Source organism: Planifilum fimeticola, assembly GCF_003001905.1.
Taxonomy (GTDB): domain Bacteria; phylum Bacillota; class Bacilli; order Thermoactinomycetales; family DSM-44946; genus Planifilum; species Planifilum fimeticola.
Genome location: NZ_PVNE01000012.1, coordinates 1 through 102,290, shown reverse-complemented (window position 1 = coordinate 102,290; position 102,290 = coordinate 1). Strand labels below are relative to the sequence as shown.

Genomic DNA, 102,290 nt, shown 5'->3' with positions numbered 1-102,290 from the left:
AACGAAAATCATTTCGATCACCTATGAATCCATTCGACCATGAGGTAACATTTTCCTTCGGAATTTCCCGATCTAAGTTAGTCGACGGGGCACTAGTTGGTATAGAGCCCGAAACTGAACAGGTAAGCGATCAATACCGCCAGGGGACCGGTGATCATCCTGGAGAACAAGACGGCAGGAACGCCGATCTCGATGGTCTCCGGCTTGGCTTCCCCCAGCGTGAGCCCGACCGGAACAAAGTCGCAACCCACCTGCGGATTGATGGCAAACAGGGCGGGAAGGGCCATTTGGGGAGGAATGTTGCCCCGGCCGATCTCGACGCCGACGAGGACCCCGACCACCTGAGCGACGACGGCCCCCGGCCCGAGAAGGGGAGACAGGAACGGCAGGGCGGCCACGATCGAGATCAGCAGGAGGCCGACGAGGGTCCCTGCCAGGGGGGATACCACTTCCGCGATCAGATTCCCGATCCCCGTATACAGGATGATCCCGATGATGGTGCTGACAAAGGCCATAAACGGCAGGATATTTCGAATCACCTGGTCGATCGTCTCCCGCCCCGCCTGATAGAAGGTTCCCACGACCTTTCCCATCCCGCGGCCGATGGCTTCGATGAATTGGACGATTTTGTTTCGGGGAACCGACGCCGTCGCCTGGGCGGAGGGAGCTTCCCTCTCACCGGCGGATTCCGGCGCTTCCTCCGCCGAGGCTGCTTCCTCATAGGAGCGGGCTTCATCCTCCTCCATCGGGCGGATATCCTCCAGCCGCACCCCGGATACAAAATTGTCTTCCTTGATATATTGCATGAGGGGCCCGGAGGGGGAAGCGGGGGTGATGTCCACCGTCAGCACGCCCAGTTTCGGGTAGACCCCGCACCGGGCCGTTCCCCCGCAATCGATGATTACACAGGCCATTTCCTCGGGTTCCACCTTTTTCTTAAAACCGTCCACCGCCTCTCCCCCGGTCAGGGAGGCGATTCTCTCGGCGACGGGATGAATCCCCCCTCCCGTCACGGATACGACGAAACGCTTCTTCTCCGTGGGACGGATCACGAGCGGACCGCCCCAACCCCCTTCTCCCTTGGACACTTGCACCGGTTTATACGAGGCCATGCTCTCTCCTCCTCTCCCCAAGGATCAAACCGCCGACCCGGCTTTCTGCACATGGGACCGTTTGATCATCCTTTGGGTGATGTACTCCGTCACAATCCCGCGAATCAATATGACGATCACGCCGACCAAAAAGTACCGGATGGCCAGGGGGCCCAAGGACAGCCCCAGCTGCGTGATGCCCGTCGCAATCCCCATGTAGACGAACAATTCCGCCGGATTGGCATGGGGAAAGAGGCCGGTGATGGGATGGCAAAAGGAAACCGCCGAGTCGTAAAACGCCGGTTTTTGGTGCTCCGGCAGAAACTTGCCGAAGGTGTACGCCATCGGATTGGTCAGGAAAAACATGGCCAGCACGGGGAAGACGGTGTAGCGGAGCAGAATGTTTCCCGTGCATTTCCGGGCGAACCGCGTGATCCGCTCCTCCCCCACAAATTTGTTGACCGCGTTGACGGCGGTGATCAGACAAATGAGGGTGGGAATGATTCCCGTGACCAAATTGATAAACGTCTCCCCGCCCTTTTGGAACATCCCGATAAAACCTTCCGCCACATGAACCAAAAAATCCATCGTCCAACACCTCCCGAATCCGTTCACCAGAGTTGAAATGCGGGGTTCATCCCTCCGCCGCCTCACCTTTTTGCTCGGTTCGGAAATGCCTTCGGCTCATGATGTACGCGGCGACCAGGGTGAGGACGCCGATGCCGATGATCCCCGCGTAGCCGAGCTTCGCCCCGAAGATGAAAATGGCCGTGGTGGGCACCGCGCCGTCCACGAGGGAAGAAACCGCCGCAGCCCCCTCCGGCATGTTAAACCCGGCGTTCTTCGCCGCCGTCGTAAACAGGGGCGCGATATAGGTCGCCAACAGCAACCCGAACGCCAGGGAGATCGTGGCCCCGATCACTGTTCGGATCACATTCCCCCGGAAGATCGGCACCATCATGCAGACAATGAAGGGGATGGTGGCCAGATCACCGAAGGGAAGGACCTGGTTGCCGGGGACGATCACCGCCATGGCCAACACGATCGGAACCATGATCAAGGAAGCGGCGATGGCCGCCGGATGTCCCACGGCCAAAGCGGAATCCATGCCGATATACAGCTCCCGGCCCGGGAAGCGCTTGCGGACGAACTGTTCCGCGGCTTCCGAAATGGGAATCAGCCCCTCCATCAGCAGGGAGACCATCCGGGGCAGCAACAGCATCACCGCGGCGGTCTTCACGCCGAGGTTCAGAACCTCCTTCGTCTCCCAGCCCGCCAATAAACCGATCAAAATTCCAAGAATCAGCCCGAGAACCGTCGATTCCCCGAAGATCCCGAGCCGCTTCTGGATCGTCTCCGGGTCCGCCTTCCAATCGCGAAAGCCGGGAATCCGGTTGAAAAGCTTCTCCAGAGGGAGGGCGATCAGGTAATAGGGCGCCGACGTGCCGTGAGGAAACGTAATATTCTGATAACCGTAGTAATTGGAGATGTGTTTGGCCGACAAGTCGCCCAGGACCAGCAACAGCATGGCGTGAACGATCGCCGTTATCACGCCGAGCACAAAGTTGTCGGTCATGATGGTGACCAGGGCACCGGTAAAGGCGATGTGCCACAGGTTCCACATGTCGATGTTCAGGGTGCGCGTAAGCCCTAAAAGGAGCATTCCCAGATTAACCAGCAGCCCGATGGGGATCGCCAGCGCCCCCACCGCCGACCCGAAAGCGATCGCCGAAGTGGCCGGCCATCCCACGTCGATGATGTTCAAATCGAGGCCCCACTGCTTCACCATGTCCTTCGCCGCCGGCCCCAGGCTCTCCACCAACAGATTGATCACCAGATTAATCCCCACAAATCCGATCCCGACGGTAAGACCGGCGCGAAAGGCTTGCCCGGGCTTCACCCTCAAGATCAAGCCGATGAGAAAAATGAAAACGGGAAGAACGACCGAAGCCCCCAAATCCAACAAATAATCGATCACATTCATCCTCACTCACCTCCATTTTTCAGCTTGGCCTCGATCTCCTCAAACACCCTCTCCTTCCCCGCTCCGGTCAAGATCGGCACGGCGTTGACCACTTTCTCCCGATCCACCGATGGAGGAACGGCGGTCGTGGAGATGATCAGGTCGAATTCCCCGCTCCGGGTCAAAATGTCGGAGACCTTTCCCTGTTGAACATTGGCGTCAATCCCCTTTTCCCGAAGGAACTCCTTCACTTTGTGGACCACCAGCGTGGAAGTGGCCACCCCTGTCCCGCAAATCACGATCACCCGTTTTTTCGCCATGATTCTTCCCCCCGAGACGGTTAATCCCTTTTTCCGAGGATCCCTGCGATTTGGTCCTCCCTTTCCGCGGAGAGGATCCTTTCCCGGATTGACCGGTTTTGAAGCAGCTCCATAACCCCCTGCAACAGGCCAAGCTGTCCCTCACCCGATACCGCAGCCAGCAAAAAAACCAACTGAACGCGGACCGGATCCTTGCTGACCATCTCCCTGAAGCCGACACCCTGTCGGATGACACCCAGCGCCAGGCCGGGCCGGAACACCCCGGCGGAATCCGCGTGGGGAATGGCCGCGTTGATCCCGCCTTCCAACGACAAGCCCGTGGGGTATTCCCTCTCCCGCTCCAGCACCCTGTCGATGTACTCCCTCCCGACGGTGCCGGTCCGGATGAGGCGATCCCCCAGAAGGCGGATCGCTTTCTCCCAATCTTCGCAATTGTCCATGATGACGATATGCTCTTTGTTCAACAACTTTTCCATCATCCACCGCCCCGTAAAAATCGGCTCACCGCGGGGCTTACCCGGTTTGCTCCCGCATCAGCGAGTCCCTTTCCTCCCGTCTGGCCCGCTCCTCATGGATCTTGTCGATGGCCATGTTCAAGGCGAGATGTTTTGCCTTTTTCGGATCCTTCACCCGGCAGTCTTCCAACTCCTTGCCGATGAGTTCGGGCACCTTTCGGAAGCGCGCCATGACCGACATCCCCGCCATCATTTTGCAATTGGTCACTCTTCCCTCGGTATCGGTGACCAGGATCACCACCGCCCCCGGCCCGAACCGACGGCGATGAACTCCCACCCCCAAATACCCCGATTCCTGATTTCCCATCAGATGCAGCTGCCGGCGAAAGTGTTTCGCCTGCCATAACGCGAGCAGGATCTGACACATCCACATGCCCGCGAAAATCATGAAAAACAGGGTGAGATGTTGCACTACTTCACCACCTTTTACATATGTTCCACATTGTATCAATTGTAATAAAATTGTAAACGCTTTCGGTTCCCCTGTCAATACGAAGGGGATCGGCTCCCCCGTTTTTATGCGATCATCCGGTACGGATGTTCGAGAATCCCCTTCAAATCCGTCAAAAATGCGGCCGCGGGCGCGCCGTCGACGACGCGGTGATCAAAGGAGAGGCTGAGCGTCATCATCGGCCGGAGGCAAATCTCCCCGCCGACTCCCACCGGCTTTTCCGAAATCCGACCCACCCCCAATATGGCCGACTCCGGCGGATTGATGATCGGCGTAAAACCGTCGACTTCATACATCCCCAGATTGCTGACAGTAAATGTCCCCCCCTGGATCTGATCCGGCGTGAGCTTCCCCTGGCGCGCCAGCTCCGCCAGACTTTTGCATTCCCGCACCAGTTCCGCCACTCCCTTGCGATCCACATGTTTCACCACGGGAACCACCAACCCGTCCGGCACGTCCACCGCCAGGCCGATATGGATCTCGCGATGGAGAATCATGTCATCCCCTTTCAGGGAAGCGTTCAACCGGGGGTGTCTGGCCAAAGCCTGGGCGGCGGCCTTCATGATCAGTTCCGTGTAGGAAAGGCGGTAGCCGGTCTCCTTCTCGACGAGGGGGAGGAGCTGCTTTCTCAACCGAATCGTTTCCCCCATATCCACTTCCGTAAACAGGGTGACATGCGGAGCGTTCATGGCGCTTTCCGTCATGCGCCGGGCGACGGCCCTCCGGATGCCTCCCATTCGGATCGCTTCGGCGGCGGGAGTTTCACCCCGTTTCTCTTCCTCGCGACTGAAGGGAGGAGTTGTTTCCTTCTCCCGGCGAATCTGCGACGCATACGTCTCCACATCCGAGCGATGCACTCTCCCCCTGGGCCCGGTTCCGGGCACCTGATCAAGGGACACGCCCAGCTGTCGCGCGAGCTTTCGGGCCGAGGGAGTTGCCCGGACTTTTTTCACTGCGGTCGCCGGTGCCGACTCCCTTTCCGCCTCCGGCTGAGCGGGATCCGATACGCGGTCGTTCCGGGCCGATCCCTCCACGCCGGGAGGCGCCTCCGGAACCTTTTCCCCCGCTTCCCCGATGTATGCGATGACCCGGTTGACCGGAACCTCCTCCTCTTCGCCGTAATAGATCTTGAGCAGGGTTCCGGAAATTTCCGACTCCACTTCGATGTTGATTTTGTCGGTCATCACCTCTAGCAATGGCTCCCCCGCCTGCACCTGCTCCCCCTCTTTCTTGAGCCAGCGCAGGATCGTTCCCTTTTCCATCGTCATCCCCAACTTGGGCATCAACACTTCTTCGGCCATGGTCGTTTACCTCCTAAAACTGTTTCTGGACAAGCTCCCGCACAGCCCGGACGATGTCTTCTTCCTGGGGAACGGCCGCCTTTTCCAGCGCGGGATTGTAGGGGATGGGAACCGCTGCTCCGCCCAGCCGCCGGATGGGGGCATCCAGATAATCGAAGGCCTCGCTTTCCGCGATCACCCCGGCAATTTCCGCTCCGATGCCTCCCCGTTTGACCGCCTCGTGCACAATGAGAACCCTTCCGGTTTTTTTCACGGATCGGACAATGCTCTCCACATCCAGGGGAACCAGGGTCCTCGGATCCAGCACCTCCACGCTGATCCCTTCCCCGGACAGGGTCTCCGCAGCCTTCAGGGCGCGGTGAACCATGATGGAGGTGGCGATCACGGTGATATCCGTCCCTTCCCTTTTGATGTCGGCTTTGCCGAGAGGGATCGCGTAAGGTTCCTCCGGTACCTCCCCCTTGGTCCTGTAGAGCAGCTTGTGTTCATAAAAGATCACCGGGTTGTCGTCGTCGATGGCCGCCTTCAACAACCCCTTGGCATCATAGGCCGTGGAGGGTTGCACCACTTTCAAGCCGGGGATATGCGCCGTCCAGGCCTCCAGGCTCTGGGAATGCTGGGCCGCCGCTCCCGTGCCGGAACCGCCGGGAGTCCGGACCACCAGCGGGACCCGGGCCTTGCCCCCGAACATGTACCGGATTTTCGCCCCTTGATTCACCAGTTGATCCATCGCGATGGTAATGAAATCGGAAAACTGCAACTCGATGATCGGCCGCATGCCGGTCATCGCCGCCCCGACGGCCGATCCGGCCAGTGCCGACTCCGATATCGGCGTGTCCCGAATCCGTTCCGGACCGAATTCCTCCAACAATCCCCGGCTCACCCCGAAGGCTCCGCCGTAAATCCCGATATCCTCCCCCATCATGAACACATCGGGATTGTTCCGCATTTCCTGGCTGATCGCTTCCCGGATCGCTTCCAGATAGGTGATCTCCCTCACGCTCCCACTCCTTTTCCCGTTTTGGAATCCGTCAGGCATATACATCCTCTTCCAACGTATCCAGTGAGGGCATGGGGCTCTTTTCCGCGAAATCCACCGCCTCCTCGACGGAACGGGCCGCTTTTTCCCGCAGCTTTTCAGCCTCTTCCTCCGTCAAGATCCCTTCGGAGAAGAGCACTTCCTCCATCCTGCGGATGGGGTCCTTATTTTCCCGCCACCACTTCTCCTCTTCCCTCGTCCGGTATTTCTTGGCGTCGCTCTTGGAGTGCCCTTTCCATCGATACGTTTTGGCCTCGATGAGGGTGGGACCCTCTCCGGCGCGGGCGCGACGGACCGCTTCGTCCACCGCGCTCATGACCTGGAAGATGTCGTTTCCGTCCACCACGCGGCCGGGCATGCCGTATCCCGCCGCCCGGTCGGCAATATTTTCAATCCGGAACATGTCCTTGACCGATCCGGACATCCCGTACTGGTTGTTCTCACAGAGAAACACCACGGGCAGATCCCAGATGGCCGCCAGATTGAGCGATTCGTGAAAACTGCCTTCGTTGGCTGCCCCGTCCCCGAAAAAGCACAGAACCACATAGCCCAGCTCTTTCATCTTGGACGTCAGCGCCGCTCCGACGGCGATGGGAATCCCCCCGCCGACGATGCCGTTGGCACCCAGGTTCCCTTTTTCCACGTCGGCGATATGCATCGATCCGCCTTTTCCCTTGCAATACCCGTTCGCTTTCCCGAACAATTCCGACATCATCCGGTTCACGTCGGCACCCTTCGCGATGCAGTGACCGTGCCCGCGGTGGGTGCTGGTGATCTTGTCTTTCTCGTCCAGGACGGCGCAGGCTCCGACCGCCACCGCTTCCTGGCCCACATAGAGATGCGTGGTTCCGTGAATCATTCCCCTGGCAAAGAACTGATCCACCTTCTCGTCAAAATACCGGATCAACCACATCTGGTAATAGAGATGGGGAAGCCGTTCCACCGGCACCGTGGAGGGCAACTGAAACGCGGCCAACACATGGACCCCTCCCTGCATGAAGTATTTACAAATGTTCATGTTGATTACATTTGTATAAATTATAAAATAGCCATTTCATTCTGTCAATGAATGCGCCCGTCCATACAAAAAAGGCCGCCGTGATGGGCGACCCGGTTCCGATGCGGTCGGATTCCCTGTTCATGCCGTAACGTTCATCAAGCGACGAAGAACTTCGTCCGTGACGGGAAAAGCGCTCTGTCTGTCCTTCGATTCTGCCCAACCCGAATGCCTGTCGAACGGGATCGTCCGGCATCACCTTTATCAATCAACGGGATGACAAAATCGCCGACAGTTCCCGGATGTTGTCCACATGTTCCAAATGCTGAATCATCTCCAAAAGCGCTTCACTTATGGCATCCCCCAATTGCGGAGCAGTCAGTTCCAGAAATTTATTCCGCTTTTCCTCAGGGGACAAGGGTCGATCAAAATCTCCCGCCGCCGATCACCTCAACCGCCTCTTCCGAATCGACCGACGGGGGAATCCCCGTGTACCCAGACCAACCGCACTCACCCCCGCCATGCTGCCCCACCCGATGCCGTCCTTGACCATGGAGGGCACAGCGATGCATCGCATCATGGGGGAATACGGGGCAAAATATTCCGCGATCCCAAGAGCGTTCACCAGTCGGAAAGAATCCAACCCGGACGCCCTCGCACCGCCCGCTGCAGCCCCGACCGCTCCCCAGGGACCCGTGCAATGGTATTCCGGCCGGAGCTGATGAGCGATGATTCCCGTACGGATACCGATTTCATAGCCGATCAGCAAGGCAGTCAAAAACTCCGCCCCCGAAAGCCCCTTATTCTCCGAAATGGCCCATACGGCGGGGAATACGATCGCTCCGGGATGCCCCTTGGTCAACCGGTGTCCGTCATCGATATCCAACGCATTCGCCAGGGTGGCATTCACCCACGCGGCGCCGGGAGGACTCAATTTTTCCGAGGACAATATCACCGTACTGTTTCCCGCTCCCCACATCCTATACGAGAAGGCCCTGGCGATGGATGCCACCTTCGTGCCGACGCCGGCAACCGCACATCCCACTACATCCGTGAACGCTTCACCGCCCGTTTCACCTCCGGATCGAGGCCGGACCATTGTTCCTCCAAGATATAAGAGGACCAACGGGATCTGAATGAACCGGAAATACCCACCCCTCCCTAACAGAAAAAGGGCGAAGAATTCCTTCTCCGCCCCGTGTCTGACCGGTTATTCTTTCACCAGTCCTTCGGATACCAGCCACTCCCTGGCAACCTCCGCGACATCCTGGTGTTCCACGTCCACCTTGTAGTTGAGCTCCATCATGGTCTCGGTGTCCAGCCGTTCCGCCAGGCGGACCAGCAGATCCTTCAGGTCCGGATTTTCCTCCAGGGATTCCTTGCGGACCACCGGGGAAGCGTTATAGGCCGGGAAGAAGCCCTTGTCATCCTCCAGCCGCACCAGGTTGAAGGCCTTGATCCGCCCGTCCGTGGCAAAGCCGACGGAAACGTCCACTTGCCCCTCCTTCAAGGCGTTGTACAGAATCCCGGAATCCATCTTTTTCACCCGGTCGGCGGGGAAGCTGAACCCGTAATGCTTCTGCAGCCCCTTCAGTCCGTCATCCCGCGAGAAAAACTCCGCGTTGGTGGCAAAGGTCAACTTTTTCGGGTTGTTTTTGACGTATTCCGCCAGATCGGAAATGCTCCTGATGGACAGCTGTTCCGCCTGATCCTTGCGCATCATGATGGTGTAGGTGTTGTTGACCCCCGACTGGTAGAGCCATGTCAATCCCTTTTCCTCGTCGGTCTTTTTCACTTGATCGAAGGCCTTGTCCGGATCGGCCACCGCCGGTTGCTTGTGATACACGACCAACGCGGTGCCGGTATATTCCCAGTACATGTCCACCTGCCCGTTTTCCAGAGCCTTTCGGGCGACGGTGCTCCCCATGCTCCCCGCCTCTTCCACGTCATACCCCTGTTCCTTCAGATAGACGGCGGTGATCTTGGTCAGCAAATGCTGCTCCGTGAAATCCTTTCCCCCGATCGTCACCTCTCCCTTATCGGCTCCGCCGCCGGAGCCTCCGCAGCCGGAAAAGACCAGGAGGGAGACAAGCATCAAGACAGCCATTCCTACGCGCCAACGTTTCATCTCTTCAACCACCTTTCTCACATCAGATCAATTCGGCTTCCCGCTGAATGCCTCTGGGAACGACCCATTTCTCCAGCACCCCGAGCAGCCAGTCGATCAGAAGGGCCAGGGCCGTCACGGGAACGGCGCCCGCCAGCATGATTCCCGTGTCATAGAGGGAGATCCCCGTAAAGATGAAGTCGCCCAATCCGCCGCCGCCGATGAGAAAGGCCAGGGCAGCCGATCCCACGTTGATCACGGTCGCCGTGCGGATCCCCGCGAAGATCGCCGGGGAAGCGTTGGGCAGTTCCAGCTTCCACAGGACCTGCACCGGCTTCATCCCCATGCCTTTGCCTGCGTCGACGATGTCGGGGTTCACGCTTTCCATTCCCGCCACCGTGTTCCGGAGGATGGGAAGGAGCGAATGAAACCAAAGGGCAAACACCGCCGTCTGATACCCCAACCCCAGATAGGACATGGCCAGGGCCAGCACCGCCAGGCTGGGGATCGTCTGGCCGACGTTGGCAAAGTTGACCACGATCCACTCCAGGCGCCGAAACCGGGGACGCGTCACCAAAATCCCCAGGGGAACCGCGACGGCCACCGCCAAAAACGTGGACAGCCCCACGAGTTGCAAGTGTTGAACCACCAGATGAAGCAGTTCGTCCGGATGTTCCATCATGTATTGGAAGGAGCCCGCCGCATAGGCCCATCCCAAAAATGCCGCCAGGACCAGGCTCAAACCCGTGCGGATCAGTCGTTCCGACTTCCGTTTCACCATCTCACCTCTTCCCCGTTCACTGGGCCAGGGATTCCGGATCCGAAGGCCTGATTTCCCCCAATTTTTCGAAGTCGCTCCAGGTGATCCTGCCGACGACCCGCTGTCCCTCGTCATCCAGCACCGCCAGTGAACCCGCGGGGGAAGCGAGCAACAGGGACAGCGCCTCCCTCAGGGTGGTATCAAGCCGGACCGAATGCCGCTGATCGATCTGGCCGGCGTTTTTGGCGCCCTTCTTCTCCTTCCTGTCCAAGAGGTCCCTCACGCGGAAGAGGCCGAGGCGCCTCAGATGCCGGTCGCTGCCCACAAACCGGCTGACAAAGTCGTTGGCCGGCCGGGAGAGGAGCTCGTCGGGAGTGCCGTGCTGCATCAGTTTCCCGGATTGGAAAACGGCGATGGTGTCGCCGAGGCGAATCGCTTCATCGATCTGGTGGCTGACGAACAGGATCGTCTTCCTGACGGTGCGCTGAATGCGCAAAAGCTCATTCTGCAAATGCTCCCGGATGACCGGATCCAGCGCGGCGAAGGGCTCATCCATCAGCATCACGGGAGGATCCGCCGCCAGGGCTCTCGCCACGCCGATGCGCTGCTGCTGGCCCCCCGACAATTCCCAGGGATACCGGTCCCGGTACTCATCGGGGTTTAATCCCATCATGTCCATCAATTCGTTGTAGCGGTTCCTGATCTTCACCCGGTCCCATCCCAACAGCCGGGGGACGACGGTGACGTTTTGCTCGACGGTCATATTGGGAAACAGGCCGGTCTGCTGGATCACATACCCGATGGAACGGCGCAGTTCATAGGGATCCATCTGTTGGATGTCCTGCCCGTTGACCCGAATCGTTCCCCGGGTCGGTTCGATCATCCGGTTGATCATGCGGAGGAGCGTCGTCTTCCCGCATCCGGAGGGGCCGAGCAGAATGCAGATCTCCCCTTCCCCGACCGACATGCTGACGCCGTCCACCGCCGTCACCTCCCCCTCCTCGCTCCGGTACACCTTGGTCACATCCTGCAATTCAATCATCGCACCGCCTCCTCATTGGTTCGACATCGGACTTTTCGGAGAAATCCATCTCTGAAACCTGCCCAGCAAATAGTCCGCGGCCAGCGCCAGAATCGACACGGCGATCGCCCCCGCCTGAACCATGGTGGTATAACTGGTTGAAATGCCGCGGGAGATGTATTCCCCCAGGCCGCCGGCACCGATGTAGGCGGCGATCGCGGCGATGCCGATCGTCAGAATGACGGCGGTCCGCACTCCGGCCATGATCACGGGAAGGGCGATGGGGATCTCCACTTGACGCAGCCGCTGAAGAGGGGTCATCCCCATCCCGATCGCCGCATCCCGGATATCGGGATCCACGCTTTTCACGGCCACATACGTGTTCCGGATGATGGGCAACTGGGAGTATAAGACCAACGCCGTGAAGGCCGGAACAAAGCCGATTCCCTGGTTGATGACGGAGAAAATCGGGATCATGATCCCGAACAGGGCGATGCTCGGGATGGTCATGATCATGCCGGCCACGGCCAGCACCAGTTTCGCCAGGGATTCCCGCTGGCTGATGTAAATCCCGAAGGGAACGCCGGTCAGGATCGCCACGCCCACGGACATCCCCACCAGCTGGACGTGTTCCCACGCCAATTCCGCAATCTGGCCCCAATGGGACTGTACAAATTCGATCAGCTCCATCGACTCCCTCCTTCCGTCCTTTATCACTGCAATTTTTATGCCAATATATCGGACCGGATCATCGGCCCTGTTCGGTCAAGATCTTTTTACGGATGTCAAAATTTTTTGCTCCAGACACACCTCCGCCAGCACCTCGACCAGATGCCGGACGCGGATGCGATCGGTCCACCCCATCCGCTCCACCCCGAGCCTCATCTGCAGGTGGCAGCCGGGATTGGTGGTGACGATGGTGGTGGCGCCGGCTTTCTCCACCTCCTTCATCTTGTCCTCCAGGATCTTCATGGACTCTTCAAAATGGAGGAGATTGTAGATGCCGCCGGATCCGCAGCAGCGGTCGGCGCCCTCCATCTCCACGTAGACCGCCCCCGGAATGGAGCGAAGCAGCCCCCGGGGTTCCTCGACCACCTTCTGGACATGGCGCAGGTGGCAGGAATCCTGGTAGACGATGACACCCTCCCACTCCCTCCGAAAGGGTGGAAGGCCGCACCGGACCAGCACCTCCGAGATATCCCGGGTCCTTTCCACAAAGCGGGCGGCGCGCTCCCGCCACTCCGGTTCATCGCGAAAGAGGAGGTCGTATTCCTGGAGCATCGCCCCGCATCCGCCGGCGTTGTTGACATAGATCTCCGCACCCGACGCCTCAAAGGCGCGAATGTTGTCCTTCGCCAGCTGTTTTGCCTTTTCCCGCATCCCCTGGTGGGCGTGCAGGGCCCCGCAACAGCGCTGGTTCCCGGGAATGATCACCTCCCATCCCGCCTGCTGAAGCAGCGCGACGGTGGAGCGGTTGATCCCGTGAAAGACCTCATCCATGATGCACCCGGCGAAAAAAGCCGCCCGCCCCTTTTTCCGCCCCTGGGCCGGCAGGAGCGCACCCCGCCGAAGCCGCGAAGAAGGCGCCTCCACCCGCGGCAGCACCTTTCCCAGCTGATCGGCGGCGACGGACCACCGCCGCAAAAGCCCCGAACTCAGCACCAGGGATTGCAGGCCCGTTTTCTGGAACAGCCACAACATCGCCCCCGCCAGCCGCAACCTTCCCGGATGGGGAATGAGATGGCGGAGCAGCATCTCCTTCATCCGTTCCCCCAACGGGGAGGGCGCGCCCTTTCGCTCCTCGGCCACCGCCTCCTTCGCCGCCTCCAGGATCTGGCCGTAGGGCACCCGGACCGGACAGGCCGTTTCGCAAGCCCGACAGCCCAGGCACAGGTCGATCGGCTCCGCCAGATCCCGAATCACGTCCGTTTTCCCTTCCGCGGCCAGTTTGACCAGGTTGATTCTTCCCCGGGGAGAGGCCGACTCCTTTCCCATCGATTGATAGGTGGGACAGACCGGCAGGCAATACCCGCACTGCACGCACCGAAGGGCGGGATCCCAGGCTTTTTCCTCCAACAGCTCCCTTCCGCTTCGCCGGGCCTTTTGGTCCCCCGCCCTCATCGCAAGACCACCTTGGTCTGGCCGGGGGCGGGAAATATTTTGCCCGGATTGAGAATGTTGTTGGGATCCCACGCCTCTTTGATCTTTTTCATCATCATCACGCCTTCCCGTCCCAGCTCCATCTCCATGTAGGGGGCCTTCAAAATCCCGATCCCGTGTTCCCCGGACAAGGTTCCCCCCAGGGAGACGGCCGCTTCGAAGATTTCTCCCACCGCTTTTTCCACCCGTTCCATCTCCTCCCGGTTCCGCTCATCGGTGATGATGTTGGGATGCAGGTTTCCGTCCCCCGCGTGTCCGAACACCACCAGCTGCAGCCGGTACTTCTCCTTGATCCGCTTCAGATGCTCCATCATCTCCGGAATTTTCTCCCGGGGGACCGTGGCATCCTCGGAGATCTTCGTCGGACCCATCCGGGTGATCGCCGGGGAGACCATCTTTCTCGACATCCAGATCTTCTCCCGCTCGTCCTCATTCTCCGCCACCTTGCACCCCCCTGCGCCCTGCGCAAGGCACAACTCTTCGCAGCGGCGTATCTCCTCATCCACCGCCGAGGGATGCCCGTCCACTTCGATGATCAGGATCGCTTCCGCATCGGTGGGCAATCCGTGGGGCCGGTAGCTTTCCACCGCACGAATGCAGGCGTTGTCCATCAATTCCATCGCCGCCGGCAGAATGCCCGAGGACAAAATCCGGGTGATGGCGTACCCGGCATCCTTCAGCCGCGGAAAATGGGCCAGCAACGTCCTCCGGGCGGGAGGCTTGGGAATCAGCCGGAGGATCGCCTCGGTGACGATGCCCAGGGTTCCCTCCGAACCGACGATCAGCCGGGTCAGATCGTAGCCCGTGACGCTTTTGACCGTCTTCCCTCCGACCCGGATCACCTCCCCCGTCGGCGTCACCACTTCCATTCCGATCACATACTCCTTGGTCGTCCCGTACTTCAGCCCCTTGGGGCCGCTGGAATTTTCCAGCAGGTTGCCCCCGATGGTGGAAACGTGGGAACTGCTCGGGTCCGGCGGATAGAAGAGGCCCACCGACTCCGCCGCCCTGTGAATCTCCGCCGTGATCACGCTCGGAGTCACCACCGCCAGCAAATTCTCCCGATCCACGTCCAACCGCTTGGGATATTGGGACATGTCGATCACGATGCCTCCCTTGACCGGAAGGGGGCCTCCGCTCAAGGAAGTGGCCGAACCGCGGGGATAAAGCGGAATCAGGTGATCGTTGGCCAACCGGACCAGCCCGGCGATCTGCTCCACCGATTGTGGCTGCACCACCAGCTCCGGCAAATACTGCCCGAAGGAGGCATCGAAGCCGTAGGTGTACCGGTCTCCCAATCCGGTCAGGATTCGGTCCCCAGGAAAGATCGCCTCGATTTCCCGAAGGATTCTCGGATCCATCCGCATACCTCCTTGAAACTGATGTCGGAACGAAGGCCCGGAAGAAAACTCCGGCACGCGTAAATCCCTTCCCACCCTGGTACCCGTCGAAACATCGCGGGAAAATCCGGAGGGGGAGACGAACCGATCCCCTCCCTCCCCCGGGTTGTCGCTCCCTAGTCGATGCCCAGCAGCTGCCGGGGATTATGGACGATCATCCGCCGGATCTCCTCATCGGAAAAGCCGCACCGGGCGATTTCCCCCACAAACCGGCTGAGCGCCTCAACCGGAGGCGGATTGTGGGCCTGGCCGTAATCGGTAACCAGCACGCAGGACGCGGGGTCCAACACCCGGATGGTGTGCCCCATCTCCTCCACGGTCAACGTCCGAAAGTCCGCGCCACAGGCGAGGTAGCACTTCTCGATGAGGGCCCCGCCCCGGACCAGCTCCCGCTGCATCTCCAGGGGGATGGGAGCGATGCCGAGGTCGGCGTGCTGGATCAGCAGTTTGGCTACCCCGTGTTCCCCGGCCGCCTTCGCCAAGGCATATACCTCCCCCGGCGACAGGTGGCCCGTGGCCAGCACGACGTCCGCCTCGGCGATCAGGCGCAGGATTTCGTGCACCTCCGGCAGGATCCGGCGGTTTTCATCCCATATCTCCAGACCGGGCCCCCTTTGCCGCACGGGCTCCGTAGCGTGGATGCGACCGGACCGGTTTCTCGAATAGTAGGAACGGTGGGCGCGGGCGGATACGGTGGGCATCCAGATGATCTTGGCCCCCAGCTTGATCGCCGCCTCCACCGAAGCGGGTGACAAGCCGCCGGCCATTTCGTTGCACACCAGTCCCCCGTACACGTGAAGCTCGGGTTCCGCCATCCGGATCAGGGCGGTGCGGTCCACCGTCTGGGACTCGTGGGATTTGATCACCGCTCCCGCCATTCCGCTCGCCTTCAGATCCCGGACCAGTTCCCAATCCGTCTGCTTCCGGGGATACAGGCTGGGAGCGCAGTGACAATGCAGATCGATCGCGCCTTTCAAGAGTGGATGGTAAATGGGATCACCCCCGATCATCATAAATCCGGCGGAAAGGTCCCCTCCGGGAACACCAACGGCTTGTAAAACGCCGTTCGCCGGGTCGCATTCAGCTTTTCCTGGTTGAACCAGCCCCGCTCCCGAAGGGTGCGGAAACGGGCGACCAATACCTCCTCCCGCTCTCCGGAAGCCGACCATACGCGGGTCGACTCCCCGTCCTGTCGCGGGGTGTACACGGAGCCCCTCCCCTGCAGGCGGTAGGGCGTGCCGACAAAATTGGCAACCACCACCGGCGATTGAACGTCCCGGGCGATGGTGTCCCAGGGAATCATCCCCACCGGCTCCGCGGCTTGTCCGGGGTAACGGACCCTTTCGCAACCCGTTCCCTCCCGGAAGGCGGAGGGAATCACCACCAGATCCGCCCGGTTCACCGCCATCACGCCGGCCGTCTCGGGAAAGAGGGCGTCCTCGCCCAGCATCAGGCCGACCCGGCCCAATTCCTCCGTCGGGAAAACGGGGAGTTCATTCCCGGGCAGAGCCCATCTCTTCTCCTCTGCCTCCAGATGCGCCTTCCGGTAAATCCCCGCGATCTCCCCCTCGGGGTTTAAAAGGACAGCGGCATTGTACAGCGCCTCCCCCCGTCGTTCGATCAGACCGAAAACCACGGAGGCCCGGTACATGCGGGCGAGCCGCCCCATCTCCCGCACGGTGAATCCCGACGCGGTCTCCGCCCAGCGGCGGATCCGCTCCTTCGGCAGACCCCTTGCGGGTCCGGTGAGCGAAAGCTCCGGCAACACGATCAGCCGCTGTCCGGAATCCGGAAACGCCGCCTTCCCGAGGAGCTTCCGCACCTTTTCCAGATTGGCCGCCTTGTTCCCGGGAAGGGGTTCATACTGGAGGACGGCAACCGCGATCCGACGGGGGGGATCCGCGGGGAAACCCCAGGAACCCCTGTGCAGCAGCAGATCGGCGTACAATTCGGGCCGCCTTTCCTTAAGCCGCTCCTTGGCGGGATTCGCGTAAAGGGCCGGGTCGATCCGGGCCGCGATCCACGTGGGCTCGTCCCGTTTCTGCTCCGGATCGGCCCGGTAGGGGGTCGCGGCCAGCAATTCGCCCCGGGGGGACCAAAGGGCGCTCGCCCCGACCATGCGGAACCCCTCCTCGGTATCGGAGCGGTTGGCGCCGACGATGTACAGGCCGTTGCTCCGGGCCCGATCCTGCAACAGGGTCACCGTCTGCCCCGACGAATTGGTGGGAAAGGCCAGGATATCCGCTCCCCGGAGGGCCGCCAGGCGCGCCGTTTCGAAATAGGCGGCGTCCATGCAGATCATGATGGCGATCCTCCCGATCTCCGTGGGGAAGACGGGAACCCCCAGGTCTCCCGGGCAGGCCCAGGTTTCCTCCGCGGCCCACAGGTGCAGTTTTCGGTACTTGCCCAGCACGCCCCCGGGACCGATCAGTGCGGCTGCATTATAGAAAAGCCCCGTCTCCGGATCCGCTTCCGCCATCCCCAGGACGATGTACGCCCCGTACCTTTCGGCGATCTCTCCGAACCGGCGGGTCGTCTTCCCGGGAATGGTGTCCACGAACGGCGCAATCGCCTTCCGATCCCGGTACTGATAGCCCGTCGTCGCCATCTCCGGGGTGACGATCAGTCGGGCTCCGCTCTCCGCCGCCCGGCGCACTACCTCGTACAGGGCATCGATGTTTTCCTCCCGTCGGTTCAGTCGCGGATTGAACTGGATGCTGGCGGCGTAAAAAGGCGAAATGCTTCGACCCATGGCGGCATCTCCCTTCGCGGCGGGTGGTGCAAATTTTTTTGCGCTTCCCGATGAATCTTTTGCCCGTCAGGCACCGCTGTTCAGAAGCGGCGGGCGCTCCGCTTGCCCGAAACCCTGGAGATTCCTCCCGAAGAAACCGGTCAGCCTCTCCATCAAATCCTCAAACACCGGATCGTTCCGATGCATGAAGTCATTGTGCTTCCCGTCGATCCAATAAAGCTCCTTGGGCTCCTTCGCCGCCTCGTGCAGAGACTGGGCCTCTTCCGGCGGATGCAGCATGTTCCGCTTTCCGTGAGCGATAAACAGCGGCCTCGGAGAGATGTTTTTCACCTCCTTTTCCGCATCCATCTCCAGGATCGATTCCGTAAACTGAAGCGTGATCCGCTTCCCGAAGAAAGGCAAAGGCTTCAGCTCTTTCCGGACCACGTCCTCCGTATCCGGATCCAACGGGTAGTGGATAAAGGGATCCACCTGCGCCGAACGACCGCGGTTCACCCGGCTGGCGCGGTCCCGTTCCACCTCCTGGATCAGCCGGTTCCACTCCACGTAGGAATGAATCGATTTCAGCCAGCGCTTGCCGTTGTAAAATCCGTTGAGCGCCGCCACGGCCTGAATGCGGGTGTCCCTGGCCGCCACCCGGATGGCGTGGGAAGCCCCCATTCCCCAGCCGAGGATCCCGATTCGCTCCGGATCCACTTCCTTCTGGAGACGCAAAAAGGTGACGGCATTTTTCGCATCTTCCACCTGCTCGTCAAGCACCACCCGATCCGGCGGACCTTCGCTCCGGGCGAACCCCCGATAGTCAAAGCCCAAACAGACGAACCCGCTTTTTGTCAGATACTCCGCAAACAGCCGGGGATAAAATTGATTAAACCCCTGATAACCGGACAGCGGCAGAACGGCGGGCCTTTTCTCCCCTTCCCGGAGGTCGTCGGGAAAATACAGGGTCCCCTCCAACCGGTAGCCGTCGCTGTAGAAGTGAATGCCACGCTCGATCATGATTTCTCTCCTCCAGAAAATGATGAGACTCTGCCAAAGGAATCAAGCAAATTTCGTGCCAGTTATCCCCACTGTACGCTCCTGAAGGGTTTTATGTAAAATAAGAATTGCCAAGAAGTGAAAGGTTCGAAAGAATCAACACCGGTTTAAATGAAAAATGCCGGACGGTCGCCGGCCATTGCTCGCGGCCTTTTTTGGAATTCTCGGGCGCACACGGAGTGGATAAGATGTTTAACTCCCGGCTTGTCAAGCGATACTTCCTGATCGTCTTCGTCGTCATCCTGTTCGCCCTGGCCGCTTTGTACGGGATCACGGACTGGGTGATGAACGATTCCGTGCAATCCCAGATCCAATACCGGGATGAACTGATCGCCCGCACCCTCGGCAAGCGCCTCGGCCTGACGTTTCAGAGCGTGATCAGCAACCTCCGGCATGTCGCTCCCTATGTATACAGCCCCAAAAAGGAACAACCCTTTTACGTATCGGAGATGGAACGGATCTTCGCCTATGATCCGATCTATCTCTTCATCCAGGCCTACGACCGAAACGGCAACCCCACGGTCCGGGTTCCGGACAAACGGTTTCCCTCCCCGCTCCGCCTGGATTCCGTCCACCACCGGCTCAAGTGGAGCAAAACCCATTACATCTCCGGCTTGACCGTTCTCCCCGACGGCACCAAAACCATCGCGATCGCCTACCCCGCCCTGGATCAAAAGGGACGGTACCGGGGCGGAGTGGTCGCCTATCTGAATCTGGAAACCCTCTCCGCTTATCTGGAGGAGTTTTCCATCGGACGGGAAGGCGTCAACATCGTGATCGACCGGGAGGGAAACATCATCGGGCACAGCAACCGGCGCGACATCGGAAAATCCCTCAACCGGCACCCCGTGTTCCAATACCTGCGAAAGGACCGGTTCGGCCTCTGGAAGGGGAACATTGCGGATCAGGAGATGGTGATCGCCTACCGCCCCCTGTCGATGGGGCAGATGGGCCTCATCGTGGGAGAAAGCACCCAGCAGGCGGCCACCCCGGTCCATCACGTCCGAATGCTGCTGCTCCAGGGATTTTTGGGGGTGATGTTGCTCGCCCTGTTTCTGACGCTGGTCGGCACCTCCCGGGTCGTCAAACCGGTTTTGGGCCTGATCCGGCAAGTGAACGAGTACCAGCGGGGACTAAGGAAGAAATTTGCACCCGTCGACACGAAGGATGAACTGCAGGATCTGTCCACGGTCCTGGCCCAGATGGCGGACGAGCTGACCGAAAAGGAACGTCGCCTGTTTTATATTTTGGAATCGATTCCCTATGCCGTCATCACGACGGATCCCGAGGGCCGGATTACCACCTTCAACAAGGGGGCGGAAAAGCTGACCCTTTTCCGCCGGGAAGAGGTGATCGGCAAACCGATTTTCGAACTTCCCCTGAAAAGGCACAAGGAGGAATTCGTTTCCTGGAAAACCTTGCGGGAGGGAAGGTCCTTTGAAGAGGTGGAAAGCTACCTCTTGGACAAGGAGAAGAAAAAACACGACGTTCGGATTTACTCTTCCCTGTTCCGCGGGGGAGACGACAAAACCATCGGCGCCATCGTCGTGATCCGGGATGTCGGGGAAATCAAGCAGCTGGAGAGATATCTGAAGCAGAGCGAACGATTGGCCTCCCTGGGGCAGTTGACGGCCGGCATCGCCCATGAAATCAAAAACCCCCTGAGCATCATCCAGGCGGCGGTGGAAGCGATCCGGCTGGAGATGAATCAAACGCCCGTGAATCGAAAAGAAATCGATGAATTGACCGCGGACATCCAGGAAACGGTACAGCGCATGAACCGGCTGCTCACCGATTTCCTGATGCTGGCCAAAGGAAAAGAAAATCCCCGACCGGAAATGATCGATCTGGTCACCGTGATCGAGGAATTCATCGGCCTCATCCGCAAAAAGTTCAGCGACCAGGGAATCGAGGTGCAGGCCGATTACGGGAGGGACGCCGCCTGGGTTCGGGCGGACAAGGACCATCTGGTTCAGGTCCTCCTCAACATCGCGCTGAACAGCCTGCAGGCGATGGAAGACGGGGGAGGTCGTTTCCATCTTCGCCTGCTCGAGAAGGAGAACGTCTGGCAGATTGAAATCGAAGACACGGGAAAGGGGATTCCCGAGTCCCAAATCCAGTGGATCTTCGATCCCCTGTTCTCCACCAAGGCGGAAGGAACCGGAATGGGGCTGGCCATCGCCCACGAAATCATCAGCCGGCACAACGGGAGAATTTGGGCATCCAGTACGGTGCATAAGGGGACGACCCTCTTCATCCAACTTCCCAAGGGGAGAAGGGAGGAGAAATCCTCATGACTTCGCTGCTGTTTGTCGATGACGAGACGAAGCTGCTGCGCATCCTGTCCTCCTACTTCACTAAAAAGGGCTTTGTCGTCCATACCGCCTCGACCGGAGAAGAAGCCCGGTCCAAGCTGCGGGACGCCGACGCCCGGATCATCTTTCTCGACCTCCGGCTGTCGGATGCGACGGGAATCGAATTGTTGCAGGAATTCGTCCCCCGGTATCCCAACAAGCTCTTCGTGATCATGACGGCCTACAGCGATGTGGAGAGCGCCGTCACCGCGATGAAAGCGGGCGCCTTCGACTATGTGTCCAAGCCGGCCAAAATGGACGAGCTGGAGATCATCATCCGGCGGGCATGCGAATGGCTGGATATGAAGCAGGAAAACCGGACCCTGAAAGAAAAAATCAGCAAAATGATGCAGGACCAGGAGATGATCGGGGTCAGCCCGGCCATGAAACGGGTGTTCCGAATGGTCGAGCGCGCCGCGGAAACGGATGCCACGGTGCTCCTGGAAGGGGAAAGCGGGACGGGAAAAAGCCGAATCGCGCGAATGATCCACCGCTGGAGCGATCGGAAAAACCAACCCTTCGTCTCCGTCAATTGCGCGGCCCTGCCCGAGCAGCTGCTGGAGAGCGAACTGTTCGGCTACGAAAAGGGGGCGTTCACCGGCGCCCACGCCAAGCGCAAGGGAAAATTTGAAGCCGCCAGGAACGGCACCATCTTCCTGGATGAAATCGGGGAGATCTCGCTGCCCCTGCAGGCCAAGCTGCTGCAGGTGGTTCAGGAGAAATCCTTCATGCCGCTGGGCAGCAACCAAACGGTCCACGTGGACGTCCGCATCATCGCGGCCACCAACCGCGATCTCAAAACCATGGTGGAAGAGGGCTTGTTTCGGGAGGATCTGTACTACCGGCTGAACATCATCGATATCTTCATCCCTCCCCTGCGGGAGCGGAAAGAAGACATTCCTCCCCTGATCGAACAATTTCTGGACAAGCAGCGCGCAAAGTACAACAAACCTTTCACCCTCCCCCCCGAGTTGATCGACCGGCTGGTGGAATACCCCTGGCCGGGAAATGTCCGGGAACTGGAAAACGCCGTGGAACGCGCCGTCGTCCTGTGCCGGGATGAGCAACTATCGATCGAGGATTTCCCCCGGGAGATCCGTCACGCGAAACCGGACCGCCCGCCGTCGGACATCGCCCTGGATCCGACCAAATCCCTCCCTGAACAATTGGAGAGCATCGAGAAAAAACTGATTCTCGATGCCCTGGAGCAAACCGGTGGGCAAATCGCCGCCGCGGCCCGCCTTCTCTCCATTTCCAGGCAGCGCCTCATGTACAAGATGAACAAATACTCCATCCGGTAACGCGCAGCAATCGGTCAAGACCAAGAATTCAGCGAAGGCTCTTCAGCGCCTCCCTCCACTCGGCGGCCAACGCTTCGGCCCTTGAAGCAAGCAGGACGATGTCCATGGAACAGGTGATGTACCGGATTCCCATCTTGGCGTATTCCACGCCGTGGGTCACCGTCGGAGCATGGATCCCCACCGTCTTCCCGCAGGAGCGGAGGCGCTCAGTGATTTGGCGGATGGTTTCGCTGAGGAGAGGGTGATCGAACTGGCAGGGGATGCCCAGGGACTGTGACAAATCGGCGGGACCGATGTAGAAAACATCCACCGAATCGCCGGAGGCGTCCAGGATTTCGTCCAGCCGCTCCACCGCCTCTTTGGACTCGATCTGGACGGCGAGAATCGATCGCCGTTCAGCCGCTTCGGATACCTCGACAAAGGGCAGCGTTCCGTAACCGTCCGCCCGGCACCCCCCGGCCACCCCCCTCATCCCCGACGGATGAAACCGGCCGGCCCGGACGATGGACCTGACATCCTCCCCGCTTGTCACATGGGGAATGATCACTCCCTCCGCCCCCAGATCCAAGGTCCGGCCGATCCGGGTGCCGTCCTTGCCGGGAACCCGGACAACGGCCGGAATGCCGCTCGCCTTGGCGGCGAGGATCAGCTGATCCAGCTCCGCCGTCCCGATCGGGCCGTGTTCCTGATCGAGGTGGACAAAGTCAAACCCGGCGGAGGCGATCGCCTCCACCACCATCGGATGGGGAATCCGAATCCAGGTGCCGAACACCGCATTTTTCGAGGCCAACGTTTCCTTCAGCATACTCCTCTTTCCTCCCCTCACAGCTTTCGAAATGGTCTAGATCGGTTCCCTCAGTTCGTCAATCAACCGGCGAATCTCTTTCGGGTTGTACAAGGTCATGACCGACTCGTACGAGCCGTCTTCCTCGGGCATCAAATACCCGGGGTAATCATTGGCATATCCGATGATCCACCGATCCGCGGGAAAACGGGTCGACGCCATCCGATCCCGCAGGAAGGCGCTCAGAGGAAGCTCTCCCGGAACCCAACGGATCGTCCACGAATCGAATTTCCATATTGAGACGCTCAATAGCTCGGAGGAGAGAGTCACCCGGGAAAGAGCGCGAATCCCCTCCATGATGTCCTCAGACTGGGCCGAATCCGGAGGCGGTTTACCGGGCCGCAACTTCGGATGAAGCAGATAGGACCACTCGCATGCCGCAAGATTTGAAGGACGGATCTCCCTTTCCCAGCTGCGACGATTCAATAGGTCCCCGATGTGACCCGCCAAACGGCAGGAAAGCCGCTCCAATTCCCCGACGCTCGATTCCCTGCGCGTGAACCGGGTGCTGATGTCCGCCGCCGGGCCGTTCCATACCCCTCCCACCCGATATCCCCGTTCCTGCAGCATTTGTGCCGCCGAGCCGTGAAGGTCCGGACTGATCCACGTGTGGCCACGGCCGAGCACCGTCGGGTGACAAGGAAAATTCGCCCAGACAATCGGCGGATGATCGGCACAGATGAATTGGGCTACCTGCAGGGGAAGCCACATGTACGTCCCCCGCTCCCTCCGACTGGCTCCCACACCGGAAACGGCACGGCTGTATAGGCGAACGGCCGTCAGGTTGTCCAATGAACGGAAGGCTTTCAGAACCGACTCCAAGACGGCGCGGCTCCATTCTTCGTCGGGCCCCGCCGCGGCGAACACATCGGGAAACACCAGGACCACCACCTCATCCCCGCAAAGGGCGTTGACGTGCGAAGAATGGGAATGGGTGGAGGCGATGGCGACGTAAACCCGGCGGTCGGGGAAAAGGCGGCGAATCCTCCCCTTCATTTGCTCCGACCATTTTTTCCCGACGGCAAGCGCATCGATCAGGATCGCGATGAAAAGCTCCCCCGCCCCGCTCTCAAACAGGGTAACACGGACATAAAGCGGTCTGTGCTCGGCGGAGGAACGCCGAATCGGTCGGTAACCGGATAAGGGCATCCCGATCCGGGAAGGGAGCTTTCCTGCAGACACTCCAACTTTCATCGGATTCCCTTCTTTCCCCAAACTCGACACAAAACGGTTCAGGGAAATGCCTTGATCCCTTCCCTGCCCGCGTGGATCGCCTTTTCCTTCACCTGTTCCAACAAGAGATGATCCCGCGCGGGAAGCACCTCCAAAATCATGGACAGATTGGCCCCGCCGATGACGCAAGTCCGTTCCCATTCCCTGGAGATCAACGCGCTGACCCTGAACGGGGTGCCTCCCACCAGATCGGCAAGAAACAGAATTCCGGTCACTGTCCCCAATCCGGAAACGGCCGCTCTTAATTTTTTTTCCAGATCCTCATCGGAATCGCGGAGGTCAAAAGAAACATCCGCCATTTTCGGCTGTTTGCCCGCGATCATCTCGACGGAGCTTCTCAGTGCCGTCGCAAAGGCTCCGTGTCCGACAAGAACGATACCGATCAAGGGCGATCCTCCCATCTGCTCGCATCGACTTTACAATACCCCGAAATATTTTCCAACGACGCTGAGGAAAACGGTGATGACGATCAGTTTCAAAGGGGAATACCCCTTTCTCAACAGGAAGTACATGAGCAATGTGTAGGCCAAGGGAAGGAGGTTGGGCATGATCTTGTCCAATAACTCCTTTTGAATGTCAAAGGCATCTTTGCCGATCGGAACCTTCGCCGAAGTGCTCAATTTGACATAGGAGGCGATCATTCCGCCCACCACCATGAGCCCGACGATCGAAGCGGCCCGGGAAATGGCCTGGGTTCCCGTTTTCAGTTTGTGAATGGCTCTGACTCCCGCATTGTACCCGTAAAACACACCTCCAAACCTCAGCACAAAATGAATGGCGTTAAAGGTGAGCAGAAAGAAAATCGGTCCGGCAAAGCTGCCTTCCATCGCAATCGCGGCACCGATCCCCGCCGTGATCGGCAAGAGCGTCAGCCAGGCAACCGCGTCTCCGACGCCACCGAGCGGGCCCATCATCCCCACTTTGATTCCGCGGATGGTGTCCGGCTTTTCCCTGGACTCCTCCATCGCGGCTACGATGCCGAGGATCGGGGTCACAAGGAAGGGGTGTGTGTTGAAAAACTCCAGATGACGCTTCATCGCTGCCGCCAACTCTTTCGGCTCCCGATAAATTTTTTTCAACGCGGGCATGAGGCTGTACAACCAACCGCCCGCCTGCATGCGCTCGTAGTTGAAAGACGACTGCAAAAAGAAGGAGCGAAAGGCCATTGCCCAAAGATCCCTTCTCGACAAAACCTTTTCCTGCGGGCCGGCTTCCCCGTTCCGGTTGAGAGCTTGGTCCTCAGATGCCACCCTTCTTCCCCTCCTTCAAAGGACTCTCTCCGCGGTAATAATCGTACAGCGCGAAGGCAAGCGCCAGGATGGCCAACCCCAACAAGCTGATGTCTGAATAGGTGACGATGGCAAAACCGGCCAACAGAAAGGCGATATACTCCTTTTTCAGCAACACCGTGAGCAGCATGGCAAAACCGATCGCAGGCATGATCCCGCCTGCCACCGTCAATCCGTCCATCAGCCAGGAAGGCAGGCTCTCCACCAGAGACTTCGCCGTCTCCACGCCGTAATAGATGGGCAGAAAAGTGATGATCGCGTTGAATAGGAACAAAACGGCCATCCCGGACAGATTGAGCAAATCTGTCGCACGGTGGCGGGAGTTCTCCGCACAGCTGTCCATCTTGTGCATGACGGGAGAATAAATCGTGAAGAGCAGGGTGATCGCTCCCTGGACGGCGACCGCAAAGGGAACGGCAATACTGACCGCCACCTTGGGGTCCTGGTCAAGCAGGATGGCAAAGGCGGTGCCCATCACACCGCCGATCACCACATTCGGAGGCTGAGCCCCCGCCAAGGGAACCATTCCCATCCACACAAACTCCAGCGTGGCGCCGGCCAGCAACCCGGTCTTGACATCGCCCAGTATCAGTCCGACCACCAATCCCGTCACGATCGGCCGATGAAGGTGCGTCAACACATTGAACTGATCAATTCCGGCAATACCCGCCCATAAAGCGAGCAAAATCGCTTCGATCAACATCGCGGTATTCATCTCCTAAATCAGATCGATCATGTTCTTCCCTTTTTCACTCGGCACCCGTCGGATCTCCAATTGGACACCAAGCCGATGCAGTTCCCGAAACGCCTTCTTGTCCTCCTCATCCACGGCAACGGTGCTGGTCAACTGCTCCTTTCCCTCCGAATAGTGCATGTTTCCGACGTTTACCTTCCGGATCGGAACCCCTCCTTTCACCAGTTCCAGCACATCCTGCGGCGTCTTGACTATCAGGGCGATCTTTTGTTCCTCGGAGGCCAGCCCGATTTTGTCGATGGTCTCCCGGATCGTAAAATAGCGGGTTTCCATCCCCGGCACAGCCATGTCCATCAAACTTTGCTGCAACGGGTCATTCGCTACCTCATCGTTGGCAACCACGATCAGATTGGCTCCGACGTGGTTGGACCAGGTAACCGCCACTTGTCCGTGGATCAGCCGGTTATCGATGCGGGTTAACAGGATGTTCGGCACTTGCAGACCTCCCATCAGTCATTCGATCGGATGAATGGTATACGAATGACATCTCTGCGGACCGAAAACATGACAAAAATTCAATCGAGGAACTGATAAAATCATTTAGCCATTTAATTGATAAAATATTCATAATACGGTTTTAATAGTATTTTATATTAATTTGTATAATTGCGTCAATAACAGCGGGCTAAATGTTCAGAAGCAGAGACATCCCCCGCTGTTCCCGTATCCAAAATTCCAAAGACCCTTCGGCCTGTATAATCCATAGTTTGAAGAAGAATTATGCTGTTTTTGGGTTCCAAACGGATGATAGGCGGGGATGATGACGTCAAAATCTTGTTGGCCAACCCCCAAATGGTGTAAATAGTACCATTGTTGGATTGTTTTTACTCTCCAAAAGATTTAAAATCAAGTTGAATTTATCGTAATGTGTATTAATATGACGGTCTTGTTATCCCTCGTGCGAAGAGGAGGCGGTCGATTTGAAACGAAGAATCTGGATCCCCGTTGTGCTGTGTCTCGTTCTTCTGTTACAACCTTCTCTCGCGCAAGGCGACTCCGCAACGCAAAACAGCTCCGTCTCGGCGTCAGAGGCATCCGGCGAGATTCTGCTAAGCACCTCGGGTTATCGCGTGGAAATCACCTCTTCACCCTTTAGGATCACGACGAAGCGAAACGACGAAGTCGTCATGTCAACCGCTTCTTCCGGCGACCAAGATGGTCCCGTCCGGTTTATGGTTGACGGGGAGTGGTATCACGCCACGGAAGTCAAAACATGGCATTGGGACGGCAAGACCCTGCACCTGGGGCTGGCAACCACGTCTCCCGATCACCTATTGCATGTTCGGATTGTGCCGGAAACGAACCGTTACCGGATCATCGCATCCGTCACGGACAAAAATCAGGAAGAACGGCTCAAAGCGGACCAGTTGGGTTTTGTTTACGATCTCACCTCGTCCGGCCACTGGTACGGACATGGGGAAACAAGCAACCGGACGCAACCGTGGCCGCTCGATACCGGGCAAGTCCGCAACAGCATGTTCGGCCCGGCGAGCTATCTGATGATCGATCCGTTCTGGTTTACTTCCAAGGCCGTCGGCTTGTGGGTGGACACCCAATCGCTCATGGACGTCGCCATCAACGACAAGAACGATGGTCTGGGAAAATTCTTCATCAAGGACACGGACGCGTTCAACGCCGTGGTGTTTGTCGAAAATACGCCGACGGAAGTCTTTTACGATTATATCGGTATTGTGGGCAAGCCCGAAAAAAGCGACAACGTTTATGAACAATACAGACTGCCTCTCTGGAATACATGGGCCCAGTTTTACGAAAAAGTGGATCAGGCAAAAGTGATCGAGTATGCGGAGGGACTGGCCAACAACGACCTGAGCGGGCACACCGTTCAGTTGGACGACAAGTGGGAATCCAATTACGGCAACTTCACATTCGACGCCGAAAAGTTCCCGGATCCCAAGGCCATGGTGGACCGAATCCATGAGCTCGGCTTCGACTTTGGATTGTGGACGACCCTATGGATCAATCAGGATTCCGAGAACTACAAACTGGCGGAGGAAAAAGGATATTTGCTCAAAGACGCCCGAGATCCGAATCAAACCTGCGAAGTGACATGGTGGAACGGAACGGCGGGAATTATCGATCTCGCCAATCCGGAAGCCCGACAATGGTATGTAAACAAACTGAAGACCCTGATGGAACGATACGGGGTGGACGGCTTCAAATTCGATACGCGTTTCTTCGATGAGCGATGCGCTCCACGTTCAGGCTTTGATGCCCTGGATTATCTCACTTTGGGGGCGGAGCTTGCCGATCAATTTGATCTGCAAGGGGCGGGCATCCGAATATCGTGGAGCGGCAGCCAGAAGTACGGATTTGTCACACGCCAGGTTGACAAAGACACGGATTGGGGTTCCCTGCAAGCGGCCGTAACCCAGAATTTGGCGATCTCGACGATCGGTTATCCCTTTGTCACCACAGACATGATCGGCGGCTCCCTTCACGGCCCGCCGCCCAAAAAGGAGACGTTGGTCCGTTGGGCGCAAGCCTCGTCCCTTATGCCGATCATGTATTCATCCACATCTCCTTTGGGCATGACCCATGCCGATACGGGGGAGACAAACGACTACGACAACGAGACGGTCGTCCTTTATCGAGCGGCCATCGAGGAACACAAGCGCCTGACTCCTTATATATGGAAACAGGTGCAAAGAGCGGTCAAAACTGGAGAACCGATCATGAAACCCCTGTTTTTCAACTTCCCTGACGAGGAAGAAACCTACACGATCACAGATCAATGGCTGCTGGGGGACACCGTGATGGCCGCCCCGGTCCTGACGGAAGCTTCGACGCGGGACATCTACATTCCGCCGGGCCATTGGTATGATGTCCGAAACGGGAAAATCGTTAAAGGGCCGACGACGATCAGAAATTACGCCGCTCCGCTTCACAAAAATCCCGTCTTTGTGAAATTGGGCTCTCCCGAGACGGGCATGGTAATGAAAGCCTTCCGCTCCAAAAACAAAAAGCCGCTTGCATGGTTTGAGGTGGAGGGATACGAGGAATGGGTTCCGGGGAACCCCGGGGAAGTTAAGGTCACCTTTGTGAATCAGGACGACACCGACGTGGAGAATGTGGAGTTGTCGCTGACTCCGCCCGAGGGGTGGACCGTCACGAAAACTTCCAAGACGAAATTTGACAAAATCCGCGGAGGCCAGCGGGAAACCGCCACCTTCGAAGTCACGCCACCTTCCGATGCGGCTCCGGGGGTCTACCACATGACCGCTGCCGCCAGTTATAAGCACCGCAATAAAAGGTACACGGAAGAAGAGCTGCTGAGATGCAGAATATTGGATCCCCGTCAAATCCCCCAGTCCCGGATGACGGCAACGGCCACGAGCGAAGAAGAAGGACGCGATCCGGCTGAACATGCCATTGACGGCAACAAGATGACCATGTGGCATACCGATTGGTCCAAAAAAGATCCGCTGCCGCAATCGATCACCATTCATCTGGACGGTGAGTACCGAATCGATGAGGTTCGCTATTTGCCCAGACAGGATACCGGCACCAACGGGATCATCACAAAATATCAACTCCTGGCAAGCACGGACGGTATCCATTATCATGAGGTAGCCAGCGGCCCCTGGGCGCAGGATAAAACGGAAAAGCGCATCCGATTCTCCCCTGTCGACGCGGCTTATATCAAACTGGTGGCCGTTGAAGGGGTCAATGGATACGGTTCGGCAGCGGAAATCAACGTGTATCAAACGAAGCGCTGAATTCTATCCTTCCGCGGCAAATGAACGCAACCATCCCGTCCATGGTTTCGATCCGTCAATGGAGCGGACGGCGGGGGACTCCCGCCGTCCGCTGCTTTACTTGGACCGCCCGAATGCCACTGCCCGCTTCTCCCGGTCGCTGCGAATGGCGCATTCGATCACCCGAATCACGTCCCGGGCCTCTTCGGGGGGGACGGGGACCGGACGATTCGAGGAAATCGCCTCCACCACTGCCTCGTAATAGGAAGCATAATTCCCCGGCAGGGTTTCCACCCGCCCCCTTACCGTCAGCCCGTTCAGATTGACGGTGATCTCTCCGTGATCCTCCTCCCGCTCCCTTCCGTATCCCGGATCCCCGGGAGATGCGCCCTGTTTCAGCTGATCCTCCTGGGGATCCATCCCGTATTTGATAAAACTCCCCTTTTCCCCGTGCAGCTGAAAGCGCGGCCCCGGCCTGCGCACCAGCGAACCGGAATGCAGGATCGCTTTCAGAGACCCGTAGTCCAACACCAGATGAAAATAGTCGACGGCCTTCGCCCCGGGCCGCTGAGCCCCCAAATCCGCCCAGACCGTCCGGGGCGGGCCGAACAACACCAGAGCCTGGTCGATCAGGTGGGAGCCCAGGTCGTACAGGGTCCCCGATCCCGGCAGATCCCATTCCCGCCAGCGGTCGCGGACTTTCGGGCGATAGCGGTCATAGTGGGCTTCGTACAGGGCGAGATCACCCAGGCAACCGGATTCCACCAGGCGGCGCACGGTGAGAAAATCACCGTCCCACCGCCGGTTGTGGTACACGCTGAGCAAAACCCCCCGTTTCCGGGCCAGGTCGATCAGCTCCTCCGCCTCTCCGGAGGTGACCGTAAAGGGTTTCTCGACGACCACGTGCTTGCCGGCGTCAATGGCCGCCTTGGCCAAAGGGTAATGGAGGGTATTGGGTGTCGTGATGACGATGAGGGAGATATCCTTTCGGGCGAGCAACTCCTCCGGGGAGGAGAGCACCTCCACCCCCGGATTTTCCCCCAGCACCTTTTCGGGCTTGCTCGAGACGACCGCCGCCAATTTCAAACCCTCCACATGCCGGATCAGCGGAGCATGAAACACCGCGCCGGACATGCCGTAGCCGATCAGGCCCACCTGAATGGTCATGCCTTATCTCCTCCCATTCTCTCTCCAGCACCATTGGACGTTCATCGCATTTTGAAAAGATTGTTCTCCCTTTGTCACAAATCGCTGGTTTCTCCGTGATTGGAAACGATGAAAGGTGTGATATGCTGACCATGAACGGGGCTTAACAACCGCTGTCGTCCCGTCACGGATGCTGCCCGCGTCCGACAACGAAATTCGCCAGCCGGTGAGGAGGCATCGAAATGGCAAAATATCAACCCAAACTGGATCTTACGGATTGGAAGCGGACGAGCGCGCAGGAAGTGGACAAAATCATGGCGATCGTCGCTCCCGAGTTGCATTCCTTCATCGAAGAGCACGCCTCGCTGAGCCGATTGATGGACCGGGTCCGGGAGGGTTACGACTCCGAAATCTACCGGGAGGCTTTGAATCAAATCGGTCACGAGTTGGAACATCACTTTCTTTTTGAAGAAAAGTACATTCTCTCCCGGCTCGAAAACCACATTCCGGAGACGGAAGTGGGACCCATCGCCAAATTAAAAAGCGAACACGACGTCATCCGGAAACATCACAGGGAGGCGTTGGCCATGTTTGAAGGCCACGATCCCGAAAACCCCTCCCAGGAACTGATTCAGAAAATGGGGCTGCTTGCCTACCTGCTGAAAAAACACATCGAAAAGGAAGACCACTACCTGTTTCCCCTGTTCAGCGTAATTTTGACCGAGGATGAGAAGAGGGCGATCGCCAGAGACGTCAATCGGCCGGTGTAAATGTGCGTTGCCGGGCGTCAGCCTTTCCCTTCCGTCTCCCTGGCGGCGAGGCGCCTCCCCAGCCAGATCGTCATCCCCGGCGCCACCATAAACATGGTGAAGAGCCGGATCATTTGGATGGCGGCAACCAAGGTCACGTCACAGCCGAGGGTGAGCGCGATGGTGGCCATCTCCGCTGCGCCGCCGGGGATGGTGGCCAACAGGCTGGTCACCAAACCGGCGGAAGTGACCCGGTAAAACAGATAGCCGATGCCCAGGGAAATCAACAGCGTAAACATCATGACGAGCATCATCGTCTTCCCCAACCGGACGATCCGGATCCAGGTGGCGCGGTCGAACTTCGATCCGACCGAGATGCCCAGGAGCATCTGGCCGATCATGGTAAACGTCAGCGGTGCCTTGTCCAAATGAAACAACACTCCATTGCCGATAACGCCCAGCAAAACGGCCAGCAAAAAGGAAGCGGCGCGGAACCGGATCCGGGTAGACAGCCACCAGGCGAGCGTCCCGATCACCAGCAACACCGGCGTCCAGAAAGCGAAAAGATCGAGGGAGTTTCCCGCTCCGCCGGCGGTGGATCCGGCGCTCGGGCTTCCCGCCAGCCAGGGGGCCAAAAACGTCATGGAGACGATGATGAGCACGATCCGCGCCGTATGGTAGGTGGCGACGATCCGGGAATCCGCCCCGTAAGCTTCCGAGTAACTGATCATCTCGGAGGCCCCTCCGGGAACGCAGCAAAAGAGGGCGGTCATTCCGTCCAAATCGGACAGTTTGAAAAGCAAAATACCCGAAACAAGCCCCAGAACCATGACCGACAGGAGATAAACGATCAGCGGAACCGCCAGCCCGATCAGCGACTGATAAAAAGAGAGGGAAAAGGAACAGCCGATACTCACGCCGATCAACGACTGAGCAAATTGGGTGACGCTTTGCGGAGCGGGCAAGGGGTCGGAACGGAGCGTCTGCAGGAGTGCCGTCGCCGACATGGCCCCCAGGAGAAACGGGAGGGGAAGGCCCAACAAAAAAAAGGAAACCCCGCCGATGGCGGCAACTGTTCCTGTGAACAAGAGACGTCTTATGGCTGTCATTTTTCATTCCTTCTTCGGTTCGGATTGCCGGGGTGCTTTTCCCACATCCTAATGGATGATAGGATAGGGAGTCAACTTGTCAATCTTTTCGATCTACCAGCCCCGCAACAACCGAAAAACGCCCCCTCCCCGGAAAGGCGTTTTTCGCTTTCTTTCTCCTACTCTTCCACCCCCACCCATCTCTTCGTCCGATGGCTTTCCAGAACGGCCTCGATCAACACCATGATCCGGTGGCCGTCTTCAAAGGTGGCAAAGGACGGGGTTTTTCCGCCGCTTGCCGCTTCCCCACCCTCTTTCTTCCTTCTCACTTCTTCGTAGAAATCGATCAGCAGATTCTTCAAGCCGTCCGGCCACCCCTCCTGATGCCCTCCGGGGTAATGGGCCATCGACGCGGCCGGCTCCGAAAGAATCGACGGATCCCTGAGCAGCTCCCGGTTGGCCTCCTCCCGCTTTCCGATCCACAAGCGGTTCGGCTCCTCCTGGTCCCAGGCCAAACTCGCTTTTTCGGCGGAGATCTCGAAGTAGAGGCGGTTTTTTCTGCCGGCGCTCACCTGGGACACGGTGAACACCCCCTGGATTCCTCCTTCAAAATGGACCAGAACGATACCGCAATCCTCGGTGTGGATCGGGATCTCCTCCCGGTCCCCATCCTCGCTTTTCGCAAAGGTGGTCACCGGCCCCTTCGGCTTGTAACGGACGGGATGCACCGTCTTTAGATCGGCGAACACCTCCACGATCCGGCGCCCCAGCACATGCTGAACCGTATCGCACCAGTGGGATCCGATGTCGGCGATGGCGCGGGTGCTTCCGCTCTGCTCCGGTTCGAGACGCCAGTTATAATCCGTGTTGTAAAGCAGCCAATCCTGCAGGTACCCCCCCTGAACCAGATAAACCCTGCCGTACTCACCCCCGGAGATTGCGGCCCGAGCCTCGGCCACCATCGGATAATGGCGGTAGTTAAAACAGACGCCGCTCACCCCCTCGCTCTTCCGCGCCCATTCCATCAGCTGTCGGGATTCCTGACTGTTCAGCGCCAGGGGTTTTTCCGACAGGAGGTGTTTGCCCGTCGACAACACCTCGCGGTTGATCGGAAAATGAAGGTGATTGGGAGTGCAGTTGTGAACCGCTTCCACCTCCGGATCGTGGATCAGCTGACGGGCATCCCCGTACGCCTTGGGAATGCCGAATTCCTTCGCCACCTGTTCCGCCCTTTCCTGACTGCTTGAGGCGATCGCCACCACTTCCACCCGGTTCAGCCGCCTCAACGCCTCCAGATGGGACCTGGCCGAAAAACCCGTCCCGATAATCCCCACTTTGATGCTTCCCAAAACCCTTCTCCCCTTTTTGAAATGTTCTGATGACGAGTTCGGCAGGAACGGAAGGGAAAACTTCCTTTCCCATCAAGAATCTTCCCTTCCCATGCCCGGAAATAACCCTTCTTTGCCGCCGGATCAACACCGGGAAATGTTATTATGGGAGCAAAGATAACAGATGAAGCAGTTTTATATGATGGAGGAAGTCAAGGAGTTATTGCTGAAAAAACTTGTCTCCGGATGAGATCATTGGCAAATGACTTAATGGATCGTCGCCCAACAATGACATGAGAAGCACCTAGAGTTCCGAAGAAAGCCATCCGACACAAATTCGGATGGCTCTCGATGTGGATATGAATTTGTCCCGCTCCCAAAGGAATGTTGCTTACCGCAGGCTTCCTCCCCCCATGTACCGGTAAATCGGCAGCTCCTCTCCGGCCTCGGAAGGGATGAAACCGAAGGTGACATAGCTGTCCGTCGATTCGGGTTCCATGGCGAGGGCGGCCAGATTGGCGGTCGGCTGGTCCATGGGGATGATCCAGCTTCCCTTCGGCAGGACCACGGTCTTCTCGACGACCTTCGTCGTCACTTGATGTTGCGGATGGCCCTCATAGGGGCTGTCCTGCGTCTCCTTCCCGGTGACGAAATAGCTTTCCACCGTCAGCTTGGCGGCCTTCTTCAGCCGATTCACCTTCACGCCGGCGTATTTCAGCCGCCGGACCGCGTCCGTCTGCTCCGGCTTCAGCAGGTAGGCCAGGGGCCGTTCCCGGGTGAGGTCCGCTTCCCCTTCGGTGTGGCTGAAGTAGCGGACGGGGATCTCCTTCACCTTCGCCTCGGCGATATCCACCACCGGCAGGGTTGCGGGATATTCCTTCGCCTTGCTGGTGACGATCACTTCATCGTCGTCCCCGACCCTTTTCCCTTTCCCGACGATCTCCTTCCGGGCCCCGTCAACCAGCCGGTGGATCCGGTCCGCACGGGAAGCGGCGGTCTCCAGCAGACTCTGATGGGTCGTCACCTGAGCGGCCACGCGGCGCAGGAAATTCTCCCGCCCGATGCCGATGCCCCGGGTCTCCACCAGGAAAGAGAGGGCGGGTTTCAGCGCAAAGCTGTTGCGCCCGATGCGGGGTTCCGGACCCCCTTCGGTGATTTCCAATTGCCCGTCCCTCTTGGCGGCCGTGTAATAGTCACCGCTGGAAAAACCCTGTTTCGCCAGGCGAGCTTTGGCCTCCTTCACCATCACGCCGTCGGCAAAATCGCGAATCTCCTCGGGAATGTTCAGGTTTTTCCCGGAGAGGATCAGCAGATCGTGATACTTCAGGGCCCCTTCCTTCCCCACATCCTTCAGCAGCGCCGGGTCCGGATTGTATTCGTGGGCATCGATCACCACTTCCGGCTGCACTTGATTGTAGAGGGAGTGGATCGCCCGCGCCTCCGGCGTGTCAAACTTCAAATGGTCCCGGTTGCCGTCCATTCCGTTGGCCATCCTGCGCTCGAAGGCATAGGAGCCATCCGGATTGACCCGGGGTACCAGCACCACATTGATGTGCTTCAGCAGTTTCCTCCCGTATTCCCCGGCCAATTTTTGTGCCATCACCAGCATCGCTTCCCCGGCGGCCGGCTCGTTGCCGTGGATCTGCCCCTGCAGCCAGACGGTGGGTTTCCCCTTTCCGCTCCCCCTTTTGAAAAAGAGGACCGGCATCTCCCGTCCCTCCTGGGAGCGCCCGAGGGATTTCATGACGGTCCAGGGACTGCTCCGATCCAGCTTTCGCAGGAATTGGACCATTTCCTCCTGGCTGGTGAAACGCTCCAGGCCGGAAGTGAAGGCGGGCGTTTCAAACCGCACGTCCGGATCGGGAAAAAGCTTAAGCACCTTCTCCGGCTGGGAAAACTCTTTCCCGTAATAGGGCGTGTCCGGCGCAGCGTGCACGGCTGGAAGCGCCAACGCCGCCACCAACAACATCGCAGCTACAACGGCAAATCCCTTCCTTGACCGAATCATCACAGGCTCCCTCCCATACTCCCATATATTTCAATAACACGAATCGATCCTTTCCGCCGCAAAACCTTTTCCGGCGCACTGCGGGCAATGCATCGTCATAACACGCCGGAAGCGATTTTTATGGATCTTAAGTCGGATCATCTTGCGGTTCCACTTCCAACCCCTTCCGTCCCATAGGCAGAAAATGATCACTTCTCCCCGTCTGGATGCGAATGCAGTGCCGCCTGATACACCTGGTAAAAGGGAACGCCGGCGCGACGGGCGGCTTCCGCCACATCCTCATACTCCGGCAGATGCCGGATCAGGTTCTCCCCAAGAAAAGCCTGCTTCAGGCGGACGGGACCGTAAGGCGTCTCCACGCTCACCACCCGCCTCTTCAGTTTGCGGCGCGTCCACATCGCTCTTCGCACTCCCAGGGTGGAGGTTTCCAAGAGCAGTATCCGCTCGCAGCGGTCGGCGGATTCGGGGAGCGTCAGAACCGTCAGGAGCGTGCCCGGTCGGTTCTTTTTCATGTAGACGGGCGTGTAAAACACATCCAACGCCCCGGAGGCAAACAGCCTGTCCATGGCATATCCCAACGCTTCTCCGGTGATGTCATCCAGTTGGGCTTCCAGGACCGCGATCGCCTCTTCGCTCTCCCCGGAAGCGTCGACGGCCTCCGAAAAAGCGGGATTCCGCCGCTCCCCGCATTCATGCGTCTTTCGCACCAGCATCGCCCGCAACACATTGGGGTGATCAAAATCCTTCTCCCCGGCACCGTAGCCGATTCTCTGGATGGTCATCGACCGAAGGGGGCCGAACCCTTTCACCAGCGTTTTCAGGATGGCCGCCCCCGTCGGCGTGGTCAATTCCCCTTCCGCGTTCCAATCGGACAGGGGAACGCCGACCAGCAGGTCGGCGGTGGCCGGAGCGGGAATCGGGTACAACCCGTGGGCCATCCGCACTTTCCCGTATCCCGTCGGCACCGGGGAGGCGTACACCTCCTCGATGGCGAGGTTCTCCATGGCGAGGCACACCCCGACGATGTCGAGGATCGAATCCATGGCGCCCACCTCGTGGAAATGAACCTCCTCCGGCCCGGTCCCGTGTATCTTGCCCTCCGCTTCCGCGATCGCCTGAAAGATGGCGCGGCTGCGGCGCTTCACCCTCGGCGGCAATCCGCTCTTGTCGATCATGGCGAGAATGTCCGCCGCACGGCGGTGATGATGACCCCGGCGGGGCTTCTCCACGCGAAGCCGCAGTTTCCGGGCGGTAATTCCCCGCTTCACCACCGTCTCCGTCCACATTTCAAAGGGATCGATGGGCAGCTCCCTGAGGTGCTTTTCGATGTAGGCGAGATCCGCGCCGAGATCGATCAGGGCGGCCAGGGTCATATCACCGGAAATGCCGGAGATGCAATCAAGGTACAAGGTCTTCACCTTCACGCGCCTCCATCACCAGTTGTTGAATCTTCGCCGCCGCACAGCCCGCCCCGAATCCGTTGTCGATGTTCACCACCGTCACTCCCGACGCGCAGGAGGTCAGCATCGACAACAGCGCGGCCAACCCCTGAAAATGGGCCCCGTATCCCACCGATGTGGGCACGGCGATCACCGGCCGGCTCACCAACCCGCCGACGACGCTGGGCAGGGCCCCCTCCATCCCCGCCACCACGATCAGCACGCCGGCTTGCCTCAGTGCTTCCCGATAGGCGAGCAGGCGGTCGATGCCGGCCACTCCGACGTCGTAGATCCGCTCCACCCGGCATCCCATCCACTCGGCGGTTCCCGCCGCTTCCTCCGCGACAGGGATGTCGGACGTGCCCGCGCACAAGACGAGCACCTTCCCCGGAAGGCGGCGGGGCGCCCGCCCGCAATTAAGGAGCCGGGACACCGGATCGTAAGACGCTTCCGGAAAGTCGGCCTTCACCGCATCCGCCATCTCCGGCGTCGCCCGGGTGGCCATCGCCCGTCCGTGGGCCTTCATCAGCCGCCTGAAAACCTCCCGCACCTGTCGCACCGTCTTCCCCTGTCCGAAAATCACCTCCGGGTGGCCGGTTCTCGCTTCCCGGCCGAGATCCACTTTGCAAAACCCGATGTCCTCAAATTCTTTCATCGAATCCTCCATTCCGCGTCCCGTCCCGAAGATTTTTCCGCCGAAAATCCGGCCCCCTACAGTGCGCCTTTCAGGGTTTCGTTCATCGATCCGCTCCGGTATCCCTGCAGGTCCAGCGTGACATACGTGAACCCCAGGCGCTTCAAAACTTCCGCGATGTGATCGGCCCGGTCCAGCACCCGGGCAAAATCCTCCCTGGGCACCTCAATCCTCGCAATCGCACCGTGGTGCCGGATCCGCACTTGACGAAATCCCAGCCGGTGCAGCGCCTCCTCCCCTCTGTCCAGCTGCTTCACCTTCTCCAGGGTGATGGGGCTGCCGTAGGGGATCCGGGAGGAGAGACAGGCGAAGGAGGGCTTGTCCCAGTTAGGCAAACCCATCCCCCGCGCCAATTGCCTGAGCTCCCTCTTGTACAAACCCGCCTCCTGCAGCACGCTGCGAATCCCGAACTCCTTCGCGGCCCGCCTTCCCGGGCGGAAATCGCCGAGGTCGTCCATATTGGCACCGTCCAGCACCCACCGGATGCCCCGTTCTTTGGCCAATTGCACCAATTGAAGATACAGGCCGGCCTTGCAATGATAGCAGCGGTCCGGATGGTTGGCCACGAATTCGGGCCGCGAAAGTTCCTCAATCCGGATCACTTCGTGCCGCACCCCGAGCCGCCGGGCCAATTCCTCCGCTTGCCTCAGCTCCCGCCGGGGAAAGGTCTCCGAGGCGGCCGTGACCGCCAGCACGTTGTCCCCCAACTCCTGTCTCGCCCTCGCCAGCACAAAGGTGGAGTCGATGCCTCCGGAAAAGGCGACGAGCACCTTCCCCATCTCCCGCAGGATTTCACCCAACCGGCGGTTTTTTTCTTGTAAATCCATACCATCCTCTCCCTGTGCCGCTTTGCCCAAATCGACCCATCGATATCCCGCCATGTACCGCTTCGTTTCGTTGCAACGGAAAGCCGCTCCGCGGCCCATCCCCTCCTTCCTTCCGGAAGGGATGACGGATGAGCCGCAAGCCGTACATGATGAGTCGGTTCGCCTCAAGAGGGGCCGATGTCCCTGTTTACCCTTTGACGAACACGGTCTTGATCGAGGTGAAAAACTCGATGGCGGCCCGACCTTGTTCCCGCGAATGAGAACTGGACTGTTTCATGCCGCCGAAGGGGGCCTGCAGCTCGACGCCGGCGGTCTCCGCGTTGACCCGAACCAGACCCGCATCCATTTCATCAATAAAGGACAGCATGTTGCCGATATCCCTCGTAAAGATCGAGGCGCTCAGCCCATAGGGAACATCGTTTGCCAGCCTCAGGGCTTCTTCCAAGGTATCCACCCGGATCAGGGCCAACACCGGCCCGAAGATTTCCTCCCGGGCGATCGTCATCTCCGGTGTCACGTCTTCAAACACGGTCGGTTCCACAAAAAATCCGTCCTTCAGATTTTCTTCTTCCAGCCTGCGTCCGCCGCAGAGCAGGGTTGCCCCCTCCTCCACTCCCTTCCGGATGTAGGAGAGAACCCTGTGCAGCTGCTCTTCGCTGACAAGCGGTCCCATCCAGGTTCTCGGATCCATCCCGTCTCCCACCTGGATCTCTTTCACTCGGCTCAGCAGTTTCTCCTTGAACGGATCGTACACGGCGCTCTGCACAAACACCCGGCTGGTCGCCGTGCACTTTTGCCCGGCGGTGCGCAGGCCGCCGCTGACCGTCGCCTCGACGGCCAGGTCCAAATCGGCGTCTTCCAGAACGATCACCGGGTTTTTCCCGCCCATTTCCAGTTGGAATTTGGCGCCGCGGGCCACCGCCCTTTGACCGACCCGCCTTCCCACCTCATTGGAACCGGTGAAGGTGATGCCGCTGATGTCCGGATGATCCACGATGCCCTGCCCGATAACCGGGCCGCTGCCCATCACCAGGTTGACTACCCCGGCCGGCAGCCCCGCTTCCTCCATGCATTCCACCAACTTGGCCGCGGTGACCGCCGTTTCCTCCGCCGGCTTGAAAACCACCGTGTTTCCGTAAGCCAGCGCCGGCGCCATTTTCCAAAGGGGGATCGCCACGGGAAAATTCCACGGGGTGATCACCCCGACCACGCCGAGGGGCACACGCGTGGTAAACATCAGCCCCTCGCTGTCGGTGGAAGGGATGACATCCCCCACCTTCCGCATCCCTTCCCCCGCGTAATATCGGAGAAGGGCGATTCCCCGGGCCGTCTCCCCCTTTGCTTCGGGAAGCGTCTTGCCCATTTCCCGAGTCATCGTCTCCGCGATCTCATCCGCCCGGCGCTCCAGAACATTCGCCATGCGGTGCAGAAATTCTCCCCTTTCCGGACCGGACCGCTTCCGCCAGGAAGACAGGGCGTTTTTGGCGGCGGCCACCGCCTTCTCCAGATCGTCCCGGCCCGAAATCTGCACATAACCGATCACGTCGTGGCGATTTGCCGGATTGATGGATGCCTCCACCTCCCCGGTGGAAGCGGGAACCCACTTTCCATCGATGTAGTTGAGATAGGTTTGGATCCCCGTCGTCAGTGTCAAGGGAGCTTCACCCGCCTTTCATCTTTTCCGGAAGTCCGTTGAAAAGGAAATCCTCTGACGGCCCCGACCTTTTGCAGGCGTCAAAACGTGGGGCCGATTCGCCAGATGCCGAAATCGTGCTGTCTCAGGATTTCCGACTTGGTCAGCTTGCCGGAGCAAACCTGCAGGATTTCCTCAAAAATCCTCTTCCCCACCGATTCCACCGACTCCGTCCCGTCGATAATCGTTCCGGCGTCGAGATCCATGTTTTCCCGCATCGCCTCGAACATCGGGGTGTTGGTGGCGATCTTGATCACGGGCGCGATCGGCGATCCCGTCGGCGTCCCGCGGCCGCTGGTGAAGAGGACCACCTGGGCGCCGCCGGCCACCATGCCGGTCAACTGCTCGATATCGTGGCCCGGAGTGTCCATCCAGACCAGCCCTTTTTTCGTCGGCCGCTGCGCGTATTCCACCAGTTCCTGCAGTGGGCGCGTGCCCGCCTTCGCCGCCGCTCCCAGCGATTTTTCCTCCAGCGTGGTGAGGCCGCCGCGGACGTTGCCGGGGCTCGGATTTCCGGTCCGGATATCGACCCCCATCGCGATCGCCCGGTTTTCCATCGCCTCGATTACTTCATACACCCGCTTGGCCACCCGATCGTCCACCGCCCGCTCGGCCAGCAGGTGTTCGGCGCCGATCAGCTCGGTCGTCTCCGCCAGAATGGCCGTTCCGCCCCGGTCCACGATCATGTCGCTGACCACCCCGACGGCCGGGTTGGCGGACAGGCCCGAGCAGGCGTCCGACCCGCCGCACTCGGTTCCCACGATCAGCTCCTCGAAGCCGAAGGGCTCCCGGGTCAGAGCGGAAGCGTCCTGAACCATCCGGGCGGCGATCCGGGCCGCCTGCGCAATCGCCCCCAGCGTCCCTCCGTGATCCTGGATCGAGACCACTTCCACCGGTTTTCCGCTCTTCGCGATCTCGTCGGCGACGCTTCTGGCCTGGTGGGTTTCACACCCCAGCCCCATCACCACCACGCCGTACACGTTGGGATGGGTTCCCATCCCCACATAGGTGCGGAAGGTTTGCTCATAATCGGCGCCCACCTGGGCGCAGCCGTGCTGATGAATGAAGGAGACGGTGCCGTGAACCAGTTCCGTCACCCGCCGGGCGGCCTGCGTCGCACAGGTGATGGTGGGCAGAATCAGCACGTGGTTGCGGACACCCACCCGCCCATCGGGCCTCCGGTAGCCCATCAGCTCAGGAAGACTTTCCGCGCACAACCCGATCACCCCTTCCCCGCTTTCCCTCCACATTGTGGACGTGGACGTGCTCCCCGACCCGGATGTCGCGGGTGGCCGCGCCGATCACCTCGCCGTACTTCCGCACATCCTGCCCCTTTCGGATCGGCACCACGGCAAATTTGTGGCCGAATTCGACGGCATCCCTCAACACCACCGTAAACCGGCGCCCCCGACACGAGACCTCCACGGCGGCGCCCGCGGGGATCGGGGAAAGGGCCACGGCCACCGAATCCTCCGGGTGCAGCATCACGGTCTTGTATCCCTTTTCCATCCGGATCTCCCTCCCATGTCGCTCAGCCCGTCAGACCTGCGGGACCGGAGCCTTGACGGAGTTGATCAGGGTTCCGATGCCGGAAATTCCGATCTCGATCCGGTCTCCCTCCTGCAAGGTGAAATCGTCGGGAGGCACAATGCAGGTCCCGGTCAAAAGCACGGTCCCGTCAAAAATCGGGTTGTCCCGGATCAAAAAGGACACCAGTTCCTCCATTTTCCGCTTCATCCGCCCCGTGGACGCCGACTCCTCAAACACCTTCCGGCCGCCGCGGTAAATGCGGCATGAGATCTCGAACCGATACGGGTCCTCCACCGTTTCCGCCAGCCGGATCGACGGCCCGATCGAGCAGGAATGTCGCCATATTTTTGCCTGGGGCAGGTAGAGGGGGTTCTCCCCTTCGATGTCGCGGGAACTCATGTCGTTCCCAGCCGTGTATCCGAGAATCCGGCCGTTCCGGTCGAGCACCAGTCCCAACTCCGGCTCCGGAACCTGCCAGGAGGAGTCGCTGCGCAGATAGACCGGCTGATGGGGTCCCACCGTCCGGGCTGCGGTCGACTTGAGGAAAATTTCAGGCCTCTCCGCTTCATACACCTTGTCGTAACAGGTCTTTCCGACTTCTCCGCCGCCTGATTCCGCATTCCGGGCATCCCTGCTCCGCTCGTAGGTGACGCCGCAGGCCCACACCTCGGGGGCCTCGATGGGAACCAGCAAGGCGAGTTCCTCGTAAGATCTCTTCAGCGGCTCCGAAGAAGACAGCACCTGCCGCAGCAGCATCAGCGGCGTTTCCCCCCGGCGCTCCGCCGTCCGCACCAGTTCCAAAAAATCGGTGTACGGCAAGGGGTAAACCCGGCGATCATCGGTGACCGCGGCCAGAACGGGGGGATGTGGATCGTTTAAAAAACGGATGATGCGCATGGAAATTGCCTCCGCCCTTTGGAATTAAACCGGGTTCTGATGATGGATGCCGTAACCCAGTTTTCGGGAGATTTTCTCCGCCGTCTGTTTGAGCAAAAGGATCATGCTTTCCAGCCGTTCCTCCTGAATCCCCGCAATGGGAGACGACATGCTGATGGCGGCCGCCACCTGACCGAGGTAATCGCGGACCGGGACGGCCACGCATTGCACCCCCGGCTCATTTTCCTGATTGTCGATCGCGTATCCCAGGGAGCGCACTTTTTCCAGTTCGGCTCGAAACGTCCGCTCATCGGCGATGGTGTTGGGCGTGTGCGGCACAAATTCATAACCGTCCAGAATGTTCCGGATCACCTCCTCGCTCTGGAAGGCGACCAACACCTTTCCGACGGCGCTGGAATGGATCGGCACCCTCCGGCCGATACGGGAGTACATCACAATGCCGGAGGTGCCCTCCACCTTGTCGATGTAGACACCCTCTTTCCCGTCAAGGATCACCAAGTGAACAGTCAGTCCGGTCTGCCGGGACAGATCCAGCAGATGTCCCTTGGCCACCGTCCGGATATCCAGCGAATGGAGCACGAGATTGCCCCGTTCGACCAGTTTGAGCCCCAGTCTGTATTTGCCGCTGTCCGCGTTCTGATCGATGTATCCGTGGGCCTGCAGCGTCTTCAAGAGCGAGTGGACCGTGCTCTTGTTTAGGCCGATGCGTCGGCTGATTTCGGTGATTTTCAGCTCGGTGTCGTGTTCATCGAACAGATCGAGAATCCGGAGAGCGCGGTCGACAGCTTGAATGATCGGCAATCCTTTCACCTCCGGGCCTGTGCGCCCTTGTCCGTTGTTTTTCATTTCCGCGATTTCCGAAAAATCCGCCGCCGCACCAATCTCCGACCCGGCAGGCGGGAGCTTCGATGGGACAGCCGAAGCCCGACCCGCGCCGCACGGTCTGATGGAAAGGTTTGACCGCCGCCTCTCCCGGCGCGTGTCTTTTTCGGAACGGGCTTCGCGCATTCCCGCACCATTTACAGATGTACGGGGCGCTAACGCAGCACTTGATCCGAACGCTTAAGATCGATCTCCGACCAATAGGGAAGCCCTTCCACATCTCCCGCCACCGTCAGCGCATAGGCACCGGTCCGGTTGCCCAGCCGGATCGCTTCCCGATACGACCAGCCCCTGAGCAGTCCCGACAGAAAGCCGGCGGCAAAAGCGTCCCCCGCTCCGATCGGATCGACAATCGGCTCCACCGGGTATCCCTCCACGTAGTCCGACTCCTTACGGGTTGCGTAATAGGCGCCCCGCTCACCCAACTTGACCACCGCCGCGCGGGCGCCGTTTTCCAGCAGGCGCGCGGCGATGGCTTCCGGCGTACGCTCTCCCGTGAGGATCCGGCCTTCATCAAACCCGGGCAGGATGATGTCACACCGGCTCGCCACATCCATCAGCACCCGCCGGGCTTCCTCCCGGGACCACAACTTCAGGCGGATATTCGGGTCAAACGCGACCAGAAGCCCGTGTTTCTTGGCCAGTTCTATCGCCCGCTCCACCGTGGCCGCACAGCTTTCGCTGAGGGCCGGCGTGATCCCGGTGAGATGAAGGATGCGGGCTTCGCGGATATACGATTCATCCAGATCCTCCGGACTCATCCGGCTGGCGGCAGAGCCTTTCCGGTAATAGTAGACCCTCGGCTCCCGTCCCGCCTGCCTCTCCTTGAAAAACACCGCCGTCGGATACCGGTCGTCGAAGATGACCCGGGATGTGTCCACCCCCTCCCCCCGGATGAAATTGCGCACGAACAGGCCGAACTCGTCGTTTCCCAGGCGGCTGATCCAGCCCGCCCGATGCCCCAGCCGGGCCAGGCCGATCGCCACGTTCGACTCGGCGCCGCCGATCGTCTTCTCAAAAGCGTTCGCATAGCGGAGCGGGCCGACCGACGTGGGAATGAAGAGCACCATCGTCTCTCCGAGCGTTACGACGTCCAGACTCATTTTCCCTCCACGGGGACCGTCATCCCCTCAACCTCCCTTTTCAAGCGAGACAAACCATCTGCGATCCGCGCCGAGGGGCGGAGGATCGCCTCCACAGGAGGTCCCGACAAACTCAACGCGACATCCTCCTTTCCTGATCTGACAGAACGGTTACGCTACCGGGCCACGCGCTTTCCCTTGGGCAGGAGGACGTCGCTCCGATAATCCAACTCGGCTTCCTCCGCCACCGCCAGCGGAACCACTCCGTGCGCCGCATCGGTATGGGCGACCAGCCGGTTGCCGGCAGCCACCCGCCGCTGACGCCTGCGGAGGCGGGAGAGCCGCTGCTCGGCCAGGGGCTGTCGGGCGGTGCGGACGGAATCAAATTCGAACCGCAGTTGCCCGTTTTGAAAGGCTGACGCATCCAGAAACTGAATCTCTCCCCTTCTCAGATCGAGATACAGCAGGTCCCCCGTCTTCAGATAGAGAATTCCCCCTCCCTGCAGGGCTTCGGGCGTCATGTGCCCGATCGCCGCACCATAGGTCACCCCCGAATAGCGTCCGTCGCTGATGACGGTGACCAGCCTCCTCAGGGTTCGGTTGGCGTTGATGTGCTGCATCGGGGTGAACATTTCCGGCATCCCGAAGGCGGCGGGGCCCTGTCCGGAGATGACCACCGCAATTTTCAACACGTGGTTTTTCACCATGTGATCGTACAGCTCGTCATAATCCATGTCTTTCCATCTTTCAACATGCTCCGGCCCGTTGTGCCTCAGCATGGCCCGCAGGTTTTGATGGCTGAAGTGGCGCTTTCGCTTCAAATGCTCCAGCAAATCCGGATCGAGCAGGCTTCGGTTGGCATCCTCCTCGTTTTCGTAGTAGAGGACGAAGGCCGCTTTCTTGTCGAACTCATCCAGTTGGGGCGTCGGCATGCCGCTGATTTTGACCACCGCGCTCTCAAAAAAGTTGCCGGTGAGCACGTCCACCCCGCTGAAGGGACGCCGGGGCTCGGACAAAATGATCGGATTGTCGGTCACGCGCTCGGCGGAAAGCCCCTCCCGCCTCGCCAGCCGTTCCCGCCACGTGGTTCCGGTGACCGTGGGGGCATCCAGATCCATCGGGACCCCGTTTTCCAGAAGCTCGTGGAACAGCGTCTCCATGCCGCGGATCTTTCCGCTGCAGCACTGCAGGGCCAGGGCAAAGATGTCCCGCCCCTCCGTCAGGCTGTAGTCGAACAGATCCGGAACCGGGTGTTCCTTGTGAATCCGGTCGATGTCCCAGAGGCTGAATCGGTAGCCTCCGTACAGCATTGCCGCCACCAGGTGCATCATCAGGTTGGTCGATCCGCCGGATGCGCTGTGGATCCGTATCGCGTTCCGGACGTTGGCGGCCATGATATTGGACACGCCGAACGCCGGATCGTTGATCATCGCCGCCAGACTGTCGAGGGCCCGGTTCACCGCTTCCTGGTCCGGGGGTTCCGTCAACAGCTCCAGCGCCGGATGGACCAGACCGAGACCGGCCACCAGATGGCGCGAGCTGTTGCCGGTTCCGTTGAAGGCGCAGATGCCGCCTTTGCCGTCACAGGTTGCCACCGCCAGCCGCTTTTCGTAATCCTTGTGCTCTTCTTTCGTCAGGATGCCGCGTTCCCGGGCCCGCTGAAGCACTCCCTGGAAAGCGGTGTTCGAGGAACACTGCAGGATGTAGGCCATCGTTTCCCGCAAATCCTGTGCGATGTCGTCCGCCCCCTGGCCCTCCGCCCTCTTGGCCACGTTCTCCAGCTCCCTGCGCAGATCCGGCGGGATCGTCCCTCCCTTCAACACATGGGCCGGTGCGAAGGTGGCAAAGAAGGGAGCTTCCCCCCGCAAGCGGCGGATCCGATCCACATGGGCCAGTGCGCTGACGACCCCGAGGGGCTGTTTGTCGCATCCCTGGATCACGAAGGCTCCGTGATAGCTGTGGGCCTCGATCTGATTCACCACCACCTCCGCCACCGCGTTGCGGCTTTGCAGGGAATAACTCATCCCCTGGTTGCTCTGCGCCGTTCCGTCACACATGACGGGCGTGGAGAAGGAAAAGGGAACGCCGCCGTTCTGCCATATGCGAAGGGCCGCCCGGGCCGTCGTCAGATAATCCATGATGTGGGCGGGATGATCAGCGGACCCGCCGATGATGACGATCCGCGGGGCATTGTTTTCCAGGCGGTCATAAATCGCCTCCAGCGTCCAGTCGGGCGCAGGCCCCTCATAGGCCGGACCGAGAACCTGTTTGGCGCGGTCCAGCAATCCCGCCACGCAGATCGGCTCGTTCGCCTTTCCCTGCACGTTGTCCCGGTAGGGATTCACCGGGTTGTCGATGTTCGGATACCGAAGGGCCATTTTTCTTCCTCCTTGTCCCGCCTCAGAGACGGTGGAATATGGGACGGTCCGGTAAGAAGCCGCGAAACGCTACCATTCCGCCACGGTCCCGTCTTCATTTCGCCAGACCGGGTTTTTCCAGTTGTGCCCCCGCCGCGCCGCCTCCTCGACGCGCTTCTCATCGATCTCGATGCCGAGGCCCGGTCCCCTGGGAATCTCCACAAAGCCGCCGTCATAGCGGAACACCCGGGGATCGACGAGATAATCGAGCAAATCGCCGTCCCGGTTGTAATGGATGCCCAGGCTCTGCTCCTGGATGATCGCATTGGGCGTGCAGGCATCCACCTGCAGCGCCGCGGCCAGGGCGATCGGACCGAGGGGGCAGTGGAGGGCCACCGCCGCATCGAAGGCTTCCGCCATGGCGGCGATTTTTCTCACCTCCAGGATGCCTCCGGCATGGGACGGGTCCGGCTGAAGGATGTCCACATACCCCTCCAGCAAGATCCGTTTAAACCCCCAGCGCGTATACATCCGTTCGCCGGTGGCGATCGGCGCCGCGGTGTGGCGGGCGATTTCCCGGAGGGCCTCGTTGTTTTCCGGAAGCACCGGTTCCTCCAAAAACATCGGACGGAAGGGCTCAAGCTCCTTGGCCAGAATCTTCCCCATCGCCCGGTGCACCCGGCCGTGAAAATCGACGCCGATTCCGATATCCCCTCCGACCGCTTCCCGGACGGCCGCGATCCGGTCGACCACGGCCTCCACCTTAGCAGGCGTGTCGATATAATTCATCTCTTCCGTCGCATTCATCTTGACCGCGGTAAATCCCGCCTCCACCCTTTCCTTCGCCGCGGCCGCCACATCCTGCGGACGGTCTCCTCCGATCCAGGAGTAGACGCGAATCTTGTCGCGGGCGGCGCCGCCCAGCATCTCGTAAACGGGGATGCCGTAATACTTGCCCTTGATGTCCCACAAGGCCTGTTCCATGCCGGACAGGGCGCTGGTCAGGATCGGACCTCCCCGGTAAAACCCTCCGCGGTACAGGACCTGCCAGTGATCTTCGATCTTGAGCGGATCCTTGCCGATGAGATAATCGCTCAGCTCCCGGACACAGGCGGCCACGGTGTCGGCCCGCCCTTCCACGATCGGTTCCCCCCACCCCGCGAGGCCGGCATCCGTCTCCACCTTCAGAAACAGCCAGCGCGGAGGGACTTTGTAGAGCGATATCCCCGTCACTTTCATCCGGGATCCTTCCTCTCGTCGCTTTTATCGCCGGGCCAAACGGAAAAATCCGTCGCTTCCGGTTCCGTCAAAATCTCGACGTCCTCCCGCCGCCGGGCTTCCTCCAGCAGGCTCTCCGAGATCCAGAGATTCTTCAATTCCAGCGTGTTCCGTATCCAGACCAGCCGCACTCTGGACGGGTCGGGGGCGTTGCACGTCTTGATCGCCGCCTTCACCGCCAGCTCCTCCGTTTCCATAAACATGGGCAGCTTGACGGTGGAGACCACTGTGCTCGTCAGCGCGTTGGCGTACCCCTTCTCCCATTCGATCGCCTCAAGGGCCTTTCGGGTGATGATATCGGCGAGGCCGATTCCATTGGCATTTCCGTGGGTCCTTTCCGTCAAGCCGAGCACGGCGATCCGGGTCACCCGGGGACCGCCGGAGGCGTAAGGCGTCGGATAGCGTCCGGTGATATTGGGATCCATCCCGTCGCCGGAGATGTCCTTGCCGATCTCATCCACCACCAACACATCGATCGGATCAAACAAGATCCGCGGCATCAGCGACTTCGCCTCCAGCAGCAGATCGGGCTCCACCGCCTCAATCTTCTCCGCCGGCACCGCCACGATCTTGGCCGGCCGGTCATAGGCGTTCTCGACGGTGGCCAGGCCGAAGATGATGGGCACTTGGCTCAGGACGATTCTGGCCATGGCCACCACGTGTTCCGCCATGTACTGAAAACCGCGGGAATGGGCAGTTTCCGCCCCTTTCTGCTTTCCCAGGCCGATGGTGATCATTTTCATCAGCCCGCTCTCCACGGGGCCCCGGAAGGCGGTGTGGGGTTTGACGCGGTTGATGACAATCACCTTGTCGGCCGAATAAGCTTGCCTGTCGGTGTAGACCGGAAGGCCGCTCGCCAGCCTCCCCACCTCCACCACGTCCATGGAGGAACGGATCGGTGCCTCCACCGACGATTCGGTGACGCCCAGCTGTTTCAAAACCTCGATCTGCCCTTCCGCCGTCGCTCCCCCGTGGCTGCCCATGGCGGGAACGATGAAGGGTTGACCACCCCTGGAACGGACGAGGCGAACCACCTCCCGGGTCATGACATCGATATCGGCCACGCCGCGGCTCCCCACGGCGATCGCCACCCGATCCCCTTCTGAAATGCGCTCCAGCACTCCTTCCGCCGCAACCGCTTCCCGCACCGCGCCCGGAACATCGGCCACCTCCGGAGCCGGGAAGGATTGCCGCACCTTCACCATTCGGGGAAGGGGAACGTCCTTGAGCAGCGACTTGATCACCCGCATGAAAAACGCCCTCCCCTCCCTCCCGTTTCCACGGGCTCAACGGTTTCTCGCCTTTTCCACCTCTTCAAAGAGCTGGCTGACCAGGTCTTCCCCCAGCTTTTTTCTGTACTTTTCAATCACCGGCTGGATGATTTGTTTCATCCTTTCCCGTTCCTCCGGCGACACCTCATTGATCTTGATCCCCTGTTTCTTCAGCTCCTCGAGGGATTCGGCGTTCACTTTTCGGTTCAGCTCCCGTTCATACTTTCCGGCCTCGATCGCCGCTTCGCGGATCAGCTGCTGATCTTCGGGGGAGAGGCGGTCCCAAAAGGATTTGCTGACCAGGAAGACGAAAGGGGTGTACACATGCTTGGTCAAGGAGAGATAATCCTGCACCTCGTAAAACTTGTTGGAGACGATCGTCGCTAGAGGGTTTTCCTGCCCGTCCACCGTCCCGCTTTCCAGGGCCGTAAACACTTCGGAGAATGGCATCGGCGTCGGGTTGCTCCCCAAGGCTTTGAAGGCATCCAGGTGAACGTCCGTCTGCATGGTGCGAATCTTCAGCCCTCTGAAGTCCTCGGCCCTCTTCACCGGCCGCCGGCTGTTGGTCAGATTGCGGTAGCCGTTCTCCCAGTAGGTCAACCCCACCAAACCGTGTTCGGGCAATTTGTCCAAAATCTTCTGCCCCAAAGCTCCGTCGAGAACCGCGTCCGCCTCCTCCTCTTCGTCAAACACGAAGGGAAGATCGAAGATCCCGAATTCCGGCACGATGCCGACCAAAGGGGAAGTGGACGGAATGGTCACTTCCTGTACGCCCGCCTGAAGCGCCTCCGTCATCTTCAAATCATCCCCGAGCTGGGCGCTGAAATAGGGGCGCACCTGGATGCGGCCGCCGCTTTTTTCTTCGACGATCTCCTTAAATCGGTTGAGGGCCTGCCCCTGGGGATGATCTTCGTTCAGACCGATTCCCGCCTTGATCACAATGGCCTCCCCCGCAGACCCGGAGGTGCCGCAGGCCGCAGTCACAAGGACCAGGCAGAGAACCACACACACCGAACCCCACACCCGTTTCATTCCGGATTCCCCCTTCTCCCTGAGAATCACTGCCGTTTCCCCGGCAAAGCCTGTTCCATTACCTCCAGGTTGACGAGGTACCGCGGATATCTCCCGTGCTGCAACACCTCCCGTACCGCTTCGGCCGCCTTTGTCCTGAGCTCTTCCATGGCCTCTTCCGAATACCAGGCCATGTGGGGTGTCAGGATCACCTGTTCCATCGACAGCAGCGGATGGTCCGGCCGGATCGGTTCCTCCTCCACCACATCCAGTGCCGCCCCGGCGATCCACCCCTCCCGAAGGGCTTCCAGCAAAGCCCCCTCATCGACAACCGGTCCCCGGGAGGTGTTGACGAGGTACGCCTGGGGCTTCATGCTCCGCAACTGCTCCCTGCCGATCATCCCCCGGGTTTCCGCCGTCAGCGGCGCGTGAACGGAAACAATGTCCGCCTCCCGGCACAACCGGTCCAGGGAGACGAGGGACACCCCCCGTTCCTCGGCGACCGCCCGGGGAACATAGGGATCATGGGCGATCAGGCGGAAGCCCAGGGGCTTCAATTTCGCCGCCAGGATCCGGGGGATGTTTCCGAACCCGACCAGACCCACGGTCTGACCCCGCAGCCGGCGGACCGGTGCGGCCCTCTTGAAGTCCCACTCCCCCCGCTTGACCAGCCGGTCGGCCGCAGTGATGCGGCGCGCCAGATTGAGCAGGAGAGCCAGCGCATGATCGGACACCTCGTCGAGACAATAGTCGGGCACGTTGGCGACACAGATCCCCTTCTCCGTGGCCGCCGCCAAATCGATGGTGTTCACGCCCACCCCGTAGCGGACGATCACCCGGCACCGGTTCAGCGCCTCCACCACCCTTCGCCCCAGAGGGGCATACTGGTTGAGAATCGCGTCCGCATCCCGGCAGGCGGCGATCACCTCCTCCTCTGTCCGGCACTGCGCGGGAATCAGCTCAAAGGGGCCGCCGCCAAGCACCTTCTCCTCGTACCGCAGATCGGCAAATTCCCAATCGGTCACCACCACTTTCCACCGGCCCAAGACGGGTCACCTCCCTTTAGGTCAGCCACTCCAACGGAACCGTGACAATTTGGGGAAAGAAGACGAGCAGCAGGAGGATGGCGATCTCCACCAACATGAAGGGCCACAATCCCTTCACCAGCTCGCCGATGCTGATCCGGCTGATGCCGCATCCGACATAGAGCACCGTGCCCACGGGGGGAGTGATCAAGCCGATGCAGAGATTGATGACCATGATGATGCCGAAATAGACCGGATCGATCCCCGCGGCTTTGACAATGGGCATCAACACCGGCGTCAAAATCAGGATCGTCGGGGTCAGATCCATCACCATGCCCACCGCCAGCAGCAATAGGTTGATGAAAAGCAGGAGCAGTAGCGGACTGTCGATGAGGGGATTCAAAAGTTCCGTCATTTCCTGCGGCACGTTGGCGACGGTGATCATCCAGGCGGAGACGATGGCCGCCGACGCGACGAACATGACGACGCTCGTGGTTTTCGCCGACCGGATCAGGGCGTCGTACAGTTGACGCGGCCCGATGTTGCGGTAAACGAACATCCCCACGAACAGGGCGTAAAAGACGGCGATCACGCCGGCCTCCGTCGGAGTGAACACCCCTCCTCGCAAACCCCCGATGATGATCACCGGCATCAACAGAGCCCAACCCGCCTCCTTGGTGGCGATCAGGATCTCCTTCACACTTTTCCGCGGGGGCAGCTCCGCCGTTTCCCTCCGGGACATATAGGTCCACACCAGCATCAAGCCGATGGCGATCAAAAGTCCCGGGACGATTCCTCCCATGAACAGCTGGGTGATGGAAACACCGCTCACCACGCCGAAAAGGATCATGGGAATGCTCGGGGGAATGATCGGGGCGATGATTCCGGCGGAGGACACGATGGCGGTGGGAACTTTTTTGTCGTATCCCCGTTCGACCATCATGGGAATCAGGATGGCGCCCAACGCCGCCGTGTCGGCGACGGCCGAGCCCGACAGCCCGGCGAACAGAACGCTGGCGATGATCACCACATACCCCAGCCCGCCCCGGACGTGGCCGACGAGGGTCATCGCGAACTGGACGATCCGCTTCGACATTCCCCCCCGGTTCATCAGTTCCCCGGCGAGGATGAAGAAGGGGATGGCCATCAGGGCGAAATTGTTCGCCCCGTTAATCAGGTTCTGGGCGACGATCTGACTGTCCAGCATATTCATGGAGACCATCAGCGCGACGGAGCACAGCATGAGAGCAAAAGCGACGGGAACACCTGCGGCCAGTGCGGCGAACAACGCGACGAGAAAAACCCACAGCATGTTTTGCGCCCCTTTCCGTGCCTGTCAGTCCGTGTCAGCGCTTCCCTCCGACAGGGAGAAGTCCGATTCCCCGCTTCCGCCGAAGAGAATCCGGAACAGGCGAAGGATGACGATGACGGCCATCGCCAGGCTGGTCACCACCCCGACCCCGTACACGAAGCCGAGGGAAACGCCGGTGGCCGGAGCCTTTGACGCCATGTTCAACCAGGTCATCTTCCAGCTTCCGTCAAAGACAAGCCACAGGACGTACAGGACCAGAGAATGGCTGATGACGGCAAAGAACTTCTTCCAACCCGGTGACAACCGTTTGAATACGACGTCGACGGCGAGATGCATCCGCTCCTTCAAGGCGGCGATCGCCCCAAGGAACACCATCCACACGAACAGAAAACGGGACATCTCTTCGGACCAGGTGATGCCGGAGTCGAAAAAATAGCGCAGCACCACATTGAGAAAAACCAGCGCCGACATCCCCGCAAGGGAGAGAGCGATCAACAGATTCAGCAATCCCTCGAACCAGCGGCCCGCCCTTTCCATCCAGCGATTCATCCGCCTCCTCCTTTCACGGACTCGTCCTCCGGATCCGCTCGATCAAGTCCTTCGTCTCCGGATGTTCCCGGTAAAACTGCTGATAGATGGGCTCCGCCGCCTTTTCCATGGCCGCACGGAACCGCTTGTCCGGGACGATGAACCGGATTCCCTGATCCTTCAGGAACTTTTTGTCCTCCTCAATGCTCTTCTTGAGCAGATCCCATTCGTAGGCCGCCGATTCCTTCGCCGCCTCGGCGATCACCTCTTGTTCCCTAGGCGAGAGGCGATTCCAGAACCCGCTGTTGATGATGTACAGATTGGGGCTGAACATGTGGTTGGACTCCAGCACGTAGGATTGCACTTCATACCATCCGGAAGCCCGAAGCGTCGCGATCGGGTTGTCCTGTCCGTCCACCACCCCCTGTTCCAGCGCGGTGAACACCTCCGAGATCGGCATCGGTGTCACGTTGGCGCCAAGGGCTTTACCGAAGGCGATATAGTTCGGGATGTTCGGCATCCGGAGGCGGAAGCCCCGGAAATCCCCCATGCGGCGCAAAGGCTTGTTGCTGGAAAACATCCGCATCCCGTTGGCGCTCCAGGCGAGGGCTTTCACCCCGTGCTCCCTTTCCAGGTCCGCCGTCAACTCCTCTCCCAGGGGGCCCTTCAGCACTTTGTTGGCATGGTCCAGGTCCTTGAAGATGAAGGGGAGCTCGGGGATGCCCATCTTCGGGATATCCGCCTGCATGATCATCCCGGGGATGCCCATCTCGATGGTGCCGTTCCGCACCCCGTCGTAAAACTCTTTCTCCGCTCCCAATTGGCTGTTTCCGTAAATCTGCACCCGGAGATCGGTCTTCGCTTCCACCATCGGCTTGAACTTTTCCCGAAGAGCCACGTTTTGCGGATGGTCGTCGGCAAAATAATTGGCCACTTTGATCGTTTTGGCACCGCCCGCAGACGGCCCCCCGCAGCCCGCGGCGATAATCGACGCAAGCAGCACCAGGGTAAACAGCATGGCAACGCCTCTTCTCATTTTCTGAATCCCCCTTCCGATGCCTGCTCCGGATGTCGGCCCAACAACCGATCAAAAGTTTTATATGATAGAACTGCGTTTTTCTTCGAAGTATTAATTATGAAAAAGGATTTATGGGTGTTTTATATTATAAAACCGCGTTCTCTTTTAACGGTACATATTATCCTAATATTCATATAACATATTAATTTTGTTTAAGTCAATAATAGTTGTATAATTCGAAATCATGCATATCCATCTTTGCTCCGAAACGGACCGTTTTAAATCTCGGACGGCTGCCCTTTTCCCTGACGGCCTTCTTCCGGCCCGGATTCCCCTCTCCTCCCTTCGAAAGAATGCCAAACCGCTCCAAGACGGTCTTGAAATTTGCAAACCGAAAACATATGGTCAAAGGTGGGAGGAGATCATTCATGGAATGGATTGATTCATTGCGGAAATTGCTGAAGGAAGATCAGGTCACGGTGAATCCGACGGAACTGGAACGGCACAGCCGGGACGAATCGTATCACACACCCCATCTTCCGGATGTGGTCGTTTTTCCGGAAAACCGGGAGGAAGTCAGCCGCATTCTGCGCTTTGCAAACGACCGGGAAATTCCCGTCACCCCCTTCGGCTTGGGAAGCAGCCTGGAGGGGCACGTGATTCCGTACAAGGGCGGCATCTCCGTCGATTTTCAGCGCATGAACAAGATCCTCGAGGTTCGGCCGCAGGACATGTTGGTCCGCGTACAGCCCGGAGTGACGAGGAGCCAATTGAACAGGGAATTGAAGAAATACGGGCTGTTTTTCTCGGTCGACCCGGGAGCGGACGCCACGCTGGGAGGCATGGCCGCCACCAATGCGAGCGGAACCACGGCGGTTCGCTACGGCGTGATGCGGGATCAGGTGAGGGATCTGGAGGTGGTTTTGTCCGACGGCCGAATCATCCGCACCGGCGGCCGGGCGGCCAAATCCTCCTCCGGTTACCATTTGACCGGCCTGTTCGTGGGTTCGGAGGGAACCCTCGGCCTGTTCACCGAATTGACCCTTCGGGTGTTCGGAATCCCGGAGGCCATCATGGCGGCGCGGGCCGTGTTTCCCACGGTCAAGCAGGCGGTCAACGCCGCGGTTTCCATCATCTCCTCGGGGATACCGGTGGCCCGGCTCGAACTGGTGGACGCTCTGTCGATGAAATACCTGAACGAACACAGCGAAACCCGCTATCCGGCGGCCCCGACACTGTTTTTGGAATTCCACGGAAACGAGGCGGGGTTGAAAAGGGACGTCGTCTTCGCCGAGGAACTGGCGCAGGGAGAGGAATGCCAAGGGTTTCAATTTGAAACCGACACGAAGGCGAGGGCGAAACTGTGGGAGGCGCGCCACCACCTGGCTTATGCCTTCATTCACCGGTCCCCCGGCAAACGGTTGATGGTGACCGATGTGTGCGTTCCCATGTCGGAATTGGCCGGCGCCGTGGAGCACGCCAGGCACGCGCTGAATCAGGAAGGAATGGAAGGGGGCATTCTCGGCCATATCGGGGATGGAAACTATCACGTATTGATGATGATCGATCCGACGGATCCCCGGGATGTGGATAAAGCCGAAAAGATCAACGCCTCCATCGTCGAATACGCCCTCGGCCGGGGAGGCACCTGCACGGGGGAACACGGCGTCGGCGTGGGAAAAATTCGCTACCTGCGCCGGGAACACAAGGAGGCCGTGGACGTGATGATGAGCATCAAGCAGGCGCTGGATCCGAAGGGGATCCTCAACCCGGGCAAAAAGCTGCCGCCCCGATAAGCCGGCCGAAAACACGAAAGGGGTGCCGCGCTTGTTACAACGCGGCACCCCGGCTGTTTTGCGGGTGAAAGAAGAAAGAAAGCGGAGTTCAGGACAGGCGGCCGCCAGCAGCGGGGGCACGCTTGAAGGTGGTCGAAAGAAGCAGAACACGTCCCGAATTCAGTTGTCATCTCCCTCGAAGTACCAAGGGGCGGATGTTTTGGGAACCCCTTCAACGGTTTCACCCCACCATGCCTTCTCCAACACGCCGACAAACGCTTCGGCGGACCGGGCCTTGAGCAGGGAGCGGACCAGGGAAGGGCTTTCGATGATTCTGCCCAGCAGTTCATAGAGGGACTGCAAATCCTCCTGGCTCTCCCGCTTCACGCTGAGCACGCAGACCAATTGGACGGGTCTGTCGCCCCACACGACCGGCTTCTCCAGAGTGCACACCGCGATGAAGGTTTGATCGGACCGGGGCGTGATCGGATGGGGAACCGCCACCAGATTTCCGTAGGCCGTCGGCGCCACCTTCTCCCGATCACGAATTCCCTCCAGAAAATCGGGATCCACCATGTTCTTCTCGCGCAACCGGTCGTGCATGAAGGCGAGCACCTCCTCCCGGGAGGAAAAACGCCTTCCCAGAAACAGGAGATCCCTGCGGAAATAGCGAACCGGTTGTTTCTTCCGCTCCAGGATGTGGGATTCGATCCGGGACAAATCGGGGTTGCCGATGACGGCACTCACTTCCACCACGGGAACCGGCAAGGGCTCCGAGATGGGGATGGAGCTGATCACAAAGTCGATGTTCCGCAGGTCCCACCGGTGCAGGTTGTAGTATTCCGTCGTCCCCACCACATCCAGGCGGTTTCCGAAACGATTTTTGATCTTGTAATAGATCAATTGGGCGGTACCCAGTCCGGAGGCGCAAACGATCAGGCACCGCTTGGGGGCGGTGGTCGATTTTTTTCTCTCGATGGCGACCCCGAGATGAAGGGCCAGGTATCCCACCTCATCCTCGCTGATCTCGATCCCGGTCTCCTCTTCGAGGGCCATCCCCGCGATCACACCCGCCTCAAAGGCCAGCGGGTAATTCTTTTTGATGTCCTCAAGCATCGGGTTCCGGATGTTCATCCCGAACTTGTACCGGTGAATCGCCGGTTTCAGATGGAGGGCGAGGTCCATGATCAGTTTTCGATCCTGTTTCAGGTCGATCTCCAATTCCGACTCAATTTTGCTCAAAGCGGCGTGAACCAGGCGCAAAATCCCCTCATCCACCACCTGTTCCGGGGGAGGCGTTCCGCCTTCACCCTGCATCGCCATCTTGGTTCCCAAAAGGTGAATCGCGATATAGGCGATCTCCTCCCGGGGAAAAGAGAGCCCGAAAGCCTCTTCCACATCGTTGACGATCCGCCCGGCGACTTCGTATTCCCGCTGATTCACGATATCCTTCAGGTCGGCCGGGTACAGCGTGACCCGATTCCCGCTCCGAATCCGCCTGCAGGCGATGGCGATGTGCATCAGCAGGTTGTGGACGGAAATATCGGAGATGGTGATGCGGTATGCTTGAATGTTTTTCAGGATGATTTGACGAATCTTCTCCAGTTCTTCCCGGGGAAGGGGAAGCAAGGGGGAGTCCGGCGACAAGTGCCAGCGGTCCTTCCGGGAAAAAAGGGTGTCCGCCATGCAAAAGCGAAGCTTCATTTCCCTGCCGGAAACCTTCAGGCCGTAATGGGGGCGGGAGATCAATCGGATGTCGTACTTCGCCAACCGGTGTTTCACCAGCTTCAGGTCGTTTTGAAGCGTCGATTTGCTGACGTAGATCTCGTCGGCCAGATCCTCCAGCTTGAGATAGCCGTCACTCAAGAGCAGCCGACGGATGATGTGGGACGCCCTCTCCTCCGGTGTCATGGGAACCCTGTGATCGGGGGCCTTGATGTGGGATTGCAGGAATTGGCGAAACAGGCGGTCCTCCCGGATCACCAACCGGTATCCCTTTCCCATCAGCGATTCCACCCGGGCACCGTGTCGGGTCAAAAGCTCATCCAGGCGTTTGACATCGTTTCGTATCGTCCGCACCGTCACCCGGTTCACATCGGCCAGATATTTGCCGGTCACCGGAAAGGAAGCCGCCATCAATTCCCGCAAAATGCGTTGCATGCGCCTCGTCAACATCTCTTCTCACCTTCGATCCGTCTCCCCGAATCGTCCCCACCGGCGGAGGGCGAAGCTCCCCCTTATTTAATCGAAACCGTTGTTTTGGGCCAACTTGCGAAACCAACCGGCGCTCTTCTTCGGCGTCCTTTTCTGGGTCTTGAGGTCGACGGAGACCAGGCCGTATCGATTTTTGTAGGCGTTCATCCAGGACCAGTTGTCCATGAACGTCCACAGGTGATAGCCCTTTACGTTGCAACCCTCTTCGACGGCCCGGTGCAGCCAGATCAGGTGCCCGCGAATAAATTGGATCCGGTAATCATCCTGGATGACGCCGTCCTTGAGAAATCGCTCCTCGTCTTGAACCCCCATCCCGTTCTCCGAAACGTAGGATTCGATATTGCCGTAGTTCTCCTTCAAATTGATCAGGATGTCGTAGAGGCCCTTTTCATAGATTTCCCAGCCCCTGTACGGGTTCATCTTCCTGCCGGGCATTTCATAGTGATCAAAGAACCACTCGGGCATGAAGGGAGCGTGGGGATTGGGCAGATGTTCCTTCGCTTTGACGCGTCGGGGCTGATAATAGTTGATCCCGAGAAGGTCCACCTTTCCTTCTTTCAACAGCTCCCCGTCCCCCTCCAGCACCTCCGGCAGCTGGCCGTACTCCCGCAGGAGATCGATCAGCTCCCGGGGGTATTCGCCCAAGACCGCCGGATCCAGAAAACTCCGGTTAAAGAACAGGTCGGCGATGCGGGAGGCCTTCAGATCCGCCGGGTGGGAACTCCTCGGATAGGAAGGAGTCAGATTCAGGATGATGCCCACTTTTCCCCGGATGCCCTCTTGCCGGAACGCCCGAACCGCCCTGGCGTGGGCCAGCATCGTGTGATAGGCCACCCGAGCGGCTCGCTTGAAATCCACAATGTTCGGGTAGTGGAAGTCATACAGGTAGCCGCCTTCCACGGGGACGATCGGTTCGTTAAAGGTAAACCACTTCTTCACCCGATCGCCGAACAGCCGAAAAGCCGTACGGGCGTAAGTCTCATAGGCATCGACCACCTTCCGGCTTTCCCATCCGCCCTCCTGTTGCAGCTCCAGGGGCATGTCGAAGTGGAAGAGGGTGACAAAGGGTTCGATGCCGCAGGCCAAAAGCTCATCAATCACGTCATTGTAGAACCGGACCGCCGCCGGATTGACATCGCCCCGTCCCCCCGGAATGAGCCGCGCCCAGGAGATGGAAAACCGGAAGGAATTGTGACCGATCTCCTTCATCAAACGGATGTCTTCCCGATAGCGGTGATAAAAGTCGGAGGCAGTTCCGGGACCCACGTTGTCGTAGAAGCGATGGGGCTCGATTTCATACCAGTGGTCCCAGATGGTTTTCCCCTTTCCGCCTTCGGCCGCCGCCCCTTCGATCTGGGCGGCCGACGTGGCGCTGCCCCACCAGAATCCCTCCGGAAATCGGTATTTCACGGACATGCGGTTTCCCTCCGAATCCTTCAGGTGTTTCGTGCTCTGCTCCGATAGAGTTCGATGATCTCCACCGCCAAATCCCGAACCGTCATCGACGTCATCAAATGATCCATGGAATGCATCAGAATCACGTTGACCGGGGTCTTTTTCCCGCCGGCTTCCCCGTGAAGCAACCGGGTCTGGTAATCGTGGGCCTTGCCCAGTTCCCCTCCGGCCTCTTGGATCAGCCGGTCCGCTTCCTCAAAACGGCCGGCCTTGGCTTCCTGGATGGCCTCCATGGCGTTGGATTTGCCGTTTCCAGCGTGAAGGATGATCTTAAAGGCGGTTTCGACGATTTCGTCCATCTGCCGTATCACTCCCGTGGTCAGTCTCGAACTGCGGCTTTTTTCGCGGCTTGACTGCTGCTTGAATCTCCCTTCTCCCTTTCATAATACTGCTTGTCTAGGATTTTCAGGAAGGGCCACCAGATCGCCATCACGACGAACAGGTTGAAAATCTGCATCACCGCTCCCTGCCAGGCGTTGCCGGTCGCCAGGAACCCGCTCAAGCCGATGGGTGTGGTCCATGGGACGATCACCCCGGCAGGTTTCGGCACCAGCCCGATCGACATCGCCGTATAGGTGATGATGGTCACCACCACCGGCGCCAACAGCCAAGGAATCAGAACGAGGGGGTTCATGATGATCGGAAGGCCGAAGATGATCGGTTCGTTGACGTTGAAAAGGCCCGGGGGCGCTCCCAATTTTCCCAATTCCTTGATCTGCCGGCTGCGCCCGATGAGAAAGATCAGGACAATGACGGCCAGGGTCATCCCCGATCCCCCCATGCCGACGAGGAAGGTGTCGATAAACTGTTTGGTGATGATGTTGGGGAGTTCCTCCCCGGCCTGGAACGCCTTCAGGTTTTGGTCATTCAGGGCAAACCAGATCGGATCGAAGACGGAGTTGACGATGATCTGGCCGTGCAGGCCGAAAAACCAGAAAAACTGAATCAGAAGCACCGCCACGATGGTCGCGGGAAGGCCGCTGCCCAGCACGGTCAAGGGCTGTTGGATCACGGTGTAAATGAAGTTTTGGGCGGTTTCGAAGGGTGTGTAGCTGAAGAGGATGCGGACGATCAGGAAGACGGACAAGGTCAGCGCGATGGGAATCAGGGCGCTGAAGGAACGGGACACCGCATCGGGCACGCCCGCCGGCATCTTGATCACCCAGTTTTTCTTCACAAAATAACGGTACAGCTCCGAAGCGATGAAGGACGTGAAAATCCCGAGGAACAGCCCCTCCGCCCCCAGAACGGATGTGGGAATGACGCCGGTGACATTCTCCAGCACCTGGGGCGTCATTATCAGGAAAGCCGCCAGGGAAACCACGCCGCCATAGATTCCCTCCAGCCCGTAATGCTCCGTCAGCTTGTAACCGATCCCGATGATGACAAACAGGCCCATGATGCTCAAGGTGGCCGCCGATGCCGGTCCAAGGGCATTCTGATAAGCGGCGTATGCCTCTTCGCTCAACACCCGGTCCAAAAAGGGAAAGTTGGCGATCACCACAAAAATCGACCCGAAGATGATCAGGGGCAAGGCCACCATAAACCCGTCCCGGAGAGCCGTCAGGTAACGGTTGTTGTTCAGCTTGTCCGCGAGGGGCAAGAGCAGGTTTTCCAAAACGCCCATCCATTTGTTTTGATTCATCGGGACTCCTCTCCCTTTTCGATCAACTCAAGGGCTTTATTCAGCACGGCTTCTCCATCCACACGGCCGTAGGCGATCGGATCGATCGCTTCGATGGGTATCCCCAGGGCCTCCCCCTCCTCGGAGAGCTTTTTGATCAGGAATCGCATCTGGGGACCCACGAGCAACACATCCGCCTTTTTCATCTCCGTGACGGCCTTGTCCTGCGCCACAGCCCAAATTTCCACGTCCACCCCTCGGGCTTCGGCCGCTTCCTTCATCCGGGAAACCAGCAAACTGGTGGACATGCCCGATGAACAGGCCAGAAGAATCCGCTTCACTTTTCATCCCTCCCATCCTTCTCCGGAGTCCTTTGAAGCCCCCTATCTTCAAATTAAATCGGAAGCGCTTCCAACTGAACCCATCTTTTTTCCGGCAGATGGGGGAAATGGTTGGATCATCCGGAGCGCGACCCGTTTTTTCCGGGATCGGCAAATATACGTCTATCATCTGCCGCCGCAAAAAATAAAAAGGCATGGTTTAACGCCCTTTCCTATGACATTTCACCACACCAATCCATCATTCTCTTTATATAGTGTAAATGAATCCAGTTGAATGCCACGGGGAAAGGAGCCGAGAATGATGGCGAATGGAAACAACAACCAACAAGCCGAACAGTTTGCCCGCCAGCTTGAACAACGGATTCAGCAACAAATCCTGGATTCCGTCAACCGGCTGTTAAAGGAAAACAACTCCCCCGACCAAGATCTTTCCCAGTCCACCGCTTCCCAACCGATCAATCCACTGTCTACTTCCGCACCGACACAGAAAAAGCAGCAACTTGAAAACGTCATGAACGGCGTCGACAAATTGGTCAGCAACGCGATCCATTTCGGATTAAGCGTGATCGCCAGACAGAACAAGGGGTATCTGGAACGGATCCAACGACAATTAAAAGCGCAGATGCAAAGCAAATCTCCCTCCAATAAACAATAAACGGGAGAAATCCGATTGCGCGGCCCCCCTAGGAACCCTCCCCATAAATCGCCCTTCGGGTAGATTCTCAGCACGACACGTGCGCGTGCCGATTCTAGCAACGGCAACGGTCGCGACGGCACAAACCATCACCCATATAATCACGGCGGATTGGGCATAGACAGCAAAACAATCTCTTCAAATGGCCGAACCTTTCTTCCTTACAAGTAATATAGTATATCGTAAGCGAAAAGATTAGACGGGATAGGTTGCTCAATTAGAATACGAGGTTTCGATCACGGCAATTCTCCAAAGACGAATTGGGTATCGGAGGCATCATGGTCGGTCTTCAAACCCTCTCATCATTCACCTAAAAGAACGAAAACCCGAAAAGGGCATGGAAGCCAGACCGCGGTTGGGTCGATGAGCATCATAGAAAGGGGGGTTTTCCATGCATGCCAGAAAAGCAAGGAAAACGGGCGGCCGCATCCAGCACAGTAAGCGGGATCCCGGTTATCTGCGTCTGCTTATCAGGATCCATCGTTTAGAAAAAAAGATTACCCGCCTTGAAAGGGCACTTGCCAAGGTGTCTAACTTCGCATTTGTGGGACCGGTCAGCGGTGTGGGCAATGTCATCGTTCAAACTCCCACAAACCTCGGCGATGCCAGCGTCCTCAGAGGCAACCGAAACTCCGCCACCAACACGGGATAAATCCGCCTTCCCGATGAACCGTTTTCCAACCACCAGGAGCGGATTCCTTGAAAGGAGGTGAAACCCATATGAACAAACTGAATCTGGGACAACAACCGAATCCGGGACAACTCGATTTCATTCGTTCCCTGTTGGAGAACCAAGCAAGAATCAATCCCCTTCAAATGCAGCCGGATGTAGGTAACGTCGTAGCCAAAATTCCCGAGCTCATCCAAAGTGTGTTGCAATCCGTCGCCGGGATTTCAACCCTTAAATCCTCCGGGAATACTCCTCCCGCCGCCATGAATCTTTTGAACATGGCAAAAAACCTCCCTGTCAACACAAACCCCATGGCCCCGGCCAATCCCGATTTGACAGCCCAAACCTTAAAAGGAGGTGAGAAACATGGCTTGCCGTAAGAAAAACGTGAATAAGCTCCACAATAAAATCGTGGTCATCTGCGGGCATCGCAGGCGCCGTCGCCGTCGCGTCAGCTTGGAGCGCGTTGAAGCGGAAGTGGAAAACTTCGCGAGAACGGGCGCCATCAGCGGAACCGCCAATGTCGTAACTCAAGTGCCGACCAACCTGGGTGACGCAGTCGCGATCGGCAGAGGCAGCGGCAACTCCGTCACCAATACCGGTTAATGCGGGGGCTTTGCTGCCCCTTTTCAGCCCCCTCCTTTCAATCTGATCAGGAGGTGAGCCATTTTGGCTTGCAGAAAAAGGAATGTAAATAAGCTGAAAAATGTGATTGTGGTCCATTGCGGACACCACAGACGTCGCCATCGTCGTCGATTTGTCGGAGGCGCTGAAGCGGAAGTGGAAAACTTCGCGAGAACGGGTGCCATCAGCGGGACCGCCAATGTCGTAACTCAAGTGCCGACCAACTTGGGTGACGCGGTCGCGATCGGCAGGGGCAGCCGCAACTCGGTCACCAATACCGGTTAATGAGGGGGCTTTGCTGCCCCTCCTTCTTATAAACGGGAGGTGTTGCAAGGGTGGCAAGGAAAAATCTGATTGTGGTCCATTGCGGACATCGCAGGCGCCGCCGTCGCCTCAGTTTGGAGCGCGTTAAAGCGGAAGTGGAAAACTTCGCCAGGACGGGTGCCATCAGCGGAACCGCCAATGTCTTAACTCAAACGCCGGTCAATTTGGGAGATGCGGCCGCCATTGGCAGGGGCAATGGCAACTCCGTCACCAACGTCGGATAATGCGGGGGCTTTTCGCCCCCTGCTCCCACTTCAATCGGGAGGTGAAACCGTTTGGCCGGGGAAATCCGAAATGACAATGAAGCGATCAACGTCATCGTGCTGGTATTCGGTCAAGGCAGGAGAAGGCGGCGCGTGTTTGTGGATGACGAAGAGACGGAAATCGAAAACTCCGCCAGCACGGGTGCCGTCAGCGGGACCGGGAATGTGATTACCCAAACGACCATCAACTTGGGGGACGCGGTGGCCACGGGAGGCGGCAGCGGCAACTCGGTCACCAATGATTGAGGGTCTTGTCGATGGCTAAAGTGTGATCCATATCCTCAATCTGCCGGGGATGCGTTCAAAACTCTATCCCTCATCCGACCACATCCAAATCAGCATTGATATCAACCTTCCCACCTGTGTTGCGGAGGAGGGCGAAAAATCTCCATTTCCATTTGTCAATGAAACGGACAACCCTTCGGCCTGCAACTGGAAGGAAATCAAGAAAACCAATCAATCTCTTTGTTACAATCCCCAAGAGGTCCGTCCGGATCAACCCCCACCGGCGCGCTGCCAACAAACTCACTCCACCCAACGCACAGCATCCCATCCTTGAGTCCTTCGGGACTTTTTTCATTTTCCGGTGATCGGCGGAGGATCGGCCGACAGGTCCGGCCCATCTATCATCCGCGGGGAAGAATCCAACCCGGAGGCGACGGGACAGACAAACCCCAGCATCGCTACATACAGGAGCGTAGTCCGATGCAGGACGCAAAGGGCCTCCCGGATGTGCTCCCGGCATGGGCCCCACGGTCAGCCGGGCGGGCAGCCAGTTGGCCGTTCCCGGCCTCACCCGGAGGTCGATGACCGAAGGAGGCAGTTTTTTCGCGTTGCTGCCGACATTCACCACCACCAGCTCGGCTCCGAACCGGCGGGTCAGCACATTGATCGCCGCACCGCCCCGGGCGAAGTTGTCGATCATCTGCCCGGTCACCTCTGCGGGTAAGCGCTCACCCCCTCTTCGTCACGCCGTGATCCCCGCACATGACGAGCACGGCCTTTCTCCGGACGTCCGGGATCACCTCCCCTGTGACCCCCGCCAGGCGGATCGCCCTCCCCTCCATCCTCCCTTTCCACAGATCCTGGTAAAAGATCCTTGACTGCATCCCGAAGGAGGGACGCCTCACCTTTCGCCCGCTAGCAAAGGCTCTACTCCGCCTTGTCCATCTTGCACCGTTTCATCGAGGGTCCTATCTCCCGGTCTCCGTCCATAAGAAAAGCACTTCCCTTTCGATGATAGCGGGAAGTGCTTCAGACGGAAAAGAAACTTACAGAAAATACGGTGGCGACTCGCGGGCTTAGCCGTCAGCTGACCTTGTCGGAACCGGACACCCCGTTTTTCGCCCCCGCCTCCGGCGAAGCAGAGGAGGAGGCGTCAAAGGTCTCGTCCTGGTTCAATTTTTCATGCTGCACCTGCTTCTCGATCCGCTCCAGGATTTCGCTGATCCGGTCCATCTCCCGTTTCAATTCGCCGAAGGCGTCCATGCGCTGCTCCAACACCTTCGCCTGCTTTTTGATGTGAAACAGCTGTTGTACCAGCTGGTTCGTCTCGATCCCGCCGCCCCGAACCGACGGGGATTCCCGAAAAAACACGTAACGCCAGCGGATTTCCTTGAGGTCGGGCATCCCCTGTGCCATCGCCGGCCGGACGGGACGGATCCTCTCTTCCGCCTCCAACTGGCGCAACAGCTCGTATGTATCGGCGACATCCTTCGTCCTGAGTTTTTTCCTGCTTCTCAATGACTCGTCCAATTCGAGGGTGGTCGGGAATGATTCCGCGCTTCCGTCCGAGTCGGCGGAACGCTCCCGAATCTTCCGCAGGAGCTCTCGCTTGCGGGCCTCCATCTTCCGCTCTTCCCGCTCCCTTTTAGCTTCCCCGGTCACCCTTTTGAAAAACCATGGAACGATGACACCGTTGGCAAAGACCGCCAAAAATGTGCCCAATAACGTACCAATGACCGCGCCGCTCATGATGTCCGTGTTCAGCCAGTCGGTCCACATCGCTTCCACCGTGTCCCCGCTCCTTTCAATCTTTCTTTTACGCACATCATATCCTTTTCAGTTTCTCTATCAATTCCATTATATCGATCGAAACTCCTTCATGCTCAAGAGAAAATCCATTCTTTCCGGGATGCTCCTCCGCCGGAGGGCTCTTCGGAAAATCCGTCAACAGGATTTTGCCTCTTTTGCAATATATTAGATTAGGACTTGCATCGCGAATGCGGCAATCCCGGCGAAAGGAGCGGGTACTGTGGATTGGCTGGAAGCGACCATACTGGGAATCATCCAGGGCTTGACGGAATTTCTGCCGATAAGCAGCACGGGGCACCTTTACCTGGGACGCCATCTGTTCGGGCTGGATGAGGCGGGACTGTTTCTGGACACGATGCTGCACGTGGGCACCTTGGCGGCGGTCATGACCGTTTACTTCAGAGAGCTGATCACCGTAATGAAAAATCCCTTCGGACGGCTCGGGAGGCTCCTGATCGCCGGAACCGTCCCCACCGCCGTCATCGGGATCCTGTTTGAAGATTTTTTTGAGGAGATCTCCCGCACCGGAGTCACCATCGGGTGGGAGTTCCTGGCCACCGGTCTCATCCTGTGGGTTTCGGACAACTGGAAAAAACACGGTTACAAGCAACTGGAAGACATCAGCTACACCGACGCCCTGATCATCGGAACCTTTCAGGGGGCGGCGATTCTCCCCGCCGTCTCCCGTTCCGGTCTGACGATCGCCGCCGCCCTTTTCCGCAGGATCGACAAGGCGACGGCGGCCTATTTCTCCTTTCTTCTGTCCATTCCGGCCATCGGCGGCGGCGTGGTGTTCCAGGGAAAGAAACTGTTCGAGTCGGCCGGCGAGGCCGTGCCCCTTTCCTCCTTGATGATCGGAACGCTGATGTCCGGCCTCTTCGGTTACCTGGCCATCAAGTGGATGATCTCCGTGTTGAAAAGGGGGTCTCTCAAGGGGTTCGCCCTCTACGTATGGCTGTTGGGTACCGTGGTTCTGGCCGCCCAGTTTGCCGGCGTGTTCTGAACGGAATGAAGGAAGCGCTAAGGAGCCTCCGTCATCATGGACCACGCATTAACAGCACAGGAGGGAACGATTTCCCCCGGACCAACGCCTGCGGGGGAGAAATCGCTCCCTCCAACGTTGTCTAAACATGCCTGTAAAAAGCGGGCGTTTTGAGGCCGCATACTAAAAATGACGTTGGTAGAAGGGAGTGTGCCCCTGAGCGCCATGTGGCAAAAAGCGGTACACCCCCCGGGCGTCTGACAGAGATTGTTCCGCAACGCTTCAAAAAAGGTCGGGGGCGCCAACCGCCTCGGCTCCATGGGCAGGGGGCGCTCGCGAAAATTGGTATCCTCCCCGTCATTTTTCAATCACCCTAACGGGCCGCTTTGGCCCGATCCATCTCCACCTTTTTCAATCCGTCCATCACCCGCCGGAAGATGCGCAGGGCGCGGGGATCGCCGTCGTCGGGGACGGAGCGAACCACCACCGCCACCGAATAGCGGGGCTTCTCATAGGGGCCGAAGCCCACCATCCACTTGTTATAACCGCGGTTCGCTCCCAGCTGCGCCGTTCCCGTCTTTCCGGCCAACGCCCATTCCGCCCCCTTCAGCCCGGCGGCCGTCCCGTCCGTGACGGCCCTGCGCATCATCGCCCTCACCTGCTCAAGGGTTTTCGGCTGTATCGGGCGATCCACCGGCAACCGTTTGGCCGGAAAGCGGACCACCGCCGCTCCCTGCCCGTCCCGGATCTCCCGGACGATGCGCGGACTCGGCAATTTCCCCTGATGGAACAGGGAGGTCACCATGTTGGCCGCCTGAACCGGAGTCATCCGGACGTCCCGCTGTCCGATGGCCGTCTGGGCGACGGCTCCCCCGTCTTTTTTGGACGTTCCCTCCGCGAAGATCAAGCCGGAATGCTCCCCGTGCAGGTGGTGATACTCCTTTCCGGAAAGGCGTCCCGACCACAGGATTTGCCTGCCCAGCCCCAGCTTGTTGGCGTAGGCTTCGATGGTCTCCCCTCCCAACCGCTCCGCCACCTGCGCAAAAACGATGTTGCAGGAATTGGCGTAGGCCTCGGCAAAGGTTTGCTTTCCGTGCCCTTTTCCCTGGGAATCGGTCAAACCGTAGCGGCCGAGCTCCCCGTCGCAGACGAAGGTTTCATCGGGCTTCACCTTCCCCGTATCCAGCGCCGCCACAGCCACCACGGTTTTAAAGACGGAGCCGGGTACCGTCTCCATGATCGCCCGGTTGTCCCAAGGCTGCTGCCCCTCCGTTCTTCCGGGAAGCGGCCGGCTGGCCATGGCCAGGATGTCTCCGCTGGAGATCTCCTGCACGACCACGGCGGCGTCCAAAACATCCTCTTCCTCCAGGATTCGCTCCACCATCGCCTGAATATCCCGGTCCAGGGAGGTCACGAGGGAATGGGGCACTTTTCCGCTCCCCCCGCGGGTCTCCTTCCGGTGGACATCCAATCCGTTGAGGGGTCGCCCCTTCCCATCGACGGTGTAGGTGAGCACATGTTCTCCGCCTCCCCGCAGGAAGGAATCGAAGGCCGCTTCCAGGCCGGTCACTCCCACCTGGGAATGGGCATCCACCTCACCCTCCTTCAGCTCCTCCTCGTACCATTTGCGAATCAGGAACGGATTGCGCTCGGTGCGTCCGATCAGCTGTCGGGCGGGAATGTCAGGATCCAGCCGGTCATCCGTTTCCAACGCATATATTCCGGGGATGTCCAGATCCTCAATCTCCCTGACCTGGGATGGGGTCAGCACCAGGTCCTTTCCGCCTTCCCGGTCGATCGCCCTGGGCGCTTTCAGACCGGACAACTTCTCCACCAACACGCGATGGGGCACCCCGATGATCTCCGCCAGCTGCGTCAGCTTTTCCTCATGGGCCGCCAGATGGCTCTTTGCGAAGGGAAATGCGATCAGCCGCCACCCCCGCGTGCCGGTCAAGGGCCTTCCGCGGCGATCCAGGATGGATCCCCTGCCGCTTTCGACGATCATTTCCTGGGTGTGTTGCTCCTTCGCCCCTTCGACCAACTCCGGCCGAATCGTCGAGGAAATGCGCGTCGTGTTCAGTTGAATCGTAGAGAGGCGCAAGATCAGGCCCACAAAAGCCAAAAGAAACAGAAAGGTCAGCCCGTAACTGCGCCAACGGATTCTCCTGCCGTCCATCGATCTCCCCGCCTTCCCTTTGTCATCTCCATCTTGGACATCAAAGGGAAGATGTATTCCCTCGGTGGGACGGCGACATATTCCCCCTTTCCCGTTCATACGATGTACGGACAACCTGTGGAGGAAGATCCTCGCATGCCACCCATCCTGCCCATATTTCTGGGAGGGCTGTTGATCAGCCTGGGAATCAATTTCTTTCTGTCCCCCCACCGCCTGCTGGACGGCGGTATCATCGGCCTGGCCCTGATCATGCGCTACCTGTGGGGATTCAAGACGGGAATTTCGGTTTTTCTGCTCAGCGTCCCCATCTATCTCTTCGTCGGAAGGATGAACCGGCGTCTGCTTTTCAACAGCCTGGTGGGGCTTTCGGTCTCCTCCCTGATGATCGACGGCCTTTCCCCCCTCCGGGGATGGTTTCTCCTTCCCATGTTCCCCAGCTCCTTGGTGGGCGGACTCCTGGTGGGGACCGGCGTCGGAATCATGCTCCGGCACGGCACCAGCACGGGGGGAACCGATCTGATCGCCCAATATGTGTCGGAGCGAACGGGCTGGAACGCGGGGGTGCTCATCTTTCTGATCGATGCCCTGGTGATCGCCTGCGGAAGCCCGATCCTCGATTTCCACCGCCTCCTTCACACCCTGCTGACGATCAGCGCCGTCGGCTTTGCCACTTCGGTGTGCGTGGCTGCCGGAAAGCCGGACGGGCTGCGCGATTGACGGGTCGAACCGAGCGGAGGAGCTTTTTGCATGACCGCGTCCGAAGGGCGACTGAAGAAGGGTTTGCCGGGCCGCCGGGAGATGGGAAGATGCCTGCATCGCGACCGCTTTGAGATAAGGCGGAGGCCCCTGCCGGACCCGCCGGACACGATTCCGGCGAGAGAAATCCCTTAGGCGCATCCCTGAGCGGGAAGAACTCCGCTCCGCCTCTTCCCGGAGCATAAAAAAAGGGGGATTCCCCCTTTTTTCCGTCTCGGTCTTCAGTTGCCCATGCTTTGCTGATTCTGTTTGCTCCGGTTGATATTGGCCTGATGCTCGGATTCGGTGCGGGCAAAATAATGTTTTCCCGATCCGTCCTTTCTCGTCACGTAAAAGAGATAATCATGCTTTTTGGGCTGCATCGCGGCCTCCAGGGCTTGTTCTCCGGGATTGGCGATCGGTCCGGGGGGAAGTCCCTTGTTCAGGTAGGTGTTGTAGGGACTTCTCACCTTCAGGTCATCGTAAGTGAGGATCTCTTTCTGTTTTCCCAGGGCGTACTGAACCGTGGCATCCACTTGGAGCAGCATCCCCCGGTTCAGGCGGTTGTAAATGACGCCGGAAATGGTGGGCAGTTCCTCCCGCACCCGCCCTTCCCGCTCGATCAGTGAGGCGACCGTCACCCACTCATCGACGGTCAGGTTTCGCCTTTTCAGCTCGTCGCGAACCCCCTCCTTCTCCAGGCGGCGGTTGAACTGATCCAGCATACGGTCCACGATTTCTTCGGGTTTGCTGTTTTTCTCAAAATGATAAGTGCTTGGAAAAAGGTATCCCTCCAGACGGTACTTCCGGTTTTTGTTCGACGGAATGTTTTGTACAAAAGAATATTTGTACTCCTTCTTTTGCACCGCCTTTAAAAACGCTTCCCGGTCGATCCCCAGTTCTTTGATCCCCGCCAAACGATCGGCGATCTGCTCAACGGTGAACCCCTCCGGTATGGTTACCCGCACGGCATTTTGTCTCCCATTTGAAAGGATGGTCAGGATCTCATCGATCTGGGCGCCGGGCGGGATTTCATACACTCCGGCCTGCAGTTTGCGGGCATACCCTTTCAACCATACATAAGGAGCAAAAAACCAGGATTTCCGTATCAGTCCGTTTTCCTTCAGGAGCGCGCCGATTTCCGCGGTGGAAGCCCCCTCCGGGATTTCCATCTCCACCGGCTCCTGCCGAAACGGGGAATCGAGGGTGTAGTCGACGTACAGATACCCCACGACGGCCCACGCTCCGAAGAGCATACAGGTAAGAAGCAACCGAATCAACCACTTCATCACGTTTCCCCCATGCTCAACCTTATGTAACGTCTGATGCTTGGCCCTTTTATGTTAGCACAATTGCTCAAAAAAAATAACGGGGCACGGCCCCGCATCTTCGTCAAATTTCGTCATAATACAACAGTTCGTCAACGGCTTCAGCAGCCCTTTCCCATTCATCCTCATCCACTACGTGCTCGATCTTGTGGTCATCGCCCACGCGGAAGATGTAGGCGTCCTCAACTCCGTTCTCCTCCGTCTGAAGAACGCAGTAGTGACGACCGTCCAGTTCGATCTCCCTCAAGATGTGATACGCCTGATCTTCCTCTTTTCCCTCTTCATCCACGAGGATCACTTTCCGGCCGTAGGTGTCGCGAAGAATATGCACTTCCTTGGCCAAAGGCTCATTCATGTCCACTTGACATCATCCGTTTGCCGGCGAGGAATCTTCGTCCGTCTCTTCCATAATGGTGTGGAACATTTCCTCCACCATGTCCCATTCCTCTTCGTCTTCGATCAGGTGGATGGTCAGGTTGTCCCCATCCTCCTCGTAACGGAAGGCGTATACCTCCTGCTCTTCCGCATCCTCCGCGACATCGTCCGCCGGAGTGACGAGCATGTATTTTTTCCCCGTGTCGTCCCGTTCAAAGGTGAACAAAATTTCAAACCGATCCTCATTCCCCTCTTCATCGGGGATGTAGATGTATTCCGGCTCGCTCTCATGGTTTTTCATCGCTCTGCGTCCTCCTTTGGGCGTCCAGATACCCCTGCAGGATCCAGCACGCCGCGATCTGATCAATCACTTGGCGCCGCTTTTTGCGGCTCATGTCGGCGGAAAGGAGCGTCCGTTCCGCCGCAACCGTGGAAAGGCGCTCATCCCAGAGGATGACCGGGAGGGAAAACCGGTCCTCCAACCGTTGGGCCAGCTCCTGACACGCCTTCCCCCGCGGCCCGACCGAACCGTCCATGTTGCGGGGAAGCCCGACGACGATGGCCTCCACTTCGTTTGCTTCAATCAACTCCGCCAGACGTCGCATCCAGTCGGGGCGCGTCCGGTCGATCACCCCCACCCCTTGAGCGGTCCAGCCCAAATGATCGCTCACCGCCACCCCGATCCGCTTCTTGCCCACATCCAAACCCATCACACGGGCAGGCGAAGGGGAGGGTTCCGACCGTTCCCGCCTGTTTGAACACATGTTAGTATGCATCCTTTCACTTTTGCGATTGCAGATAAAATCTTACCAATTCCTCCATCAACTCATCCCGCTCCACCTTGCGAATCATCGCCCGAGCGTTGTTGTGCCGGGGGATGTAGGCGGGATCCCCCGACAACAGATATCCGACAATCTGGTTGATGGGGTTGTACCCTTTCTCCTTCAATGCCTCATAAACGAGCAAGAGCACCTCTTTGGGAGCCACTTCCTGTTCCTCTCCACGGAGGTCGAACTTCATCGTCTCGTCCATGGATCCCTCAACCTCACTTTGATATAGTGACCGCCTGAAACCGTTGCCCTTATTTGGGCCGAGGGGGTTATGCCGCCTCGGCCCGTCCGAAAACCGGGTTCCGCGGCACAACCCCCTTCTTCCGCTGTCAATTCTTTTTTCCGTATGGGACTGTTCATTTCCTTTTTTCTTATTCCCGGTTTACGGAAAAAATGATCCTCACTTGACATGTTGGCGAATCCAATCGGGCACTGCCCGAAGGGCCTCATCCAGCTTTTCCGGCTGTTTTCCGCCCGCCTGGGCGAGATCGGGACGGCCGCCGCCCCCTCCGCCGCAGCGGGTGGCCACTTCCTTCACCAACCGACCGGCGTGCAGTCCCGCCTCCACGAAGCGGGGGGAAACGGAGGCGACCAGCTGCACCTTGCCGCCGGCGACGGCCCCCAAGACGATGACCCCTTCTTTCACACGGCTTTTCACATCGTCCACCATCCGGCGCAGGTCGTCCATCCCGGACGCCTCCACCTTGGCGGTCAGAACGGGCACCCCGGCCGTTTCTTCCACCCGTTCGGCCAGCTGAAGGGCTTCCAGATGGTTCAGCTTATCCCGCAGGGATTCGTTTTCCCGGGTCAGCTCCTTGATCCGCGCCTGAAGGGTTTCCACCCGATCGGTCACATCGGCCGGACTCGCCTTGAGGAGGGAAGCGGCCTTCTTCAAAAGTCCCAGATGGTGGTCCAAATAGCGGAAGGCATAGCGTCCCGTGACCGCTTCGATGCGCCGGATGCCCGAACCGATCCCGCCCTCGCTGACAATCTTAAACATCCCGATTTCGCTGGTCCGGTTCACATGGGTTCCTCCGCAGAGCTCCAGGCTGTAATCGCCGATGCGGATCACCCGGACGATGTCTCCGTATTTTTCCCCGAAGAGGGCCATCGCTCCCATTCTTTTGGCCTCTTCCAGGGGTTTGATCAGCACCTCCACATCGGTGTCGGCCCACACCTGGCGATTGACCCGGTCTTCCACCTCCCGGATCTCCTCTTCCGACATCGGTCCGATGTGGGTGAAGTCGAAGCGCAAGCGGTCCGGAGCCACCAGGGATCCCGCCTGGTTGACGTGATCGCCCAACACTTCCTTCAGCGCCTTGTGCAGCAGATGGGTGGCGGTGTGGTTTTTGCGGATGTCATCCCGGTCCGCGTCAATGGTCGCTTCCACACGCTCACCCCGGCGAAGGGTTCCCTCCTCCACCCGGACCGTGTGCAAATGTTCCCCGCGCGGCCCTTTCTGCACATCCTCCACCCGGAGGCGGGCCTGCGGAGAGACGATCCATCCCTTGTCGGCCACCTGCCCCCCGCTTTCGGCGTAAAAGGGCGTTTCCTCCAGAATCAGGGTGCAGGTTTGCCCTTCGCCCGCCTCCTCCGACAATCGATCGTCCCGAATGATCGCCGCCACCCGGGTGCTGACCGTCCGCTCCGTGTATCCGACAAAGCGGGACTCCACATTCAGATCGGACAGGACGCCTCCCTGCACCTGCATGCTGTCCACATCCTTGCGGGCGGCCCGGGCCCGCTCCCGCTGATCCTCCATGGCCCGCTCAAAGCCTTCCCGGTCCACCGTAAGCCCCTTCTCCCGGGCGAAATCCTCCGTCAGATCAATGGGAAATCCGTAGGTGTCGTACAGGCGGAAAGCCTCTTCGCCGGTGATGGCGGAACGCCCCTCTTTTCGGGCACGCTCGGCCACTTCCTCCAGGATGTTCAGCCCTTCGCTCAGGGTTTCGAGGAAGCGCTCCTCCTCCCCGCGGATCACCCGTTCGATAAACTTCTTCTTCTCCTCAGGTTCCGGATAATAATCGCGCATAATCTCTGCGACCACGCCCGTCAGCCTGTACAGGAAGGGACGCTGGATGCCCAGCACCCGGCCGTATCGGACCGCGCGGCGAAGCAACCGGCGAAGCACGTAACCCCGCCCTTCGTTGGAGGGGAGCACTCCGTCGCCCACAGCAAAGACGAGGGTCCGGATGTGATCGGCAATCACCTTGAGGGCGATGTCCGTCTCGCGGTTTTCTCCGTAAGTGACTCCCGCCTCGCGGCATGTGGCCTGGATGATCGGCTGGAACAGGTCGGTGTCGAAGTTGGTGGGAACGTTTTGCATGACGGAGGCCATCCGCTCCAACCCCATGCCCGTATCGATGTTTTTCTTGGGAAGCGGGGTGTAGGTTCCGTCGGGGTTGTGATTGTATTGGGAGAAGACCAGGTTCCAGATCTCCAGATAGCGTTCGTTCTCCCCTCCGGGATAGCATTCCGGATCGTTCGGATCGCCGAATTCCTCGCCCCGGTCGTAAAAAATCTCGGTATTGGGACCGCTCGGCCCTTCCCCGATATCCCAGAAATTGTCCTCCAGCTTGACGATCCGCTCCTCGGGAATGCCCACCTTCTCGCGCCAGATGCGATGCGCCTCGTCATCCTCCGGGTGGATGGTGACCGACAGCCGATCGGGATCCAGCCCCATCCACTTGGGATCGGTCAGAAACTCCCAGGCCCAGAGGATGGCTTCCTCCTTGAAATAATCGCCGATGGAGAAGTTGCCCAGCATCTCGAAAAAGGTGTGGTGCCGGGCGGTATAGCCGACATTTTCAATGTCGTTGGTGCGAATCGATTTCTGGGCGTTGACGATCCGGGGATTTTCCGGATTGAGCCGTCCATCGAAATATTTCTTCAGCGTGGCCACTCCGCTGTTGATCCACAAAAGGGAAGGATCATCCACCGGCACCAGCGACGCGCTCGGTTCGATCCGATGTCCCTTTTCGGCAAAGAAATCGAGAAATTTCCTCCGGATTTCACTCGCTTTCATCCCATTTCGCCTCCCTGTATCTCCAAATAAAAAACCTCCCCGTCCCAGGGACGGGAAGGCTCCCGCGGTACCACCCCGATTACCGCCGCAAAAGGGCGGTCTCTCGATATCGGATAACGGCGGATGTTCGCCGGCGGGGTTTGCCCGCGCTTCGGAACTGGCCTTCAACCGTCCTGATCCGGGAAGACCTTTCAGCCGCGGGTCTTCCTCTCTTTTCGGAAGGATCGGTTTACTTCGGTTCCGTCATCGCTTTGGATAGGAATTTTTTATCTGCGTCCGGCCATTGATATTCCCTATTATACAACGATCCGTCGAGGTTTTAAACATCCGGATGAACCCGTAAGCGCTTTCCATTCCGCATGCGGGAAAGCGCAGCCAATCTACGAAGACATGGCTTGGTCGTAGCGGTTTTTCCGGAAGATCCAACGGATTTTCGGCTGTACCAGCGGCTGGGTGACCTTTTGAACGAAGCGCGAAGACAAAAACAGGGTCAGCGCAATGGCCGCCAGGGTGACGAGGATATACAAAACGGGTCCCGCCGCGTCCTCCGGAACCAACACCCTGAAGGGATGGATGAAGAAACCGTGCAGGAGATATACATACATGGATCGACTGCCCAGTTCCGTGAAAAAGGTTTTCCGACGGGGAATCAGGCTCAGAACGAACACGGACATCATGAGCGCCAGCCCCATGGCACCGATTCGGAAGATTCCCGCATACCATTCCGGATGTCCAAACTCCGCATAAGGTTTGCCGTAAAGCATCCATTCCCGCGTGGGGAACAAAGGCTCCAGATAGTACAACAGGAGAAACACGAGGGCGATTCCGCCCACGGACAAGAGTCGCCTTCGCGGGGTGAACCAGTTCAACAGCACATCAAAGTGGCGTTTCTGAAGATAGAATCCCAGCAGGAAGAAGGGGAAAAACCCCAGGGTTCGCTGCAGGCTGAGAAATTGATCGACGCCCTCGACATATCCGGCCAGCACCGCCACCAGAAAGCACAGGAGCAAGGGACGTTTAAACTGGAGGAAGTAGGGGAGGAGCATGCGCCACAGAAACAGGCTCAACAAAAACCACATGCTCCAGTAGGGAATCAGTATGGTCAGGTTCAAATTTTCGGTCTGGTACAGGTAATGACGGAAAACAGAATAAATCACCTCAAAAATGAAATAGGGAACCAGCAAGGTGGCAATCGTTTTTTGCATATACCCCGGCTTGTTGTAATTCTTGGTGAAATAGCCGGAAATCAGAATAAAAAGAGGCATGTGAAAGGAATAGATAAGGAGATAGGCAGTTTTTACGATCTCGTTGTCATGCCTCAAGTTGGTATAAGCGTGACCGATCACCACGAGGGTGATCAACACGAATTTGGCGTTGTCGAAAAACGGATCCCGCGTTTTTTGTTTTTTTTGCGTTGTTTGTGGAGCTGCACCTTCTCCTTTTTCCATAAGATGAAAATACCCCCTATTCAAACATAAAAAAAACAGGATCCAAAAGTGGAATCCCGTTTTAATGATATATATAGGATCAAGGATCGTTCTATGAATTGAAACGAACTTTTCAAAGCAAATGTTTCGGTACCCTTACTTTTCCTATCCGGCAGGGCCCGTGAGAGAATCGGCCGCCTTTTGTGGTAGAATCGAAACAAAGCACGGCTTGTCCGTGAAATGAGGTCTCGAAAATGTGGGAATCCATTCCGTGGCGTTGGGATCCGGGCTGGGCGATCGCCCTTTTCGCCCTGGCCCTTCTTTACGAAGGGGCGATCCGATGGCTCCCGGCTCCGTCCTCCCATCCAACCACCCCATTCAGCAAGCGAATGGGCGTTTATGCAGGACTTCTCCTCTGTTATGCGGCGCTGGGAAGCCCCCTGGCGACCCTGGCCCGCCAATCCCTATCGATCTACATGTGTTGGTTGTCGCTCCTTTGCTGGTTCGCCCCGCCCCTCGTGCTCCCGGGCTTGCCCCCGGGATTGCTGAGCCCCCTTGGCAGAGGGCGATGGAGAAGAACCGTTGTTTCCTTTCTCACGCATCCGGTGATCGCCCTGATCCCGTTCCATGTCACCTTTTTCATCGTCTTTTATCCACCGATATTTGACGCTCTGTTCACCCGTCCCCTGCAAAGGTTGACCGCAGAGGTGTTGCTGGTATTGACGGCATACCTCATGTGGTTTCCGGTGTTTTGCCCTGTCCGCGGATGGGATCGGCTGAACGAGTGGAAAAAGATGATATACATCACGATCAGCGCCTTGCTGCTCACACCCGTTTCCTTCTGGCTCCTCTTTGCCGACGACATCCTCTTTCACGTTTACGAAACGGCAATCAATCCCTTTGCCTTCGATCCCGTATTGGAACAAAGAATTGCCGGGGCCTGGATGAAATTTGTTCAAGTGTTCCTCTTCGGGGGCGCATTCACCTACTGGTTCATCCGATGGGTGCGCAAAGAGCAAAAAAGGGAGCCGTTGAACCGGAAAACGGCGGAACGGGAGGCGGTGGCCCGCCATCTTTTGAACAAAAGGGTGACTTACGGAAAAAGCGCGTCCACTTCTCTGAAAACTCCGTCCAAAAAACGGGGAAAACCGTCTTCCGAGGTCGTCTCCCTCCTGGAGCTGAGGCGAAAAAAGAATCGGCGAACCGATACTTAAAGCTTTCGACGGAGGACAAGCCATATTGCACATCGAAACGGTCCGCGCGTTCGAGGAAGGGGGTTGATCCGATGAAAAGCCGCCTACTGACAGGCTCCCGCCTCAAGGGATTCGCCATGGTCCTCACCGGAGCCGTATGCTGGGGATTATCCGGTACGGTCGCCCAACACCTTTTCCAAAACGAGGGGTTCCATCCCGGATGGATGGTGACGGTGCGCCTGATTCTCTCCGGCTCCCTGCTGTTGATCGGGGTATCGCTGTGGAGAAAGGACGACGCCGTTCAAGGGATTTGGCGGGATCCCTACGATCGTTTGCGCCTCCTGTTGTTCGCCGTATTGGGCATGTTGGCCGTTCAGTACACCTATTTCGCCGCCATCGCTGCCGGAAACGCCGCGACGGCCACCCTGCTGCAGTACTTGGGACCCGTCCTGATCACCGCCTGGTGGGCCTTTTCCGAGCGTCGATGGCCCAGTGCCAAGGAGGCCGCATCCGTCCTACTGGCGCTCATGGGCACTTTTTTGTTGGTGACCGGCGGGCGTCCGGACAGTTTGTCCATTTCGGGGGCCGCCCTCTTTTGGGGACTGGGATCCGCCGCCGCCCTGGCCTTTTACACGCTGTACCCTTCCGGATTGTTGAGACGGTGGGGCTCCGCCGCGGTGGTGGGTTGGGGGATGGTGATCGGAGGCGTCGGACTCTCCCTCATTCATCCCCCTTGGCCCGCCGGAGGAACCTGGACGCCGGTCAATGCCCTTTTTGTCCTGTTCGTCATTTTGTTCGGCACCCTGGTCCCTTTTTTTCTTTACTTGGAGAGTCTCCGCTATATCCGCCCCACGGAGACCGGACTATTGGCCAGCGCCGAACCCCTGACCGCCTCGGTGGCCGCCGTCCTCTGGCTGAAAGTTCCCTTTGGTGCCCCCGAATGGGTCGGCGCTCTCTGCATCATCGCCACCGTCGTTCTCTTATCGGCGGGAGAGAGCGGAAAACGGGAAGAAGCAGAAAATGCCGTCGCCGATCGGAAGAGAACCCTTCAGGGAGGATGAGAGAAGCTTTCTGCTTCCTTGCTCCTCCCTTTTTTCATTTGATAAGATGGAAAAGCATTTTTTATGGGCTTTCAAAACAAAATATAAGTAGTTTATTAAACGGAGCCATCAGAGCTGTTCCCGGCATAACGCTTGAAACCTGCATATTGAAAGGTGGTATGTCGTGAATTACTCAAAAAGAGTTCTGATCCTTTCGCTGCTGATTTCTGCAATTTTCGTGCTTTGGGGAACCCTTCTTCCCGATCATTTGACCAGCATCACCTCGAATATTCAGGAATTCCTCCAGAAAAAGTTCGGGTGGTTCTACCTCCTGTCGGCAACCTCCTTTTTGGTCTTTGTGGTAATCATCATTTTTTCACGCTACGGCAGTATCAAGCTGGGAAAAGATGATGAAGAACCCGAATACAGCTATCTGAGCTGGTTTGCCATGCTCTTCAGCGCCGGAATGGGCATCGGGCTGGTTTTTTGGGGAGTGGCCGAACCCTTGAGCCACTATGCCGCGCCTCCCCTTGCCGAAAAGGAAACGCCGCAGGCCGCCCAGGCCGCCTTGAAATACTCCCTCTTTCACTGGGGACTCCATCCGTGGGGCATCTACACGCTGATCGGGCTCGGTCTGGCCTATTTCAAGTTTCGCAAAAACGCACCGGGGCTGATCAGCGCCATCTTCACCCCGATCCTCGGAGATCGGGTCAACGGTCCCATCGGTAGGGCCATCGACATTCTGGCCATCTTCGCCACCGTTTTCGGCGTCGCCACCTCCCTGGGATTCGGGGCTGTTCAGATTTCCGCCGGGCTGTCCTTCCTGTTCGGCATCGAAAACAATTTCATCACCCAAGTGGTGATTATCGTCGTGGTGACGGTCCTCTTCACCCTGTCCGCCTTGTCCGGCCTCGACAAGGGCATCAAATATCTGAGCAACACCAACGTCCTGTTGGCGGTTCTCTTGATGTTCTTCCTGCTCTTCGTAGGACCCACCAACTTCATGATGAACTTCTTCACCACCACCCTGGGCGCCTACCTGCAGGAACTTCCCCAGCTCAGCCTCCGGATTACGCCCTTTCCGGAATCGGAGCTCTCCCAATGGACCCAGAGCTGGACGATCTTCTATTGGGCCTGGTGGATCGCCTGGGCTCCCTTCGTCGGCACCTTCATCGCACGCATCTCCCGCGGCCGGACTGTCCGCGAATTCATCATCGGCGTTTTGGCCGTTCCGACGCTTTTCAGCGCCCTGTGGTTCGCCGTGCTCGGCGGAGGCGGAATCTATTCGGAGATGTTCAACCACGCGGGTATCGTCCAGGTGATGAACGACAAGGGAACGGAAATCGCCCTGTTCAAATTCCTGGAGCAGTACCCCCTCGCACCGATCCTGATCACATTGGCGATTCTCCTGATCAGCTCCTTTTTCATCACTTCCGCCGATTCCGCCACCTTCGTGCTGGGAATGCTGACCACCGGCGGACGGCTCAATCCGACCAAATCCGTCAAGCTCACCTGGGGAGTGGTTCAATCGGCGGCGGCGGTGGTTCTCCTCGCCTCCGGCGGGCTCGCCGGGCTTCAAACCGCATCGATCATCGCCGCTTTCCCCTTCACCTTCGTCATGATCGGAATCGGCATTTCCCTGTACAAGACGCTGAAGACCGACATGCCCAAACTGAGACACCGATAAAGAAAAATCGAGCGGCCGTCTGGCGGCCGCTTTTTTTTTTTGAAATAAATTGTTGAACAATCGGATTAAAAAGTGTAATCTGAACAAGCGCGCCAAATCTTGGTGCAATATCACAAAAAGTGAGGTGACATGCTGCGATTGGGCAGCACGCCGAAATGGAAGCTCCAACCCTATCGCAGGAGTCAGAATCCCGGGATTACAACCCCTGGATCGACATGTGGTTCAGACCGCGGGAAACGGTCCGATATCTTTTGGATTATCGAGTCAAGCGATGGATTTATGTGCTGGTTTGTCTCAACGGAATCAGCCATGTCTTGGACCGGGCTTCCAACAAAAGCATGGGAGACGACATGTCACTCTCCATGATCCTGCTCTTCTCCCTGCTGATCGGACCGATTGCAGGCATCATCGGATGGATCATTTTTAGCGGAGTCATCCGACTGGCGGGTAAGATCCTGAAGTTGGAAGCTGACGGGCGAGAGGTGCGGGCGGCGGTAGCCTGGTCTTACGTCCCCATCGCCTGGTCGCTGCTCCTGTGGATCCCCGCGCTGTTGATATTCAAGGATGAACTGTTTCTCAGCCAAACTCCCGCTATTGACAGCAGCCCTCTCCTCATGTCTCTGTTGCTGCTTTTTTCTCTATTTGGTTTCATCATTTTCATCTGGCATGTGGTCATATTGTCCAAAAGCGTGGGGGAAGTGTTTGGTTGCTCAGCCTGGAAGGGCCTTGGTACGGTGGTACTCGGCTTCATGATTTTATACGTACCTTTCCTTTTGATCCTGCTCCCCTTCATCTTGTTGAGCTAGCGCTTTGACACTGTGGAAATGAGCGAATCCCCCGGCCGCAGGCTCGTCCGAACGAGTGGGAATGGGGTAAACCCGGATTGCCGGCGATTTTTCGCCGGTTTTTCCACTAAGACCGGCGGATGTAATGGAGGGCCACATGTTCCAGGATCACCTTGCAGACGGCGAAAAAGGGCACCGCCAGGATCATGCCCAAAATCCCGCCCACTTCACCGCCCACCAGGAGCGCAAAGATGATGAAGAGCGGATGCATGTGAAGGGTTCGGCCGACGATTTGGGGGGATATGACGTTTCCTTCCAGCATCTGAACCACCAGGTTGACCGCGATCACATAAAGCACCATTTTGTAAGAGATGCTCAACGCCACCAAGACGGCGGGAATCGCGCCGAAAAAGGGGCCCAGATAGGGAATGACGTTGAACAGGGCCACCAGACCGGCCAAAAGGAGCGCGTAGGGAAGCCCGATCACCAGATAACCGATGTATGCCAGGGTACCCACCGCCAGGCAGACCAGCAGCTGTCCCCGGACATAATTTCCCAGCGCCTCATCGATATCCCTCAGCACGCGCAGGATCTCCTTCCGCCGGCGGGCGGGAAAAAGGCTGACGAAGGAGCGTTCGATCACTTGGGCGTCCTTCAGCATGTAATACACCAGAAAGGGAACGATCAATGCCAGGAACAATTGGTTGAGGGTGGTCCCCAAACCCGTCACGAGGTTGCCGACCCCGTCGGTGACGGCCTGCTCCAGCCGGTCCAGGGATTTCTCGATCCCCGCCCGGACGCTCTCCGGGAGCAAATACTTGTTGTCGTTGTACTGCTGAATCCAGGACTGAATCTGCATGTTCCACTGGGGAAGGTGCTCCGCCAGCTCCTTCATTTGGGCGTTCAGAAGGGGAGACATGTTGACGAAGACGATGCAGATCGAAAGGATGAACATGGTGTAGATGAGAAGCACCGCCACGGAACGGGGCAACGCCCGCCCGCTGATCAGATTGACAACGGGATGAAGCACGTAGGAAATGATCACTGCGATGACGTACGGCATGAGCACCGCCTTCAGAAAGTGAAACAACCCTTTGAGGAGCGGGGCGATCTGCACCAAAAGAAAGATGATTCCCAGGATGATCAGCGTCATGAAAGCCAGATACAGCTTTCGGTTGTAAAAGCGTTCCATCGGGACCACCCTCCCTGTTTGCGGAGGCAGCAAATAGGGGCTCATCCAAAAAATACTCGAAGGATCGCCAGATATGCTACGAAAAAACCTCCGGGGACATACCCGGAGGTCAGCCGGCCGGCCGCGGGGAGCCGCTTTAACGGGCCATGCGGCGCATCAACCGGTTCCCCATGACCCGGAACATCGTCCTCCCGAGATCCATATTCATCTGCATCCGCGAAAGCCAATGACGGCGCCCAAATCCACGCCGCATGGGGGAAAAACGCATCCTCCCCCTGCTGTCCCTCCACTTTTTGATCAAAAAAGCGGCGGTCAACAGCATCGCCAATCGCGCAAAATAACGTTTGTACATCCGGTAACCCTCCTCGCACGGGGTCACAGGTTTGCCTGATTGGGATGATCCAAAAACAGGTCGTTGAGGGAGCTGAGGCTCCCGTCCTCCTCAACCTGGTACACTGCTTCAATCCGGCCACCCGTGACCGACAGCTCGACGAAACAGTGCCAGCAATAATACTGATTGGTGCCCACTTTCCCCAGGTCATGGGAATTGCAGTTCGGACAGCGAAGCATCGGTTTTCTCCCCTACTTTCCATTGGCATCTTGCAGTGGGATGTCCTCGTCGGGAGCGATGATCACATCTTTTCCCCAGGTGAGATGCAACGCCCCCGGCTTCAGCACCTTGCGGCCGCTCAGAACATCGGACAAGAACCCGTCAGACAATTCGTATCCAATCAGGGTTCCCAATTCTTCCCGAAAATAGACATCCTCCACCCAACCCAGTTCCCGGCCGCTCGCCTTGATGACGGGTCGCCCCTTCAGCCTACGGTCTCCGGACAGAAGACCGACCCATTCCCGCTGCTCGTCGCCAAGGGGAGAAACGGCATCTTCGCTGTCGATCATGACGGCGTCGGCACCGAACGCCGCAATGTTTTCCACGGCAACAAACCGACCGCGCCGCAACCACCCATCCCTTTCCAGCAACACCCCCCGCAGATTTTGCCGACCGTCAAACAACAAATCGCGTACGGTCCCGATTTGTTCACCCGTTTCCGAGACAATGACCGGCAGGCCGATGACGTCCCGGGATTTGCGCAAGGGGTCCTCCTCCTTCCGCTACCCTTAGTATGGGTCTACCCGGGAAAGCCATGCTGGGGGAAAGTTACCATGTGGAAGAGCGAAGCAAGTCGACCAGACAGCTGTTTCTCTCCTGCCGGTCCTGCCTGCTGACCCCGAAGGAAAGGGCACGGAGCTCTCCGCACAAGATCAGGTACGATTTGCTCCGCGTAATCCCCGTATAAATCAGGTTGCGCTGGAGCATTCTCCGGTAAGCATGGAGCACGGGAAAGATGACGATGGGAAATTCGGAACCCTGGGCTTTGTGAACGGAACAGGCATAAGAAAGGGCAATTTGGTTCAGTTGACTCCGCTTGTAGGGAACTTCCAGCCGGTCAAAGCGGACCCAGAGAACCGGCTCATCGGGGCCGGCCCCGTCCTGAATCGCCACCACCAATCCCATATCGCCGTTGTAAATGGGATGTTCGGGATGGTTCACCAGCTGGAGCACCTTGTCCCCGAGGCGAAACACGTGATCCCCCCAAACGATCTCCTTCTTTTCCGGAGCCCCCGGGTTCACCGCCTCCTGAAGAGTGCGGTTGATGCGATCCACGCCGGCAGGACCCTTGTACACCGGTGCCAGCACCTGCACATCAAACAGGGTGTATCCCCGTTTCAGGGCCTGTCGATAGGTCTGAAGAATCACATCCAGGACCTGCTCCCGGCTGCAAGGAAAAAAGCGCCTGTCGGGCTGAGGCTCGAGGAGATCGTCGGGCAGTTCCCCCTGTTTCAGGGAATGGGCGAGGTGAATGATTGATGAGTTTTTCTCCTGGCGAAAAATTTCAGTAAGCTCCACCCGGGGGATTTCCTCCACCTGAAGAAGATGGTGCAGCACGTTGCCGGGTCCCACCGGGGGCAGCTGATCCTGATCGCCCACGAGGATCACCTGCATCCCCCGGGGCACGGAACGCAACAGCTGGTTGGCCAGCCAAAGGTCCATCATCGAGACTTCATCGACAATGAGAAGGGAGCCGGTGATGGGATTGTCCGCATCGTGCTCGAAAAACTCCCCTTTCCAACCCAATAACCGGTGAATCGTCATCGCCGGCAACCCCGTCGCTTCCGACATCCGTTTCGCCGCCCGGCCCGTGGGAGCCACCAGCCGGATCGGATACGGCCGCTCCGTCCCCTCATAGGCCTTCGGATCGAGGGACCATCCCTTCAAGCGGGCGAACAGATGACAGATTCCGCGGATCACGGTCGTCTTGCCCGTGCCGGGTCCGCCGGTCAGGATCATCAAGGGAGAGGTGGCCGCAGTGATCATCGCCTCCCTCTGCCTTTCCGCGTAGGCGACGCCCAATTCCTCCTCCACTTCGCCGACGGCCCGATACAATTCCTGAACGGGAAACTCTTCCACCTCTTCCGCGAGGAGGGCCTTGATCCGGGCGGCCACTCCCCGCTCCGCATAATAAAGGGAGGGAAGATAATATTTCCCTTCCTCCTCAAGCAATCGCCCCTCCCCCACCATGTCGGCGAGGTGCTGCTCCCGCTCCTCCCTCGAAAAGGGATTGTCCTCATCGAGCAACCGGTCGATCCATTCCTCAAGCTCCTCCGCGGTCACATAAACATGGCCGCCGGATAGGGCGGCATCCTTCACGGCGTAAAGGGCGGCGGCCTGAAACCTCTCCGGGGAATCGGGAGCCACACCGAGGCGACGGGCAATCTCGTCGGCCCGCCGGAAGCCCACCCCTTCCACATCATCGATCAGGCGATAGGGATTCTCCTTGATGCGCTCCATCGTCTCCTGCTTGTATTGCTGGACCACTTTCAGGGCGAGGGCGGGACCCATGCCGAATTCGTACAGGAAAACCAACGCCTGTTCGATGGCATGATGTTCCCGCAGATTTTCGGCGATCGTCTGGGAGCGGGAGGCGCTGAGGCCCGGGACGTCGAACAGGACATCGGGATCGGCGGCAATCTTGTCCAGGGCGTCCGGCCCGAGATGATCCACGATTTTCTGGGCCGTCACCTTGCCGATGCCGGGAAAGAGCCCGCTCGACAAATATTTGATCACGGCCTCGGCGGAACGGGGGACCTCTTTCTTGACCCGGTGAACCTGATATTGGAGGCCGTATCGGGCGTGTTCCACCCATTCCCCGTAGCAGGTCAGCACCTCGTCCGGATGGGGACGGATGAAATGGCCGACAATCACCACTTCATCGGTATCCAGAGGCTCGTTCGACTCCTCCACCCGGATCAGGTAAACGCCGAAGCCGTTCTCTTCGTTGTGGTAAATTTCCTGTATCAGGGATCCCTTCAAATACCCTTCCGAAAAGAGATCCAATCGGGGCTGTTTCATCGACCAGCACCTCAATGCAGCGCTCTTTAATTACTAGTATAGAGGGAAAAGAACATACATTCTACCCGGAATTGCCGAAAAAACCGAGGGGTGTACCGCGGGCCTTTGGCTTGTCAAAGGCGTTCCGCAGTACACCCCTGCACTTCAACCGGCCTTTTTTCCCGTCAACCGGCGGACGATCCGGGCCGCCGTTTCCGCCGCCCGGGTCACCTCCTCCACGGTGTTTCCCCTGCCGAAGCTGAAGCGGATCGCCGATCGGAGAACCGCCTCGGGCAGGTTCATCGCCTTCAGCACGTGGGAAACCTCCAAGGTCCCCGAGGTGCAGGCGGAACCGCTGGAGCAGGCGATACCTTCCAGATCGAGGTTCATCAGCAGGGTTTCCGTCTCCGCCCCCGGGAAGCTGACATTCAAAATATGGGGCAAATGCCTATGGGGGTGGCCGTTGACCACAAAATCAATTCCTTCCCTCTCCCACGCCCGGATCATCGCTTCGCGGCACCGCCGGGCCTGCTCGAGGTGCTCCGCGCGGGACGCGCCGGCAATTTCCGCCGCCTTCCCAAAGCCCACGATTCCCGGAACGTTTTCCGTTCCCGCACGTCGACGCATCTCCTGGGAGCCTCCGTACATGTGGGGAGTCAGGGAAACCCCCTTGGCCACATAAAGGGCGCCGACTCCCTTGGGTCCGTTGATCTTGTGGGAGGAAACCGACAAAAGATCCACCGGCAGCTCGCGGACGTTCAGGGGTTCGTAGCCGAAGGCCTGAACGGCGTCGGTGTGGAACAGGGCTCCGTTCTCACGGGCCAACTCGCCGATGGCTTCCACGGGCTGCAGGGTTCCCACTTCGTTGTTGCCGTACATGACGCTGACCAAGGCGGTTCGGTCATCGATCGCCTCCCGGAGCGCATCCAACCGTACTTCTCCGGTTTCATCGACGGGAAGATAGGTCACCCGAAATCCCAATCGCTCCAGATGGCGACAGGTATCCAACACGGCGTGATGTTCCACGGCGGAAGTGATCAGATGATCCTTCCCCCGTTTTTTCCCCGACAGCGCCGCCCCGATCAGCGCGAAATTATCCGCTTCCGTTCCGCCGCTGGTAAATACGATTTCTCCCGGTTCCGCCCCCAACACGCCGGCCAGTTTATCCCGGGCTTCATCCACCGCTTGCCGGACGGCCCGACCGAACCGGTGCATGCTGGATGGGTTCCCGAAATAGTCATCCAGATATGGAAGCATCGCCTGCCGAACCTCCGGGTGAACCGGCGTGGTTGCAGCATGATCCAAATAGATCGCCATGATTCATCACCTGTCATATATAGAACATGTAGCCGTCCGCTTCATCCTTGTCGGAAGACTCTTGGATGAGATCGCTGAGCGTGGTGCTGTCCAGCACTTCTGCGATGGCGTCCCGGACGCGTTTCCACAGTTTCCGGCGGGCCGCATCATTCTCCTCTTCCACATCCACGAGAATGATCGGCCCCTCCAACACCTTGATCACTTCCCCCGCCGTGATATCCTCCGGCGGCTTCGACAACTTGTATCCCCCGTAAGCGCCGCGGATGCTCTTAACCAGACCCGCGTTTCGCAGAGGGGCAATCAGCTGCTCCAGATAATGTTCCGACAGCTGGTGCCGTTCCGCAATCCGCTTGAGGGAGACCGGCCCTTCCCCGTAATTGGCCGCCAAATCCATCATGATGGTCAGCCCGTACCGGCCCTTGGTGGATACTTTCAACATGAACACCTCTTCCCGCAACAGTCTTCAGACGCTTCTCCCAAAATTGTATCGAAACATGCATGACGGGTCCAATCAAAACCGAAGAAAGAAACGTCCCGACGGAAAGCGGTCCCCCGAGCAGTCCGCCGATCACCAAAACCGCCACTTCCATGACCGTCCGGATGCGACTGATCGACCAGCCCGTCCGCTCCGACAGGACCAGGGTCAAACCGTCCCGCGGCCCCGCCCCCAACCGGGAAGCGATATACATTCCGGCACCGAAGCCGGCCAGACCGATCCCCGAGATCAAAAAGATCCAACGCAACAAAAGGGAAGAAGGCGCCGGAATCCAGCCCAAATAGATCAAGGCGTCAATGAAGAGGCCCACCAGAATCATGTTGAGCACCGTACCGACTTCCGGCAGCCTGCGCTTCATCCACGATGTGACGGCGACCAAAACGAGGCCGACCAGTTGGACCCACATCCCGATGGAAAGGGACGTCGTCCGGGACAGCCCGATGTGAAGCACGTCCCAGGGAGACACACCCAAATTCGCCTGAATCGTGAGGACCACGCCGAAGGACATGATCCACAGACCCGCGACAAAGAAAATCCAACGCCACAGACGATCCCAAGTGGCCTTCCCTTTCAACCACATCCTCATCTCTCCCCACTCCCGCTCTTTTCTATTCCTCTTTCTAATGAACCGCGGGAACATCTCCCTCCGGTCGATAAACCGATCTCCCTTGCCCCGTGCCGCCGAATGTGGTATGCATGAGAAAGGAATGTCTGTTCGGTAAGGAGATGTCCGCCATGGATCTGTTCGAGTTCGGTCATCAGATGGAAACTGAAAAAAAAGCCCCCCTGGCCGCCCGCATGCGTCCCCGGACGCTGGACGAATTCGTGGGTCAGTCCCACATCCTCGGCCCAGGAAAATTGCTCCGCCGAGCCATCGAGGCGGATCAGCTCTCCTCCCTGATTTTTTACGGGCCGCCGGGAACGGGGAAAACCACCCTGGCCAGAGTGATCGCCGGAAGCACCAAGGCCCACTTCGAACAGCTGAACGCGGTCACCGCGGGGGTTTCCGACATTCGTCGGTTGACGAAGGAAGCCAAGGAACGGCTGGGAATGTACGGTCAGCGGACCGTTTTGTTCATCGACGAAATCCACCGATTCAACAAGTCCCAGCAGGATGCCCTTCTTCCCTATGTAGAGGACGGCACCATCATCCTGATCGGCGCCACAACGCAGAACCCCGCCTTTGAGGTGAATGCCGCGCTCCTGTCCCGCTCGCGGGTGTTTCAGCTGGTCCCCCTGACGGAGGAACAGCTGATCCTGCTCCTGAAGCGTGCCCTCGAGGATGAGGATCGGGGGCTGGGCAAGTACCAGGTGGAGGTGGAAGAAGAAGCCCTGGCCCACATCGCCCGCACCGCGGGCGGGGATGCCCGCAGCGCCCTCAACGCGATCGAGCTGGCCGTTTTGACCACATCCCCCGACGAGCTGGGCATTCGGCGCATCACCCTGGACACGGCTGAGGAGTCCATCCAGCGCAAGATGGTCCGCTATGACAAGAGCGGTGACAATCATTACGACACGTTGTCCGCCTTTATCAAGAGCATGCGCGGATCCGATCCGGACGCCGCCCTGTATTATCTGGCCAAAATGCTGGAAGCCGGGGAAGATCCCCGACTGATCGCGCGCCGCATCTTCGTCCACGCCGCCGAAGACGTGGGCATGGCCGACCCCCGCGCCCTCCTCATCGCCTCCGCCGCCGCCCACGCGGTGGAGACCGTGGGAATGCCGGAGGCCCGCATTCCGCTGGCGGAAGCCGCCATCTACATCGCCACCGCCCCCAAGAGCAACGCGGTGATTCGCGGCATTTCGGAGGCCACCAAAGCGGTGCGCGAAGAATCCCGGGGCGAGGTTCCCCCCCATCTGCGGGACGCCCATTTCTCCGGGGCACGCGAGCAGGGCCGTGGCGTCGGATACCTGTACCCCCACGACTTTCCCCGGGGATATGTGGAGCAACAATATCTCCCCGACGAACATGTCGGCAAGACCTTCTATCACCCGGCCGACCGCGGATACGAAGGGAAGCTGAAGGAGTGGATCCGCCGGATCAAAGGGCGGGAAGTGTGAAAAGATTCATAGCCCGCCGGCCGTCGGTGGTGTAGAGTACTTGTTGGCGGCAAACTGTGCTCTCCCCGGTGTGCATGTTTTTTCGCCGCAGAGGGGAAGATAACCCTGTGTACTCGGCATACAAAAGGAGTCGATGTGGGATGAGCCAACAAGTTCAGTTCAAAACCGATGTCCGGGAACTGATTGACGGCCTCAATGAAGATCTGGCACACGAATACACGGCAGTCATCCAGTACATCCAAAACGCCGCAAGGGTCTCCGGCCTCGGACGGCAGGTGCTCAAACCCCTCTTTGAAAAGGAAGCCCGGGACGAGATCAACCATGCCCTGTACCTGGCCAACAAGATTGTCACGCTGGGAGGGGTACCGGTCGTAAAGCCTTACGAGGTGAAACAGACCGGGGACCTTCGGGAGATGATCCAGGCATCCGTCGACGCGGAAAAGGACACCATCCGCCGCTACAAGGAACGGATCGAACAGGCCGAACAGGTCGGAGAAACGGAGCTGAAGGTGAAGTTGGAAGAAATGCTGGCCGAAGAAACCGAACACAAGGAAGAGCTGGAGCGATTGCTGGAAGATCCGCGCCTGTGAGACGAGCCGCCATCCTTCGATGGCGGCTCAGACGTTTTTCAGGCGCTTTTCCATTTCCTCCACGAGGGGTAACACCTCGTCCCAACTTTTGATTCGCGGCAAATCACCGGGGTAATTCCGGTTATAGACCGCATCCACGATCACCGTCGGAATCCCCTCTTCGACCAGACGGTCCAAATGCTTCGGCGCATCCTCAAAGAACAGCTGGATCCCCAGCTCCCGGGCGATCTTCGCCTTATCCTGGGCACTCATCCGCAAACGGCTGGGATCGTAGGGAAACCCGTGCTTTTGCAACCAGTTTTTCGTCACATCTGCGATATGTTTCATGCCGGGACGAGCGGTGATAAAGTAGATCTCGTGTCCTCTGCGCTGCAATTTCCAGAGGGTCTCCGCCGCCCCCTTCAGGGGAACCCCCAGGGCGTAAATCCGGTGTTCCAACTTTCGCCACAGCCTGGCCCCTTCCCGGGGGGACAAACCGTAAGCCTTGTCCAGGTAAAAATCGGTCACCTCTTCCGGCTTGACGCTCCGGTTCAATACCTCGTTATATACCTGAACGGCCGCACACCGGGTATCCTTGATGGTACCGTCGATATCCACACCGATTCGCATCCAATCATCCTTTGCACCAGCCCTCGGAGCGGAATCCGAGAAGGTCCCCTTTTGAAAATGGAAAAGAGCCCCGTTATGCCGTGGCTCCCTCAGTTTTGAACCTGCTCTCTCGCAGGTGGGTGCCCTGCACCTGTGTTTGCGGGTCCTCTCTCACGAGGCTTCCGCGCCCACAAATGACCCCGGGCTCCCTTTGTATGGGTGTTGGCTCAAAACTTTCAGGGGTTAACGCACATAGCAGGGCTCCTGTTGCTGATTTCATGTTACCACAGCAGAGGCACGGATGGCAAGCGGTACATTGTGGGCAACTGTTTATTATTTTTCCACGGCGAAAGAAATTGATGCACAAAAGGGGGCCAGTCGGCTGTTAATCGATGTTATTATACATCTTCGCTTGACATTTTATTAGTGACCGAAATGTGCAGTTCCTTCAACTGATGCTCATCCACCGGAGCCGGAGCGTCCGTGAGCAGGCAGCTGCCGCTGGCCGTCTTGGGGAAGGCGATGCAATCCCGCAGGTTGTTTCGACCCGCGAGCAGCATCACGATGCGGTCGAACCCGAAGGCGATCCCGCCGTGGGGCGGAGCACCGTACTCGAAGGCCTCCAGCAGAAACCCGAACTTTTCCCGGGCTTCCTCCCGCGAGATCCCCAGAGCGCGGAACATCGCCTCCTGCACCTCCCGCCGATGGATCCGCCGGCTCCCGCCGCCGATTTCATACCCGTTGAGGACCAGGTCGTAGGCCTGAGCCCGCACTTTTCCGGGATCCGTGTCCAAAAGGGGGATGTCCTCTTCCATCGGCATGGTGAAGGGATGGTGCATGGCGTAATAGCGCCCGTCCTCTTCATCATACTCCAACAGGGGAAATTCGGTGACCCAGGCGAACCGGAAACTGCCTTTGTCGATCAGGTCCAGCTCCCGGCCGAGGCGGAGTCGCAACTCCCCGAGCACTTCCTCCACCAGGGGCTGTTCATCGGCCACGCACAGCAGCAGATCTCCCGGCTCGCAGGATGTCAGCTCCCGGATCTTCGCCCACTCCGCATCGGAAAGGAACTTGGCCACCGGGCCCTTCAGCCCCTCGTCGCGGCTGGCGATCCAGGCCAACCCCTTGGCCCCCAGGTTCTTCGCTTCCTCCTCCCAGCGCGAGATCTCCTTGCGGCTCCAACCGGCGCAGCCCTTGACATTGATCGCCTTCACCTTTCCGCCGCGGGCCACGGTGCCGGAAAACACCTTGAAGGAACTTTCCTTGACCGCCTCCGAAAGATCCACCAGTTCCATCCCGAAACGAAGGTCCGGTTTGTCGCTCCCATAGCGCTCCATCGCTTCCCGGTAGGTAATCCGGGGGAAAGGACGCTCCACCCGGATGCCGATGGTTTTCTCAAACAGCTCGGCCACCATTTCCTCCATCAGGGAGATGAAGGGCTCCAGCGGCATAAAGGAAACCTCGATGTCGATCTGGGTGAACTCCGGCTGCCGGTCGGCGCGAAGGTCCTCGTCCCGAAAACAGCGGACGATTTGAAAATACCGCTCCATTCCCGCCACCATCAACAGCTGCTTGAAAATCTGCGGTGACTGGGGAAGGGCGTAGAAGGATCCCGGATGCACCCTGCTGGGCACCAGATAATCCCGCGCCCCCTCGGGTGTGCTCCGGGTCAGCATCGGGGTTTCCACTTCCACAAACCCGTTGCGGTCGAGAAAAGAGCGAACCGCCTGCATCGCCCGGTGACGGAGCATCAGGGTGCGCTGCATCACGGGACGGCGCAGATCCACATAACGATATTTCAACCGCACCGATTCCTCCACGTCCAAATCGTCCTGGATCGGAAACGGCGGCGTCTTCGCCTCGTTCAAAACGACGAGGGATTCGCACTGCACCTCGATCTCCCCGGTTGCCATCCTGGGATTGACCGTCTCCGGGGAGCGTTGGACGACAGTCCCCCGGACCGCCAGCACGTACTCCGACCGAACCCGATCGGCCGCCTCCGCCGCCTCGGGGGAAATTTCGGGATTGCATACCACCTGCACCACTCCGGAACGATCCCGCAAATCGATGAAGATCAACCCGCCGAGATCGCGCCGTTTCTGCACCCATCCGTTCAGCACGACTTGCCGGCCGACCACCTCCCGCGTCAGCTCGCCGCATCCGTGAGTTCGATGGAGTGTTTCCATAACGCTTCCCTCCTACCGCTTGCTTCCTGCCCGAATGTAGTCGACCAACCGGTCGAGCCGGACTTCCTCCTGCCGTCCCGTGGCCATCTCCTTCACGACGGCCGCATCCCGGTTCAACTCCTCCTCGCCGAGGATGACCACGTAACGGGAGCGTTCCCGGTCCGCCGCCTTCATCTGTCCTTTCATTTTCCGGTCGAGCACATCCCGCTCCGCCGAACATCCCGCCCGGCGCAATTCGGCGAGAAGGGAGACCGCCCGCTTCTTGGCCTCGTCACCCAGGGTGACCACGTAACAGTCCAGCCTGCGACCCACGGGGAGTTGAACCCCCTGATCCTTCAGGGCGACGAGAATCCGATCCAAACCCAGGGCAAAGCCGATGCCCGGAACATCTCCGCCGCCGATCTCCTCCACCAATCCGTTGTACCGGCCTCCCCCGCCGAGGGTTCCGGCCTGGGCACCCATCCCCTCCAGGACGTATTCGAAGGAGGTCTGGGTGTAATAATCCAGCCCCCTCACCAATCGCGGGTTGACCCGGTAGTTGACTCCCAGCAGGTCCAAGGTGTTTTTCACCGCTTCGAAGTGGGGACCGCAGTCATCGCACAAAAAGTCGGTGATCTTCGGCGCATCCGCCGTGATCTCCCGGCAGCTCTCGTTCTTGCAGTCCAGCACGCGAAGGGGATTGCGATCCAGCCGAGCCTGGCAATCCCGGCACAGCTTCTCCCGCCGGGGCGTCAGATAGGCCACCAACTGTTCCCGGTGAACCGGACGGCAGACGGGGCAGCCCACGCTGTTGATCTCCGCCGTGACGCCGGTCAGGCCGATCTCCTCATAGTAATCCCGCCCCAGGGCGATAATCTCCGCATCCAACCCCGGATCCCGCGCGCCGAACACCTCGACGCCGAACTGGTGAAACTGGCGCATCCGCCCCGTCTGGGGGCGTTCGTAACGGAACATCGGTCCGATATAAAACCACTTGGTCGGCTGGGATTGGGCGTACACCTTGTTCTCCACAAAGGCCCGGACCACCGGCGCCGTCCCCTCGGGCCGGAGGGTGAGGCTTCGCCCGGCGCGGTCGGAGAAAGTGTACATCTCTTTTTCCACAATGTCGGTCGTCTCCCCCACACCCCGCTGGAAAAGTTCCGTGTATTCGAAGATGGGGGTGCGGACTTCCGAGAAGTGATATCTCCGGCAAAGATCCCGCGCCTTATCCTCCAAATACCGCCACTGTTCCACTTCTCCGGGCAAAATATCCGCCGTTCCACGGGGCACGCGAAAATTCATCGCACCTGCCACCTCTCTTCAAATTAAAAATCTCCCGCCACTGACCTTACTGTCAGGGACGAGAGATTGGTTAACAAAACAATCACCCGTGGTGCCACCCTTATTGGAAGCGCAATTCCACTTCGGAAGGCGCCTCCCGCTCTGGGCCGGGTATCGTCCGGCAGACGTCCGGATCTACTGCCCCCGCAGGGATTTCGCTCCGGAACCTCCAGGTGTCTTTCCCCGCCTCGTTGCAGAGGAACGCTTCCAGCCCGCGACGCTCCCTCTCTGACTGCCCGGTGGACGGGTACTTCTCCTATCATCGGCGCTTCAGGAAAATCGATTGTTGGCATCAGATTTTACAGGATAAAACGAAGCCTGTCAAGGGGCTGGAGCCAAATTTGTCCCTCTTTGGCGTACAAAACCGCAAAAAACGGGCGGTGTGCAAACCTGTGAAGGACAAGGGGCGCGCCGAAGGTCTTTCCACAAATGGCCTTGATTCCCCCGGATTATTTTTTCTTCAACACAATCACGGCATTGCTGATCAGCCCCGCCCCCAATCCGATGACAGCCCCGACGGCGGCGCCGATGGCCGTGTCGATCCAACCGTCGGTGAGAAACATCTCCCGCCCTCCTCCGCCGAGATATCCGATCAGGGCGCCGATGGAAACCCCGAAAAACAGAAATCCGGCATAGAACAGGCCGATCGCTTCATATTCGGCAGGGTCCCGCATCTCATAGTATCTCGCAAACCGCTCGTGCAAATCGGCAGACCTTTCGCTTTCGCTGCGATACTCCAGCTCTTCCTTTGCCCGCTCGAAGGCTTCCTCCTCGGAAAGGCCCTTTTCCATCAAATCCTTCATGTAGTCGCTCATGTAGAGAAGCAGGTCGTTTTGCGCTTCCAGGGCTGTTTCCGAGCGTCCCTTAAACTTTTCCAGTTTCGCCGCGATCTTGCTCCGGGTTTGCCCGGTTTTCCACCGCAGCTTCTCCAGGTAGGTCATCTCGGCTTCGTCCAGGTAATACTGGGACTGCTCCTTTGCAAATTGAACCATTTTATCCTTGATTTCCTGACTGAAGGTCACCGTCATCCCTCCCGCTGTTTCTCAAATTTTGAATGCACCCGCTCAGATAGTCCCACCTGGCCCAAAAGGCGGCCAGTTCCTCAACCCCCCGTTCGTTGAGCCGGTAAAACTTCCTGGGCGGCCCCATCTCCGACGGCTTTTTGGTGATGTGAACCAACCTGTTCTTTTCAAGGCGCAAAAGCAGGGCGTACACCGTCTGTTCCGCCAGCCCCTCAAACCCCATCTGGTGCAGCTTCTTGGCGATCTCATATCCGTAGGTTTCGCCGCGGCTGATGATCTCCAGCACGACGCCCTCCAACACGCCCTTGTACATCTCGCTGAGGCTTTTCAGAGAGCTCCACCCCCACGGTACTCAACGTGATTGGTAATCAATAATGTTGACTACTGCTATACAATAACATAGAGTAGCTTGGCCGGTCAACCCCTGAAAGCAGTTGTTCGGTCCGGAAAACAAAAAAAAGCCGCCCGCAAGGGGGCGACCGCCTCATCGACAAACGATGGAAATGGGTCAGCAGTCCGTCATTACCGCAAGACTTCCGCCGCCTTTTTCGCCACTTCCTCCCGGGTCACCAGATCCAGGTGATGGTAGTCCGGGAAGTCGGCGATGTGCTCGGCGCCGTCGATCACCGCGGAATCATGGGGCACCAGACCGTCGCTGTCCGTGCCGTGTTTTTTGTGAAGGGTGTGCCAGCCCACAAAGAGTTCGCCCATAGCCCCCCACTCCCAGATCTTCCCGTCCGAATCCCCGCGGATCGTGTACATCTTCCCGCCATCATAAAGGGGAGACCCCTCCACGGGACAGCGCCGGTTGAAATCCTCCACCCATTCGGGGCGCAAATTGTCCATCGCCGCCTCCGCTCCGATAAAGAAGCTGATCCAGTCAAAATCCGTGGCCAAGGGAGACCCGTGATGGGGCGTGCCCAGGGTGACCAGCCCCGCGACGGTGTTGGGATGGTCGTAGATGTACTGGCGCGAGACGAGCCCTCCCATGCTGTGGGCGATGATGTTGAACTGCGCGCTGAGGCCGTGGTCCCGCTGGAGCACCTCAATCTTCTCCGCCATCATTCTCGCCTGGTCCTCCACGCTGTCATCCCCGGCGGTAAAATCGTTTTTCCCGATAAAGGTCACGGTTTTCCCGTCTATGGCACGCTTGCTTACCTGCATGGATTCATTGGTGTAGATCACGTAGACGTTTCCGGAACCCCATTCATTCACCAGAGCCCGGAGGAAACCGTCGCTCCAACGGTGCTTGTTGGTCAGACCGTGGACGAGAACCAGATCGAACTGCTTCTCCGACGCATCGGCATTTCCCGGCAGGACGCACAAAAACAGCAGCAACGCGATGGCGAGCAGACGAATTCCCTTCACCATCTCCATCCCTCCCGCGAATTTTCAAACCGATGCCCTCCGACCGAAAAGGACAGTCGACTGGAAAGGGAAGACTCTTTTTCTTATTATATGATTATTTATATTTGAATGTAAATATAAAGGATTTTAATTATATTAAAGCGGCAAGGGATAACAGGATCCAGGAAATAAAAAAACCGGTTTTCCTTATGAGAAAACAGGGAAAGGGAGATGATTTTCAGCACGACATCCTCCAATACGTCCTTATTCATCTCACTGAGGCTGTTCATGTTACCTTGGTACCCCGTGAATCTATATCGAGCAGATTGCGATCCATCTCTAGTCCGGAAAAGAAAAAAGAGTCGCCCGCAAGGGGGCGACCGTTGGTTGACAAACAATCGATAGGAAATGGATCAGCAGTTCCGCTGTCATGGCAAGACTTCCGCCGCCTTTTTCGCCACTTCCTCCCGGGTCACCAGATCCAGGTGATGGTAGTCCGGGAAGTCGGCGATATGCTCGGCGCCGTCGATCACCGCGGATTCACGGGGCACCAGACCGTCGCTGTCCGTGCCGTGTTTTTTGTGGAGGGTGTGCCAGCCCAGGTAGATTTCACCCATCACCCCCCATTCCCAGATCTTCCCGTCCGAATCCCCGCGGATCGTGTACATCTTCCCGCCGCCGTAGAAGGGGGCATTCTTCACCGGACAGCGCCGGTTGAAGTCCTCCACCCATTCGGGGCGCAAATTGTCCATCGCCGCCCCCGCCCCGAGAAAGAAACTGGCCCAATCAAAATCCGTGGCCAAGGGAGACCCGTGATGGGACGTACCCAGGGTGACCAGTCCCGCGACGGTGTGGGGATGGTCGTAGACATACTGGCGTGAGACCAGCCCTCCCATGCTGTGGGCGATGATGTTGAACTGCGGACTGAGGCCGTGGTCCCGCTGGAGCACCTCAATCTTCTCCGCCATCATCCTCGCCTGGTCCTCCACGCTGTCATCCCCGGCGGTAAAATCGTTTTTCCCGATAAAGGTCACGGTTTTCCCGTCAATCGCGCGCTTGTTTACCTGCATGGATTCATTGGTGTAGATCACGTAGACGTTTCCGGATCCCCATTCATTCACCAGGACCCGGAGGAAACCGTCGCTCCAACGATGGATATTGGTCAGACCGTGGACGAGGACCAGATCGAACCGCTTCTCCGACGCATCGGCATTTCCCGGCAGGACGCACAAAAACAGCAGCGAGACGATGGCGAGCAAACGGACACGGACTCCCTTCACCTTTACCATCCCCATCCCTCCCGCGGTGGTTTTCAAGTGAGGATCGGCATCTGGAGCGACCCTGTTTTTATTGTTATGTGTCTATTTATACTTGTAAATATAAAAACTTTGTCAATTCGATGGCAATCGATCGCGATACCCCGGGCAAAAAAACCCGGTTCTCCTGAAACGGAAAACCGGGATGAAACCCTGTCTCATCGGACACCGCTTGCTTTTTTCAATCCGTACGCTTCCGAAAGGGCCGCCAACTTTTCGGGAATCAGGCGGCGGTAGGAGTCGATGTACACCTTGGGCTCCTTCGGGTTGGGCCAACGGGCCACCCTTCCTTTGCCCGGCGGGATGATCTTGCTGACCGCGCCGCAACCCAATCCGATGATCGTCTGCAATTCCTCCATGATGATGATGTTGTACAGGCTCTCAAAACCGGGAAGGGCGTAACCCACATTCTCCTGGTTGCCCAGGATGTTCTTCTGCCGGTACAAGTAATAGGGGATGTATCCAGCCTCCTTCGCCCAGATGCGGGCCAACTCCACCATTCGGGCCACTTCATCCCGCTCCGCCACCCGGTAGCGATCTTTGTTCTGGGTCATCACGGATCCCCGTTTGAAGGAGAGGGTGTGAACCGTGAGGGATTCCGGCCTCAGCTCGCCGATCACGTCCAGGGAGCTTCGGAAGATGTCCAGCCCTTCCCCCGGCAGGCCGATGATCAGATCCATGTTGATGTTGTTCATCCCCATCCGTCGGGCCAGCTCCATCTTCTCCAGGGTTTCCCGCACCGTATGGTGGCGGCCGATCGCCTTCAACGTCTCCTCCCTGAAACTTTGGGGATTGATGCTGATGCGGTCCACCTTCCATTTTTTCAAGACGTCCAGCTTCTCCTCGTCGATCGTGTCCGGCCTTCCCGCCTCCACGGTCCACTCCCGCACCCGGTCCAGCTCGGGTATCGAACCGTGGATCCGCCGGAAGAGGCTGTCCAACTGATCCGCGGTGATCGACGTCGGCGTCCCCCCGCCGAAATAGACGGTGGTCACGCGCAGACCGTTGTCCGCCAACCACTCGCCCACCGCGGCAATCTCTTCGTGAAGGCCGGCGAGGAACTCCTCCACCGATCCGTTCCGCCCCCGGATCGCGTAGGCGGGAAACGTGCAGTAGGCGCATTTGGTGGGACAGAAGGGAATCCCGATGTAAAGGCTTACCTCGGACCGGTCCAACTCATAAAGATCCGGCAACACTTTCCGCTGCCGAAGAACGATCTCCTCCAGAAGATCGATTTTTTCCGGAATCAAAAGGTAATCCCTTTCTAAAATCCTCCGCACTTCGGGCCACGGGTGCCCCTCCAAAAGCAGTTTGTGCATCAGTTTGGTTGGGCGCACGCCGGTCAGGATTCCCCAGGGCTGAACGATCCCGGTGGCCTGCTGCAACACCTGCAGCAGGGCGTGGCTGATCGCCTGCTTCAATCGCCTGCGGCGGAGGCGCTCCTCCCCTTCCTCCGCCTTTCGGCTGTGGCTGGCGGACCACCGCGGCTGTCCGTCCCCTTCGGACAAACGGGCGGTCACCCTCACTTCCCCCGGCGATTCCTCAACGAAAAACCGGACCGCGTAATCCCCCGGTCCGGCGGAGGGTTCCACCGCTTTCACATCCGGGAAAAACAAACCGGCAATCAATTCGATATCCCGATAAAGGGTCGGCTCCACCCCGGTCACACACAATCGCTTCATCCCGCACCGCGACCGCCTTCCGGGAAGGCGTCGCGTTCCTCCTTTGCCCAAAATCCGTAACATCCGGCAAATCGACCGAAGGGCCGATCAGAAAAAGACAAAATTACCCAGCTTCCCCATCAGTTTATCTCACCGCAGCGGGGAAATCAATTGTGAAAGTTTACCGGACCCTCCTCCGGCGAAGGCGGGAGGAAGGAAGCGGTTCTCCGACCTCATCGGCGATTTCCGCATCCTCCCGGCCGCTTTTGTCCGCCGGGTCCACCGACAGATGGCGGACGGCCTGCTCCACCAGCGCCCGTTCTTTCCGTGAGCGACGCATCGGATCCCTCCTCCGGAGCATTTCTTCATCCATCAGGATGCCCGTCCGGGGAGGGAATCAAGCAAAGCGGCAAAAAAACGGCGGCTGGTAGAAAGCTACCCAAAAGAAAGGAGGGGAATCGATTCCCCTCCTGAGATTGATGACAAACCCCCTGGCTCTTTTCGCAAGAAAAGCGCCAGGGGTTGCATGTTTATGGGAAATAAACAGATAAAGGAAATTAGATTTGGTAAATTAGGCGGATCACAAAGCCTTTTCCTCTCTTCGAGAGGAGCAAGGCCATTTTTTTGATGTTT

General features: G+C 58.6%; 99 protein-coding genes, 1 other RNA gene and 1 pseudogene. 19 read left to right on the top strand and 82 right to left on the bottom strand.

Translation table 11 applies throughout. The features are described 5' to 3' along the window. Positions 1-92: 92 nt before the first annotated feature. The 20 genes from srlE to CLV97_RS09115 all read right to left on the bottom strand — a co-directional run bounded on the left by srlE (position 93) and on the right by CLV97_RS09115 (position 18,876). Positions 93-1,112 carry a PTS glucitol/sorbitol transporter subunit IIB gene (srlE, locus tag CLV97_RS09205; RefSeq protein WP_106345220.1) on the bottom strand — a complete coding sequence of 340 codons (1,020 nt, stop codon included), beginning with the start codon at positions 1,110-1,112 and terminating at the stop codon, positions 93-95. A gap of 24 nt (positions 1,113-1,136) precedes the next feature. Further along, positions 1,137-1,679 carry a PTS glucitol/sorbitol transporter subunit IIC gene (gene srlA / locus CLV97_RS09200; protein WP_106345219.1) on the bottom strand — a complete coding sequence of 181 codons (543 nt, stop codon included), beginning with the start codon at positions 1,677-1,679 and terminating at the stop codon, positions 1,137-1,139. 46 nt (positions 1,680-1,725) lie between these two features. After that, positions 1,726-3,075, bottom strand: coding sequence for a PTS galactitol transporter subunit IIC (locus CLV97_RS09195; RefSeq protein WP_106345218.1), 1,350 nt, complete (start codon positions 3,073-3,075; stop codon positions 1,726-1,728). 2 nt (positions 3,076-3,077) lie between these two features. After that, complete coding sequence (locus tag CLV97_RS09190; RefSeq protein WP_106345217.1) at positions 3,078-3,374, bottom strand: PTS sugar transporter subunit IIB; 297 nt, start codon at positions 3,372-3,374, stop codon at positions 3,078-3,080. Between the two features lie 20 nt (positions 3,375-3,394). Continuing rightward, on the bottom strand, positions 3,395-3,850 hold the full coding sequence (locus CLV97_RS09185; protein ID WP_170070429.1) for a PTS sugar transporter subunit IIA: 456 nt from the start codon (positions 3,848-3,850) through the stop codon (positions 3,395-3,397). A 37-nt stretch (positions 3,851-3,887) separates the two neighbouring features. Further along, positions 3,888-4,301: a transcriptional regulator GutM gene (locus CLV97_RS09180; RefSeq protein ID WP_245891448.1), complete on the bottom strand. Its 414-nt coding sequence runs from the start codon at positions 4,299-4,301 to the stop codon at positions 3,888-3,890. A 104-nt stretch (positions 4,302-4,405) separates the two neighbouring features. Further along, entirely contained in the window at positions 4,406-5,641 is a 1,236-nt protein-coding gene (locus CLV97_RS09175; protein WP_106345215.1) for a dihydrolipoamide acetyltransferase family protein, read from the bottom strand. 13 nt (positions 5,642-5,654) lie between these two features. Then, positions 5,655-6,641, bottom strand: a complete 987-nt coding sequence (locus CLV97_RS09170; RefSeq protein ID WP_106345236.1) for an alpha-ketoacid dehydrogenase subunit beta — start codon at positions 6,639-6,641, stop codon at positions 5,655-5,657. A 31-nt stretch (positions 6,642-6,672) separates the two neighbouring features. Beyond that, complete coding sequence (locus CLV97_RS09165) at positions 6,673-7,593, bottom strand: thiamine pyrophosphate-dependent dehydrogenase E1 component subunit alpha (RefSeq protein WP_245891449.1); 921 nt, start codon at positions 7,591-7,593, stop codon at positions 6,673-6,675. A 352-nt stretch (positions 7,594-7,945) separates the two neighbouring features. Beyond that, positions 7,946-8,095, bottom strand: coding sequence for a hypothetical protein (locus tag CLV97_RS18115; protein WP_170070428.1), 150 nt, complete (start codon positions 8,093-8,095; stop codon positions 7,946-7,948). A 27-nt stretch (positions 8,096-8,122) separates the two neighbouring features. Next, entirely contained in the window at positions 8,123-8,776 is a 654-nt protein-coding gene (locus tag CLV97_RS09160; protein WP_106345214.1) for an MmgE/PrpD family protein, read from the bottom strand. A gap of 111 nt (positions 8,777-8,887) precedes the next feature. Then, on the bottom strand, positions 8,888-9,805 hold the full coding sequence (locus CLV97_RS09155; protein WP_106345234.1) for a glycine betaine ABC transporter substrate-binding protein: 918 nt from the start codon (positions 9,803-9,805) through the stop codon (positions 8,888-8,890). 22 nt (positions 9,806-9,827) lie between these two features. Next, on the bottom strand, positions 9,828-10,565 hold the full coding sequence (locus CLV97_RS09150) for an ABC transporter permease (protein ID WP_106345213.1): 738 nt from the start codon (positions 10,563-10,565) through the stop codon (positions 9,828-9,830). A 16-nt stretch (positions 10,566-10,581) separates the two neighbouring features. Continuing rightward, complete coding sequence (locus CLV97_RS09145) at positions 10,582-11,586, bottom strand: ABC transporter ATP-binding protein (RefSeq protein WP_106345212.1); 1,005 nt, start codon at positions 11,584-11,586, stop codon at positions 10,582-10,584. 12 nt (positions 11,587-11,598) lie between these two features. Further along, positions 11,599-12,255, bottom strand: a complete 657-nt coding sequence (locus CLV97_RS09140; protein WP_106345211.1) for an ABC transporter permease — start codon at positions 12,253-12,255, stop codon at positions 11,599-11,601. A gap of 75 nt (positions 12,256-12,330) precedes the next feature. Beyond that, positions 12,331-13,686 (bottom strand): (Fe-S)-binding protein, encoded by a 1,356-nt coding sequence (locus tag CLV97_RS09135; RefSeq protein ID WP_106345210.1) that lies wholly within the window; start codon positions 13,684-13,686, stop codon positions 12,331-12,333. Next, a complete protein-coding gene (locus tag CLV97_RS09130) occupies positions 13,683-15,086 on the bottom strand; it encodes an FAD-binding oxidoreductase (RefSeq protein ID WP_106345209.1) in 1,404 nt (467 codons plus the stop codon). The genes CLV97_RS09135 and CLV97_RS09130 overlap by 4 nt, the downstream gene beginning before the upstream one ends. A gap of 155 nt (positions 15,087-15,241) precedes the next feature. Then, positions 15,242-16,135, bottom strand: a complete 894-nt coding sequence (locus CLV97_RS09125; protein WP_106345233.1) for a DUF6282 family protein — start codon at positions 16,133-16,135, stop codon at positions 15,242-15,244. Continuing rightward, positions 16,135-17,877: a nitrilase-related carbon-nitrogen hydrolase gene (locus CLV97_RS09120; protein ID WP_106345208.1), complete on the bottom strand. Its 1,743-nt coding sequence runs from the start codon at positions 17,875-17,877 to the stop codon at positions 16,135-16,137. Before CLV97_RS09120 ends, CLV97_RS09125 begins: the two co-directional genes overlap by 1 nt. A gap of 66 nt (positions 17,878-17,943) precedes the next feature. Continuing rightward, positions 17,944-18,876, bottom strand: coding sequence for an alpha/beta hydrolase (locus tag CLV97_RS09115; protein ID WP_106345207.1), 933 nt, complete (start codon positions 18,874-18,876; stop codon positions 17,944-17,946). A 227-nt stretch (positions 18,877-19,103) separates the two neighbouring features. Between CLV97_RS09115 and CLV97_RS09110 the strand changes: the two genes are divergently transcribed. Both CLV97_RS09110 and CLV97_RS09105 read left to right on the top strand, forming a co-directional pair. Then, the gene (locus CLV97_RS09110; protein WP_106345206.1) at positions 19,104-21,212 is read left to right on the top strand and encodes a sensor histidine kinase; all 2,109 of its coding nucleotides are present in this window, start codon (positions 19,104-19,106) and stop codon (positions 21,210-21,212) included. Continuing rightward, the gene (locus CLV97_RS09105) at positions 21,209-22,570 is read left to right on the top strand and encodes a sigma-54-dependent transcriptional regulator (protein ID WP_106345205.1); all 1,362 of its coding nucleotides are present in this window, start codon (positions 21,209-21,211) and stop codon (positions 22,568-22,570) included. The genes CLV97_RS09110 and CLV97_RS09105 overlap by 4 nt, the downstream gene beginning before the upstream one ends. A 28-nt stretch (positions 22,571-22,598) precedes the next feature. Here CLV97_RS09105 and CLV97_RS09100 read toward each other — a convergent pair whose 3' ends face one another. From CLV97_RS09100 to agaV, 6 genes are read right to left on the bottom strand one after another with little or no spacing between them, the layout of a single operon-like run. Continuing rightward, on the bottom strand, positions 22,599-23,375 hold the full coding sequence (locus CLV97_RS09100) for an HpcH/HpaI aldolase family protein (RefSeq protein ID WP_106345204.1): 777 nt from the start codon (positions 23,373-23,375) through the stop codon (positions 22,599-22,601). Positions 23,376-23,411: 36 nt separating this feature from the next. After that, positions 23,412-24,608 (bottom strand): hypothetical protein, encoded by a 1,197-nt coding sequence (locus CLV97_RS09095; RefSeq protein ID WP_106345203.1) that lies wholly within the window; start codon positions 24,606-24,608, stop codon positions 23,412-23,414. Positions 24,609-24,646: 38 nt separating this feature from the next. Beyond that, a complete protein-coding gene (locus tag CLV97_RS09090) occupies positions 24,647-25,033 on the bottom strand; it encodes a PTS sugar transporter subunit IIA (RefSeq protein WP_170070427.1) in 387 nt (128 codons plus the stop codon). A gap of 30 nt (positions 25,034-25,063) precedes the next feature. Then, positions 25,064-25,897, bottom strand: a complete 834-nt coding sequence (locus CLV97_RS09085) for a PTS system mannose/fructose/sorbose family transporter subunit IID (protein ID WP_245891447.1) — start codon at positions 25,895-25,897, stop codon at positions 25,064-25,066. Further along, positions 25,887-26,639 (bottom strand): PTS N-acetylgalactosamine transporter subunit IIC, encoded by a 753-nt coding sequence (agaW, locus tag CLV97_RS09080; RefSeq protein ID WP_106345231.1) that lies wholly within the window; start codon positions 26,637-26,639, stop codon positions 25,887-25,889. Before agaW ends, CLV97_RS09085 begins: the two co-directional genes overlap by 11 nt. A gap of 15 nt (positions 26,640-26,654) precedes the next feature. Continuing rightward, positions 26,655-27,125: a PTS N-acetylgalactosamine transporter subunit IIB gene (gene agaV / locus CLV97_RS09075; protein ID WP_106345201.1), complete on the bottom strand. Its 471-nt coding sequence runs from the start codon at positions 27,123-27,125 to the stop codon at positions 26,655-26,657. A gap of 485 nt (positions 27,126-27,610) precedes the next feature. Here agaV and CLV97_RS09070 point away from each other — a divergent pair, with 485 nt between their 5' ends. Beyond that, positions 27,611-30,427: a TIM-barrel domain-containing protein gene (locus CLV97_RS09070; protein ID WP_106345200.1), complete on the top strand. Its 2,817-nt coding sequence runs from the start codon at positions 27,611-27,613 to the stop codon at positions 30,425-30,427. Between the two features lie 96 nt (positions 30,428-30,523). Here CLV97_RS09070 and CLV97_RS09065 read toward each other — a convergent pair whose 3' ends face one another. Further along, positions 30,524-31,573, bottom strand: coding sequence for an oxidoreductase (locus CLV97_RS09065; protein ID WP_106345199.1), 1,050 nt, complete (start codon positions 31,571-31,573; stop codon positions 30,524-30,526). 221 nt (positions 31,574-31,794) lie between these two features. Here CLV97_RS09065 and CLV97_RS09060 point away from each other — a divergent pair, with 221 nt between their 5' ends. Beyond that, the gene (locus CLV97_RS09060) at positions 31,795-32,322 is read left to right on the top strand and encodes a hemerythrin domain-containing protein (RefSeq protein WP_106345198.1); all 528 of its coding nucleotides are present in this window, start codon (positions 31,795-31,797) and stop codon (positions 32,320-32,322) included. 17 nt (positions 32,323-32,339) lie between these two features. Here the strand turns inward: CLV97_RS09060 and CLV97_RS09055 are convergent, their stop codons facing one another. The 20 genes from CLV97_RS09055 to CLV97_RS08960 form a co-directional block, all read right to left on the bottom strand. Beyond that, positions 32,340-33,410, bottom strand: coding sequence for an AbrB family transcriptional regulator (locus CLV97_RS09055; RefSeq protein WP_106345197.1), 1,071 nt, complete (start codon positions 33,408-33,410; stop codon positions 32,340-32,342). Between the two features lie 158 nt (positions 33,411-33,568). Next, positions 33,569-34,738, bottom strand: a complete 1,170-nt coding sequence (locus tag CLV97_RS09050; RefSeq protein WP_106345196.1) for a Gfo/Idh/MocA family protein — start codon at positions 34,736-34,738, stop codon at positions 33,569-33,571. A gap of 370 nt (positions 34,739-35,108) precedes the next feature. Then, positions 35,109-36,725, bottom strand: a complete 1,617-nt coding sequence (locus tag CLV97_RS09045; protein ID WP_245891446.1) for a M14 family metallopeptidase — start codon at positions 36,723-36,725, stop codon at positions 35,109-35,111. A gap of 188 nt (positions 36,726-36,913) precedes the next feature. Continuing rightward, entirely contained in the window at positions 36,914-38,143 is a 1,230-nt protein-coding gene (larC, locus tag CLV97_RS09040; RefSeq protein WP_106345195.1) for a nickel pincer cofactor biosynthesis protein LarC, read from the bottom strand. Next, complete coding sequence (gene larB, locus CLV97_RS09035) at positions 38,124-38,819, bottom strand: nickel pincer cofactor biosynthesis protein LarB (RefSeq protein WP_106345229.1); 696 nt, start codon at positions 38,817-38,819, stop codon at positions 38,124-38,126. The genes larC and larB overlap by 20 nt, the downstream gene beginning before the upstream one ends. A gap of 56 nt (positions 38,820-38,875) precedes the next feature. Continuing rightward, entirely contained in the window at positions 38,876-39,685 is an 810-nt protein-coding gene (larE, locus tag CLV97_RS09030; RefSeq protein ID WP_106345228.1) for an ATP-dependent sacrificial sulfur transferase LarE, read from the bottom strand. A gap of 187 nt (positions 39,686-39,872) precedes the next feature. Continuing rightward, entirely contained in the window at positions 39,873-41,339 is a 1,467-nt protein-coding gene (gene gucD, locus CLV97_RS09025; RefSeq protein ID WP_211295709.1) for an alpha-ketoglutaric semialdehyde dehydrogenase GucD, read from the bottom strand. Between the two features lie 80 nt (positions 41,340-41,419). Beyond that, on the bottom strand, positions 41,420-42,568 hold the full coding sequence (locus CLV97_RS09020; protein WP_211295713.1) for a UxaA family hydrolase: 1,149 nt from the start codon (positions 42,566-42,568) through the stop codon (positions 41,420-41,422). A gap of 4 nt (positions 42,569-42,572) precedes the next feature. After that, positions 42,573-42,887: a UxaA family hydrolase gene (locus tag CLV97_RS09015; protein WP_106345226.1), complete on the bottom strand. Its 315-nt coding sequence runs from the start codon at positions 42,885-42,887 to the stop codon at positions 42,573-42,575. A 30-nt stretch (positions 42,888-42,917) separates the two neighbouring features. Then, positions 42,918-43,805: a fumarylacetoacetate hydrolase family protein gene (locus CLV97_RS09010; protein ID WP_106345193.1), complete on the bottom strand. Its 888-nt coding sequence runs from the start codon at positions 43,803-43,805 to the stop codon at positions 42,918-42,920. Positions 43,806-43,829: 24 nt separating this feature from the next. After that, positions 43,830-44,606, bottom strand: coding sequence for an IclR family transcriptional regulator (locus tag CLV97_RS09005; RefSeq protein WP_106345225.1), 777 nt, complete (start codon positions 44,604-44,606; stop codon positions 43,830-43,832). 236 nt (positions 44,607-44,842) lie between these two features. Beyond that, the gene (locus tag CLV97_RS09000) at positions 44,843-45,790 is read right to left on the bottom strand and encodes a sugar kinase (RefSeq protein WP_106345192.1); all 948 of its coding nucleotides are present in this window, start codon (positions 45,788-45,790) and stop codon (positions 44,843-44,845) included. A 155-nt stretch (positions 45,791-45,945) separates the two neighbouring features. Continuing rightward, positions 45,946-48,147 (bottom strand): dihydroxy-acid dehydratase domain-containing protein, encoded by a 2,202-nt coding sequence (locus CLV97_RS08995; protein WP_106345191.1) that lies wholly within the window; start codon positions 48,145-48,147, stop codon positions 45,946-45,948. Positions 48,148-48,216: 69 nt separating this feature from the next. Continuing rightward, on the bottom strand, positions 48,217-49,365 hold the full coding sequence (gene dgoD / locus CLV97_RS08990) for a galactonate dehydratase (RefSeq protein WP_106345190.1): 1,149 nt from the start codon (positions 49,363-49,365) through the stop codon (positions 48,217-48,219). Further along, a complete protein-coding gene (locus CLV97_RS08985) occupies positions 49,362-50,654 on the bottom strand; it encodes a nickel pincer cofactor-dependent isomerase, group 22 (RefSeq protein WP_106345189.1) in 1,293 nt (430 codons plus the stop codon). The genes dgoD and CLV97_RS08985 overlap by 4 nt, the downstream gene beginning before the upstream one ends. Positions 50,655-50,690: 36 nt before the next feature. Further along, positions 50,691-51,707 carry a TRAP transporter substrate-binding protein gene (locus CLV97_RS08980; protein ID WP_106345224.1) on the bottom strand — a complete coding sequence of 339 codons (1,017 nt, stop codon included), beginning with the start codon at positions 51,705-51,707 and terminating at the stop codon, positions 50,691-50,693. Positions 51,708-51,733: 26 nt separating this feature from the next. Beyond that, complete coding sequence (locus tag CLV97_RS08975; RefSeq protein ID WP_106345188.1) at positions 51,734-52,732, bottom strand: C-terminal binding protein; 999 nt, start codon at positions 52,730-52,732, stop codon at positions 51,734-51,736. Positions 52,733-52,748: 16 nt separating this feature from the next. Next, entirely contained in the window at positions 52,749-54,023 is a 1,275-nt protein-coding gene (locus tag CLV97_RS08970; protein WP_106345187.1) for a TRAP transporter large permease, read from the bottom strand. Between the two features lie 24 nt (positions 54,024-54,047). After that, positions 54,048-54,572, bottom strand: a complete 525-nt coding sequence (locus tag CLV97_RS08965) for a TRAP transporter small permease (protein WP_245891445.1) — start codon at positions 54,570-54,572, stop codon at positions 54,048-54,050. 13 nt (positions 54,573-54,585) lie between these two features. Further along, positions 54,586-55,587: a TRAP transporter substrate-binding protein gene (locus tag CLV97_RS08960; protein WP_106345186.1), complete on the bottom strand. Its 1,002-nt coding sequence runs from the start codon at positions 55,585-55,587 to the stop codon at positions 54,586-54,588. 410 nt (positions 55,588-55,997) lie between these two features. Here CLV97_RS08960 and CLV97_RS08950 point away from each other — a divergent pair, with 410 nt between their 5' ends. Then, positions 55,998-57,365, top strand: coding sequence for an FAD-binding oxidoreductase (locus CLV97_RS08950; protein WP_106345184.1), 1,368 nt, complete (start codon positions 55,998-56,000; stop codon positions 57,363-57,365). Between the two features lie 159 nt (positions 57,366-57,524). On the opposite strand, the gene CLV97_RS08945 is transcribed toward CLV97_RS08950, so the two are convergent. From CLV97_RS08945 to CLV97_RS08925, 5 genes are all read right to left on the bottom strand, one after another. Further along, positions 57,525-59,519, bottom strand: coding sequence for a BglG family transcription antiterminator (locus CLV97_RS08945; protein ID WP_106345183.1), 1,995 nt, complete (start codon positions 59,517-59,519; stop codon positions 57,525-57,527). Positions 59,520-59,585: 66 nt separating this feature from the next. After that, a complete protein-coding gene (locus CLV97_RS08940; RefSeq protein WP_106345182.1) occupies positions 59,586-60,974 on the bottom strand; it encodes a glycoside hydrolase family 1 protein in 1,389 nt (462 codons plus the stop codon). A gap of 20 nt (positions 60,975-60,994) precedes the next feature. Then, positions 60,995-61,312 carry a PTS sugar transporter subunit IIA gene (locus tag CLV97_RS08935; RefSeq protein WP_106345181.1) on the bottom strand — a complete coding sequence of 106 codons (318 nt, stop codon included), beginning with the start codon at positions 61,310-61,312 and terminating at the stop codon, positions 60,995-60,997. A 20-nt stretch (positions 61,313-61,332) separates the two neighbouring features. Next, complete coding sequence (gene celB, locus CLV97_RS08930) at positions 61,333-62,658, bottom strand: PTS cellobiose transporter subunit IIC (RefSeq protein ID WP_106345180.1); 1,326 nt, start codon at positions 62,656-62,658, stop codon at positions 61,333-61,335. Next, complete coding sequence (locus tag CLV97_RS08925) at positions 62,655-62,978, bottom strand: PTS sugar transporter subunit IIB (protein ID WP_106345179.1); 324 nt, start codon at positions 62,976-62,978, stop codon at positions 62,655-62,657. The genes celB and CLV97_RS08925 overlap by 4 nt, the downstream gene beginning before the upstream one ends. 301 nt (positions 62,979-63,279) lie before the next feature. Between CLV97_RS08925 and CLV97_RS08920 the strand changes: the two genes are divergently transcribed. The 6 genes from CLV97_RS08920 to CLV97_RS08900 all read left to right on the top strand — a co-directional run bounded on the left by CLV97_RS08920 (position 63,280) and on the right by CLV97_RS08900 (position 65,799). After that, on the top strand, positions 63,280-63,633 hold the full coding sequence (locus CLV97_RS08920; protein ID WP_146130453.1) for a hypothetical protein: 354 nt from the start codon (positions 63,280-63,282) through the stop codon (positions 63,631-63,633). Between the two features lie 430 nt (positions 63,634-64,063). After that, complete coding sequence (locus tag CLV97_RS17890) at positions 64,064-64,324, top strand: DUF4391 domain-containing protein (RefSeq protein WP_146130452.1); 261 nt, start codon at positions 64,064-64,066, stop codon at positions 64,322-64,324. 68 nt (positions 64,325-64,392) lie between these two features. Beyond that, the gene (locus CLV97_RS17885) at positions 64,393-64,722 is read left to right on the top strand and encodes a hypothetical protein (RefSeq protein ID WP_146130451.1); all 330 of its coding nucleotides are present in this window, start codon (positions 64,393-64,395) and stop codon (positions 64,720-64,722) included. Further along, on the top strand, positions 64,709-64,948 hold the full coding sequence (locus tag CLV97_RS08910) for a hypothetical protein (protein WP_106345176.1): 240 nt from the start codon (positions 64,709-64,711) through the stop codon (positions 64,946-64,948). Before CLV97_RS17885 ends, CLV97_RS08910 begins: the two co-directional genes overlap by 14 nt. Before the next feature lie 353 nt (positions 64,949-65,301). Continuing rightward, positions 65,302-65,514, top strand: a complete 213-nt coding sequence (locus CLV97_RS08905; protein WP_106345175.1) for a hypothetical protein — start codon at positions 65,302-65,304, stop codon at positions 65,512-65,514. A gap of 51 nt (positions 65,515-65,565) precedes the next feature. Further along, entirely contained in the window at positions 65,566-65,799 is a 234-nt protein-coding gene (locus CLV97_RS08900; RefSeq protein WP_106345174.1) for a hypothetical protein, read from the top strand. A gap of 70 nt (positions 65,800-65,869) precedes the next feature. Here CLV97_RS08900 and CLV97_RS18945 read toward each other — a convergent pair whose 3' ends face one another. The 3 genes from CLV97_RS18945 to CLV97_RS08890 form a co-directional block, all read right to left on the bottom strand. After that, positions 65,870-66,478, bottom strand: coding sequence for a nicotinate-nucleotide--dimethylbenzimidazole phosphoribosyltransferase (locus tag CLV97_RS18945; protein WP_106345173.1), 609 nt, complete (start codon positions 66,476-66,478; stop codon positions 65,870-65,872). Between the two features lie 28 nt (positions 66,479-66,506). Further along, entirely contained in the window at positions 66,507-66,620 is a 114-nt protein-coding gene (locus tag CLV97_RS18940; RefSeq protein WP_425440557.1) for a nicotinate-nucleotide--dimethylbenzimidazole phosphoribosyltransferase, read from the bottom strand. 241 nt (positions 66,621-66,861) lie between these two features. Then, a complete protein-coding gene (locus CLV97_RS08890) occupies positions 66,862-67,566 on the bottom strand; it encodes a hypothetical protein (protein WP_146130449.1) in 705 nt (234 codons plus the stop codon). A gap of 241 nt (positions 67,567-67,807) precedes the next feature. On the opposite strand from CLV97_RS08890, the gene CLV97_RS08885 reads away from it, so the two are divergent. After that, positions 67,808-68,590 carry an undecaprenyl-diphosphate phosphatase gene (locus tag CLV97_RS08885; protein ID WP_106345171.1) on the top strand — a complete coding sequence of 261 codons (783 nt, stop codon included), beginning with the start codon at positions 67,808-67,810 and terminating at the stop codon, positions 68,588-68,590. A gap of 352 nt (positions 68,591-68,942) precedes the next feature. Here the strand turns inward: CLV97_RS08885 and CLV97_RS08880 are convergent, their stop codons facing one another. Beyond that, positions 68,943-70,745 (bottom strand): peptidoglycan D,D-transpeptidase FtsI family protein, encoded by a 1,803-nt coding sequence (locus CLV97_RS08880; protein WP_170070426.1) that lies wholly within the window; start codon positions 70,743-70,745, stop codon positions 68,943-68,945. A gap of 135 nt (positions 70,746-70,880) precedes the next feature. On the opposite strand from CLV97_RS08880, the gene CLV97_RS08875 reads away from it, so the two are divergent. Beyond that, the gene (locus tag CLV97_RS08875; protein ID WP_106345169.1) at positions 70,881-71,462 is read left to right on the top strand and encodes a YitT family protein; all 582 of its coding nucleotides are present in this window, start codon (positions 70,881-70,883) and stop codon (positions 71,460-71,462) included. A 260-nt stretch (positions 71,463-71,722) separates the two neighbouring features. Here CLV97_RS08875 and mltG read toward each other — a convergent pair whose 3' ends face one another. The 7 genes from mltG to CLV97_RS08840 form a co-directional block, all read right to left on the bottom strand. Further along, a complete protein-coding gene (mltG, locus tag CLV97_RS08870; protein ID WP_106345168.1) occupies positions 71,723-72,769 on the bottom strand; it encodes an endolytic transglycosylase MltG in 1,047 nt (348 codons plus the stop codon). Positions 72,770-72,872: 103 nt separating this feature from the next. After that, complete coding sequence (locus tag CLV97_RS08865; protein WP_106345222.1) at positions 72,873-73,163, bottom strand: DUF1292 domain-containing protein; 291 nt, start codon at positions 73,161-73,163, stop codon at positions 72,873-72,875. 12 nt (positions 73,164-73,175) lie between these two features. Further along, positions 73,176-73,484 carry a DUF1292 domain-containing protein gene (locus CLV97_RS08860; protein WP_106345167.1) on the bottom strand — a complete coding sequence of 103 codons (309 nt, stop codon included), beginning with the start codon at positions 73,482-73,484 and terminating at the stop codon, positions 73,176-73,178. Continuing rightward, the gene (gene ruvX, locus CLV97_RS08855; protein WP_106345166.1) at positions 73,471-73,947 is read right to left on the bottom strand and encodes a Holliday junction resolvase RuvX; all 477 of its coding nucleotides are present in this window, start codon (positions 73,945-73,947) and stop codon (positions 73,471-73,473) included. The genes CLV97_RS08860 and ruvX overlap by 14 nt, the downstream gene beginning before the upstream one ends. A gap of 16 nt (positions 73,948-73,963) precedes the next feature. Then, complete coding sequence (locus tag CLV97_RS08850; protein WP_106345165.1) at positions 73,964-74,215, bottom strand: IreB family regulatory phosphoprotein; 252 nt, start codon at positions 74,213-74,215, stop codon at positions 73,964-73,966. Between the two features lie 198 nt (positions 74,216-74,413). Beyond that, positions 74,414-77,038, bottom strand: a complete 2,625-nt coding sequence (alaS, locus tag CLV97_RS08845; protein ID WP_106345164.1) for an alanine--tRNA ligase — start codon at positions 77,036-77,038, stop codon at positions 74,414-74,416. Positions 77,039-77,418: 380 nt separating this feature from the next. Continuing rightward, positions 77,419-78,486 carry an acyltransferase family protein gene (locus tag CLV97_RS08840; protein ID WP_106345163.1) on the bottom strand — a complete coding sequence of 356 codons (1,068 nt, stop codon included), beginning with the start codon at positions 78,484-78,486 and terminating at the stop codon, positions 77,419-77,421. 233 nt (positions 78,487-78,719) lie between these two features. Between CLV97_RS08840 and CLV97_RS08835 the strand changes: the two genes are divergently transcribed. The 4 genes from CLV97_RS08835 to CLV97_RS08820 all read left to right on the top strand — a co-directional run bounded on the left by CLV97_RS08835 (position 78,720) and on the right by CLV97_RS08820 (position 83,191). Continuing rightward, positions 78,720-79,679, top strand: a complete 960-nt coding sequence (locus CLV97_RS08835; protein ID WP_106345162.1) for a cytochrome c oxidase assembly protein — start codon at positions 78,720-78,722, stop codon at positions 79,677-79,679. Positions 79,680-79,750: 71 nt separating this feature from the next. Beyond that, positions 79,751-80,719, top strand: coding sequence for an EamA family transporter (locus CLV97_RS08830; RefSeq protein ID WP_106345161.1), 969 nt, complete (start codon positions 79,751-79,753; stop codon positions 80,717-80,719). 163 nt (positions 80,720-80,882) lie between these two features. Beyond that, on the top strand, positions 80,883-82,385 hold the full coding sequence (locus CLV97_RS08825; RefSeq protein ID WP_106345160.1) for a glycine betaine uptake BCCT transporter: 1,503 nt from the start codon (positions 80,883-80,885) through the stop codon (positions 82,383-82,385). Between the two features lie 155 nt (positions 82,386-82,540). Then, positions 82,541-83,191, top strand: coding sequence for a Yip1 family protein (locus CLV97_RS08820; RefSeq protein WP_106345159.1), 651 nt, complete (start codon positions 82,541-82,543; stop codon positions 83,189-83,191). Between the two features lie 106 nt (positions 83,192-83,297). Here the strand turns inward: CLV97_RS08820 and CLV97_RS08815 are convergent, their stop codons facing one another. The 8 genes and pseudogenes from CLV97_RS08815 to CLV97_RS19070 form a co-directional block, all read right to left on the bottom strand. Next, positions 83,298-84,362: an AI-2E family transporter gene (locus tag CLV97_RS08815; RefSeq protein ID WP_106345158.1), complete on the bottom strand. Its 1,065-nt coding sequence runs from the start codon at positions 84,360-84,362 to the stop codon at positions 83,298-83,300. Between the two features lie 136 nt (positions 84,363-84,498). Further along, positions 84,499-84,714, bottom strand: coding sequence for a hypothetical protein (locus CLV97_RS08810; RefSeq protein WP_106345157.1), 216 nt, complete (start codon positions 84,712-84,714; stop codon positions 84,499-84,501). Positions 84,715-84,737: 23 nt separating this feature from the next. Beyond that, positions 84,738-84,932 carry a hypothetical protein gene (locus CLV97_RS08805; protein ID WP_106345156.1) on the bottom strand — a complete coding sequence of 65 codons (195 nt, stop codon included), beginning with the start codon at positions 84,930-84,932 and terminating at the stop codon, positions 84,738-84,740. 12 nt (positions 84,933-84,944) lie between these two features. Continuing rightward, positions 84,945-85,457, bottom strand: coding sequence for a PRC-barrel domain-containing protein (locus tag CLV97_RS08800; RefSeq protein ID WP_106345155.1), 513 nt, complete (start codon positions 85,455-85,457; stop codon positions 84,945-84,947). A gap of 64 nt (positions 85,458-85,521) precedes the next feature. Beyond that, positions 85,522-87,774: an SF1B family DNA helicase RecD2 gene (gene recD2 / locus CLV97_RS08795; RefSeq protein ID WP_106345154.1), complete on the bottom strand. Its 2,253-nt coding sequence runs from the start codon at positions 87,772-87,774 to the stop codon at positions 85,522-85,524. 144 nt (positions 87,775-87,918) lie between these two features. Next, a complete protein-coding gene (locus tag CLV97_RS08790) occupies positions 87,919-89,070 on the bottom strand; it encodes a cysteine desulfurase family protein (protein WP_106345153.1) in 1,152 nt (383 codons plus the stop codon). 13 nt (positions 89,071-89,083) lie between these two features. Then, complete coding sequence (gene cymR / locus CLV97_RS08785; RefSeq protein WP_106345152.1) at positions 89,084-89,506, bottom strand: cysteine metabolism transcriptional regulator CymR; 423 nt, start codon at positions 89,504-89,506, stop codon at positions 89,084-89,086. Between the two features lie 115 nt (positions 89,507-89,621). Then, positions 89,622-90,074, bottom strand: a pseudogene (locus tag CLV97_RS19070) (YczE/YyaS/YitT family protein); the annotation flags it as partial. A gap of 227 nt (positions 90,075-90,301) precedes the next feature. Here CLV97_RS19070 and CLV97_RS08775 point away from each other — a divergent pair. After that, on the top strand, positions 90,302-91,627 hold the full coding sequence (locus tag CLV97_RS08775; protein ID WP_106345221.1) for an AAA family ATPase: 1,326 nt from the start codon (positions 90,302-90,304) through the stop codon (positions 91,625-91,627). A gap of 140 nt (positions 91,628-91,767) precedes the next feature. Continuing rightward, on the top strand, positions 91,768-92,217 hold the full coding sequence (locus tag CLV97_RS08770) for a ferritin-like domain-containing protein (RefSeq protein WP_106345151.1): 450 nt from the start codon (positions 91,768-91,770) through the stop codon (positions 92,215-92,217). A gap of 27 nt (positions 92,218-92,244) precedes the next feature. Here the strand turns inward: CLV97_RS08770 and CLV97_RS08765 are convergent, their stop codons facing one another. The 11 genes from CLV97_RS08765 to CLV97_RS18340 all read right to left on the bottom strand — a co-directional run. Beyond that, positions 92,245-92,826 (bottom strand): 5' nucleotidase, NT5C type, encoded by a 582-nt coding sequence (locus CLV97_RS08765; protein WP_106345150.1) that lies wholly within the window; start codon positions 92,824-92,826, stop codon positions 92,245-92,247. Positions 92,827-92,889: 63 nt separating this feature from the next. Further along, a non-coding RNA gene (gene ssrS, locus CLV97_RS08760) (6S RNA) lies at positions 92,890-93,070 on the bottom strand. A 133-nt stretch (positions 93,071-93,203) separates the two neighbouring features. Next, on the bottom strand, positions 93,204-94,991 hold the full coding sequence (gene aspS / locus CLV97_RS08755) for an aspartate--tRNA ligase (RefSeq protein WP_106345149.1): 1,788 nt from the start codon (positions 94,989-94,991) through the stop codon (positions 93,204-93,206). Positions 94,992-95,003: 12 nt separating this feature from the next. Further along, complete coding sequence (gene hisS, locus CLV97_RS08750) at positions 95,004-96,272, bottom strand: histidine--tRNA ligase (RefSeq protein WP_106345148.1); 1,269 nt, start codon at positions 96,270-96,272, stop codon at positions 95,004-95,006. A 488-nt stretch (positions 96,273-96,760) separates the two neighbouring features. After that, positions 96,761-97,333 (bottom strand): glycine zipper family protein, encoded by a 573-nt coding sequence (locus tag CLV97_RS08745; protein WP_106345147.1) that lies wholly within the window; start codon positions 97,331-97,333, stop codon positions 96,761-96,763. Continuing rightward, positions 97,305-97,646 (bottom strand): PadR family transcriptional regulator, encoded by a 342-nt coding sequence (locus tag CLV97_RS08740; protein WP_106345146.1) that lies wholly within the window; start codon positions 97,644-97,646, stop codon positions 97,305-97,307. The genes CLV97_RS08745 and CLV97_RS08740 overlap by 29 nt, the downstream gene beginning before the upstream one ends. 209 nt (positions 97,647-97,855) lie before the next feature. Next, positions 97,856-98,704: an alpha/beta fold hydrolase gene (locus tag CLV97_RS08735; RefSeq protein WP_170070425.1), complete on the bottom strand. Its 849-nt coding sequence runs from the start codon at positions 98,702-98,704 to the stop codon at positions 97,856-97,858. 404 nt (positions 98,705-99,108) lie between these two features. After that, positions 99,109-99,969 carry an esterase/lipase family protein gene (locus tag CLV97_RS08730; protein WP_106345144.1) on the bottom strand — a complete coding sequence of 287 codons (861 nt, stop codon included), beginning with the start codon at positions 99,967-99,969 and terminating at the stop codon, positions 99,109-99,111. A gap of 185 nt (positions 99,970-100,154) precedes the next feature. Further along, positions 100,155-101,678 carry a coproporphyrinogen III oxidase gene (locus CLV97_RS08725; RefSeq protein ID WP_106345143.1) on the bottom strand — a complete coding sequence of 508 codons (1,524 nt, stop codon included), beginning with the start codon at positions 101,676-101,678 and terminating at the stop codon, positions 100,155-100,157. Between the two features lie 160 nt (positions 101,679-101,838). Further along, positions 101,839-101,997 carry a hypothetical protein gene (locus CLV97_RS18110; protein ID WP_170070424.1) on the bottom strand — a complete coding sequence of 53 codons (159 nt, stop codon included), beginning with the start codon at positions 101,995-101,997 and terminating at the stop codon, positions 101,839-101,841. A 95-nt stretch (positions 101,998-102,092) separates the two neighbouring features. Next, positions 102,093-102,290 (bottom strand): hypothetical protein (locus CLV97_RS18340; protein WP_211295707.1); only part of this gene is annotated, 198 nt, incomplete at its 5' end.

Bases quoted from the DNA above. Each gene is read 5' to 3' on its own strand.
- celB (WP_106345180.1), bottom strand. From the start codon at position 62,658: ATGAATCAAAACAAATGGATGGGCGTTTTGGAAAACCTGCTCTTGCCC.
- CLV97_RS09130 (WP_106345209.1), bottom strand. From the start codon at position 15,086: ATGGATCCGAGAATCCTTCGGGAAATCGAGGCGATCTTTCCTGGGGAC.
- srlE (WP_106345220.1), bottom strand. From the start codon at position 1,112: ATGGCCTCGTATAAACCGGTGCAAGTGTCCAAGGGAGAAGGGGGTTGG.
- CLV97_RS08935 (WP_106345181.1), bottom strand. From the start codon at position 61,312: ATGGACGAAATCGTCGAAACCGCCTTTAAGATCATCCTTCACGCTGGA.
- CLV97_RS08980 (WP_106345224.1), bottom strand. From the start codon at position 51,707: ATGAAACGGGTGTGGGGTTCGGTGTGTGTGGTTCTCTGCCTGGTCCTT.
- CLV97_RS09100 (WP_106345204.1), bottom strand. From the start codon at position 23,375: ATGCTGAAGGAAACGTTGGCCTCGAAAAATGCGGTGTTCGGCACCTGG.
- CLV97_RS08875 (WP_106345169.1), top strand. From the start codon at position 70,881: ATGCCACCCATCCTGCCCATATTTCTGGGAGGGCTGTTGATCAGCCTG.
- CLV97_RS09160 (WP_106345214.1), bottom strand. From the start codon at position 8,776: ATGGTCCGGCCTCGATCCGGAGGTGAAACGGGCGGTGAAGCGTTCACG.
- CLV97_RS08865 (WP_106345222.1), bottom strand. From the start codon at position 73,163: ATGAATGAGCCTTTGGCCAAGGAAGTGCATATTCTTCGCGACACCTAC.
- CLV97_RS09105 (WP_106345205.1), top strand. From the start codon at position 21,209: ATGACTTCGCTGCTGTTTGTCGATGACGAGACGAAGCTGCTGCGCATC.
- CLV97_RS09120 (WP_106345208.1), bottom strand. From the start codon at position 17,877: ATGGGTCGAAGCATTTCGCCTTTTTACGCCGCCAGCATCCAGTTCAAT.
- CLV97_RS18110 (WP_170070424.1), bottom strand. From the start codon at position 101,997: ATGCGTCGCTCACGGAAAGAACGGGCGCTGGTGGAGCAGGCCGTCCGC.
- CLV97_RS08950 (WP_106345184.1), top strand. From the start codon at position 55,998: ATGGAATGGATTGATTCATTGCGGAAATTGCTGAAGGAAGATCAGGTC.
- CLV97_RS09065 (WP_106345199.1), bottom strand. From the start codon at position 31,573: ATGACCATTCAGGTGGGCCTGATCGGCTACGGCATGTCCGGCGCGGTG.
- CLV97_RS09185 (WP_170070429.1), bottom strand. From the start codon at position 3,850: ATGGAAAAGTTGTTGAACAAAGAGCATATCGTCATCATGGACAATTGC.
- CLV97_RS08765 (WP_106345150.1), bottom strand. From the start codon at position 92,826: ATGCGAATCGGTGTGGATATCGACGGTACCATCAAGGATACCCGGTGT.
- CLV97_RS08790 (WP_106345153.1), bottom strand. From the start codon at position 89,070: ATGGCGATCTATTTGGATCATGCTGCAACCACGCCGGTTCACCCGGAG.
- CLV97_RS18940 (WP_425440557.1), bottom strand. From the start codon at position 66,620: ATGGAGGGGAGGGCGATCCGCCTGGCGGGGGTCACAGGGGAGGTGATC.
- CLV97_RS09115 (WP_106345207.1), bottom strand. From the start codon at position 18,876: ATGATCGAGCGTGGCATTCACTTCTACAGCGACGGCTACCGGTTGGAG.
- mltG (WP_106345168.1), bottom strand. From the start codon at position 72,769: ATGAAGTGGTTGATTCGGTTGCTTCTTACCTGTATGCTCTTCGGAGCG.
- recD2 (WP_106345154.1), bottom strand. From the start codon at position 87,774: ATGAAACAGCCCCGATTGGATCTCTTTTCGGAAGGGTATTTGAAGGGA.
- CLV97_RS17890 (WP_146130452.1), top strand. From the start codon at position 64,064: ATGCATGCCAGAAAAGCAAGGAAAACGGGCGGCCGCATCCAGCACAGT.
- CLV97_RS09000 (WP_106345192.1), bottom strand. From the start codon at position 45,790: ATGAGTCTGGACGTCGTAACGCTCGGAGAGACGATGGTGCTCTTCATT.
- CLV97_RS08770 (WP_106345151.1), top strand. From the start codon at position 91,768: ATGAGCCAACAAGTTCAGTTCAAAACCGATGTCCGGGAACTGATTGAC.
- CLV97_RS09055 (WP_106345197.1), bottom strand. From the start codon at position 33,410: ATGACAGCCATAAGACGTCTCTTGTTCACAGGAACAGTTGCCGCCATC.
- CLV97_RS09150 (WP_106345213.1), bottom strand. From the start codon at position 10,565: ATGGTGAAACGGAAGTCGGAACGACTGATCCGCACGGGTTTGAGCCTG.
- CLV97_RS08910 (WP_106345176.1), top strand. From the start codon at position 64,709: ATGGCTTGCCGTAAGAAAAACGTGAATAAGCTCCACAATAAAATCGTG.
- CLV97_RS08995 (WP_106345191.1), bottom strand. From the start codon at position 48,147: ATGGCCCTTCGGTATCCGAACATCGACAACCCGGTGAATCCCTACCGG.
- CLV97_RS09140 (WP_106345211.1), bottom strand. From the start codon at position 12,255: ATGGAGCTGATCGAATTTGTACAGTCCCATTGGGGCCAGATTGCGGAA.
- CLV97_RS08840 (WP_106345163.1), bottom strand. From the start codon at position 78,486: ATGGAAAAAGGAGAAGGTGCAGCTCCACAAACAACGCAAAAAAAACAA.
- dgoD (WP_106345190.1), bottom strand. From the start codon at position 49,365: ATGAAAGTGACGGGGATATCGCTCTACAAAGTCCCTCCGCGCTGGCTG.
- CLV97_RS09095 (WP_106345203.1), bottom strand. From the start codon at position 24,608: ATGAAAGTTGGAGTGTCTGCAGGAAAGCTCCCTTCCCGGATCGGGATG.
- CLV97_RS09010 (WP_106345193.1), bottom strand. From the start codon at position 43,805: ATGCGCATCATCCGTTTTTTAAACGATCCACATCCCCCCGTTCTGGCC.
- srlA (WP_106345219.1), bottom strand. From the start codon at position 1,679: ATGGATTTTTTGGTTCATGTGGCGGAAGGTTTTATCGGGATGTTCCAA.
- CLV97_RS08820 (WP_106345159.1), top strand. From the start codon at position 82,541: ATGGAAGCTCCAACCCTATCGCAGGAGTCAGAATCCCGGGATTACAAC.
- CLV97_RS08940 (WP_106345182.1), bottom strand. From the start codon at position 60,974: ATGTCCGTGAAATACCGATTTCCGGAGGGATTCTGGTGGGGCAGCGCC.
- CLV97_RS08810 (WP_106345157.1), bottom strand. From the start codon at position 84,714: ATGTACAAACGTTATTTTGCGCGATTGGCGATGCTGTTGACCGCCGCT.
- CLV97_RS08735 (WP_170070425.1), bottom strand. From the start codon at position 98,704: ATGGTGAAGGGAATTCGTCTGCTCGCCATCGCGTTGCTGCTGTTTTTG.
- aspS (WP_106345149.1), bottom strand. From the start codon at position 94,991: ATGGAAACACTCCATCGAACTCACGGATGCGGCGAGCTGACGCGGGAG.
- CLV97_RS08970 (WP_106345187.1), bottom strand. From the start codon at position 54,023: ATGCTGTGGGTTTTTCTCGTCGCGTTGTTCGCCGCACTGGCCGCAGGT.
- CLV97_RS09110 (WP_106345206.1), top strand. From the start codon at position 19,104: ATGTTTAACTCCCGGCTTGTCAAGCGATACTTCCTGATCGTCTTCGTC.
- CLV97_RS08850 (WP_106345165.1), bottom strand. From the start codon at position 74,215: ATGGACGAGACGATGAAGTTCGACCTCCGTGGAGAGGAACAGGAAGTG.
- CLV97_RS09165 (WP_245891449.1), bottom strand. From the start codon at position 7,593: ATGTGGTTGATCCGGTATTTTGACGAGAAGGTGGATCAGTTCTTTGCC.
- CLV97_RS09195 (WP_106345218.1), bottom strand. From the start codon at position 3,075: ATGAATGTGATCGATTATTTGTTGGATTTGGGGGCTTCGGTCGTTCTT.
- agaW (WP_106345231.1), bottom strand. From the start codon at position 26,639: ATGTTGATCGAAGCGATTTTGCTCGCTTTATGGGCGGGTATTGCCGGA.
- larB (WP_106345229.1), bottom strand. From the start codon at position 38,819: ATGAAAGAATTTGAGGACATCGGGTTTTGCAAAGTGGATCTCGGCCGG.
- ruvX (WP_106345166.1), bottom strand. From the start codon at position 73,947: ATGTGTTCAAACAGGCGGGAACGGTCGGAACCCTCCCCTTCGCCTGCC.
- CLV97_RS09155 (WP_106345234.1), bottom strand. From the start codon at position 9,805: ATGAAACGTTGGCGCGTAGGAATGGCTGTCTTGATGCTTGTCTCCCTC.
- CLV97_RS18945 (WP_106345173.1), bottom strand. From the start codon at position 66,478: ATGATCGACAACTTCGCCCGGGGCGGTGCGGCGATCAATGTGCTGACC.
- alaS (WP_106345164.1), bottom strand. From the start codon at position 77,038: ATGAAAGCGAGTGAAATCCGGAGGAAATTTCTCGATTTCTTTGCCGAA.
- CLV97_RS08775 (WP_106345221.1), top strand. From the start codon at position 90,302: ATGGATCTGTTCGAGTTCGGTCATCAGATGGAAACTGAAAAAAAAGCC.
- CLV97_RS08725 (WP_106345143.1), bottom strand. From the start codon at position 101,678: ATGAAGCGATTGTGTGTGACCGGGGTGGAGCCGACCCTTTATCGGGAT.
- CLV97_RS08880 (WP_170070426.1), bottom strand. From the start codon at position 70,745: ATGGACGGCAGGAGAATCCGTTGGCGCAGTTACGGGCTGACCTTTCTG.
- CLV97_RS08945 (WP_106345183.1), bottom strand. From the start codon at position 59,519: ATGTTGACGAGGCGCATGCAACGCATTTTGCGGGAATTGATGGCGGCT.
- CLV97_RS09020 (WP_211295713.1), bottom strand. From the start codon at position 42,568: ATGGGCTACCGGAGGCCCGATGGGCGGGTGGGTGTCCGCAACCACGTG.
- CLV97_RS08920 (WP_146130453.1), top strand. From the start codon at position 63,280: ATGGCGAATGGAAACAACAACCAACAAGCCGAACAGTTTGCCCGCCAG.
- CLV97_RS08805 (WP_106345156.1), bottom strand. From the start codon at position 84,932: ATGCTTCGCTGTCCGAACTGCAATTCCCATGACCTGGGGAAAGTGGGC.
- CLV97_RS09125 (WP_106345233.1), bottom strand. From the start codon at position 16,135: ATGATCGGGGGTGATCCCATTTACCATCCACTCTTGAAAGGCGCGATC.
- CLV97_RS08835 (WP_106345162.1), top strand. From the start codon at position 78,720: ATGTGGGAATCCATTCCGTGGCGTTGGGATCCGGGCTGGGCGATCGCC.
- hisS (WP_106345148.1), bottom strand. From the start codon at position 96,272: ATGAATTTTCGCGTGCCCCGTGGAACGGCGGATATTTTGCCCGGAGAA.
- CLV97_RS08985 (WP_106345189.1), bottom strand. From the start codon at position 50,654: ATGCGGGTGATCAAGTCGCTGCTCAAGGACGTTCCCCTTCCCCGAATG.
- CLV97_RS08830 (WP_106345161.1), top strand. From the start codon at position 79,751: ATGAAAAGCCGCCTACTGACAGGCTCCCGCCTCAAGGGATTCGCCATG.
- CLV97_RS09145 (WP_106345212.1), bottom strand. From the start codon at position 11,586: ATGATTGAATTGCAGGATGTGACCAAGGTGTACCGGAGCGAGGAGGGG.
- larE (WP_106345228.1), bottom strand. From the start codon at position 39,685: ATGGATTTACAAGAAAAAAACCGCCGGTTGGGTGAAATCCTGCGGGAG.
- CLV97_RS08860 (WP_106345167.1), bottom strand. From the start codon at position 73,484: ATGAAAAACCATGAGAGCGAGCCGGAATACATCTACATCCCCGATGAA.
- CLV97_RS09060 (WP_106345198.1), top strand. From the start codon at position 31,795: ATGGCAAAATATCAACCCAAACTGGATCTTACGGATTGGAAGCGGACG.
- CLV97_RS09135 (WP_106345210.1), bottom strand. From the start codon at position 13,686: ATGAGGGCGGGGGACCAAAAGGCCCGGCGAAGCGGAAGGGAGCTGTTG.
- CLV97_RS08965 (WP_245891445.1), bottom strand. From the start codon at position 54,572: ATGAATCGCTGGATGGAAAGGGCGGGCCGCTGGTTCGAGGGATTGCTG.
- CLV97_RS09190 (WP_106345217.1), bottom strand. From the start codon at position 3,374: ATGGCGAAAAAACGGGTGATCGTGATTTGCGGGACAGGGGTGGCCACT.
- CLV97_RS09175 (WP_106345215.1), bottom strand. From the start codon at position 5,641: ATGGCCGAAGAAGTGTTGATGCCCAAGTTGGGGATGACGATGGAAAAG.
- CLV97_RS08730 (WP_106345144.1), bottom strand. From the start codon at position 99,969: ATGGTAAAGGTGAAGGGAGTCCGTGTCCGTTTGCTCGCCATCGTCTCG.
- CLV97_RS08740 (WP_106345146.1), bottom strand. From the start codon at position 97,646: ATGTACAAGGGCGTGTTGGAGGGCGTCGTGCTGGAGATCATCAGCCGC.
- CLV97_RS09045 (WP_245891446.1), bottom strand. From the start codon at position 36,725: ATGATTCGGTCAAGGAAGGGATTTGCCGTTGTAGCTGCGATGTTGTTG.
- CLV97_RS08960 (WP_106345186.1), bottom strand. From the start codon at position 55,587: ATGAGAAGAGGCGTTGCCATGCTGTTTACCCTGGTGCTGCTTGCGTCG.
- CLV97_RS17885 (WP_146130451.1), top strand. From the start codon at position 64,393: ATGAACAAACTGAATCTGGGACAACAACCGAATCCGGGACAACTCGAT.
- CLV97_RS09015 (WP_106345226.1), bottom strand. From the start codon at position 42,887: ATGGAAAAGGGATACAAGACCGTGATGCTGCACCCGGAGGATTCGGTG.
- CLV97_RS08815 (WP_106345158.1), bottom strand. From the start codon at position 84,362: ATGGAACGCTTTTACAACCGAAAGCTGTATCTGGCTTTCATGACGCTG.